Annotated in this window: 95 protein-coding genes, 11 tRNA genes, 1 other RNA gene and 1 pseudogene (1 of these 108 only partly in view); 78 read left to right on the top strand and 30 right to left on the bottom strand. The window is 66.2% G+C overall.

Translation table 11 applies throughout. The features are described from left to right. Window positions 1-818 precede the first annotated feature (818 nt). From EO174_RS19330 to EO174_RS19320, 3 genes are all read right to left on the bottom strand, one after another. Complete coding sequence (locus tag EO174_RS19330; protein WP_241240049.1) at window positions 819-2,117, bottom strand: MFS transporter; 1,299 nt, start codon at window positions 2,115-2,117, stop codon at window positions 819-821. A 311-nt stretch (window positions 2,118-2,428) separates the two neighbouring features. Then, window positions 2,429-4,468, bottom strand: a complete 2,040-nt coding sequence (locus EO174_RS19325) for an NADPH-dependent 2,4-dienoyl-CoA reductase (RefSeq protein WP_126946769.1) — start codon at window positions 4,466-4,468, stop codon at window positions 2,429-2,431. 542 nt (window positions 4,469-5,010) lie between these two features. Next, a complete protein-coding gene (locus tag EO174_RS19320; protein WP_126946766.1) occupies window positions 5,011-6,033 on the bottom strand; it encodes a zinc-binding alcohol dehydrogenase family protein in 1,023 nt (340 codons plus the stop codon). Between the two features lie 416 nt (window positions 6,034-6,449). Here EO174_RS19320 and EO174_RS19310 point away from each other — a divergent pair, with 416 nt between their 5' ends. The 3 genes from EO174_RS19310 (at window position 6,450) to EO174_RS19300 (ending at window position 9,123) form a co-directional block, all read left to right on the top strand. Next, window positions 6,450-7,547, top strand: coding sequence for an OmpA family protein (locus EO174_RS19310; protein ID WP_104532906.1), 1,098 nt, complete (start codon window positions 6,450-6,452; stop codon window positions 7,545-7,547). A gap of 189 nt (window positions 7,548-7,736) precedes the next feature. Then, window positions 7,737-8,252, top strand: a complete 516-nt coding sequence (locus tag EO174_RS19305) for a hypothetical protein (protein ID WP_024938551.1) — start codon at window positions 7,737-7,739, stop codon at window positions 8,250-8,252. A 19-nt stretch (window positions 8,253-8,271) separates the two neighbouring features. Continuing rightward, on the top strand, window positions 8,272-9,123 hold the full coding sequence (locus EO174_RS19300; protein WP_126946763.1) for a pseudouridine synthase: 852 nt from the start codon (window positions 8,272-8,274) through the stop codon (window positions 9,121-9,123). Here EO174_RS19300 and EO174_RS19295 read toward each other — a convergent pair. Both EO174_RS19295 and kbl read right to left on the bottom strand, forming a co-directional pair. Then, the gene (locus EO174_RS19295) at window positions 9,077-9,466 is read right to left on the bottom strand and encodes an HNH endonuclease (protein ID WP_126946760.1); all 390 of its coding nucleotides are present in this window, start codon (window positions 9,464-9,466) and stop codon (window positions 9,077-9,079) included. The two genes, EO174_RS19300 and EO174_RS19295, sit on opposite strands and share 47 nt — an antisense overlap. Next, window positions 9,466-10,674, bottom strand: coding sequence for a glycine C-acetyltransferase (gene kbl / locus EO174_RS19290; protein ID WP_104649505.1), 1,209 nt, complete (start codon window positions 10,672-10,674; stop codon window positions 9,466-9,468). Before kbl ends, EO174_RS19295 begins: the two co-directional genes overlap by 1 nt. 89 nt (window positions 10,675-10,763) lie before the next feature. Here kbl and EO174_RS19285 point away from each other — a divergent pair, with 89 nt between their 5' ends. The 5 genes from EO174_RS19285 (at window position 10,764) to EO174_RS19265 (ending at window position 15,729) form a co-directional block, all read left to right on the top strand. After that, complete coding sequence (locus tag EO174_RS19285; RefSeq protein ID WP_104649506.1) at window positions 10,764-11,864, top strand: sulfate ABC transporter substrate-binding protein; 1,101 nt, start codon at window positions 10,764-10,766, stop codon at window positions 11,862-11,864. Between the two features lie 3 nt (window positions 11,865-11,867). Continuing rightward, window positions 11,868-12,728 carry a sulfate ABC transporter permease subunit CysT gene (cysT, locus tag EO174_RS19280; RefSeq protein WP_119129705.1) on the top strand — a complete coding sequence of 287 codons (861 nt, stop codon included), beginning with the start codon at window positions 11,868-11,870 and terminating at the stop codon, window positions 12,726-12,728. Then, complete coding sequence (gene cysW, locus EO174_RS19275) at window positions 12,725-13,678, top strand: sulfate ABC transporter permease subunit CysW (RefSeq protein ID WP_104649508.1); 954 nt, start codon at window positions 12,725-12,727, stop codon at window positions 13,676-13,678. The genes cysT and cysW overlap by 4 nt, the downstream gene beginning before the upstream one ends. 7 nt (window positions 13,679-13,685) lie before the next feature. Beyond that, window positions 13,686-14,717, top strand: coding sequence for a sulfate/molybdate ABC transporter ATP-binding protein (locus tag EO174_RS19270; RefSeq protein ID WP_126946757.1), 1,032 nt, complete (start codon window positions 13,686-13,688; stop codon window positions 14,715-14,717). A 295-nt stretch (window positions 14,718-15,012) separates the two neighbouring features. Then, complete coding sequence (locus tag EO174_RS19265; RefSeq protein WP_104582474.1) at window positions 15,013-15,729, top strand: TorF family putative porin; 717 nt, start codon at window positions 15,013-15,015, stop codon at window positions 15,727-15,729. Between the two features lie 817 nt (window positions 15,730-16,546). On the opposite strand, the gene tdh is transcribed toward EO174_RS19265, so the two are convergent. Beyond that, window positions 16,547-17,581: an L-threonine 3-dehydrogenase gene (gene tdh / locus EO174_RS19255; protein WP_180496889.1), complete on the bottom strand. Its 1,035-nt coding sequence runs from the start codon at window positions 17,579-17,581 to the stop codon at window positions 16,547-16,549. Window positions 17,582-18,254: 673 nt separating this feature from the next. After that, window positions 18,255-20,588, bottom strand: coding sequence for a TonB-dependent receptor (locus EO174_RS19250; RefSeq protein ID WP_126946754.1), 2,334 nt, complete (start codon window positions 20,586-20,588; stop codon window positions 18,255-18,257). A 193-nt stretch (window positions 20,589-20,781) separates the two neighbouring features. On the opposite strand from EO174_RS19250, the gene EO174_RS19245 reads away from it, so the two are divergent. The 11 genes and pseudogenes from EO174_RS19245 (at window position 20,782) to EO174_RS19200 (ending at window position 32,756) form a co-directional block, all read left to right on the top strand. Continuing rightward, window positions 20,782-22,863, top strand: a complete 2,082-nt coding sequence (locus tag EO174_RS19245; protein ID WP_126946751.1) for a phospholipase C, phosphocholine-specific — start codon at window positions 20,782-20,784, stop codon at window positions 22,861-22,863. 14 nt (window positions 22,864-22,877) lie between these two features. Next, a pseudogene (locus EO174_RS23430) lies at window positions 22,878-23,066 on the top strand (S46 family peptidase); the annotation flags it as partial. 92 nt (window positions 23,067-23,158) lie between these two features. Then, window positions 23,159-23,803, top strand: a complete 645-nt coding sequence (locus EO174_RS23000; protein ID WP_164740270.1) for a histidine phosphatase family protein — start codon at window positions 23,159-23,161, stop codon at window positions 23,801-23,803. Window positions 23,804-23,925: 122 nt separating this feature from the next. After that, complete coding sequence (locus EO174_RS19235) at window positions 23,926-24,402, top strand: hypothetical protein (RefSeq protein WP_343132550.1); 477 nt, start codon at window positions 23,926-23,928, stop codon at window positions 24,400-24,402. Window positions 24,403-24,536: 134 nt separating this feature from the next. Continuing rightward, complete coding sequence (gene folC / locus EO174_RS19230) at window positions 24,537-25,829, top strand: bifunctional tetrahydrofolate synthase/dihydrofolate synthase (protein ID WP_126946745.1); 1,293 nt, start codon at window positions 24,537-24,539, stop codon at window positions 25,827-25,829. 59 nt (window positions 25,830-25,888) lie between these two features. Then, window positions 25,889-26,956 (top strand): SPOR domain-containing protein, encoded by a 1,068-nt coding sequence (locus EO174_RS19225; RefSeq protein ID WP_126946741.1) that lies wholly within the window; start codon window positions 25,889-25,891, stop codon window positions 26,954-26,956. Window positions 26,957-27,177: 221 nt separating this feature from the next. After that, a complete protein-coding gene (locus tag EO174_RS19220) occupies window positions 27,178-27,924 on the top strand; it encodes a CvpA family protein (RefSeq protein ID WP_126946738.1) in 747 nt (248 codons plus the stop codon). A 30-nt stretch (window positions 27,925-27,954) separates the two neighbouring features. Then, a complete protein-coding gene (purF, locus tag EO174_RS19215) occupies window positions 27,955-29,421 on the top strand; it encodes an amidophosphoribosyltransferase (RefSeq protein WP_104582292.1) in 1,467 nt (488 codons plus the stop codon). Window positions 29,422-29,689: 268 nt separating this feature from the next. Then, window positions 29,690-30,502, top strand: a complete 813-nt coding sequence (locus EO174_RS19210; protein ID WP_206515092.1) for a ferritin-like domain-containing protein — start codon at window positions 29,690-29,692, stop codon at window positions 30,500-30,502. A 448-nt stretch (window positions 30,503-30,950) separates the two neighbouring features. Beyond that, a complete protein-coding gene (locus tag EO174_RS19205) occupies window positions 30,951-32,204 on the top strand; it encodes a zinc-dependent metalloprotease (RefSeq protein WP_126946732.1) in 1,254 nt (417 codons plus the stop codon). Window positions 32,205-32,336: 132 nt separating this feature from the next. After that, complete coding sequence (locus tag EO174_RS19200) at window positions 32,337-32,756, top strand: hypothetical protein (protein WP_126946729.1); 420 nt, start codon at window positions 32,337-32,339, stop codon at window positions 32,754-32,756. 252 nt (window positions 32,757-33,008) lie between these two features. Here EO174_RS19200 and lpxH read toward each other — a convergent pair whose 3' ends face one another. The 8 genes from lpxH to EO174_RS19160 all read right to left on the bottom strand — a co-directional run bounded on the left by lpxH (window position 33,009) and on the right by EO174_RS19160 (window position 43,577). Then, window positions 33,009-33,752, bottom strand: a complete 744-nt coding sequence (lpxH, locus tag EO174_RS19195) for a UDP-2,3-diacylglucosamine diphosphatase (RefSeq protein WP_102583853.1) — start codon at window positions 33,750-33,752, stop codon at window positions 33,009-33,011. Between the two features lie 153 nt (window positions 33,753-33,905). Beyond that, window positions 33,906-34,448 (bottom strand): phosphatase PAP2 family protein, encoded by a 543-nt coding sequence (locus EO174_RS19190; RefSeq protein ID WP_104582296.1) that lies wholly within the window; start codon window positions 34,446-34,448, stop codon window positions 33,906-33,908. Next, window positions 34,429-35,565, bottom strand: coding sequence for a glycosyltransferase family 1 protein (locus EO174_RS19185; protein WP_126946726.1), 1,137 nt, complete (start codon window positions 35,563-35,565; stop codon window positions 34,429-34,431). Before EO174_RS19185 ends, EO174_RS19190 begins: the two co-directional genes overlap by 20 nt. Window positions 35,566-35,794: 229 nt before the next feature. After that, on the bottom strand, window positions 35,795-37,315 hold the full coding sequence (ppx, locus tag EO174_RS19180) for an exopolyphosphatase (RefSeq protein WP_026064255.1): 1,521 nt from the start codon (window positions 37,313-37,315) through the stop codon (window positions 35,795-35,797). 63 nt (window positions 37,316-37,378) lie between these two features. After that, window positions 37,379-39,481, bottom strand: coding sequence for a polyphosphate kinase 1 (gene ppk1 / locus EO174_RS19175; RefSeq protein ID WP_104582478.1), 2,103 nt, complete (start codon window positions 39,479-39,481; stop codon window positions 37,379-37,381). Between the two features lie 121 nt (window positions 39,482-39,602). After that, a complete protein-coding gene (gene phoR / locus EO174_RS19170; RefSeq protein WP_164740269.1) occupies window positions 39,603-40,931 on the bottom strand; it encodes a phosphate regulon sensor histidine kinase PhoR in 1,329 nt (442 codons plus the stop codon). A gap of 77 nt (window positions 40,932-41,008) precedes the next feature. Then, window positions 41,009-41,698 carry a phosphate regulon transcriptional regulator PhoB gene (phoB, locus tag EO174_RS19165; protein ID WP_104582300.1) on the bottom strand — a complete coding sequence of 230 codons (690 nt, stop codon included), beginning with the start codon at window positions 41,696-41,698 and terminating at the stop codon, window positions 41,009-41,011. A gap of 172 nt (window positions 41,699-41,870) precedes the next feature. Next, the gene (locus tag EO174_RS19160) at window positions 41,871-43,577 is read right to left on the bottom strand and encodes a M48 family metalloprotease (RefSeq protein WP_180496891.1); all 1,707 of its coding nucleotides are present in this window, start codon (window positions 43,575-43,577) and stop codon (window positions 41,871-41,873) included. Between the two features lie 88 nt (window positions 43,578-43,665). Here EO174_RS19160 and grxC point away from each other — a divergent pair, with 88 nt between their 5' ends. From grxC to EO174_RS19145, 3 genes are all read left to right on the top strand, one after another. Beyond that, the gene (gene grxC / locus EO174_RS19155) at window positions 43,666-43,974 is read left to right on the top strand and encodes a glutaredoxin 3 (protein WP_104582301.1); all 309 of its coding nucleotides are present in this window, start codon (window positions 43,666-43,668) and stop codon (window positions 43,972-43,974) included. Continuing rightward, a complete protein-coding gene (locus tag EO174_RS19150) occupies window positions 43,971-44,366 on the top strand; it encodes a carboxymuconolactone decarboxylase family protein (protein WP_126946723.1) in 396 nt (131 codons plus the stop codon). The genes grxC and EO174_RS19150 overlap by 4 nt, the downstream gene beginning before the upstream one ends. Before the next feature lie 370 nt (window positions 44,367-44,736). Next, complete coding sequence (locus tag EO174_RS19145; protein WP_104532882.1) at window positions 44,737-45,744, top strand: isocitrate dehydrogenase; 1,008 nt, start codon at window positions 44,737-44,739, stop codon at window positions 45,742-45,744. 143 nt (window positions 45,745-45,887) lie between these two features. Here EO174_RS19145 and EO174_RS19140 read toward each other — a convergent pair whose 3' ends face one another. Next, window positions 45,888-46,649, bottom strand: a complete 762-nt coding sequence (locus EO174_RS19140; protein ID WP_104582303.1) for a Bax inhibitor-1/YccA family protein — start codon at window positions 46,647-46,649, stop codon at window positions 45,888-45,890. A gap of 152 nt (window positions 46,650-46,801) precedes the next feature. Here EO174_RS19140 and EO174_RS19135 point away from each other — a divergent pair. The 5 genes from EO174_RS19135 (at window position 46,802) to EO174_RS19115 (ending at window position 47,929) form a co-directional block, all read left to right on the top strand. After that, window positions 46,802-46,878, top strand: a tRNA-Pro gene (locus EO174_RS19135). A 42-nt stretch (window positions 46,879-46,920) separates the two neighbouring features. Next, window positions 46,921-46,997, top strand: a tRNA-Arg gene (locus EO174_RS19130). Window positions 46,998-47,028: 31 nt separating this feature from the next. After that, window positions 47,029-47,105, top strand: a tRNA-His gene (locus tag EO174_RS19125). 82 nt (window positions 47,106-47,187) lie between these two features. Then, a tRNA-Lys gene (locus EO174_RS19120) sits at window positions 47,188-47,263 on the top strand. Between the two features lie 228 nt (window positions 47,264-47,491). Next, entirely contained in the window at window positions 47,492-47,929 is a 438-nt protein-coding gene (locus tag EO174_RS19115) for a hypothetical protein (RefSeq protein ID WP_126946720.1), read from the top strand. 101 nt (window positions 47,930-48,030) lie between these two features. Here EO174_RS19115 and EO174_RS19110 read toward each other — a convergent pair whose 3' ends face one another. Further along, window positions 48,031-49,326, bottom strand: coding sequence for a PAS domain-containing sensor histidine kinase (locus EO174_RS19110; RefSeq protein ID WP_119129715.1), 1,296 nt, complete (start codon window positions 49,324-49,326; stop codon window positions 48,031-48,033). Between the two features lie 267 nt (window positions 49,327-49,593). Between EO174_RS19110 and EO174_RS19105 the strand changes: the two genes are divergently transcribed. The 10 genes from EO174_RS19105 (at window position 49,594) to EO174_RS19060 (ending at window position 58,909) form a co-directional block, all read left to right on the top strand. After that, window positions 49,594-49,678, top strand: a tRNA-Leu gene (locus EO174_RS19105). Between the two features lie 200 nt (window positions 49,679-49,878). After that, window positions 49,879-51,171, top strand: coding sequence for a trigger factor (gene tig, locus EO174_RS19100; RefSeq protein ID WP_126946717.1), 1,293 nt, complete (start codon window positions 49,879-49,881; stop codon window positions 51,169-51,171). Between the two features lie 98 nt (window positions 51,172-51,269). Beyond that, the gene (clpP, locus tag EO174_RS19095) at window positions 51,270-51,896 is read left to right on the top strand and encodes an ATP-dependent Clp endopeptidase proteolytic subunit ClpP (RefSeq protein ID WP_002806026.1); all 627 of its coding nucleotides are present in this window, start codon (window positions 51,270-51,272) and stop codon (window positions 51,894-51,896) included. Window positions 51,897-52,021: 125 nt separating this feature from the next. Further along, entirely contained in the window at window positions 52,022-53,308 is a 1,287-nt protein-coding gene (gene clpX / locus EO174_RS19090) for an ATP-dependent Clp protease ATP-binding subunit ClpX (RefSeq protein WP_104582306.1), read from the top strand. A gap of 144 nt (window positions 53,309-53,452) precedes the next feature. Then, entirely contained in the window at window positions 53,453-55,924 is a 2,472-nt protein-coding gene (gene lon, locus EO174_RS19085) for an endopeptidase La (RefSeq protein WP_104582307.1), read from the top strand. Between the two features lie 214 nt (window positions 55,925-56,138). Next, the gene (locus EO174_RS19080) at window positions 56,139-56,411 is read left to right on the top strand and encodes an HU family DNA-binding protein (RefSeq protein ID WP_024938423.1); all 273 of its coding nucleotides are present in this window, start codon (window positions 56,139-56,141) and stop codon (window positions 56,409-56,411) included. Between the two features lie 11 nt (window positions 56,412-56,422). Continuing rightward, a tRNA-Val gene (locus EO174_RS19075) sits at window positions 56,423-56,497 on the top strand. A gap of 28 nt (window positions 56,498-56,525) precedes the next feature. Then, window positions 56,526-56,602: transfer RNA gene (locus EO174_RS19070), tRNA-Asp, on the top strand. 95 nt (window positions 56,603-56,697) lie between these two features. Continuing rightward, a tRNA-Asp gene (locus EO174_RS19065) sits at window positions 56,698-56,774 on the top strand. A 164-nt stretch (window positions 56,775-56,938) separates the two neighbouring features. Further along, complete coding sequence (locus EO174_RS19060) at window positions 56,939-58,909, top strand: peptidyl-prolyl cis-trans isomerase (protein WP_126946714.1); 1,971 nt, start codon at window positions 56,939-56,941, stop codon at window positions 58,907-58,909. 649 nt (window positions 58,910-59,558) lie between these two features. Here EO174_RS19060 and EO174_RS19055 read toward each other — a convergent pair. After that, window positions 59,559-60,743, bottom strand: a complete 1,185-nt coding sequence (locus tag EO174_RS19055) for a lytic transglycosylase domain-containing protein (protein ID WP_126946711.1) — start codon at window positions 60,741-60,743, stop codon at window positions 59,559-59,561. Next, complete coding sequence (gloB, locus tag EO174_RS19050; protein ID WP_126946708.1) at window positions 60,740-61,507, bottom strand: hydroxyacylglutathione hydrolase; 768 nt, start codon at window positions 61,505-61,507, stop codon at window positions 60,740-60,742. The genes EO174_RS19055 and gloB overlap by 4 nt, the downstream gene beginning before the upstream one ends. Before the next feature lie 12 nt (window positions 61,508-61,519). On the opposite strand from gloB, the gene EO174_RS19045 reads away from it, so the two are divergent. The 3 genes from EO174_RS19045 to dnaQ are packed head-to-tail and all read left to right on the top strand — an operon-like array spanning window position 61,520 to window position 63,407. Further along, window positions 61,520-62,176, top strand: a complete 657-nt coding sequence (locus EO174_RS19045; RefSeq protein ID WP_104582311.1) for a hypothetical protein — start codon at window positions 61,520-61,522, stop codon at window positions 62,174-62,176. A gap of 31 nt (window positions 62,177-62,207) precedes the next feature. Further along, window positions 62,208-62,660, top strand: coding sequence for a ribonuclease HI (rnhA, locus tag EO174_RS19040; protein WP_104560340.1), 453 nt, complete (start codon window positions 62,208-62,210; stop codon window positions 62,658-62,660). A 12-nt stretch (window positions 62,661-62,672) separates the two neighbouring features. Continuing rightward, window positions 62,673-63,407 (top strand): DNA polymerase III subunit epsilon, encoded by a 735-nt coding sequence (gene dnaQ, locus EO174_RS19035; protein ID WP_126946705.1) that lies wholly within the window; start codon window positions 62,673-62,675, stop codon window positions 63,405-63,407. A 595-nt stretch (window positions 63,408-64,002) separates the two neighbouring features. Here dnaQ and EO174_RS19025 read toward each other — a convergent pair. After that, window positions 64,003-64,707 (bottom strand): PP2C family serine/threonine-protein phosphatase, encoded by a 705-nt coding sequence (locus EO174_RS19025; RefSeq protein WP_104649527.1) that lies wholly within the window; start codon window positions 64,705-64,707, stop codon window positions 64,003-64,005. A 198-nt stretch (window positions 64,708-64,905) separates the two neighbouring features. Here EO174_RS19025 and EO174_RS19020 point away from each other — a divergent pair. Together EO174_RS19020 and EO174_RS19015 are read left to right on the top strand one after the other, a co-directional pair. Then, window positions 64,906-64,996 (top strand) — tRNA-Ser (locus EO174_RS19020). A gap of 98 nt (window positions 64,997-65,094) precedes the next feature. Further along, a complete protein-coding gene (locus EO174_RS19015; RefSeq protein WP_104582314.1) occupies window positions 65,095-65,499 on the top strand; it encodes a DUF6165 family protein in 405 nt (134 codons plus the stop codon). Between the two features lie 234 nt (window positions 65,500-65,733). Here EO174_RS19015 and EO174_RS19010 read toward each other — a convergent pair whose 3' ends face one another. Then, window positions 65,734-66,783: a glycosyltransferase family 9 protein gene (locus tag EO174_RS19010; protein ID WP_126946699.1), complete on the bottom strand. Its 1,050-nt coding sequence runs from the start codon at window positions 66,781-66,783 to the stop codon at window positions 65,734-65,736. A 20-nt stretch (window positions 66,784-66,803) separates the two neighbouring features. Between EO174_RS19010 and EO174_RS19005 the strand changes: the two genes are divergently transcribed. From EO174_RS19005 to EO174_RS18980, 6 genes are all read left to right on the top strand, one after another. Beyond that, complete coding sequence (locus tag EO174_RS19005) at window positions 66,804-67,553, top strand: 3-deoxy-D-manno-octulosonic acid kinase (RefSeq protein WP_104582316.1); 750 nt, start codon at window positions 66,804-66,806, stop codon at window positions 67,551-67,553. Beyond that, window positions 67,553-68,302 carry an MBL fold metallo-hydrolase gene (locus tag EO174_RS19000; protein WP_126946696.1) on the top strand — a complete coding sequence of 250 codons (750 nt, stop codon included), beginning with the start codon at window positions 67,553-67,555 and terminating at the stop codon, window positions 68,300-68,302. The genes EO174_RS19005 and EO174_RS19000 overlap by 1 nt, the downstream gene beginning before the upstream one ends. Beyond that, entirely contained in the window at window positions 68,302-69,333 is a 1,032-nt protein-coding gene (gene moaA / locus EO174_RS18995; RefSeq protein ID WP_115676283.1) for a GTP 3',8-cyclase MoaA, read from the top strand. The genes EO174_RS19000 and moaA overlap by 1 nt, the downstream gene beginning before the upstream one ends. Before the next feature lie 75 nt (window positions 69,334-69,408). After that, window positions 69,409-69,906, top strand: coding sequence for a cyclic pyranopterin monophosphate synthase MoaC (gene moaC / locus EO174_RS18990; protein ID WP_104649532.1), 498 nt, complete (start codon window positions 69,409-69,411; stop codon window positions 69,904-69,906). Next, window positions 69,903-70,148 (top strand): MoaD/ThiS family protein, encoded by a 246-nt coding sequence (locus EO174_RS18985; protein ID WP_104582320.1) that lies wholly within the window; start codon window positions 69,903-69,905, stop codon window positions 70,146-70,148. Before moaC ends, EO174_RS18985 begins: the two co-directional genes overlap by 4 nt. After that, window positions 70,145-70,594: a molybdenum cofactor biosynthesis protein MoaE gene (locus EO174_RS18980; protein WP_164740268.1), complete on the top strand. Its 450-nt coding sequence runs from the start codon at window positions 70,145-70,147 to the stop codon at window positions 70,592-70,594. Before EO174_RS18985 ends, EO174_RS18980 begins: the two co-directional genes overlap by 4 nt. A gap of 47 nt (window positions 70,595-70,641) precedes the next feature. On the opposite strand, the gene ffs is transcribed toward EO174_RS18980, so the two are convergent. Together ffs and EO174_RS18970 are read right to left on the bottom strand one after the other, a co-directional pair. After that, an RNA gene (gene ffs, locus EO174_RS18975) (signal recognition particle sRNA small type) lies at window positions 70,642-70,738 on the bottom strand. 68 nt (window positions 70,739-70,806) lie between these two features. Beyond that, window positions 70,807-70,899, bottom strand: a tRNA-Ser gene (locus EO174_RS18970). Window positions 70,900-71,134: 235 nt separating this feature from the next. On the opposite strand from EO174_RS18970, the gene dnaX reads away from it, so the two are divergent. The 4 genes from dnaX to EO174_RS18945 all read left to right on the top strand — a co-directional run bounded on the left by dnaX (window position 71,135) and on the right by EO174_RS18945 (window position 74,671). Beyond that, entirely contained in the window at window positions 71,135-73,192 is a 2,058-nt protein-coding gene (gene dnaX, locus EO174_RS18965) for a DNA polymerase III subunit gamma/tau (RefSeq protein ID WP_126946693.1), read from the top strand. Window positions 73,193-73,198: 6 nt separating this feature from the next. Further along, window positions 73,199-73,519, top strand: coding sequence for a YbaB/EbfC family nucleoid-associated protein (locus EO174_RS18960; RefSeq protein WP_005913896.1), 321 nt, complete (start codon window positions 73,199-73,201; stop codon window positions 73,517-73,519). A 104-nt stretch (window positions 73,520-73,623) separates the two neighbouring features. After that, window positions 73,624-74,217: a recombination mediator RecR gene (gene recR, locus EO174_RS18950; protein ID WP_047130396.1), complete on the top strand. Its 594-nt coding sequence runs from the start codon at window positions 73,624-73,626 to the stop codon at window positions 74,215-74,217. Between the two features lie 103 nt (window positions 74,218-74,320). Then, window positions 74,321-74,671: a histidine triad nucleotide-binding protein gene (locus tag EO174_RS18945; protein ID WP_115676286.1), complete on the top strand. Its 351-nt coding sequence runs from the start codon at window positions 74,321-74,323 to the stop codon at window positions 74,669-74,671. A 109-nt stretch (window positions 74,672-74,780) separates the two neighbouring features. On the opposite strand, the gene EO174_RS18940 is transcribed toward EO174_RS18945, so the two are convergent. The 4 genes from EO174_RS18940 to EO174_RS18925 are packed head-to-tail and all read right to left on the bottom strand — an operon-like array spanning window position 74,781 to window position 79,171. Next, entirely contained in the window at window positions 74,781-75,314 is a 534-nt protein-coding gene (locus EO174_RS18940; RefSeq protein WP_115676287.1) for a Slp family lipoprotein, read from the bottom strand. Further along, entirely contained in the window at window positions 75,311-77,263 is a 1,953-nt protein-coding gene (locus EO174_RS18935; RefSeq protein ID WP_115676288.1) for a DUF3488 and transglutaminase-like domain-containing protein, read from the bottom strand. The genes EO174_RS18940 and EO174_RS18935 overlap by 4 nt, the downstream gene beginning before the upstream one ends. Next, window positions 77,256-78,212 (bottom strand): DUF58 domain-containing protein, encoded by a 957-nt coding sequence (locus EO174_RS18930; RefSeq protein WP_115676289.1) that lies wholly within the window; start codon window positions 78,210-78,212, stop codon window positions 77,256-77,258. The genes EO174_RS18935 and EO174_RS18930 overlap by 8 nt, the downstream gene beginning before the upstream one ends. Before the next feature lie 5 nt (window positions 78,213-78,217). Further along, the gene (locus tag EO174_RS18925) at window positions 78,218-79,171 is read right to left on the bottom strand and encodes a MoxR family ATPase (protein ID WP_115047984.1); all 954 of its coding nucleotides are present in this window, start codon (window positions 79,169-79,171) and stop codon (window positions 78,218-78,220) included. 36 nt (window positions 79,172-79,207) lie between these two features. Between EO174_RS18925 and EO174_RS18920 the strand changes: the two genes are divergently transcribed. From EO174_RS18920 to EO174_RS18910, 3 genes are read left to right on the top strand one after another with little or no spacing between them, the layout of a single operon-like run. Beyond that, the gene (locus tag EO174_RS18920; protein WP_164740267.1) at window positions 79,208-81,049 is read left to right on the top strand and encodes a glycosyltransferase family 39 protein; all 1,842 of its coding nucleotides are present in this window, start codon (window positions 79,208-79,210) and stop codon (window positions 81,047-81,049) included. Between the two features lie 8 nt (window positions 81,050-81,057). Further along, window positions 81,058-82,053, top strand: a complete 996-nt coding sequence (locus EO174_RS18915) for a glycosyltransferase family 2 protein (RefSeq protein ID WP_164740266.1) — start codon at window positions 81,058-81,060, stop codon at window positions 82,051-82,053. Beyond that, complete coding sequence (locus EO174_RS18910; protein WP_126946035.1) at window positions 82,053-83,885, top strand: hypothetical protein; 1,833 nt, start codon at window positions 82,053-82,055, stop codon at window positions 83,883-83,885. The genes EO174_RS18915 and EO174_RS18910 overlap by 1 nt, the downstream gene beginning before the upstream one ends. A gap of 112 nt (window positions 83,886-83,997) precedes the next feature. On the opposite strand, the gene EO174_RS18905 is transcribed toward EO174_RS18910, so the two are convergent. Beyond that, a complete protein-coding gene (locus EO174_RS18905; protein ID WP_126946032.1) occupies window positions 83,998-84,573 on the bottom strand; it encodes a Maf family nucleotide pyrophosphatase in 576 nt (191 codons plus the stop codon). A 110-nt stretch (window positions 84,574-84,683) separates the two neighbouring features. Here EO174_RS18905 and EO174_RS18900 point away from each other — a divergent pair, with 110 nt between their 5' ends. From EO174_RS18900 to EO174_RS18835, 14 genes are all read left to right on the top strand, one after another. Continuing rightward, window positions 84,684-85,193, top strand: coding sequence for a YceD family protein (locus EO174_RS18900; RefSeq protein ID WP_047130404.1), 510 nt, complete (start codon window positions 84,684-84,686; stop codon window positions 85,191-85,193). A 97-nt stretch (window positions 85,194-85,290) separates the two neighbouring features. Then, window positions 85,291-85,485, top strand: coding sequence for a 50S ribosomal protein L32 (gene rpmF / locus EO174_RS18895; protein WP_003483870.1), 195 nt, complete (start codon window positions 85,291-85,293; stop codon window positions 85,483-85,485). 90 nt (window positions 85,486-85,575) lie between these two features. Beyond that, window positions 85,576-86,553 (top strand): beta-ketoacyl-ACP synthase III, encoded by a 978-nt coding sequence (locus tag EO174_RS18890; RefSeq protein WP_047130405.1) that lies wholly within the window; start codon window positions 85,576-85,578, stop codon window positions 86,551-86,553. A 60-nt stretch (window positions 86,554-86,613) separates the two neighbouring features. Continuing rightward, the gene (locus tag EO174_RS18885) at window positions 86,614-87,396 is read left to right on the top strand and encodes a serine/threonine protein phosphatase (protein WP_104582329.1); all 783 of its coding nucleotides are present in this window, start codon (window positions 86,614-86,616) and stop codon (window positions 87,394-87,396) included. A gap of 104 nt (window positions 87,397-87,500) precedes the next feature. Continuing rightward, window positions 87,501-88,445 (top strand): ACP S-malonyltransferase, encoded by a 945-nt coding sequence (gene fabD, locus EO174_RS18880; protein ID WP_047130407.1) that lies wholly within the window; start codon window positions 87,501-87,503, stop codon window positions 88,443-88,445. 82 nt (window positions 88,446-88,527) lie between these two features. After that, a complete protein-coding gene (gene fabG, locus EO174_RS18875; protein ID WP_115676291.1) occupies window positions 88,528-89,271 on the top strand; it encodes a 3-oxoacyl-ACP reductase FabG in 744 nt (247 codons plus the stop codon). A gap of 156 nt (window positions 89,272-89,427) precedes the next feature. Next, window positions 89,428-89,667: an acyl carrier protein gene (gene acpP / locus EO174_RS18870; RefSeq protein WP_002814322.1), complete on the top strand. Its 240-nt coding sequence runs from the start codon at window positions 89,428-89,430 to the stop codon at window positions 89,665-89,667. A 141-nt stretch (window positions 89,668-89,808) separates the two neighbouring features. Continuing rightward, the gene (gene fabF / locus EO174_RS18865) at window positions 89,809-91,044 is read left to right on the top strand and encodes a beta-ketoacyl-ACP synthase II (RefSeq protein WP_104582330.1); all 1,236 of its coding nucleotides are present in this window, start codon (window positions 89,809-89,811) and stop codon (window positions 91,042-91,044) included. Window positions 91,045-91,224: 180 nt separating this feature from the next. Further along, window positions 91,225-92,580 carry an aminodeoxychorismate synthase component I gene (locus EO174_RS18860; protein WP_115676292.1) on the top strand — a complete coding sequence of 452 codons (1,356 nt, stop codon included), beginning with the start codon at window positions 91,225-91,227 and terminating at the stop codon, window positions 92,578-92,580. Between the two features lie 60 nt (window positions 92,581-92,640). Continuing rightward, complete coding sequence (gene mltG / locus EO174_RS18855) at window positions 92,641-93,705, top strand: endolytic transglycosylase MltG (RefSeq protein WP_115676293.1); 1,065 nt, start codon at window positions 92,641-92,643, stop codon at window positions 93,703-93,705. Beyond that, entirely contained in the window at window positions 93,702-94,661 is a 960-nt protein-coding gene (locus EO174_RS18850) for a DNA polymerase III subunit delta' (protein WP_119129162.1), read from the top strand. Before mltG ends, EO174_RS18850 begins: the two co-directional genes overlap by 4 nt. Beyond that, window positions 94,658-95,011, top strand: a complete 354-nt coding sequence (locus tag EO174_RS18845) for a PilZ domain-containing protein (RefSeq protein WP_026064467.1) — start codon at window positions 94,658-94,660, stop codon at window positions 95,009-95,011. Before EO174_RS18850 ends, EO174_RS18845 begins: the two co-directional genes overlap by 4 nt. A 228-nt stretch (window positions 95,012-95,239) precedes the next feature. Continuing rightward, a tRNA-Val gene (locus tag EO174_RS18840) sits at window positions 95,240-95,314 on the top strand. Window positions 95,315-95,621: 307 nt separating this feature from the next. Continuing rightward, window positions 95,622-95,948: a hypothetical protein gene (locus EO174_RS18835; RefSeq protein WP_119129163.1), complete on the top strand. Its 327-nt coding sequence runs from the start codon at window positions 95,622-95,624 to the stop codon at window positions 95,946-95,948. A 187-nt stretch (window positions 95,949-96,135) separates the two neighbouring features. Here the strand turns inward: EO174_RS18835 and prpR are convergent, their stop codons facing one another. Further along, a complete protein-coding gene (gene prpR, locus EO174_RS18830; protein WP_126946686.1) occupies window positions 96,136-97,743 on the bottom strand; it encodes a propionate catabolism operon regulatory protein PrpR in 1,608 nt (535 codons plus the stop codon). 146 nt (window positions 97,744-97,889) lie between these two features. On the opposite strand from prpR, the gene prpB reads away from it, so the two are divergent. Both prpB and prpC read left to right on the top strand, forming a co-directional pair. Beyond that, window positions 97,890-98,786, top strand: coding sequence for a methylisocitrate lyase (gene prpB, locus EO174_RS18825; RefSeq protein ID WP_115676297.1), 897 nt, complete (start codon window positions 97,890-97,892; stop codon window positions 98,784-98,786). A gap of 75 nt (window positions 98,787-98,861) precedes the next feature. Next, complete coding sequence (gene prpC, locus EO174_RS18820) at window positions 98,862-100,016, top strand: 2-methylcitrate synthase (protein ID WP_126946683.1); 1,155 nt, start codon at window positions 98,862-98,864, stop codon at window positions 100,014-100,016. Between the two features lie 23 nt (window positions 100,017-100,039). On the opposite strand, the gene EO174_RS18815 is transcribed toward prpC, so the two are convergent. Beyond that, window positions 100,040-100,222 carry a hypothetical protein gene (locus tag EO174_RS18815; RefSeq protein ID WP_126946680.1) on the bottom strand — a complete coding sequence of 61 codons (183 nt, stop codon included), beginning with the start codon at window positions 100,220-100,222 and terminating at the stop codon, window positions 100,040-100,042. Window positions 100,223-100,257: 35 nt separating this feature from the next. Between EO174_RS18815 and acnD the strand changes: the two genes are divergently transcribed. From acnD to EO174_RS18775, 7 genes are all read left to right on the top strand, one after another. Continuing rightward, window positions 100,258-102,852, top strand: a complete 2,595-nt coding sequence (gene acnD / locus EO174_RS18810; RefSeq protein ID WP_126946677.1) for a Fe/S-dependent 2-methylisocitrate dehydratase AcnD — start codon at window positions 100,258-100,260, stop codon at window positions 102,850-102,852. 9 nt (window positions 102,853-102,861) lie between these two features. Then, the gene (locus tag EO174_RS18805; RefSeq protein ID WP_115676300.1) at window positions 102,862-103,419 is read left to right on the top strand and encodes a 2'-5' RNA ligase family protein; all 558 of its coding nucleotides are present in this window, start codon (window positions 102,862-102,864) and stop codon (window positions 103,417-103,419) included. Between the two features lie 113 nt (window positions 103,420-103,532). Continuing rightward, entirely contained in the window at window positions 103,533-104,732 is a 1,200-nt protein-coding gene (gene prpF / locus EO174_RS18800) for a 2-methylaconitate cis-trans isomerase PrpF (protein WP_126946674.1), read from the top strand. A gap of 188 nt (window positions 104,733-104,920) precedes the next feature. Beyond that, window positions 104,921-107,137, top strand: a complete 2,217-nt coding sequence (locus EO174_RS18795; protein ID WP_104582343.1) for a TonB-dependent receptor — start codon at window positions 104,921-104,923, stop codon at window positions 107,135-107,137. Between the two features lie 106 nt (window positions 107,138-107,243). After that, window positions 107,244-108,215 (top strand): nucleoside hydrolase, encoded by a 972-nt coding sequence (locus tag EO174_RS18790; protein ID WP_126946939.1) that lies wholly within the window; start codon window positions 107,244-107,246, stop codon window positions 108,213-108,215. Between the two features lie 678 nt (window positions 108,216-108,893). Further along, the gene (locus tag EO174_RS18780) at window positions 108,894-113,795 is read left to right on the top strand and encodes an alpha-2-macroglobulin (RefSeq protein ID WP_206515091.1); all 4,902 of its coding nucleotides are present in this window, start codon (window positions 108,894-108,896) and stop codon (window positions 113,793-113,795) included. Between the two features lie 343 nt (window positions 113,796-114,138). After that, window positions 114,139-115,343: the 5' end (the start) of a TonB-dependent receptor gene (locus EO174_RS18775; protein WP_126946670.1), read on the top strand. It continues 1,921 nt past the right edge of the window; 1,205 of the gene's 3,126 nt are visible here — the first part of the coding sequence; the start codon lies at window positions 114,139-114,141; its stop codon lies off the right edge, out of view.

Genomic DNA, 115,343 nt, shown 5'->3' with positions numbered 1-115,343 from the left:
CTTGGCTCGAGCACGACAGCGCGCTGCATCCGTCGTGTGCGTCGCATTGTGGTGGCGACAGCGGATGTGGCAATCAACATCGGCGCAATGCGCATGCGGTGTTGCGGGTCTGCGTGTTGTTTGCGAGACGCAACGCCTCATGCGCAGGCTACGCATGCAGTGCCATCGGCATGGTGCGCTACACATCCTCGTCACTGATGCATGTGCTTGTACGCCGGCGTCTTGCCGCAGCAGCAGTGGGACATCCACATGCGAACGCAGGGTGCAGGAAAGAACTGTCAGTGCGGATGCCGTGCTGCCAGGATCATGCATCGTGCGCTTGCGCATGCAGCGTACAACCCTGTGTTGCAGTCGCTAGAGCCAGAGAAGGCGGTAGCGTGTTCGATGCGAATTGATAGGGGTGGGTATCCGCGACGCGTCATGACAGCTATTGCTGTCGCATCGCATCCCCAGGTCGCTCGCCACGCCTGCACCTGCATCACGCAAGGATGCGCCGTAGTGGCAGCACTCAGATATGCCGCCGAAATTGCCAGACCCCGTCGCACGATTTCTTGACGGTGGCAGCGGCGCATCGTCGTTGATGACATTGCGACTGCATCGTGCGCTTGCTGCCGCCTTGCGTACGCGCACTGTTTATTTCAAGAAGAATTAGGCGCGTTGAACCACGCGCATCAAGTTCGACTGGAAAAAAAAAAGAACCTGCAGAACCTACAGAACCTGCAAGCGTGCAGACGTGCATGGCGATCGCCGAAGCACGTGATTGCGGTCGGCACAGCACCTTGCGCGTACGCGTTACGTCGTTGTGGGCTGATGAGATTTCAGATCTGACTTGTTGGCAGCACCGTTGCAACAGGTCTGCGTTTTTCAGACATCGCCAACGCGCTGCCGATCCAGGCGATCAGCATGCATGACAGGCCGCAGAGTATCGGCCCCAGGGCCATCGCCCACACCAGCTGCGCAGCGTGCCCATGCGGATAGCCGGAGACGTTCAGCAGCAGTCCGATCACGCCACTGCCGGCCGCCAGTGCGAGTTGGGATGTCGCAGTGAGTGCGGCACAGGCGCGGGCCTGCCGTGCGGGGCCATGGCGCGAGGCGAGTTCTGCGTGGCGCGCCCAGACCCATTGCCCGGCGCTTCCCGCCGCCACACCCATGCCGAAGGCCAGGCCGGCATCCAGCACACAGTGTCGAGCCATGGCGATGGCAAAGATCAATCCCAGCCCGGACAGTGCAAGTCCACTCAGGCCCAATCGACGCAGCGCCACGGTCGGCCAACGCGCTGCCAAGGGCTGTACGCAGACGCTGCCCAACGCGTACGCAATCAACACCGCGCTGCCCCATCCGGCCGAGCCGATGCGCGATTGCGCCAGATACGGCGCCAATTTGGTGAACGTCGGCAACGCCAACGCCAGTGCTGCGATGACCGCCACGGGCAGCAGCTGATTGCGCTGCCACTCCGACGTGGCTGGCGGTAACGGAGCGGCGGCAACTGCGTGCGAGTAAGGCTGCAGCGTGTTGCGTAACCACCATGCCGACAGCAGTGCGATGCTGCTGACCAGCGCGACGACCATCAACGCTGTCGATGCGCCGGCATATGCCCCAGCCTTCAGCACCAGGCCGATCGCTGCGCTGACCGATAGCGCGGCCAGCCCGCTGCCGATCAGGCGCAGCGCACTGACGCCGGGCGCACCGCGCCAGGGCCAGTGGCCCAACCCCAACAAGGTGTTCTGTGCCACGTCGCCGATCGCATAGGCCGCGCGGAAGGGCAGGCTGAGCAGCAACACGCTGATCAGCCTGGCACCGGCAGGAAGCGCTGGCGTCACGAACACCAGTGCCAGGGCGAGGGCTGCCAACGCAATGCCACGCCATTGCGAACGTCCGGCCCAGGCCAGGCTGGCGCCGGCACTCCAGCGTCGCGCGGCGACCATGCCCATCACTGCACTGATCACCAATCCACCGGCGACCGACGCGCCAGCCGCCACCGCGCTCAATCCAACGTATTCGGTCAACGCAAAAATCAGCAGCAACTCGCCGGTGTACCACAGCAGGCTTTTGCCGAAATGCGCTGCAACATAGGCCCGCAATGCTGCCGGCGGCAGCATGTGGGGCGGTGCAGTCAGGGTGGAGCGCATCGCCGGTTTATAGCCGAGCTGCACGACAGGAAAAAGAATCTACCGGTGCCGCGCCAATCGGTGGCGCCTGTACCGTCTGGCGCGATCGCCAACGGCGCCGGAGCCCACACCGATCCGGCGCATCCGACCTCGCTAGAGAACCCTGCGGCGGCATCTGACGCACAGACCGGTCATCGCCCTGCCGCTGCCACCCGCAGCGGTGACGGTGCGCCCACCCGGCGCTCACCCGCGCTCGTACACGTGTTCGAGCGGCGCCGTGAACAGGCCGCCTTGGCTTTCAGCGCGCTGCCAAGCGCGCGTTACAAGGTCGCCGCCAAGCGGCAGGCCTGATTGATCGCACGCTTGGCATCCAGTTCGGCGGCAACATCCGCGCCGCCGATCAGATGCGGTTGCCGGCCATCCGCCTGCAGCGCGGCAAGCAGGTCGCGGCGTGGTTCCTGCCCGGCGCAGACCACCACCGTGCCGACATCGAGCAGTTGCTCGTTACCTTCCACGCGGATCCGCAGGCCGGCGTCGTCCACACCCAGATACTCCACACCGCCGAGCATCTTGACGCCCTTGGCCTTGAGCGTGGCACGGTGGATCCAGCCGGTGGTCTTGCCCAGGCGCGCGCCGGGTTTGCCGGCGCTGCGCTGCAGCAGCCAGATCTGGCGGGCGGGGGGCTCGGGCTGCGGCCTGGCCAATGCGCCAGGGGTCTCGAAGCTGGGGTCCACGCCCCATTCGGCCATCCAGCGCGCCGGGTCCAGCGACGGCGATTGCCCCGTGTGCACGAGAAATTCGCCCACATCGAAGCCGATCCCGCCGGCCCCGATGATCGCGACTTTCTCGGCAGCCACATGACGGCCCAGCACCACGTCCAGATAGCTCACGACCATCGGGTGATCGGCGCCGGGGAAATCCACCTTGCGCGGCTCGATGCCGGTGGCCAGCACGATCTCGTCGAAGTCCTTCAGATCGGCCGCTTGCACGCGGGTATTCAGATGCAACTGCACCCCGGTTGCGTCGATGCGGTGACCGAAGTAACGCAGCGTCTCGGTGAATTCTTCCTTGCCCGGGATGCGCCTGGCGACGTTGAATTGCCCACCGATTGCATCGCCTGCATCGAACAGGGTGACGCGGTGGCCGCGCTCGGCCGCCACCGTGGCGCAGGCCAGACCGGCCGGGCCGGCACCGACCACCGCAATGCGCTTGGGGTCAGGGGTCGGTGCGTAGATCAGTTCGGTTTCGTGCGCTGCGCGTGGGTTGACCAGGCAACTCGCCAGCTTGTTGTCGAACACATGATCCAGGCAGGCCTGATTGCAGGCGATGCAGGTATTGATGGCCTGCGACTGGCCGGCGCGGGCCTTGTTGGCCCACTGCGGATCGGCCAGCAGCGGGCGTGCCAGCGACACCATGTCGGCCGCGCCGTCGGCGAGGATGCGTTCGGCCACCTCCGGCATGTTGATGCGGTTGGTCGCCACCACCGGGATGTGCAAGTGCGGCCTGAGCTTGGCGGTCACACCGGCGAACGCCGCACGCGGGACCGACGTGGCAATGGTCGGAATGCGTGCCTCATGCCAGCCGATACCGGAATTGATGATGGTCGCGCCCGCCGCTTCGATCGCCTGCGCCTGGGTCAGGATGTCCTGCCACTGGTTGCCACCGTCCACCAGGTCCACCAGCGACAGCCGGTAGATGATGATGAAGTCCGGTCCGCAGGCCTCGCGGATGCGTTGCACGATCTCCACCGCAAAGCGCATGCGTTTCACCGCATCGCCACCCCAGGCATCGCTGCGCTGGTTGGTGCGCGCGGCGGTGAATTCGTTGATCAGGTAGCCTTCCGATCCCATCACCTCCACGCCGTCGTAGCCGGCGTCGCGCGCCAGCCGCGCCGCACGCGCGTAGGCTGCGATCTGCCGATCCACCGCACGTGCCGAGAGCGCGCGTGGAGTGAACGGGTTGATCGGCGCCTTGAGCCGGGACGGGGCCACCGACAGCGGGTGATAGGCGTAGCGCCCGGCATGCAGCAGCTGCAGGCAGATCTTGGCGTCGTGCGCATGCACCGCCTGGGTGACCTGACGATGCGGGCGCACCTCCCACGGCCACGACAGCTTGCCGCCGAACGGCTTGAGCCAGCCCACCACATTGGGCGAAAACCCGCCGGTGACGATCAAGCCGACACCGCCGGCAGCACGCTCGGCGAAATACGCGGCCAATTTGGGGAAATCGCGCGCACGGTCTTCCAGGCCGGTGTGCATCGAGCCCATCAGGACGCGGTTGCGCAGTTGCGTGAAGCCCAGGTCGAGCGGTGTGAACAGGTGCGGATAGGGCGAGACGGACGGGCCGGTGGCGGGCGACATGGTGTGGATACGCTAGCGTACGGAGTGCGCACGATGCCGGCAAACGGGCGTGGCGGCAAGTCCCAACGCGCACAGCGGGTGCAGTTGGCCGCCTGGGGCAGGGGCAGGACAGGGCGGGCGGCGTCCGCAGCAGGCCGCGTACCCATTGGCAGCACGGCACGTCCCTGGTGCGATCCCGCTTGCTGGATGAGACCGTCTGGGAGACCTGGCGGTCGATCCGGCTTGCCGGCTTCCCGATCAACGGCCCCTGATCGCAGCCGCATCCGACGCGCCACGTGGGTCGCCGTGGCCGCAATGGCGACTCTCTATAGAACAAGGCCGATCCATCTGCGCGTTGCTGCGGAACAGATTGCCTTGCGCGCACTGCGACTCACATAGCTGCGATTGCGCAGATGCCACAGCTGCAACGCTGCCTGCGATCCGGATGCCGGTCCCGCATTGCTGCTGATTCACCTGCGCGCGCCGTGGCCCTGCCGCCTTCTAATGTGCAAGCCAACCGGCCCGCGCACCACGCAACAGCCGAACTCAAGCGCGCAGGCCGATCACCAACCCGCCAGCACCAGCTTGCCGATCGTGCTGCCGCTTTCCAGGCGCCGATGCGCCTCGCGCAAGTGCTGCGCATTGATCGGCGACAGCGTTTCGGTGTGGGTGGTACGCAACTCGCCCGCATCGATCAGGCTGGCGGCGCGGTTGAGGATGCGGTGTTGCTCGACCATGTCCTCGGTTGCGTAGCGGGCGCGGGTGAACATCAGTTCCCAGTGGATGCCGATGCACTTGGCCTTGTAGGGATCGCCGATCGACAGCGGGCCGCGCGGCTCCACGATCAGGCCCACATGCCCCTGCGGCGCCAGGATCTCGCCCAGCTGCTGCCAGTAGCGATCGGTGTCGGCCAGGTTGAGGGCGGCGTCCACGCTCTGCATTCCCAGCGCCTGCAACTGCGGTAGCAGCGGCTGGTGATGGTCGATCACATGCTGGGCGCCCATCTGCCGGACCCATTCGATGGTCTCCGGTCGCGAGGCCGTGGCGATCACGCTGAAGCCGGCATGCCGCGCCAGCTGGATCGCGATCGAGCCCACGCCGCCCGCGCCACCGATGATCAGCAGGTGCTTGCCGCGATTGCGGGCGCCGTCGAAAGAGAACGGCATGCGCTGGAACAGCAGCTCCCATGCGGTCAAGGTGGTCAGCGGCAGGGCCGCGGCCTGGGCGAAGCTGAGCGAGGTGGGCTTGCAGCCGGCGATGCGCGCATCGACCAGCTGATATTGCGCATTGCTGCCCGGTCGCCCGATGTCGCCCGCGTAATACACCTCGTCGCCGACTGCGAACGCGGTGACATCGGGGCCCACCGCTTCGACGACGCCGGCCGCGTCGTAGCCCAGGATCTTCGGCGCATCCAGTGTCTGCGGCTTGGGCGCGCGCACCTTGGTGTCGACCGGATTGACCGAGACCGCCTCGACACGCACCAATAAGTCATACCCCGACGGCGCTGCCGGGGCTGGAAGTTCCATGTCAAGCAATGCCGCAGGATCGTCGATCGGCAGGTGACGGGTGATGACGACAGCTTTCATCGGGTCGCTCCAGGTGGGGAGTTCAGGGTGCGTTGTGTCGCCGTCGCGCCGCAACCACCGACCCCACAATTCAGCTCGGACAGGGCCTGGCGTTCACCAATGTGGTTGACGCATCAGTGCGCAGCGGGCCGGAAGGCTGGATCCGCCAGCGTATTCAACTGGCTTAATTGGGCTGCGGTTCATGCAGCCGGGATGTGCAAACTGCATGCGCGGTCCTTCCCTTCATGAAACTGTATACGTAGTATTGAAAGGGATCGCCGGCCCTGGTGATTGCTTTCACATGTTATATGACCGTTAACGCGATCTTCACTGAAGCCGGCTTAATCTGCGCCCCGATGGCTCTGGATGTGACGAGCATCTTTACCAAGAACAACGCCTCTATCGGTTTTATCTCCCAAAGAAGGAGCTGTATACACATGAACAAGAAAATTCTCACTGCCGCGTTGCTCGGCGGTCTGGCGGTTGCCCAGGCTGCTTCCGCGCAGGAGTTCGATGACCGTTGGTACCTGACCGGTAGCGCTGGCTTCAACTTCCAGGACAGCGATCGTCTGACCAATGACGCCCCGTTCGTCACCCTGGGTCTGGGCAAGTTCGTTAGCCCGAACTGGTCGATCGACGGCGAGCTGAACTATCAGAACCCGAACTTCGATGCCAACCAGGACCAGAACTGGAGCCAGTACGGCATCTCGTTCGACCTGCGTCGCCACTTCATCCAGGAAGGCCGCGGCTGGAACCCCTACCTGCTGTTCGGTCTGGGCTACCAGCGTTCGGAAGAAGAGTTCGACGCCACCCCGAACCCGGTTTCGCCGGGCCAGCAGAAGGACGGCAACTTTGCCGCCAAGGCTGGTGTCGGTCTGCAGACCACCTTCGACAAGCGCGTCGCCGTGCGTGCCGAGTTGGCCTACCGCGCTGACTTCAACGACCAGAGCGTTGCTGCTCCGCAGGAAGACTGGTTCGGCGACGTGCTGGCTTCGGTCGGCGTCGTGATCCCGCTGGGACCGGCTCCGTCGACCGCTCCGCCGCCGGCTCCGGCTCCGGTTGCTCCGAGCTGCGCAGACCTGGATGACGACGGTGACGGCGTCAACAACTGCGACGACAAGTGCCCGGCTTCGCAGCCTGGCCAGACCATCGGTCCGGACGGTTGCCCGGTGCCTGTGTCGATCGACCTGAAGGGCGTGAACTTCGACTTCAACAAGTCGACCCTGCGTCCGGACGCCGTCTCGATCCTGAGCGAAGCGACCGAGATCCTGAAGCGTTACCCCGACCTGAAGGTCGAGGTTGCTGGTCACACCGACTCGAAGGGTACCGACGCGTACAACCAGAAGCTGTCCGAGCGTCGTGCGACCACTGTGTACGACTACCTGACCAAGAACGGCGTCGATGCGTCGCGTCTGGTTGGTCCGATCGGCTACGGCGAGAGCCGTCCGATTGCTCCGAACGCCAACCCGGATGGTTCCGACAATCCGGAAGGCCGTGCGAAGAACCGTCGTACCGAGCTGAACGTCCAGAACTAATTGGACCGCTAGCTGTTGCATACAAAACCCGGCCTTGCGCCGGGTTTTGTCTTTGTGGGAACCGGAAATCTGTACCCGGACAGTGCAAATCCTGTCTGCGTTGCCATCCAGGCACGCTTCTGGTTGAAACAGCGTTCATCGCTGCCTACACTCGCCGCGTCAACACCACACTCATACTGGAAGAACCCGATGCTGCGTACCGCTACGGCTGGATTGCTCTGTCTCGCCCTGATTCCCGCCGCCTACGCCGCTCCGAACTGTGCCGGCAGCACGGTGTCCCAGCCGCTGCCGTTGCCCGCCACCGTCATTGCGCCGGCGGCCGCCGAGTTCTACACCCGTAGCGTGCAGCTGGGCATGCCCACTGGCGTGCTGGCACAGCCGTACACCACCGAGCAGTCGGTGGACCGCGTGTTGCTGCGTCTGCGCGTGGAAGGCTGCCAGGACCTGGCCAAGGTCATTCCGCCCGGCGGCACCGTCAATCCGAACGATCCGGCCGCCTACAAGGCCACCACCGCATTCGACAACACGCCGTGGCGCTTTGACATGAGCCAGAACGGCAAGCGCATGACCGCCGAAGAATTCGACGCCTGGATGAAGGCGCGCGGCGTGCGCGTGGTCAAGGCGCGTCCGGTGGCTGCGCCGGCGCCGGCTGCTGCGGCAACCGCAACGCCCGCGGCCGACGCCAAGTCGGTCGAAAACAAGTAAGCAGCGCGGTCGGGACGGCATGACCCGGCGGCCTGCGCCGGCGACGTCCCGGCAGCGCACGCGTGGGCCGGCGGGCGCGTCGCGCGCCTCCGGCATGACCACGGCGACCAGCGCGCCACGCCACGGGCTGGCGCGCGTGCTGTCCAAACTGGGCGTGTGTTCGCGTACCGAAGCGGCGCGCTGGATCGCTGCAGGGCGGGTCAGCGTGGCGGCACGCGTGGTGCACGATCCCGAATATCCGGTCCGTGCCGACCAGCAGTCCAGCATCCGCATCGACGGACACCCGTTGGCCGGGCCGGCGCGGTGCTACCTGATGCTCAACAAGCCGCGCGGCGTGGTCACCACTGTGCGCGACGAGCAGGGCAGGGACACGGTGTATCGCTGCTTCGATGGCGCCGGTTTGCCATGGATCGCCCCGGTCGGGCGATTGGACAAGGCCAGCGAAGGCCTGCTGCTCTTCAGCAACGACCCGCAATGGGCAGCGGCCGTGACCGACCCGGCAACCGGGCCGGACAAGACCTATCACGTGCAGATCGATTGCCGCCCGAGCGCTACGCAACTGGCGCAGCTGCAGGCCGGCGTGGTCGATCCCGACCCGGACGGCGAGGGCGTGCTGCTGCGCGCCAGGCGGGTCGGCGTGCTGCGCGAAGGCGAGCGCAATGCGTGGCTGGAGATCGTGTTGGACGAAGGCCGCAATCGGCAGATACGCCGCTTGCTGGCGGCGGTGGAGATCGGCGTGCTGCGGTTGGTGCGGGTGGCAATCGGCTCGCTGGCGATGGGCGAGTTGGGCAAGGGGGCGTGGCGGATGCTCAGTCCGGAGGAAGTCAGCGCGCTGACGGCGGCTCCCGCCAACGCACCAGGCGCGCGCTGAGCAAGGCGCTGACCACCTCCACGGGGCGGGCGTCGCCGGCACCGTTGGCATCGTGGCGACGGCCCTTGGCATGGTTGCAGCTGGCACAGGCCAGGGCGAGATTACGCGCTGCATTGGCATCGTCGCCGACCAGCGCGCATAGCGCTGCCGCCGCGCGACGGCCAAACCAGGCCTGCGGTACCACGTGTTCCAGCGTGGTGTGCCCGAGCGGTTCGCCATCGGCGCGCAGCTGCAGGCGCCGACGGCAATGCAGGCAACGGGTTTCCCAGTTGCCGTCCAGCAGGTGCGCCTGGGTATCGGTCTGCGCCGCCAGCAGCAGCCGTTGGCGCAGTACCGTGCGCATCAGTCCTTGATGACGTCGAGTTCGCGGCCGATCTTGATGAACGCGTCGATCGCCTGATCCAGCTGCGCGCGGGTGTGCGCGGCGCTGATCTGGGTGCGGATGCGCGCCTGCCCCTTGGGCACCACCGGGAAGAAGAAGCCGATTGCGTAGATGCCTTCTTCCAGCAGGCGCTCGGCGAACTTCTGCGCCAGCGGTGCGTCGTAGAGCATCACCGGGCTGATCGGATGCACGCCGGGCTTGAGGTCGAAGCCGGCGGCGGTCATGCGCTCCCGGAAATAGCGGGTGTTGTCGACCAGTTGCGTGCGCAGCTCGCCGGCGGCTTCCAGCATCTCGAAGGCCTTGATGCCGGCGGCCACCACATGCGGCGGCAGCGAGTTGGAGAACAGATACGGGCGCGAGCGCTGGCGCAGCAGTTCGATGACTTCGCGCCTGGCGGTGGTGAAGCCGCCCAACGCACCGCCCATCGCCTTGCCCAGCGTGCCGGTGATGATGTCGATCCGGTCCAGCACGCCCTTGACCTCGGCCGAGCCGCGGCCGGTGGCGCCAAGAAAGCCGGTGGCATGGCATTCGTCGATATGCACCAGCGCGTTGTACTTGCGGGCGAGGGCGGTGATCTCGTCGAGCGGGGCGATGAAGCCGTCCATCGAGAACACGCCGTCGCTGGTGATCAGCTTGGTCTTGCAGCCAGCCGCATCGGCGGCCTGCAGCTGCGCTTCCAGATCGGCCATGTCGCAATTGGCGTAGCGGAAGCGCTTGGCCTTGCACAGGCGCACGCCGTCGATGATGGAAGCGTGGTTGAGCGCATCGGAGATGATCGCGTCCGCTTCGCCGAGCAGCGGTTCGAACAGGCCACCGTTGGCATCGAAACAGGCCGCGTAGAGGATGGTGTCCTCGGTACCGAAGAAGTCGGCGATGGTGCGCTCGAGCTGCTTGTGCAGATCCTGGGTGCCGCAGATGAAGCGCACCGAGGCCATGCCGAAACCGTGCGTGTCCAGCGCGTCCTTGGCGGCCTGGATGATGTCCGGGTGGTCGGCCAGACCCAGATAGTTGTTGGCGCAGAAGTTGAGTACGCTGCGGCCATCGGCCAGGGTGATCCGGGCCGACTGCGGGCCGGTGATGATGCGCTCGGACTTGAACAAGCCCTGGGCCTGGATGGTGTCCAGTTCGGCGGCGTAATGGGCGGTCAGCGCGGCGGGAGCGTGGGTCATGGCGATCGCAGTGGCAAGAGACGCATGATTTTAACGATCACGGTGGCATACCACTACGTCATGCAAAATCGGCATAAGGCGCGGCTTTGATGTCATTTCACCGCCTGCGTGCCGCTGCGCAGCATGGCATGCTTGCTGTTCAGCTGCGCCCCAACGGTTTGGAGATTGCTGTGACCCACCCCCGCTTCCGTCTTGTATCGACCGTGTTGTGCAGCCTGCTGGTCCTGGCCGGCCAGGCGGGCGCGCGCGACATCGGCTTGCTCAATGTCAGTTACGACCCCACCCGCGAGTTCTACCGCGACTACAACAGCGCCTTTGCCGCGCAGTGGAAGCAGCAGCATCCGCAGGACACCGTCACGGTGGAGACCTCGCACGGCGGCTCCGGTAAACAGGCGCGCGCGGTGATCGATGGCATCGAAGCCGACGTGGTGACGCTGGCACTGGCTTACGACGTCGATGCGATCGCCGAAAAGGCCAAGCTGATCGACAGCGACTGGGAAAAGCGCCTGCCCGACAACAGCGCGCCGTACACCTCGACGATCGTATTCCTGGTGCGCAAGGGCAACCCGAAGAACATCCACGATTGGCCGGACCTGCTGCGCTCGGGCGTGGCGGTGGTGACGCCCAACCCCAAGACCTCCGGCGGCGCGCGCTGGAACTACCTGGCTGCCTGGGCCTACGCCGACCACATCTTCAAGGGCGACCGCGAGCGCATCATGCGCTACATGCAAGCGTTGTTCCGCAACGTCCCGGTGCTCGATACCGGCGCGCGCGGCGCCACCACCACGTTCGTGCAGCGTGGCATCGGCGATGTGCTGCTGGCCTGGGAAAACGAGGCGCTGCTGGCGCGCGAGGAGCTGGGCAAGGACAAGTTCGAGATCGTGGTGCCGAAGCTGTCGATCCTGGCCGAGCCGTCGGTGGCGCTGGTCGACAAGAACGTCGACAAGCACGGCACCCGCGATGTGGCCGAGGCGTATCTGCGCTACCTGTATGCGCCGGAAGGGCAGAAGCTGGCGGCCAAGCATTTCTATCGTCCACGCCACCCGGAATTTGCCGACCCTGCCGATCTGGCACGGTTCCCGGACATCAAGCTGGTGACCATCCAGGACGCGTTCGGGTCGTGGGACAAGGCGCAGCAGGAACACTTCGCCGACGGTGGCGTGTTCGACCAGATCCAGGCAAAAAAGTAGGCGATGCAGATGTCGGTTGCACCCCACCCAGCGCCGGCACCGCGCCGACGCGTCATGCCCGGGCTGGGCTTGAGTCTTGGAATCACGCTGACCTGGCTGGGACTGATCGTGCTGATCCCGCTGCTGGGCATCTTCATCAAGACCAGCGGATTGGGCTGGGACGGCCTGTGGCGGGTGTGGAGCGAGCCGCGCGTGCTGTCGGCGTTGCGGGTGAGCTTCGGCACCGCGTTTGCGGCCGGCGCCTTCAATGCGGTGATGGGCACCTGGGTGGCCTGGGTGTTCGTGCGCTACAACTTTCCGGGCAAGCGCCTGTTCGATGCGGTGATCGACCTGCCGTTCGCGTTGCCGACCGCGGTGGCCGGCATCGCGCTGACCGCCTTGTACGGCGGCAACGGCTGGGTCGGGCGATGGCTGGAAGCGGTCGGCATCAAGGTGGCCTACACCCAGCTGGGCATCGTGCTGGCGCTGGTGTTCGTGGGGTTGCCGTTCGTGGTGCGGGTGGTGCAGCCGGTGCTGGCCGAGAGCGAGCGCGAACTCGAAGCGGCCGCCGCCACGTTGGGCGCATCGCGCTGGCAGACCGTGTGGCGGGTGGTGCTGCCGGGGCTCTGGCCGGCGGTCCTGACCGGGTTCGCGCTGGCATTCGCGCGCGGCGTGGGTGAGTACGGTTCGGTGATCTTCATCGCCGGCAACCTGCCCAATTCCACCGAGATCGCGCCGTTGCTGATCACCATCCGGCTGGAGGAATTCGACTACGCCGGCGCCACCGCCATTGCCGCGGCGATGCTGCTGCTGTCGTTCGTGATCCTGCTGGTGGTCAATACGCTGCAGGCACGCCTGCTGCGCTATCAACGGAGGACTGCATGAACGATGCTGTCTCGCCGCTGCCCGCCATGGTGCAGACCCGCCAGATGACCGAACAGGCGCGCCGGATCACCGACTCGGCCACCAACGAGCCGCGTTGGGTGCAGTGGCTGATGATTGTGGGTGCGCTACTGTTCCTGCTGGCGTTTCTGCTGCTGCCGCTGGTGCTGGTGTTCGCCGAGGCGCTGCGCGGCGGCTGGGAGACCTTCCTGCGTGCGATCGTCGACCCGGATGCGCTGTCGGCGATCAAGCTCACCCTGATCGTCACTGCCATCGTGCTGCCGCTAAACCTGGTGTTCGGCGTGGCGGCAGCGTGGGCTGTCAGCAAGCACCAGTTCCCCGGCAAGCGCTTGCTGATCAGCCTGATCGACCTGCCGTTCTCGGTATCGCCGGTGGTGGCCGGCCTGATCTTCGTGCTGATCTTCGGCCGCAGCGGCTGGGCATGGCCGTTGATCGACGAAGGCTGGCGGCTGCAGCTGCCGTTTTTTGGCGAGCTGCTGGTCCAGTTGCCGCGCATCGTGTTTGCGCTGCCCGGCATCGTGCTGGCGACGACGTTCGTCACTTTCCCGTTCATCGCGCGCGAGCTGATGCCGCTGATGGAGCAGCAGGGCAGCGATGAGGAGCTGGCCGCACTGAGCCTGGGCGCGAATGGTTGGCAGATGTTCTGGCGGGTGACCCTGCCCAACATCCGCTGGGGCCTGATGTATGGCGTGTTGCTGTGCGCGGCGCGCGCGATGGGCGAGTTCGGTGCGGTGTCGGTGGTGTCCGGGCATATCCGCGGGCGCACCAACACGCTGCCCCTGCACGTGGAAATCCTCTACAACGAATACGCCTACAGCGCCGCGTTTGCGTGTGCCTCGTTGCTGGCATTGACTGCGCTGCTGACGCTGGCGCTGAAGACGTACCTGGAATGGCGGCACGGCGATTCGCTCGCCGCCAACCACCGACATTGAGGTGAACATGGGCATCCGCATCCACCGCCTGCGCAAGCAGTTCGACACGTTCACCGCGCTGGACGACATCACCCTGGACGTGCGTCAGGGCGAGTTGCTGGCCTTGCTGGGGCCGTCCGGTTCGGGCAAGACCACCTTGCTGCGGATCATGGCCGGGCTGGAGCATGCCGATGGCGGCCAGGTGCTGTTCGGCGACGAAGACGCCACCCGCATGAGCGTGCAGTCGCGCCGGGTCGGTTTCGTGTTCCAGCACTACGCGCTGTTCAAGCACATGGATGTGTTCGAGAACATCGCCTTCGGCCTGCGGGTGCGGCGCGGCGCCGAGCGCTGGGCAGAAGCACGCATCCGCGCACGCGTGGAAGAGCTGTTGGCGCTGGTGCAGTTGCAGGGCCTGGAGCGACGCTATCCCACCCAGCTGTCCGGCGGCCAGCGGCAGCGCGTGGCGCTGGCGCGTGCACTGGCGATCGAGCCGCGCGTGTTGCTGCTGGACGAGCCCTTCGGTGCGCTGGATGCGCAGGTGCGCCGCGATCTGCGCCGCTGGCTGCGCGAGCTGCACGAGCGCACCGGCCTGACCACGGTGTTCGTCACCCACGACCAGGAAGAAGCGCTGGAGCTGGCCGACCGGGTGGCGATCCTCAATCGTGGCCGTATCGAGCAGCTCGACACGCCGGCGATGATCTACGACAAGCCAGCCTCGCCGTTCGTGTACTCGTTCGTGGGCGCGGTGAACCGCATTCCGGGTGTGCTGGCGCAAGGCCAGATCCAGGTCGCCGGGCACGTACTGCCGGCAGCCAATGCCGCGTTGGCGGCCGGCCCGGTAGAGGTCTACGTGCGGCCGGAAGATCTGGTGCCGGACGATGCCGGCTGGCCGGCCACGGTGGCCTGGTCGCAGCGCAGCGGGGCGCGTCTGCGGCTGCGCGCAACGCTGGAGCCGGCAGGCAACGAGGTGGAAGTGGAGCTGCCGGCATCGGCGGGCAGCTTCCAGCCTGGGCAGCAGCTGCGGCTGGCAGCGCGGCATTACGGTGTGTTTCCGGTCTGATTTGGGCCGGGATTCGGGATTTCGGGATTGGGAATTGGGAATTGGGAATTGGGAATTGGGAATTCGCAAAAGCGAAGCGAATCCCTGCTAATCCCCAATCTCCACTCCCGGCCCATCAAGATTCCGCGCGGGCGGTCGATGAGACAGAACCCTGACCGGCGTCATCTGCTCTCAAGCTTGTGCGCCAGGTCAAGCGAGCGCGACTTGTCTGTTGCGCTGCAATGACGGTTGGACTAATAAGGCATGGCAGTCCCGCCTCGCGCAATCCGACCGCCCATCGCTCCAGGAGATGTCCATGAAGCCGTCCTCGCTCGCGTATTGTCTGTCGTTGCTGCTGCTTGGTGTCGCGCCGTTGGCCCAGGCCCAGGATGAGGAGGCGCCCGCCTCGCCGTTCACCGGTACCTTCGCGGTGACCAGCGACTACCTGTTCCGCGGTATTTCGCAGACCAATGAGGAGCCCGCCTTCCAGGCCGGACTCACCTACAAGACGCCGTTCGGCCTGTACATCGGCACCTGGACCTCCAACGTTGACTACGGTGCCGGCGACCCGGATTGGGAAGTGGATGGTTTTGTCGGCTACAACACCGACCTGGGCACAAACTTCAATTTCGATGTGATGGTCAATCGCTACCAGTATCTGGGAGCGGGCGCGTCCAATTACGCCGAGCTGATCACCAAGACCACGTTCCTGAAGACCTATAGCCTCACCGTTGCCTATACCAACGATCTCTATGGCACCAAGACCGATGGCTACTACTACGCGCTGGATGCCAACTGGTCGCTGCCACACGACTTCACCTTCGGCGCGCATGCGGGGCACAGCGTCTATACCTCCTCGCTGAGCCAGGTGGACCACGACTACAACGACTTTGGCGTGAATGTCGGCAAGGTGTTCGGTCCGCTTGGCTTGAGTGTGGGCTATTACGACACCAGCGAAGCGGCGGAATTCGGCTTCGGGCGGCAGAATTCGCAGAACCATCTGGTGGCGACTGCGACAGTCACCTGGCCGTGAGGGCAATCGCCTGAACGGCGGTTTTGACGATCTGGCTATGTGGTGATGAGGCGGGAAGAGTCGATGCTCGGACTCCTAGGTGCCCTGAAGTTGAAAGACCCCAAGACTCAAATTGCGTTTGTCTTGTCTTTAAGTGATTGCAACGTAGTGATTGCAACGTGCGGATGGATCACTTGCAGATGCAGAGCCGCTGATCTGCTGCCTGGCTGCAGGGCCCTTGCCCGCCGACCATCGCAGGACACGCCGCAAGTACGTCCTGGTAGGCTCTTACGCGGCATCCATGCCGCGTAAGGTCCCGCGACGGTCGGCGGGCAAGGGCCAGTCGAGATGGTCGGTCTTTTGCAGCAGTCGCCCATGCGATAGCTCAAGCGTAGAGCGGCTGATCTGCTACCTGGCTGCAGGGCCCTTGCCCGCCCACCGACGCGGGACACGCCGCAAGTACGTCCTGGTAGGACCTTACGCGGCATCCATGCCGCGTAAGGTCCCGCGACGGTGAGCGGGCAAGGACCAGTCGAGATGGTCGGTGCGTGGTTGCAAGCAGACCATGGCGTGCATCGTCCGGATCACCTTGCGTCCGACAATTTTCCCGTCGCGCGCTGAGCAACGGGCGGACTGCCAACAAGCAATCTATGGAACTCTGGGCGTCTCAGCGCCTAGCAATAAGCGTGTTTTTTTACCTGACCACCGACTAACTTATTGGTGCAGTGAGGCCGCCGCGCCCTCGACCCACTAAGCGTTGCTTGCGTTGCCTGCGCTCTGAAAACGGACATGCAAAAGGCGCCTCGCGGCGCCTTTTGCGTTGAAACGTATTGGCCGGTCAGTTCCAGCTCAACACGACCTTGCCGGCCTTGCCTTCTTCCATCAGGTCGAAGCCCTTCTGGAAGTCGTCGATCGGCAACTGATGGGTCAGCACCTTGTGCAGCGGGAAGCCCGACAGCACCAGTTGCGTCATCTTGTACCAGGTCTCGTACATCTTGCGGCCGTAGATGCCCTGCACGGTGAGACCCTTGAAGATGATCTTGTCCCAGTCGCAACCGGCGCCGCGCGGCATGATGCCGAGCATGGCGATCTTGCCGCCGTGGTACATGCAGTCGAGCATGTCGTTGAAGGCGCGCGGGTTGCCGCTCATTTCCAGGCCCACGTCGAAGCCTTCCATGTGCAGGTCGGCCATGACGTCCTTGAGCGAGGTCTTGGACACGTTGACCACGCGCGTGGCGCCCATGTCGGCGGCCAGCTTGAGGCGGAAGTCGTTGACGTCGGTGACCACCACATTGCGCGCACCGATGTGCTTGCAGATGCCGGCGGCGATGATGCCGATCGGACCGGCGCCGGTGATCAGCACGTCCTCGCCGATGACATCGAACTCCAGCGCGCAGTGCGCGGCGTTGCCGTAAGGGTCGAAGAACGCGGCCAGCTCGGAGGGAATCTGGTCGGGGATGGGCCACAGGTTGCTGGCCGGCATCACCATGTACTCGGCGAAGGCACCGTTGACGTTGACGCCGATGCCGACCGTGTTGGGGCACAGGTGCGGGCGGCCGCCGCGGCAGTTGCGGCAATGTCCGCAGACGATGTGGCCTTCGGCCGACACGCGCTGGCCGACCTGGTAGCCGGTTACCGCCGAACCGAGCTCGGCCACGCGGCCGACGAACTCATGGCCGATGGTCAGGCCGGGGGTGATGGTGCGCTGGCTCCACTCGTCCCACAGGTAGATATGCAGGTCGGTGCCGCAGATCGCGGTCTTTTCCAGCTTGATCAGCACCTCGTTGGGGCCAGGGCTGGGAACGGCGACCTGTTCCAGCCAGATGCCCTTGTTTGCTTCGCGCTTGACCAGCGCCTTCATCGTCTGCGCCATCTGGCGGGACCTGCTGAGTGAAAGTAAGGCGGCGATTATATGCGGCGCGCGGTGAGTGCATGTGGCGGTGCAACAGCAATGGTCCCCGTGCGATCGGGGGCAGCGGTGGCGCTGGGTTGGTTGGTTGGCGGCATGTGTTTGTTGCGGGGCGGTTGCCCCCATCCGCCCTTCGGGCACCTTCCCCCGCAAGCGGGGGAAGGGCGGGGAAGTCGAGAAACAGGGAACGCAACAAACAGGGAATTCGAGAAGCGGGGAATTCGAGAAGCAGGGAGGCAACAAGTAAGGGATTCGAGGCGAGGGAAGCCAGCAAGCACGTAAGTCAACAAGCAGGCAAGTTGCAGTGCAGGAAGGGCCACCGCAGCGGGCCGATGCGATCGACGCCTTGCGTGAATGCGTCGGTGTCCATGCAGGGAGGGCAGACACGCAGGGAAGGCAGAAAGGAAAAGCGGGGAAGACAGAAGAGAATTAGGAAAAACAAGGAAAAGCTGGGGAGACAACAAGCAGATGAGGCCGAGATACGGAGCGGCCGAGCAGGCGTGAACGCGTGAAGCCCTGGAAAAGTAACTTGCCGACCTGCTCGAGGTATCGGGGACTGTCGGCATGCCTTCTCCCGCATGCGGGAGAAGGTGGCGCATAGCGCCGGATGAGGGCGCCTTAGGTGGTGCAAAGCTGCTTAGAACTTCACATCCAGGCTCATGAAGTACTGGCGCGGCGCGCCGACCACCATGGTCTGGTTGTAGCCCTGCGGATCGGAGGCTACGTAGCCGTTGGTGCCCGTGCTGGCGAAATAGCGCTTGTCGGTGAGGTTGGTGATGTTGAGCGCCAACGCCACATCGGCCACCCCGCCCACGCGACCGAAGTCGTAACGCGCGCCCGCATTGAACAGCCAGTACGAGGGCACCTGCGAATCGTTGAGGAAGGTGATGTAGCGCTTGTCGACATACTTGCCGTCCAGATCCAGGCGCAGGTTGCCGAGTTGGTAGCTGGCGCTGGAGGAGAACATCAACGCGGGGATGCCGACCACGTCCTTGCCGGAGGTGGCGACCACGCCGTTGTTGAGGTAATCGTCCTGGTAGCGCGAGCGATTCCACGACAGCGAATTCAACCAGCTCAGGCCTTCCATCGGACGCCACATCAAGGCCAGATCCGCACCTGCGCTATGCACGGCACCCACATTGCTCAGGATCGCCGCGCAGGTCTGCACCGCGCTACACGGCGAGGTGGTCAACAAGCGGTTGGAGAACTTGGTGAAGTAGGCATCGGCCGACAGTTGGAACTGCGCATCCTGCACGCGGTAACCCACCTGCACGGTCTGCGATTCTTCCGGCTCCAGCGTGGAGCGGCTGCGGTCGAACGCCGCCTGCGAGGTGCCGAACGGGGTGAAGCCGAATGCGGCGATGTTCTTGCTGTAGGAGGCGTAGATGTCCTGGCGTTCGTCCAGCTTGTAGTTGATGCCAACCTGCGGCAGGAAGTTGTCCTCGGCGCGGATGCGGCCCTGTGCCAGCGCGGTGGTCGGCACCAGGGACTGCGCACGCGTGGTGGTGCTGAGCGCCTTTGCACCGTAGTTGATGGTCAGGCGGTCGTCGAGCAGGCGCACGCTGTCCTGCAGGTACAGCATGCGGGTCTGGGTGGTGTAGCGCTGCAGGAAGTCGCGGCGGAACGGCGTCTGCACTTCGTACACGTTGTACAGCGAGGTATAGCCCTCGTTGCCGAGCGCGAAGTAGTTGCGCTGCTGCGTGGTACGTGCGTTTTCTGCCCACAGGCCCACTTCCAGATCGTGGTTGCCCCACGACCATTTCAATGCGCTGGTGCCGCCGTAACGATCCAGGCCGTAGTCGGTGGTGCGCATCGACAGCGGAACCTGCGCAGACGTCGGCACATAGGGCGTCACCCACTGACCTTCACCACGGTTGGCATGGTAGTAGCCGGTGGCATCCAGCGTGGCGCCGCCGAACACGAACGTGCCCGACAAACCGGCCAGGTTGTCGCGGCGCAGACCGCCGCCGGCGTAGTAGCTGGCGTCGAGCCAGCTGTAATCGTCGGGCAGCCCGGCCAGTGATTGCGGATAGCCGTTGGCCACGCCGCTGGTGGCGCCGGTGGTTTGATACGCACGTGCCATCTGCACCGCGGTGGCCCAATCCGGCTGCAGATAGTCGTGGTCCCAGCCCAGCGCGCGCTGGCTGGTCAACGACAGGTCCATGTAGTCGTATTCCTTGCGCCGCGAGGTATCCACGAACAGGCTCAGACGGTTGCCATCGCCCCACTGGTAGACGGTCTTGAGGTTGGCCTGCTCGGATTGCTGGTCGCCGAAGCCTTTCCACTTGTCGGTGCTGGCATTGGCGTAGGACAGATACGCCGACAGGCCATTGCGGTCGCCGGTGTCGCCACGCACGAAGGTGCGCCGCGTGGCATCGCTGCCGACCGTCTGCACCAGGCGCAGGCCGGGCGTGGTCTGCGGATCGGCCGAGTAGAACTGCATGGTGCCGCCGAGGTTGGTGTTGGACGCAGTCCCGAGCGCACCGGCGCCTTGCGCGATCTCCACCGAGCCGAGGTTCTCCGAAATGATGGCGCGGGTGATGTGCAGCCCGTTGGTGACGCCGTAGCTCATGTTGCCGAGCGGAATGCCATCGAGCGTGTAGCCCAGCCGGCTCTGGTCGAAGCCATGCAGGGTGACCTGCGTGGACCACTCGTAGGTGCCGAACGGATCGGCCGACTGGAACTGCACGCCCGGCAATTTTTCCACCGCCTTGAAGGCGCTGCTGCCCGGTGTCAGCTGCTCGATGTCCTGCCGGCTGATGCGCTGGACCTGGCGGGTGCTGCCTTGCGACACCACATTGATTGCGTCCAGCTGGGTGGCATTGGCGGCGGCATCGGCCACGGTGGCCGGGGCATCGGCTACCGGCGCCTCTGCAACGGCAACCGGTGTGGCCGCAGATGCGATGACCGGAAGCAGCGCGGCCAGGGCAAGCGCCAGCGGAGTGACATGAAAGCGACGAGCGGAAGTCATGGGGGAATCCTGTTCAAGCACGGCTGAGGGCGACGCACGGTGCAAGACCGGCGTTTCGCGACGCAGGGTGTCAACGACGTATGAAACATTGATGACGGTGGCTGTCGCAAAACTGTCGTGCTTGACCGCTATACGTGTCCTACCCGGCCGCAGTGCGCGGCATGTACACGTATTTCTCGCAGGTCCCGTAGCCATGACGTCTTCCCCCTCGCGCCGCGATTTCCTCAAGCGCGTCGCCGCGCTGACCGCCGCCGGCGCCTTGCCGTCCTCGATCGGCCGCGCACTCGCGCTGCCGGCCAACTCGCGCACCGGCACGCTGCGCGACATCGAACACGTGGTGATCCTGATGCAGGAAAACCGCTCCTTCGATCATTACTTCGGCGCGCTGCGCGGCGTGCGCGGCTTCGGCGATCCGCGCCCGTTGCAGCTGCGCGATGGTCACCCGGTATGGAGCCAGCCGGCTGCCGATGGACGCCGCCTGTTGCCGTTCGCCTTCGATTCGCAAAACACGTCCGCGCCGTTGATCAAGAGCCTGGATCACTCCTGGAAAGCCGGCCACGGGCAGGACCCGGCGCGCTGGGCCGAGTACGACGCCTGGGTGCCGTACAAGGGCGAATTGACGATGGGGTATTTCCAGCGTCACGACATCCCGTACTACCACGCACTGGCCGATGCCTTCACCATCTGCGACGGGTATTTCTGTTCGTTGCACGGGCCGACCAATCCCAATCGCATGTATCTGTTCACCGGCACCAGCGGCACCAGCGTGGGCAATCTCGGCGCGCAGGTGGTGACCAACGCCGACGACGGCAACTGGACCGCCGACATGGCACGCGACAAGCCCGGGTATGCGGCGATGGACTGGACCACCTACGCGCAGCGCCTGCAGGCCGCAGGCGTGGATTGGCGCGTGTACCAGGAGTACGACAACTTCGGCTGCAACTCGCTGGCGTATTTTTCGCACTATCGTGATCTGCACCCCGACGACGAACGCTATCGGCGTGCGCGTGCCTGCGTGCCCGGTTCCACCGCCGACAACGCCGCCACCACGCAGGCCGAGCATCTCATCGCCGCGATCGCCGCCGACGTGCAGGCCGACCGCTTGCCGCAGGTGTCCTGGATCGTGCCGCCCACCGCGTACTGCGAACATCCGGAAGCGCCGCCGGCCTATGGCGAGTCGCTGGTGGCGCGACTGATCGATGCGCTCACCGCCAACCCACAGGTGTGGGCCAAGACCGCGTTGATCATCAACTACGACGAGAACGACGGCTTCTTCGATCACGTGCCCGCAGCGTTGCCGGCACTGGATGCGCGCATGGGGCGCAGCAATGTCGACACGCGCGGGGAGGTCTACGCGGGCGTGCCAATGGGCTTGGGCATCCGCGTGCCGATGCTGGTGATCTCGCCCTGGACGCGCGGCGGCTGGGTCAATTCGCAGGTGTTCGATCACACCTCGGTACTGCGGTTGCTGGAACGCCGCTTCGGCGTGGCCGAACCCAACATCAGCCCGTGGCGCCGGGCGGTCAGTGGCGATCTGACCAGCGTGTTCGATTTCCGCAAGCCGGACGATTCGGCAGTGAGTGCTCTGCCGTCGGTCGATGACTACCGCGCGCGCACCGCCGCGGTGCGCAACAAGCCGCTACCGGTGCCGCCGACCAGGGCCAGCATGCCGCGCCAGGAGCCGGGACAACGTCCGGCGCGCGCGTTGCCGTATGCCTTGCAGGTGCATGCGCGCGAGCGGGGCGACGGCGGCGTGCAGCTGCAGTTCGTCAACAGCGGCGCTGCGGCGGCCGCGTTCAATGTCTACACCAACGCTGCGAGTGGCGGCCCTTGGTACTACACCGTGTTGCCTGGCACCCGCGTCGACGATGTGCCGGTCGATGCTGCGCACAACGGTGCCTATGTGCTGAGCGTGCATGGACCCAATGGCTTCCTGCGCGAATTCGCCGGCGACCTCGCTGCGGCCGGGACGCAATCGGCAGCGCCTTGGTTGGAGGCGCGGCAGGACGGCGAGGTGCTGGTGCTGGACATCGGCAATGCCGGGCAGCAACCGTGCACGCTGCAACTGCGCGCGCTGGACTATGCAGACCCGACCGCGCGCTCGCTGCACCTGGCTGCAGGTCAGCGCCAGACCGTGCGTCTGGCGCTTGCTGCCAGTGATCACTGGTACGACGTGGTGCTGGAACAACCGGGCGCGGCATTCCGCCGCCGCCTGGCCGGGCATCTGGAAACCGGCAGGCCCAGCCGCAGCGATCCGGCATTCGGGCGCGCCTGAGCCGGCGCCGGGACGCGCCGGTGATGGACGCGCAGGGCAGGCGGGTCGGCCTGGCCTCGACGGCAACCGGGAGTCGGTGAGCCGCAACGGGATCTTCGATCCGGCGCTGACCCGCAAGATCGCCGTGGATAGCCGGTATTTGCGTTGGGTCATGCCGGAGTCGCCCCGCATCGCAGCTGTTGCAGCAACTCGGCCTGCGCTGACACGGGCGGCCGGCACCGCAGCGGGAGGGGTTATCATGCGCTCCCGTTTCGCTGCGGCGAGCCGGCCCCTTCCCCCAAGGAATCTCTCGCGCATGCGCATCCTGCTTGCCCGTCACGGCGAGACGCCGTGGAACGCCGAAGGCCGCTACCAGGGCCAGATCGATATCCCGCTGTCGCCGGTCGGCGAAGGCCAGGCCGCCGCGCTCGGCGCGCGTCTGCAGTCGTTGGAGATCACCCGCGCGGTGGCCTCGCCGCTGTCACGCGCGCAGGCCACCGCCAGGCTGGCGCTGGGCAGCGCGCGCGAAGACCTGCTGCAGACCGATGCAGACCTGCAGGAAATCGCCCACGGCGAATGGGAGGGCCTGCTGGCCAGCGAGATCCACGACAAGGATCCGGCACGTCTGCGCGCCTGGCGCGACGAGCCCGACACCGTGCTGATGCCCGGCGGCGAATCCCTGCGTCAGGTGCTGGACCGCAGCTGGCGTGGCCTGGCGCGCGCGGCCGATGGCCTGGGCGCGGCCGACACCTTGCTGGTGGTCGCGCACGATGCGGTCAACCGCGTGATCCTGTGCAAGATCCTGGGCCTGCCGCTGTCCAGGCTATGGACCTTCCGCCAGGCGCCGACCACGCTCAACCTGCTCGAAGGCGAGGACGTGGATCACCTGGAAGTGGTGCGGCTCAACGACTGCGCGCACCACACGCCGTTCTTTGGCGAAGCCAAGCATCGGGCGCTGTAAGGCAACGCCCGGCAAGGATGCAGGATCGCGCTGTGGTGCGTCATCGCCGGACCGTCGCCAATTGGCCCAAGGTGCTTCGGTGCGCTGTCTTGGGCAGTGTGTGCGGCCTGTTGGCGCTAGGGGTGTTTTCCGATTTCATTCCCGCACCGTTTCTTTCGGGTCGAAACTGGGTAGCGCCGATGGTGCTGCTGGGAGGCGCATTGACGGTGCTGATCTTTGCGCCGGCCTATCGCATCGGCGGATGGAAGGCGGTCTTCGGTACGCGGCCGCTGAACACGGTTCTGGCGATCTGCCTGGCGCCGCCGCTGTTGGGATTTCTGTGCTGGCTCGTACTGGCTCTAGGGGCGCCGTGGGTGTACACGCGTATGGCCGGTGTCGATTTCAAGGAAACGCATGTGATGCAGGTCGAGTACTTTCAAAGCGGGCGTTCGTGCAAATACAGATTGCGTGGTGGACCACTGAAAAATCGGTTTCCTGGCCAACTGTGCATCACCGAGGCGCTCTATCGTCGGCATCTCGATCAGCAGGTGACCGTGGTGTTGACCGGCCAGCGCTCGCTGTTGGGAATGCGGGTTGCAGCGATCGAAGACGCCCGGTGATCGGGACGTCCGACACAGACAACTGGAGTCGGCAACGACAGGCGCATGCGCCTGGGCAAGATGGCGTCGTTTGTCCGACTACGTGAGGGTCTGAAAATTCGCGATAATGCGGTTCTTCCTGCGCAGTCCTCGCCGTGAACGCAACCGACTCCCTCTCCGACTGGCTCGTCTATATCGAGCAGCAGCATCCAAGCACCATTGCCATGGGCCTGGAGCGCGTGCGCGAGGTGGCGGCACGTCTGCAGCTTGCCGCGCCTGCCAGGCACGTCATCGTGGTCGGTGGCACCAATGGCAAGGGGTCCACCGTGGCCTTCATCGAGGCGATCGGGCGCGCCGCCGGCTGGAAGGTGGGCAGCTACACCTCGCCGCATCTGCTGCGCTACAACGAGCGTGTGCGCATCGATGGCGTCGATGCGAGCGATGCCGCGCTGGTCGAGGCATTTGCGGCGGTCGAGGCAGTGCGCGGCGACACCACGCTGACCTATTTCGAATACGGCACGCTGGCGGCGCTGTGGCTGCTGCAGCGCTCCGCGCTGGACCTGGCGGTGCTGGAAATCGGACTGGGCGGGCGCCTGGATGCAGTCAATATCGTCGATTCGGACGTGGCGGTGATCACCACCGTGGATATCGACCATACCGATTGGCTGGGCGAAGACCGCGAAGCGATCGGCGCCGAGAAGGCCGGCATCATCCGCGCCTGGAAGCCGGTGGTGCTGGGCGAAATCGACCCGCCATCGAGCGTATTGCGGCGTGCCTACCAGCTGGGCGCCAACGCCATCCGCGCCGGCAGCGATTATTTCTTCGAGCCGATCGAGGCGCAGCATCCGGAAGCGCCGCAGTGGCGCTGGCGTGATGTCGCGGTGATGCTGGAACTACCGATGCCCGCCCTGCACGCGCCGGTGCAGCTGGCCAATGCGGCCGCGGCAATTGCCGCGCTGCAGGCCTTGCCGGAAGCGCTGCCCGATGCCGCGTGGGCGCAGGGAATTTCCAGCGCGCGGGTGGTCGGGCGATTGCAGCGCTGTGACGTCGATGGCGTGCAGGTGCTGCTGGACGTCGGCCACAACCCGCAGGCCGCGCGCGCGCTGGCCGATGCACTGGGCGCGCAGGCGCACACGGGCAGCACGCATGCCATCTACGCCGCACTGGCGGACAAGGACGTGCTAGGCGTGGTGGAGGCGGTGGCCACGCAGGTCGACCACTGGACCCTGGCCGGGCTGGACGGCGCGCGTGGGCAGTCGGCGCAGGCCTTGCAGGCCCGTCTGCAGGGCAGTGCGGCAGCGCAGGCGGTATGTCACGGCGATGTGGCGGGCGCATTGGGCGCAGTGCTGGCGCAGGCCGCCCCCGGTGATCGGGTGCTGGTGTTCGGCTCGTTTCATACCGTTGCCGACGCGCTAAACGCACTTCGTTCAGTCCACCCGGGGCGGTAGCCCGGCTGCGGCCTTATAATCGCCGCGGCACCCCGCCACGCCGCCTTTCGTCTCTCTACGTGGATACTGCTCTGAAACAGCGACTGATTGGCGCCATCGTCCTGGTGGCGCTCGCCGTGATCTTCCTGCCGATGCTGGTCAAGGGCCCTGCGCCGTCGAGCGGCGTGGCCGACGTGCCGCTGGAGGCACCTGCCGCACCGGCCAATGGCGAGTTCGAGACCCGCGAATTGCCGCTGGTCACCCCGGGCGATGCGCCGGCCGGTGGCGCGCTGGGCATGCGCGGTGCCGCCACGGCGCCGGCCGCGGTGCAGGACAACCCCGATGCAGCCGATCTGGCCAACCCGGCCAGCACGCCATCGGCACCCGAGGTGGCGGCCGGCAACTACGCGGTCAACTTCGGTGCCTACGCCACCAGCGCCGATGCCGACGCGGTACTGGCGCGGCTCAAGCAGGCGCAGCTGCCCGGCTTCAGCGAAAAGACCCAGATCAACGGCCGCCCGGCCTGGCGCGTGCGCGTGGGGCCGTATGTCGATCAGGCCCAGGCCGAAGCGGCGCGCCTGCAGGCGGTGAAGGTGCGCAGCGATGTCAACGCCCAGGTGGTGACGCTGGATGCCAACGCCGGCGCGCCGGCGCCGGCAGCCAGCACGCCGGCGCCCGCGACGGCCGCCAAGCCGACCAGCAGCGTGGCCGCCGCCGGCACGACCGCCCCGACCAAGACCGAAAGCCTGCCGCCGGAGCCGGCCAAGCCGGTGGCCACCGCGCCCAAGCCGGCCGAAGCGCCCAAGCCCGCCCCGGCCAAGCCGGAGGTGGCGAAAACGGAGCCGGCCAAGCCCGAGCCGGCCAAGCCGGTCGTCGCGGCGCCCGCCGCGCCGGCAGCGCCTGCAGCCAGCTCGGTCGGCTTTGCGGTGCAGCTGGGCGCCTTCGGGCGCGCCGAAGACGCCGACGCCTTGCGCGACCGCGTGCGCGCCGCCGGCTTCAGCGCCTTCGTCGAACAGGTGCGCACCGACAAGGGCGCGCTCAACCGCGTGCGCGTCGGCCCGGTCGCCAATCGCGGCGATGCCGAACAGCTGCGCGCGCAGGTGGCGGCCAAGGTCGGCATTTCCGGCATGGTGCGTCCGCATCCGTAAGCCACTGCGCCGCCGTCGGGCGGGCGCGGTCAGTGCCGAGGATCGGCAGTCGGGTGGTTCGCTGCGTGGTGCGGCTCGCCCGCAGCACGCCGGGTCACCGTTTCGCGTGGTATCGCCGGCGGCGAGCGGATTCCTGATCGCCTCACACCCATGGAGGGGAGCGCAATGAACACCGAGCCAGGTTGGACCAGCGGCGTGCGCGCCGCGCGGAGAAGTGGGCAATGATCGACATGGTGCTGGGCGTCATCATCCTGGTGTCGGCCCTGTTGGGCCTGCTGCGCGGGTTTGTCGCCATCGTGGTCGGCACGCTGTCGTGGTTGCTGGCCGGCTGGGCGACGTTCCAGTTCGGCGGCCCAGCCGCGCGCTGGATCGCCGATGGCAAGCATCCGTCGGCCACCGAGTCGTTCGGCGGCTACGCGATGGTGTTCGTCGGCGTGCTGATCACCGTGGCGGTGATCGGCATGGTGATCCGCGCCGGCGTGGATGCGGTGCGCCTGGGCGGGATGGACCGCATGCTCGGCTTCGGCCTGGGCCTGGTGCGCGGCGGCTTTCTGGCCAGCGTGCTGGTGCTGCTGATGAGCTTCACGCCGCTGCCGCGCGAGCCGGCCTGGCGCCAGTCGATGCTGATGCCGATGCTGTCGCCGGGCGCGAGCTGGATGCGGGCGCAACTGCCGGCCTGGCGGATGCCGTCGATGGACATGCCATCGATGGAACTCGGCAACCTGTCAACGGAGTTGGGGAAGTTGCCCTCGGCAGGCGATAATGCGGACCTGGGCAAGGCGCTGTCCGGGTCCGGTCTGAGCGACACCATCACGCGTGCGCTTGGACAACCCGGCAAAGCTGCCAGCGACGGACGCAATCCGGCGCAGGCGATGCCGGCCAATATCGATCCGGCGCAGGTTCGCGGCGGAGAAAGCGACCCGGCTCGGGTCGAGCCCCAAGGCCAGGCACGGCCCCCTTCACAGTAACGGCGCAAGCCGTAGCGGAGAACGCGCACCATGTGTGGCATCGTCGGTATTGTCGGCAACCAGAACGTCGCCGGGCAGCTGTATGACGGCCTGACCGTCCTGCAGCATCGTGGGCAGGACGCCGCAGGCATCGCCACCGCAGACGGCACGCGCCTGCGCGTGCAAAAGGCCAACGGGCTGGTGCGCGATGTCTTCGACGAGAAGAAGATGGCGGTGCTGGAAGGCCGTGTCGGCATCGCGCATTGCCGCTATCCGACCGCAGGCTCGGAAGGCATGGACGAGGCGCAGCCGTTCTACGTCAACTCGCCCTACGGCATCGCGCTGGCGCACAACGGCAACCTGATCAACACCGAGGCCTTGCGCCAGCAGGTGTTCGAGGCCGACCGCCGCAACATCAACACCGATTCGGACAGCGAAGTGCTGCTGAACGTGTTCGCCTACGAGCTGGATGCGCAGCGCATGCTCACCCCCGAGGCGGCGATCCGCGCAGTGGCCGGCGTGCACCGCCGCTGCAAGGGCGGCTATGCGGTGGTCAGCGTGGTGCTGGGCCTGGGACTGGTGGCCTTCCGCGACCCGCACGGCATCCGTCCGCTGGTGCTGGGCAAGCGCGAGCACGCCGAAGGCACCGAATACATCGTCTCCTCCGAATCGGCTGCCCTGGACATCCTCGGCTACCAGCGCGTGCGCGACCTGCGCCCCGGCGAGGCGATGGTGATCACCGCGCGCGGCGAGCTGTTTTCGGAAGTCTGCGCCGCGCCGACCGTCAACGCGCCGTGCATCTTCGAGTATGTGTACTTCGCGCGCCCGGATTCGATGATCGACAACATCTCGGTGCACAAGGCGCGCATGCGCATGGGCCTGAAGCTGGGCGAGAAGATCCTGCGCCTGCGCCCGGATCACGATATCGACACCATCATTCCGATCCCGGACACCTCGCGCGATGTGGCGCTGGAGATGTCCAACGTGCTTGGGGTGAAGTACCGCGAGGGCTTCGTCAAGAATCGCTACGTGGGCCGGACCTTCATCATGCCGGGGCAGGGCGAGCGGCAGAAATCGGTGCGTCGCAAGCTCAATCCGATCCACCTGGAATTCCGCAACCGCGTGGTGCTGCTGGTCGACGATTCGATCGTGCGCGGCACCACCAGCCGGCAGATCGTGCAGATGGCGCGCGACGCCGGTGCACGCAAGGTGTATCTGGCCTCGGCCGCGCCGCCGGTGCGTTACCCCAATATCTACGGCATCGACATGCCGGCGGCCGAAGAACTGATCGCGCATGGCCGCAGCGAGCTGGAAATCCAGGAATTCCTCGGCTGCGACTGGCTGATCTACCAGGATCTGGAAGACCTGGAAGTGGCGGTGCGCGAAGGCAACCCGGACATCCAGCAGTTCGATTCCTCGTGCTTCAACGGCGAATACATCACCGGCATCGAGCCGGGCTATTTCGAACGCATCCAGCAGCTGCGCTCGGACGATGCCAAGAAGCGTCGCCGCGCATAACGGTCTGCGCTAGCGCTGCAGGCCGGCGCTCCCCAGGCATGGCATGGCGTCCCTGTGCCACGCGGACCGGCTGCGTGGTGATCGCGTCAGCTGGCTGCAGTCGGGCGCGACATGGCGTGCGCTGCGGTGGTTCGGCAGTGTCGCCGGCCGCTGTGGATGTGCGCAGACCGAACATGCGATGGCGGCGTCGGGATGGCGATCGCCGCTGCAGCGTGAAGCGCCAACTGCCGGTGTTGTCGGCCCTGCGGTTTATCGCAAAGACGGAGTGATGGACACGATGGATCTTCTGCAAGCCGCACATGCCTGCCTGCAGGCGGCCGATCCGCTGGAGAAGGTCGCATTGACGCAGCAGTATGCGGCCGCGTTCCGCGCCGGCACCTTGCCGCTGCCATCGCCGCAGGCGGCGCCACCGCAGCCGATCCGCATGCCGGGCCGGCCTGCCAGGCCGGTGCTGGTGCATCCGCGGCAGGTGCCGCGGCGTGGGTTGGGCAGCCTGGAAGGGCGCGCCGCCTTTATCCACGCCATCGCGCATATCGAGCTCAACGCCATCGATCTGGCCTGGGATGCGGTGTATCGCTTCCGTGGGCTGCCGGAGGCGTTCTATGCCGACTGGGTTGGCGTGGCCGATGACGAATCGCGCCACTTCATGCTGCTGCGCGCGCGGTTGCACGCACATGACCACGACTACGGCGACTTCGCCGCGCACAACGGCCTGTGGGAAATGTGCGAGAAAACCGCGCACGACGGCCTGGCGCGCATGGCGCTGGTGCCGCGCGTGCTGGAAGCGCGCGGGCTGGATGTGACGCCGGCGATGATCGTCAAACTGCGTTCGCTCGGCGATACCGCCACTGCCGAGGTGCTGGACACCATCCTGCGCGAGGAAGTGGCGCACGTGGCGGCCGGCTCGCGCTGGTACCGCTGGTATTGCGCGCAGGCCGGCATCGAGCCGCGCGCGCGCTTCAAGGCGCTGCTGCACCAGTACGCCGGCGGTTACCTGCACGGGCCGTTCAATCTGCAGGCGCGGCTGCTTGCCGGCTTCGACGAGGACGAACTGGCCGATCTGGTGGAGCAGGCCGGCTGAGCAGCCGGTGGTGGGAGGCGTGGGCCGTAGTTGCACGCTCGCTCGAGCACCGTAGGCGGGCAGATCGAATCGGCCCGTACCGATGCCGCGCTGCCTGAAACGCCCGCCGTGTCGTGCATGCAGCACCGGGCGCACTGCGTGCGGAGCGAGCGCAACGTGCCGCATCGATGCGTACCGCCACCGGTCGCCCCGACAGTCACGCGAACTCGATGTCGCCGGACACCGCAGACGACGTGCGTCGCAACGCGCCTTCGACTGCCGGACTGTGCGCTGGGTCCTTCCATGCAGCCGCCGGAATCGCATCCATTCAACGGTAGACATCACAAAAACGTAATTTTCTTTTGTAACAACTTGCAATCCGGACGGCACGGCGCGCCTTAATGGCGTCCCGGGGGCAGGGGCCCGGTGTTTCACATCCGTTACTTCCATGTCTAAGGAGAGAGAGACGATGAAGTCGAAGTCGATGTGCACCACGGTGGGCCTGATCGCCATGTGCCTGGCCGGTTCGGCCGCCGCTGCCGGCAAGCCGCTGTATCAATCGGGCCCGGCGTTGAGCCGCAGCGCGGCCGCCACCGCCACTGCCGAACCCTCGTTGCAGCGCCTGCTCAGCGCACCGTCCACGGCCAACGCGCAGGTGGTCCAGCTCGACGCCGGTGCGGTCACCGCCTCGGAAAAGCTGCTGGAGTTGCAGTTGGACGGCCAGACCATCACCGCCACCCAGGCCAAGGTCGATGCCCTGGAAGGCGGCGATAGCGTGTGGTACGGCAACCTCGGCCAGCGCGCCGGGACCCGCGCACGCACGCTGTCGGGGGTGGATCCGCTGAACTCGGCCATCCTGGTGCGCAGCGGCGATACCGTCACCGGCACCATCCGCTACGCCGGCAAGCTGTATCGGCTGCGCCCGCTCGCCGATGGCCGCCACGTCCTGGTGCAGGTGGAGGAAAGCCGCTTGCCGCAGGAGCACCCGGCCGAATACAGCCTGTTGCCGAAGATCGACATGCCCAGCGACGGGCGCGTCACCGCGGCCGCCGCATCATCGGGCAGCCCGGCGACCATCCGCGTGCTGGTGGTGGCGACCAATCAGGCGGTGACCGCCTACGGCGGCAACATGCAGTCGCTGGTGCAACTGGCAGTGGCCGAGGCCAACCAGGGCTACATCAACAGCAATGTCGGCATCACCCTGCAACTGGCGCGCTACGAGACCACCAGCTACAGCGAAACCGGCAATTTCACCACCGACCTGCAGCGCTTCCGCGTGACCAACGATGGTTACATGGACAGCATCCACACCAGCCGCAACACCTACACCGCCGATGTGGGCGTGATCGTGTTGAACAACAGCAGCTACTGCGGCCTGGCATCGGGGATCGGCTCTACCGCCGCGACCGCGTTCGCCTCGGTGTACTGGGATTGCGCCACCGGCTATTACAGCTTCGCGCATGAAATCGGCCATCTGCAGAGCGCCCGTCATGACGCCACCAACGACCCGAGCACCTCGCCGTACGCCTACGGGCACGGTTATCGCTACGGCAACAGCTGGCGCACCATCATGGCCTACGACTGCAGCAGCGGCTGCCCGCGCCTGAACTACTGGTCCAACCCCAACATCAGCTACAACGGCGTGCCGATGGGCAATGCCAGCACCGCCGACAATCAGCGCGTGCTGGTCAATACCAAGGCCACCATCGCCGGCTTCCGCTGAGGACCACGCGTCTACCGCTGTCGGCCCGGCACCGCAGGTGCCGGGCCTTTGCCGCTACACGCAGGCGCAGTGATCGCGCAGACTAGAGGCACTGCCGGTTGTCGCCGGCGTGTCCTGCGGAGCGGAGCACCCATGTCCAAGTCCCTGCGTTACGCGGCGCTGTGCCTGGCCGCGCTGGCAGTTGCCGGCTGCAAACAGCAACCTGCCGACCCAGCCCCTGCGCCACCCACACCGGCCGTGTCCGCGCCGGCCGCGCCGACCGGCAACGATGCCCGCGCCCGTGCGCTGCATGTGCTGGAGACCCGGCTGCAGGCTGACCATTTCTATCCGGACAACTGCATCAGCATCGTCGAGGAAGACGACGCTGAGTCCGTAGCGGATGCGTTCGACTTCGCAGTGCGCGAGCGGCATGGCAACGAGTGCCCCGGCGACCCGCAGACCAACCCGGTGCGCGATCGTTTCCGCGTGCAGGCCGATGGCACGGTGCTCTGGTACGACGTGGTCAACGCCGACTTTGTCGACTACGCCGAGCATGCGCGCAGCATGCAGTGATGCCTTGGGATGCTGCATGGACTGTGCGGCTGCGTAACAGCAGCTGGCGCGATCGGGCTTACCGGCAGCGCGTCCAGCTGCGGTTCCTGCGCGGCTAGCAGCACGTCGAGCGTGCGCAGGCCTGATGTCGAAACCACAGCGCGCACCTGCAGACGGAGCGGCCGATGCCAATCGCGGTATCTCGCTTGCACCGTGCTTCCGGGAGAGCGGCCTGCGCCCGCTGTGGCTGCTCGCTAGCTGCGGTCAGCTACGTCAAAGTGTCAGCTGCTCCAGTGAAACGCCGTCGGCATCCACATGTAGCACCGAGCCTTGTTCGTACCAGTCGCCCAGCACGATGCGGGTGCAGGTCTGGCCGCCGGCCTGCAGGGTATGGATCGCAGGGCGATGGGTATGGCCATGGATCAGACGGTCCAGGCCATACCGCACGAAGGTGGTTTCCACCTCGGCCGGGGTGACATCGGTGACGGTCTCGAAGCGCGACTGGTCGCCTTGCTTGAGTTCTGCATGACGTGCCTGGCTGGCAGCGCGTGCCTGCTGCGCGAAGGCGACCCGCGCGGCCAGCGGCTGCGCCAGGAACTGCGCCTGGAAGACCGGATCGCGCGTCTGTGCACGGAACGCCTGGTAGGCGGTGTCGTCGGTACACAGCAGGTCGCCATGCATCAGCAGGGTCGGGTGTCCGTACAAGTCGACCACCGTGGGATCGGGCAGGATGCGGAAGCCGGCGCGTTGCGCGTATGCCTCGCCCACCAGGAAGTCGCGATTGCCCGGCATGAAGAACACCGGCACGCCGCTATCGGCCACCGCATGCAGCGCCACGGCCACCGCATCGGCAGCGGTCGATGGCGTGTCATCGCCGATCCAGGCTTCGAACAGATCGCCGAGGATGTAGAGCGCGTCGCTGCCGGGCACCTGCGTGCGCAGGAAGTCCAGAAACAGCTCGGTGATCGCCGGCCGGGCCGGATCCAGGTGCAGGTCGGAAATGAACAGGGTCGTCATTGCGCCATTGTACGGCGGCAGCGCGGGACGGGAATCGGGAATCGGGAATTGCTGGAGCGTTGCATCGCGGCGCGAGCGCCGGGTGAACGGCCGGCTGGGCGACGAGCGGCATCGGCTTGGTCAGGCAAGCACGGCGATGGCAGATCTCACGCTTTAGCCGAGCAGCGCCGGCACTCCCCACAGCGACAGACTGGCCAGCACCACGCCGATCGCCGTGGCAGCCAGCACATCGCTGGGATAGTGCAGGCCCAGCACCACGCGCGACAGCGCCACGCCGGCCGAAAACGGCACCAGCACCGGTGCCAGCCACGGGTAGTAGGCCACTGCCACGATGCTGAAGGACACCGCGTGCAAGGTGTGGCCGGACGGAAAGCTGAACTCGTCCAGCGGTGCCACCCAGGCGCGGATGCGCACGTCGGCCGCATACGGGCGCGGCCGCCGCGTCCAGCGCTTGAGCGACTTGTACAAGCTCAGCGCGAGCACGCCGGTAGCTGCCATGTGCGCAGAGGCACGGACGCCGTCCATGCCGTCGGCCAGCACCAGCAAGCCCATCAGGCTGTACCAGAACACGCCATCGCCGAGCCGGCTGATGGTGGCGAATGCACGCCGCACCGGGTGGCGCCGGCACCAGTGATTGGCGCGCCGGCACCAGCGCGCTTCGTGACCGCGCAGGAGCTCAAGCCGCGTTGCCGACATAACGCCCCCGTGTCGCGGTGATGCCCATCAGCAAGGCCTCGAAGTCGGACACCACCGTGTCCGGATGCAGTTTCTTCATCGCCTGTGCGGCCGCAGCCCCCAGGCGCCGGCGCAGCGCATCGTCCTCGGTGAGTGCGACGGCGGCCTGGATGAACGCCTCGTCGTTCTCCACAGCCGCACCGCTGTGGCCGTTGCGCAGATACTCGCGCGCGGCGCCGTAGTCGAAGGCGATCGTGGCCACACCGCTGGCCATTGCCTCCAGGGTCACGTTGCCGAAGGTCTCGCTGCGGCTGGGGAACAGGAACAGATCGCCGCTGGCGAAGTGGCGTGCCAACGCCGCGCCGCGCTGGACGCCGCAGAAGAGGAAGTCCGGATTTTCATGCGCGATCTTTTCGCGTGCCGGGCCATCGCCGACCCAGACGAAGCGCGCCTTCGGCCGGATCTGCTGCAACTTGCGGAAGGCGCGGATCGCCAACGGCAGATTCTTTTCGTTGGCGATGCGTCCGACGTAGATCGCCGCGAAGCCTTCGCCTTCGATGCCCCATTCGGCACGCAGGGCCGGATCGCGTCGGGCCGGATCGAACTGCTGGCTGTCCACCGCGCGCGCCAGCAGCTGCACCCGCTCGAAGCCGCCGTCGCGCAGGAACTGCTGCAGCTCGCGCGTGGGCACCAGCGTGGCCTCGGCCTGATTATGGAAGCGGCGCATCCAGCGCAGCGCGGTGCCCTGCAGCCAGGCGGCACCGTAGTCGGGCAGGTACTCGTCGAACCGCGTATGGAAGCCGGTGGCGACCGGGATGCCCAGTCGGCGTGCCGCACGCATCGCCGACCAGCCCAAGGGGCCTTCCGTGGCCACATAGACCGCATCCGGTTGCGTGATCTGCCAATGACGCACGAGGCGTTGTGTTGCCGGTAGCCCGAATTTCAGTCCCGGATAGCGCGGCAGCGATGCACCGCGCACCAGCAGGGCCGTGGCCGCATCCGTATCGCCGCTCTGCCGTGGACGCACCACGTCCACCTGGTGTCCGCGTGCGCGCAGGCCGTTCTCCAGCCCGTGCACGGTCAGCGCAACACCGTTGACTTCGGGGGGATAGGTTTCGGTAACGATCGCGTAGCGCATGCCCGTTCTCCGGTTTTCGCTAGCTTCCGGGAGGGCGATGGCATGGATGTTGCGCCCACAAGTCGCGGCGGTGACAGTGGAGCCGGGAATGGGGAATGGGGAATGGGGAATCGCAAAGGCAGCGTGCTGCACGCGTTTAGCGCAATCGCCACCAGTCAGAACTTCTCAGAGCTCCGTGGTCGACTATTCCCAAATCCCCATTCCCGATTCCCGCCTGAGGCCGCAGGCCTCAGGTCACAAACGGTTTGAACGCGATCCCCAGCCCGGCCATGCTTTCGACTTCGCCGATCAGGTCGGCGCGCAGCAGCGGGCGCGAGTCGATCCAGCTTTGCGACAGGATCAATGACAGGCGGGTGTCATCGGCGGTGAGTTCCAGGGTCGGAATCGGGTCGGATTCGTGCGCGCGATGCAGCAGCACCGCCAGCCGCAGCAGTGCGGCCTTGCGTCGGGTTGGCAGCAGCAACCGATCCGGCAGCGCATCGAACGCGGTCTTGGGCACATTGCGCCGATGCGTGCGCACCAGCGATGCCAGTACCTGCTGCTCCTGCCGCGAGAAACCGGCGATATCCGAGTGCTCCAGGATGTAGCTGCCGTGCACGTGATACTGGCTGTGCGCGATGATCAGCCCCAGCTCGTGCAGGCGGGCGGCGCGGCGCAACACCTGCGCGTCGTCGCCATCCAGCTGCCAGGATTCGCAGACCTGGTCGAACAGGCGGCAGGCCGTGGCCTCCACGCGCTGCGCCTGCACTTCGTCGATGCCGTAACGCTGCACCAGCGAGGCCACCGAGCTGTCGCGCGGGTCGTTCTCGCCGCCGCGGCCGAGCATGTCGTAGAGGATGCCTTCGCGCATCGCCGCCTTGCTGACCATCAGCTTCTCCAGCCCCAGGGCCTGGAACGCCGCTTCCAGCACCAGAATGCCGCCGGCGATGATCGGCCGGCGTTCGGCAGCCAGGCCGGGCAACTGGATGTCCTCGATGCGCTTGGCCTTGAGCAGTTCGTCGCGCAGCGCCGGCAGCGCCTCGGCAGTGATCGCGCCCTTGGTGAGCTTCATCGCCGCACAGATCTCGCCGATGGCCTTGTGCGTGCCCGACGAGCCGATCGCCTCGTGCCAGCCCAGCGCCTTGTACTGATTGGCGAACTGCTGGAACTCGGCGCCGATCTCGGTCAGCGCATCCTTCCATTTCTTCTTCGACAGCTTGCCGCCGGGAAAGAAGCGCCGCGTGCTGGCGATGCAGCCAGCCTGCAGGGACTCGCGTTCCAGGGTCTGGAACCCGCGGCCGATGATGAACTCGGTCGAGCCGCCGCCGATATCGATCACCAGCCGGCGTTGATCGGGCTTGGGCGGTTGCGCATGCGCAACGCCGAGATAGATCAGGCGCGCTTCCTCGCGTCCGCTGACCACTTCGATCGCATGCCCGAGCGCGGTTTCGGCCGGCATCAGAAACGCCTGCGGCGAGCGCAGCTGGCGCACCGTGTTGGTGGCCAGCGCGCGCACGCGCAACGATGGCACTTCGCGGATGCGCTGGCCGAAACGCGCCAGACATTCGAGCGCGCGCTGGCGCGCTTCGTTGGAGATGCCACCTTTGCCATCCAGGCCGTCGGCCATGCGCACGGTTTCGCGCAGGCGATCGACCACACGCAGCTGACCCATCAGGTAGCGCGCAATGACCATGTGGAAGCTGTTGGACCCTAAGTCGATGGCGGCAAGGAAATCGCCATCGCGCAGGGGTGGGATCGTGGGGGAGGGCATTGGCATGGGCGCATGGTAGCCGATGGGCCGTTGGCCCCGTGAGGGGCCGCGCCCGCGCCGCTTTCAGATCCGCTCGAGCAAGGTCATCTGCGCCGAATGTGCCGGCTCGCCAGGGCCGGGGACGCGCTTGTGATAGACGCCTTCGGCATCCAGTTCCCAGGCATTGACGTTGTCGTCCAGGTAGTTCTGCAGCACTTCGCGGTAGACGCGCTTGGCCAGATCCGGATCCAGGATCGGGAAGCAGGTCTCCACGCGGCGCAGCAGGTTGCGTTCCAGCCAGTCGGCGCTGGCGCAGTACAGCTCTGCCGCGCCATCGTTGCCGAACCAGTACACGCGGCTATGTTCCAGGAAGCGCCCCACGATCGAACGCACGCGGATATTGTCGGAGACGCCGGGTACGCCCGGGCGCAGCGTGCACGCGCCGCGCACGATCAGGTCGATCTGCACACCGGCCTGCGAGGCGGTATACAGCGCGCGCACCACCTGCGGCTCGTTGAGGGCATTCATCTTGGCGATGATGCGGCCCGGGCGGCCGTTGCGGGCCAGCCGCGTTTCGCGCTCGATCCGCTTCAACACGCCGGCATGCAGGGTAAAGGGCGACTGCAGCAATTGCTCCAGTTTCATGCGCGGCGCGAGCCCGGACAATTGCTGGAACAGCATGTGCACATCGTTGCCGATTTCCACATCCGCCGTGATCAGGCTGATGTCGGTGTACAGGCGCGCGGTGCCGCTGTGGTAGTTGCCGGTGCCCAGGTGCACATAGCGTTTGAGCTTGCGTCCCTCGCGGCGCACGATCAGCAGCATCTTGGCGTGGGTCTTGAAGCCGACCACGCCGTACACCACCTGCACGCCGGCTTCCTGCAGCTTGTCGGCCAGGCCCAGGTTGGCCTCTTCGTCGAAGCGCGCGCGCAGCTCCACCACCACGGTGACGTCCTTGCCGTTGCGCGCGGCCAGGATCAGCGCATCGACGATCAACGAGTCCTTGCCGGTGCGGTACAGCGTCTGCTTGATCGCCAGCACGTTCGGGTCGACCGCGGCCTGACGGATCACGTCCAGTACCGCGGTAAACGCATCGAAGGGGTGGTGCAACAACACATCGCCCTTGCTGACGATCTGGAAGATGCCGTCGGTATCACGCAAGGTGCGCGGATTGAACAGCGGATATTTCAGTTCGGGGCGCTGCACCAGGTCGTAGACCTGGATGACGCGGCTCAGATTGACCGGCCCGACAATGCGATACACCGCGTTTTCGTTCAGGCCGAAGTTCTGCAGCAAGGTGCGCATGATCGGCGCCGGGCAGTCGTGCGCGATCTCCAGGCGCACCGCCGGGCGATAGCCGCGCGTGACCAGTTCGTCGCGCAAGGCCAACGCCAGGTTCTCGACTTCTTCCTCGTCCACCACCAGTTCGGAGTTGCGGGTGACGCGGAACTGATACGAGCCCTTGACCTGCATGCCCGGGAACAGCTCGTCGACGAACTCGGACAGCACCGAGGACAGGAACACGAAGCTCTGCGCGCCCTCCGGCGACAGGCTCGCCGGCAGCTGGATGATGCGCGGTAACGACCGCGGCGCACGCACGATGGCCAGATGACCGGCGCGCCCGAATGCGTCCTGGCCCTCCAGCACCACCACGATGTTCAAGGTCTTGTTGAGGATCTTGGGAAACGGATGCGCCGGGTCCAGACCCAGCGGCGACAGCACCGGCATGATCTCGTTGCGGAAATAGGCCCGTAGCCAGCGTTTCTGACGCGAATTCCAGGTCGAGCGCCCAAGTACCGCCACGCCGGCCGTCTCCATCGCCGGGCGCAGCACCTCGTTCCACACGTGGTACTGCTGCTCGACCAATTTGGCCGCGCGGTCGTGCACCGCGTTGAGGATGGCCGTCGGGCTTAACCCGTCCGGTGCCGGCGGCAGGCCGAATTCCTGCGCATGCCGCACGGTGGCCGCGCGGATTTCGAAGAACTCATCCAGATTGGTGCAGGAAATGCACAGGAAGCGCAGCCGTTCCAGCAACGGCACCTGGTCGTCCATCGCCTGTGCCAGCACCCGGAAGTTGAAGTCCAGCTGCGACAGTTCCCGGTTGATGTACAGCGACGGATCGCGCAGCGGATCGGTGGCGACGTCTTCGGAAGGGGTGATGTCGTGCAAGTGTTTGGCGTGGCCCATGGAATCGGTCATCAAGACGGAGATGGTGTGCGGCGTGACAGCGCGCCGGTCGCAGCGCAGGCAATGCAGCGCGTCCGGCGCGCGGGCATCGCACCGCGTTGCGGCGCGCACCCCCTACATATCACGCCGAACGTGACAGTGGCAGGGACTGATCGCGCTGTACGACGCGCGCAGCGACAAAATGACATGAGAATTCGCTGCCGCGTCCGACTTCGCTTTCGATTTCCAGGCGCGCCTGGTGCAGTCCCAGGATGTGCTTGACGATCGACAGCCCCAGCCCGGTGCCGCCGCTCTCGCGCGAGCGGCTGCTGGACACGCGATAGAAGCGCTCGGTGATGCGTGGCAGGTGCGAGGCGGGAATGCCGTAGCCGGTGTCGCGTACCGCCAGGGCTGCGCCATCGCCCTCGCGCACGAAGCGGATCGTCACCGTGCCACCGCCGGGCGTGTAGCGCACCGCATTGGTGACCAGGTTGGAGAAGGCGCTATGCAGTTCCTTGTTGGAGCCGAGCAGGTCCACGCCGGCCTCGTCCAGCACGTTTACCGTGTGGCGACCCTGGCTGTGCGCTTCGGCCTCGCGACGCAGGGTCGACAGCATCGGCGCCATCGCCACGTGCTCCTCGCCGAGTTCTTCCTGCGATTCCAGCCGCGACAGCGTCAGCAGGTCCTCGACCAGCTGCGCCATGCGCTGCGACTGCTTGCGCATCTCGGCCAGCATCGGGCCGGCATCGGGAAAGTCTTCCGGGTCGAGCATGTCCAGGTAGCCATGCACCACCGTCAATGGCGTACGCAGTTCGTGCGAGACGTTGGCCACGAAGTCGCGGCGCACCTGCTCCAGCCGCAGCAGCTTGCTGACATCGCGCGCCACCAGCAGCCAGTAATCGTCGGAGTAGGGAATCAGGCGCAGGTTCAGGCGCAGGTCCGGATCCACCGGCGAGGCGGCGTCGAGCATGGGTTCGGCGTTGCGGCCGGCCGCCAGCCAGTGCGCCAGCGGCAACGGCTGCAGCCGCTCCACCACCGACACGCCCATGTCGCCCGGATGATGCAGGCCGAGCAGCCCGCCCGCGGCCCGGTTGAACCACTGCACGCGCTGGCTGTTGCGATCCACCACCACCACCGCATCCGGCAGCGCCTGTGCGGCGGCGCGATAAGTTCGCAGCATTTCGATCAGGCGACGCTTGCGCCCGCGCATCTCGGCCTGGCTGCGATACAGCAGGCGGTCCAGTTCGTTCCAGGCCCCGATCCCGGCGGCGGGTTCGGCGCGCTGCCGGGCGGTCAGGCGACGCAGCACCTGGCGCAGCCGCCAGTAATGCCAGGCCAGCACGCCCAGGGCGGTCAGCGTCAGCGCCATCCACACATGCTCGATCAGCACGCCGACCAGCACGGCAGCGCCCAGCAACAGCGCGAGGGTGCCGAGCGTCTTGAGCCAGGCGGAACGGATATGTCGAGGCATGGAAGGCGTTACCACCGGGCGTCAGATGGGCGTGCGAGCCGGCCGGCCTGCGTGGCCGGCCGGCTGTGCGGCAACCACTAGGTTGCCGAAGAGAAACGGTAGCCCGAGCCACGCACGGTCTGCACCATGTTTTCCAGGCCGAACGGTTCCAGCGTCTTGCGCAGGCGGCGGATATGCACGTCGATGGTGCGCTCTTCCACGTACACGCTGCCGCCCCAGACATGGTCCAGCAGCTGGGTGCGCGTGTACACGCGCTCGGGATGTGTCATGAAAAAGTGCAGCAGGCGGTATTCGGTCGGGCCGATCGGCACCGGCGCGTCGCCGGCAAACACCCGGTGCGCGGCGCCGTCGATGCGCAGGCGGCCCACCGACACGCTGCCGTCTTCGTCGTCCTCGCGGGTGCGCCGCATCACCGCACGGATGCGCGCCAGCAACTCGCGCGCCGAGAACGGCTTGACCACGTAATCGTCGACCCCGGCTTCCAGGCCACCGACGCGGTCGTTCTCTTCGCCGCGCGCGGTCAGCATGATGATCGGAATCTCGCGGGTCAGCTGTTCCTTGCGCCAGCGCCGCGCCAGATCCAGCCCGCTGGTGCCCGGCAGCATCCAGTCCAGCAGGATCAGGTCCGGCACACGGTCGGCAATGGCGGTCTGCGCCTCGCGGGCATCGCCGGCATGGATGGGTTCGAACTCGCCTTTGCGCAGCGCGAACGCCACCATGTCGCGAATCGCGGGTTCGTCATCGACGATCAGAATGCGTTTTTGCACGCGGGGCTTACCGTCTGGCTTTGGTGATCGCCAGTAGACTACGGTTTTGTGACTCTAATGTGACATGCGCGGTGACCAGGCCCTCGGCGACAGCGGCTTGCACCGGGGGCCGGCGCAGTGCGGGACGTCTAGGCACACGCCGGGATGACCGTTGCGCCAACCGTCACAAGCGCTAGCGGGTCGACAGATCCGGGTCGCGAATCCCTTGCCGGCGCAGTTCCAGCACGCTCGGGGTGATCGCCGCGATGCGCGCATCCACCCGAGCCCGTGTCACATAGTCGAGATCTTTCTTCTTCAGCGCTTCCAGCTGGATCAGCGCCTGTTCCGGGCGTCCGTTCAGATACGCAGATTCGGCATAGGCCTCGCTGGCGCGCAGATGGTCGCCGGACAGCTCGCAGGCGCGTGCGTAGGTCTGTTGCAATAAGGCATCCTCGCTACTGCGATGCAGCAGCGGTTCCAGCACCTGACGCGCGCGCTGGCCGGACTCCTTGCTGGCCTGCTCGTTGAGCGCGCCGGCGTAGGTCAGCGCCACCGCGCGGTTGTTCGGCAGTTGCTTGAGCAGCGCGTCGAAGCGGGCATTGGCCACCTCGCGCTGGCCCACCCGCGCCTGCGCCTCGCTCAGGCCCAGCGTCAGCCATAAATTATCCGGGTGCGCCTCCAGCAGGCTGGTCAGTTCGGCCACCGGTTCGCTCGGCCGGCCGCCGCTATTGCGCAGGCGCGCCAGCGCCAGGCCGTAGCGCTGGGCATCGGTCAGGCCATGCTTGTTGCTGCGACGCAGGGTCTCGTATTCGCGGATGGCCGCATCCGGCGTGGTCGCACTGAGTACGCGCAGGCGCTCCTTGGCCCAGTCGAAGTTCTGCTGGTCGTCGCCGCGGCTCAGTGCATCCACCGGCAGCCGCAGCGCATAGGGAAGGATCGCGTTGCCGTTGCGGCTCAGCGGCTCGGACAGCGACGGGTCGGCCGGGTCCACCCGTTCCTGGCGCGTTCCGCCCGGTACCGAGGTGGTCAGCACCACGGTGTTCTTCTTCATCTGTTCGGCGCGCGCCTTGGCCTCGCTGATGCGCGTGACCGTGACCGGGTGGGTCTGCAGGAAGTCGGGCGCGCTGTAGCCGCCCTCGTTGGCGCGCATTGCCACCGACATGCGTTCGAAGAAGCCGGCCATTGCATCCACGTCGTAGCCGCTGCGCACCAGCGTGCGGATACCCAGCCGGTCGGCCTCCGATTCGTTGGAGCGGGTGTAGTCGATCTGGCGTTGCTGCATCAGCCCCATCGCGCTGGTGATGCCGGCCATGGTGGCATCGCCCTTGGAATTGCCGCCGGCCTGCTGCGCGGCGACCACCGCTGCCAGCATGCCCAGCAGGATCGGGATCTGGTCGCGCTGGGCCCGCTCCACCCCACGCAGCACGTGCTGCTGGGTGACGTGGGCGATTTCGTGCGACAGCACCGCGGCCACTTCGTCCTCGCGCTCGGCGGTCAACACCAGCCCCGCATTGACCGCGATATAGCCGCCCAGCGTGGCGAAGGCGTTGATCTGGCGGTCGCGCAGCATGAAGAACGTAAACGGCTGCTGCGGCTGGTCGCTGTTGGCGCCAAGCCGGGTCCCCATGGTCTGCAGCCAGTCGGTGATCAGCGGGTCGTCCAGCACGTAGTCGTAGTTGCGCAACTCGGCCAGCATCATCTTGCCGTACTCGGCCTGGCGCGCCGGGGTCAGCAGCTCGCCGGCGGACGAGCCGATGTCGGGCAGGCGGTTTTCCTGCGCGGGTGCCACGCCCATGGCAACGGCCAGCGTGAGGGCAGTGGCGAGCGGTAGCAGGCGCAAGTGGAACTCCCAGGTAATGCGCGGAGCATGCGGGCAGCACGGCGCGATGGCGTGAATCATCGGTTAATCCACAGTGTTGCGGTGACGACATGGAAATTCCAGTCGCCCGGTACCATTGTCAGACCTCAGACCAACCGCGGAGTTTCCCGTGAGCCAAGACCCCAATGTGCAGGATGCGGCCGCCGGCCCGCAGATCACCCTGTATTCCTCTGCGATCTGCCCGTACTGCGTGGCGGCCAAGAACTTCCTCAAGAGCAAGGGCCGGACCTGGACCGAGGTGCGCATCGACCTGGACCCGGCCGAGCGCAACAAGATGGTCGCGCTGGCCAAGCGCACCAGCGTGCCGCAGATCTTCGTCGGCGACGTCCATGTGGGCGGCTACGACGACATGATGGCCATGCACCGGGCCGGCAAGCTCGAACCGTTGCTGGCCGGCACTGCAGGCGGCCAGGCATGAGTGAGCATGACGGCGGCAGCGACGACCGTCTGCGCGAGTTCACCGCATTTCGCCAGCGCATGAACCAGCGCATCCTGGCCGAGCCCAACCAGGTGGTGCGCCGGTTCTTTGCGCTGGACACCCAGACTTACCAGGCCGGCGCGCTGGACGTGAAGACCAAGGAGCTGCTCGGTCTGGTCGCCTCGATGGTGCTGCGCTGCGACGACTGCATCAGCTACCACGTCGCCCAGTGCAAGGAAGCCGGCGTGACCCGCGAAGAGTTCTTCGAGACCTTCTCGGTCGGCCTGGTGGTTGGCGGCTCCATCGTCATCCCGCATCTGCGTCGCGCGGTGGATTTCCTCGACCAGCTCGAGGGCGGCGCCCAGGCACCGGCGCAGCACGCGCACGATTGATGTGTCGAGCGGGAGTCGGGAGTGGTGATTCGGGATTCGTAAAAGCGGGCGCGCGCGTGCTGCCCTAGTCGGCGGCACAGACTTTGTGCGCTCTGGTTGTCCGGTGCCGGCCGTAGGCTAGGGCGGTGCGTCCAGAGCGCCTCCACACGCTGGACCCTGGTGCGCCTGGAGGCTGCGGGCGCGCACTGCGGTTGTCTGATGCCACTGACTGCACCGGGTTTCCGCAGCAGTCATCCGGGCCGCTCTTAGACCAAGGTCGGTTTGGGCGCCTTCACCGGCATCGGGCATAATTGCCTGTGAAACCTCCTTGCGCCGCTCTGCCGGGTATTGCGGCTGGCGCTCCCCCCTTCAAGTTCGGAAACCCAACGTTATGACGCAGACAATCACGGTCATCCGCGGCGACGGTATTGGCCCGGAGATCATGGATGCCACGCTGTTCGTGCTCGACGCGCTGCAGGCTGGCCTGACCTACGAGTACGCCGACGCTGGCCTGGTCGCGCTGGAAAAGCACGGCGATCTGCTGCCCGAGTCCACCCTGGCCTCGATCACCAAGAACAAGGTGGCCCTGAAGAGCCCGCTGACCACGCCGGTCGGCGAGGGCTTCAGCTCGATCAACGTGGCCATGCGTCGCAAGTTCGACCTGTATGCCAACGTGCGTCCGGCCAAGTCGTTCCCCAACACCAAGTCGCGTTTCGCCGATGGCGTGGACCTGATCACGGTGCGCGAGAACACCGAGGGTGCCTACCTGAGCGAGGGCCAGACCGTATCCGAGGATGGCGAGACCGCGTTCTCCGGCGCCCGCGTCACCCGCAAGGGCTCAGAGCGCATCGTGCGCTACGCCTTCGACCTGGCGCGCGCCACCGGTCGCAAGAAGGTCACCGCGGTGCACAAGGCCAACATCATCAAGTCGACCTCGGGCCTGTTCCTGAAGGTGGCACGCGACGTGGCCGCGCAGTACCCGGAAATCGAGTTCCAGGAAATGATCGTCGACAACACCTGCATGCAGCTGGTGATGCGTCCGGAACAGTTCGACATCATCGTGACCACCAACCTGTTCGGCGACATCATCTCCGACCTGTGTGCCGGCCTGGTCGGCGGCCTGGGCCTGGCCCCGGGCGCCAACATCGGTGTGGACGCGGCGATCTTCGAGGCCGTGCACGGCTCGGCGCCGGACATCGCAGGGCAGGGCAAGGCCAACCCGTGCGCACTGCTGCTGGGTGCCGCGCAGATGCTGGACCACATCGGTCAGCCGCAGAACGCCGAGCGCCTGCGCGAAGCGATCGTGGCCACCCTGGAAGCCAAGGATGCGCTGACCCCCGACCTGGGCGGCACCGGCAACACCATGGGCTTCGCCAAGGCCATCGCCAGCCGCCTCTGAGCGCGCCGGTAGGTCGCACAAGAGAAAGGGCGCCGACGGCGCCCTTTCTTTTTGCTGGAAGCGGGTTGCTTGAAGCCAGTGTCACGCCATCAGGCGAAGGGGTCGCTGTTGCGATTCCCCACTTCCGATTCCCGATTTTCCACTCAGTTACGCGACTGCAGCTTCGACAGCAAGCGCAGGAACTCGATGTACAGCCACACCAGCGTGACCATCAGGCCGAACGCGCCGTACCACTCCATGTGCTTGGGCGCGCCGTGTTCGACGCCGCTTTCGATGAAGTCGAAGTCCAGCACCAGGTTCAGCGCGGCCACCACGACCACGAACAGGCTGAAGCCGATCCCGATCAGGCCAGAGTCGTGGATGAAGGGAATGCGCACGCCGAAAAAGCCCAGCACGATGGTCGCCAGATACACCAGCGCAATGCCGCCGGTAGCCGCCACCACGCCCAGCTTGAAGTTCTCGGTGGCCTTGATCATGCCGCTGCGGTAGGCGAACAGCAGCGCGAACATGGTGCCGAAGGTCAGCAACACCGCCTGGAACACGATGCCGTTGAAACGCGCCTCGTACACCGCCGAGATCGAACCCAGGAAGAAGCCTTCCACCAGCGCATACAGCGGCGCGGTGACCGGGGCCCAGGTCGGCTTGAAGCTGGTCGCCAGTGCGAATACCAGTCCGCCGATCGCGCCGGCGATCATGTACAGGCGTGCTGCCGGTAGCGGCATGCCATCGGCGCCGATCGATTGCGACCAGGCGAAGGCGGCAGTGAGTACCGCCATCAGCAATAGCAGGCCGGTCTTGTTGACGGTACCGTTGAGGGTCATCGCCTGACCGTCGCGCGTGACCACCGCGCCGGAGCCCAGGTCGAGGAAGGTGGATTCCCGAAGGGCGGGATTGCCGCTACGCATGCGTATTCTCCATGAATGTAGGTGCCTGCCGACTTGGCGAGCAATGGGTGTGAGGATACCGGATCGTCCAATTTACACAGAGTGATTGACAGCAAGGCCAATCATTCCCAAAATAGCCGACCTTTCCAGCCTTCGGGATTGAAAGGTCCCGCCGGGGTATAGCGCAGTCTGGTAGCGCGCCTGCTTTGGGAGCAGGATGTCGGGGGTTCGAATCCCTCTACCCCGACCATTCCGAGCTCTTGACGGCGTGGGAATGCGAAGTTCGGTCCGGGCGCCCGTAGCTCAACCGGATAGAGCACCGGCCTTCTAAGCCGGCGGTTACAGGTTCGAGTCCTGTCGGGCGCGCCATCGGCGGTGCGGTAGGAAGTAGGTTTCAGTGGTGGCTGTAGCTCAGCTGGTTAGAGTACTGGATTGTGATTCCAGATGTCGGGGGTTCGAGTCCCCTCAGCCACCCCACTGATTGCAGGAAAGTTGGACCCGATGCGTCGCGGGTGTTGCAACGAGGCAAAAACGCGCATACAATGTGCGACCAGTTTCAGGGCCGTTAGCTCAGTTGGTAGAGCAGTTGACTCTTAATCAATAGGTCCAAGGTTCGAATCCTTGACGGCCCACCAAACAAAAGCACTTAGGCAGCAGCCTAGGTGCTTTTCTTTTTGTGCTGCGGAAAGCGATGGTGCAGGGATTGGCTGCAGCGTCGTCGTCGTCTCGGTCGGTGGCCGCGCAACCACAGTGACCCTACCGACTCGGTGCGATGGATTGCCTGCGTCAGGTGCGCAATCGCCATCGACGGCCGTCCCCGCCCGGATGAACGCACGCGAATGAGGACTGATGTGTCTGGAGTAATGCGGCATTCCATCCTGGGCCAGATCGGCGTCTTCGCGATCGTCGGTCCCCCGCTGGGTGGGCTGCTGGGCCTGGTGCGGTGGAGCCGGCTCGATCTGCAGACCGTGTTGACGATCGTCGCCTGGTCGTATGCGCTGGTGCTGCCGGTGATTGCCTGTGCTGCCGCGGGATGGCTATGCGCGCGCACATGCGCCTGGCGGTACCGCGGGCGCCGGCCCAACCCCTTGGTCCACATCGGCATCGGTGCCTCGAGCGGTCTGCTCTCGGCCGGGGTGATGGTGCTGCTGCTGGCGATCATCGGCGGCTGGTCGTGGCTGTCCGATCGCGCGGTGATGCTGACGCTGCTGCAGTGTGGGCTGGCGGCAGGCAGTGCCTGCGCCGCGATCGTCTGGCTGATGTGGTCGCGCCTGACAGTGTCTCCCCGGGCCGGGGGATAGGCCGCCAGCGCTCCCCAGGATGCGCAGGAAGACGTTCCCTGTTGCGTCGGACGGCGCTGCAATGCGCAAGGCAGCTGCAGACAACGGCAGTCGTGGTCGCCTTACGGCAATGCAGCGGGCGCGGGCGGCTGGCTTTGCTGCATGCGCGGAAATGCCAGCGTAAAACACGCGCCCTGGCCGGGCGCCGAGGTCACTTCGACAAAGCCGCCCGCCTGGCAGACCGCGCTGTACACCTGCGCCAGCCCCAGGCCCGCGCCTTTGTCGGCATCCTTGGTGGTGAAATACGCTTCGAACAGATGCGCCTGCACGTGTGCATCCATGCCATGCCCGTTGTCGGCCACGGCAATGGTGACGTAGTGCCCGGCCGGCCTGGCCAGGTTGGCCTGTTCCTCGGCGACCACGGTGTCGCCGGTCTCCACGCGGATGACGTCGCCCCGTCGGCAGGCATCGCGGGAGTTGATCACCAGGTTCAAGATGGCGCGTTCCACCGTGTGGCGATCGACCATGGCGCAGCATCCGCCTTCGGCGGTGCGCAGCTGCAGTTGCAGGTCTGCGCCGATCACCTGTTCGAGCAGGGGGCCGAGCTGTTCGGTCAGGGCGGCCAGATCCACCGATTCCGGGCTATACGGATACTGCCGGGAAAAGCCGACCAGACGCTGGGCCATGACCGAGCCATGTTGAAGCGCCGCATCGGCCACGCCCAACAGCTTGGCGTCGTGCGCGTCGATCCTGGCGCGCCGTACCACCAGGTCGATGGCCGAGGTGGCCGCCTGCAGGACGTTGTTCAAATCGTGCACGACGCCGGCCAGCAGCTGTCCCACCGCTTCGCCTTTTTGCGCCTGCTCGGAAATCTTTTCGGCAGCGCCTTGCGCGGCGCGCGCGATGTCCAGATCGCCTTCGATGCGCTCTTGCAGGTCGCGCAGGCTGTGCAGCTCGGTCGACAGCGAATGTTCGCGCGCGCGTGCCAGCCGCAGCGCGCCGTTGGAGAACGCGCGCTCTGCCGCCAGGGTCGAATCCAGCGTGCGGAAGGCGATCTCCAGCGCTCGGCGGTCGGAGATGTTCTTGCTCACGGCCAGGATCGCTTCGACCTTGCCAAGCGCATCGAACAGCGGGCTGGTGACGACCTGCCAGATCTGGCGCACGCCGGCGAAGTTCACGCTGGCAGCTTCGAATTCCTGGATCGAACCGGCGCGGGAGCCGGCGATCGCCGCGTCCACCAGCTCGGCCGCTTCCGGTGGCCACAGCTCGCGCCATGGCCGCGCGATCAGCTGATCCTGGTGGCTGGCACCCAATTCGGTCAGGCCATTGACGTTGATCGCGGTAATCCGCCCGTCGAGGTCGATCTCCTTAATGCAATCGCGGGACAGCGCCACGATTTGCCGATACCGATCTCTCATCGCGATGACTGCCTCTCAGGTGTTAACGGAATTTTAGCTAATCTCAGCTTTACCCAACGCTAGCGGAGCAAACCAGGGGCGCGCGCAGGTGATGCCTCGCATAATGAATGCGTTTACCGTCGGCGCGCCGGGTGGGGCATCGGCAGGGGTCAGTTTGCCCGCACCGGCAGGCGGCATCCATTCGCGGCCAGTGGGCGGCATCATTACGCCCGCGATGCTTTTTCTTTGCCGGCATCCCTGCAACAATGGCTGGGCAACTGCAGCATCGCGAAAGTGGCGGAATTGGTAGACGCACCAGATTTAGGTTCTGACGCCGCAAGGCGTGGGGGTTCGAGTCCCCCCTTTCGCACCATGCAGTGCGGCCGTGTGTCGTCCGGCCGCTTTCAGCCATAGGCCTGGCGCCTCTGCCTTGCGCGCTGCGGTGACGCGTATTCCGCTGGCAGCGGCCGCCATTATCGGCGAAACTACAAGGCTCGGCGGCTTTCTCGCCATCCGTCAACCCGCATCTTCCATCTCGTGCCGACGCTTGTGCAGTCGGTGGCAGGAGTCAACATGCAAGCATCGATCGAATCCACCGGCAATCTGGAACGCCGCCTGACCTTCACCCTGCCGCAGGAGCGCCTGGAGACGCACGTCGGTGGCCGCCTGCGCGAACTCGCGCGCACCACGCGCATCAAGGGTTTCCGCCCGGGCAAGGTGCCCACCAAGGTCATCGAGCAGCGCTTCGGTCAGCAGGTGCGTGCCGAGGCGATGGAAGGCCTGCTGCGTGAGACCTTCGACTCGGCAGTCCGCGAGCATTCGCTGCGCCTGGCCGGCAATCCGCGCATCGATCAGGGCGAGAGCGATTTCGACTTCGTCGCCACCTTCGAAGTGGTGCCGGATTTCGGTGATATCGACGTGGCCAAGCTGTCGGTGGTGCGTCATACCGCCGAGGTGACCGATGCCGACATCGACCAGATGATCGAGAACCTGCGCCTGCAGCGCCGCACCTGGAGCCCGGTCGAGCGTGGCGCGCAGGTCGGTGATCTGGTGGCGCTGGAGACCTGGTCGCAGGCCGGCGACGAGCGTCTGCCCGCCGAAGGCGTGGAGACCGGCAGCAGCGTGCTGGGCTCGGGCGTGATGTTCGACCAGATCGAAAAGGGCCTGGAAGGTCTGGCCAAGGGCGAAGACAAGACCCTGACCATCGACTTCCCGGCCGAGTGGCGCGTGCCCCAGCTGGCCGGCAAGACCGTGCAGGTGCACGTCAAGGCGGTCGAGGTCTCCGAGCCGGTGCTGCCGGTGGTGGACAAGGAGTTCATCAAGAGCTTCGGCGTGAAGAGTGGCGATGCCGAGCAGTTCCGCGCCGACATCCGCACCAACCTGGAGCGCGAGCTCAAGGGCGCGCTGATGAACCGCCTGCGTCGCGAAGTGGGCGAGCAGCTGATCGCCGCCTATGCGCACGTGGAAATGCCGCCGCGTCTGGTCGAGAACGAAGCCCGTTCGATGCTGGCACAGCAGGTCGAGCAGGTCCGCCGCAGCGGCCGCGACCCGGGCGAGATCCCCGCCGATGCCCATCAGGGGTTCATGGATGCGGCGGCCAAGCGCGTGCTGGTCGGTCTGCTGGTGGGCGAGGTGGCCCGTCGCAACGAGCTGCGCCTGGAATCCAAGCGCGTCAGCGAAACGCTGCGTCTGATCGCCTCGACCTACGAAGAGCCGGAACAGGTCATTGAGATGTACCGCAACGACCCCCAACTGATGAGTGGACTGCAGAGCCGTGTCATGGAAGAGCAGGTGATCGACTGGATCGCCGAGCGCGCCCAGCACACCGAGCAGTCGCTGTCGTTCCAGGACGCCATTCGGGTCTAAGGTAAGCGACCGCGTGACACCAACCCGCATCCCGATGGCTGGGATGCGGATGTCAAACCCGGGCATCGGCGCACGCCGCTGCCACTACAGGAAGACTGATGAGCATTGTGACCAAAGCCCTGAACCTGGTGCCGATGGTGGTCGAACAGACCAGCCGCGGCGAGCGTGCGTATGACATCTACTCGCGTCTGCTGAAGGAGCGTCTGATCTTCCTGGTCGGTCCGATCGACGACCACATGGCCAACGTGATCGTGGCCCAGTTGCTGTTCCTGGAAGCCGACAACCCGGAAAAGGACATCAGCATCTACATCAACTCGCCAGGCGGCGTGGTCACTGCCGGCATGGCGATCTACGACACCATGCAATACATCAAGCCGGACGTGAGCACCATCTGCGTCGGCCAGGCCGCCTCGATGGGCGCGCTGCTGCTGGCATCGGGTGCGGCCGGCAAGCGCTATGCGCTGCCGAATTCGCGCGTGATGATCCACCAGCCGCTGGGTGGCTTCCAGGGCCAGGCCACCGATATCGACATCCACGCGCGCGAGATCCTGACCTTGCGTTCGCGCCTGAACGAGATCCTGGCCAAGCACACCGGCCAGTCCCTGGAGACCATTGCGCGCGACACCGAGCGCGACAACTTCAAGAGTGCGGTCGATGCGCAGGCCTATGGCCTGGTCGACCAGGTGCTGGAACGCCGTCCGGAAGAGTCGATCCAGCCGTCTTGATCGCCAGATTGCTGAAATTGCAGGAAAAACCGGCAGGGTCGGGCTGGGCGGATGTCCTCCCGACCCTGTGCTATTCTCGAAATCGAACCCCCGTGCATCGGGTGGGGTAACTGGGTAACAGAAGCATGAGCGAAGACCGCCAAGGTCGTTCCGGCGACAGCAACAAGATTCTCTACTGCTCGTTCTGCGGTAAGAGTCAGCATGAAGTCCGCAAGCTGATTGCCGGTCCCAGCGTATTCATCTGCGATGAGTGCGTGGAGCTGTGCAACGACATCATCCGCGAGGAACTCGAAGAGAAGGCGCAGTCGGCACGTTCCAGCCTGCCCAAGCCGCGCGAGATCCTCGAGGTGCTGGATCAATACGTGATCGGGCAGTTGCGCGCCAAGCGCACGCTCGCCGTGGCGGTTTACAACCACTACAAGCGTATCGAGAGCCGCAGCCGCAACGATGACGTCGAGCTGGCGAAATCCAACATCCTGCTGGTCGGCCCGACCGGTTCGGGCAAGACGCTGCTGGCCGAAACGCTGGCGCGGCTGCTCAATGTGCCGTTCACGATCGCCGATGCCACCACGCTGACCGAAGCCGGCTATGTCGGCGAGGACGTGGAAAACATCATCCAGAAGCTGCTGCAGAAGTGCGATTACGATGTCGAAAAGGCCCAGCAGGGCATTGTCTACATCGACGAAATCGACAAGATCTCGCGCAAGAGCGAAAACCCGTCGATCACCCGCGACGTGTCCGGCGAAGGCGTGCAGCAGGCGCTGTTGAAGCTGATCGAAGGCACGGTGGCCTCGGTACCGCCGCAGGGCGGCCGCAAGCATCCGCAGCAAGAATTCCTGCAGGTCGACACCAAGAACATCCTGTTCATCTGCGGCGGTGCATTCGCCGGACTGGACAAGGTGATTCAGCAGCGCTCCAACGATGCCGGCGGCATTGGCTTCGGTGCCAAGGTCAAGAGCAGCGAGCGCAAGCAGGAAGTCGGCAAGATCCTGGCCGAGGTAGAGCCGGAAGATCTGATCAAGTTCGGCCTGATTCCCGAGTTCGTCGGTCGCCTGCCGGTGGTCGCCACGCTCGAGGAACTGGACGAGCCGGCGCTGATCAAGATCCTGACCGAGCCGAAGAACGCCATCACCAAGCAGTTCAAGAAGTTGTTCGACATGGAAGGCGTGGAACTAGAGTTCCGCCCGGACGCCCTGTCTGCGATCGCCAAGAAGGCGCTCAAGCGCAAGACCGGCGCGCGTGGTCTGCGCACCATCGTCGAATCGGTGCTGCTGGACACGATGTACGAGCTTCCCTCGCAGGAAAATGTCAGCAAGGTGGTGGTGGACGAGTCGGTGATCGAGCACAAATCCGAGCCGTACCTGATCTACCAGGCGCAGCCGGCTCCGGCCAAGGCAGCGTCCGGCGATTGAGTCCCTGAGGCCGCTTCGCCGGGCCCTGGCCTCGCTCGCGGATAAAGGGTTTCCGAACGCTACTTGCAACACCTCGCCGATGGCCCCATAACGGGGCCATCGGCTTTTTTTACGCCCAAAACCCCCATTCCTGCGGAGCGCCCCATGGCCCAGTCCCAATCAGAAGTTCTCGATCTGCCGGTGTTGCCGCTACGCGACGTGGTGGTCTTTCCGCACATGGTGATTCCGCTGTTCGTCGGCCGTGACAAGTCGATGCGCGCGCTGGAAAAAGCCATGGAAGCGGACAAGCGCATCCTGCTGGTCGCGCAGAAGTCGGCCGAAACCGACGACCCGGCCGCCAGCGACCTGTATACCGTCGGCACGCTCGCGCAGGTGCTGCAGCTGCTCAAGCTGCCCGACGGCACCATCAAGGTGCTGGTCGAAGGCCTGTCGCGGGTCACTGTCGACAAGGTCGTCGAGCTGGATGGTGCGCTGCAGGGTCAGGGCATCGAAATCGAAGCCAGCGACGCGCGTGAGCCGCGCGAAGTGGAGGCCATTGCGCGTTCGCTGATGTCGCTGTTCGAGCAGTACGTCAAGACCAATCGCAAGCTGCCGCCGGAGTTGCTGCAGACCCTGGCCGGTATCGACGAGCCGGGCCGTCTGGCCGACACCATCGCCGCGCACATCGGCGTGCGCCTGGCCGACAAGCAGCGCCTGCTGGAAATCACCGAGATCGGCGAGCGGCTGGAGTTGCTGGTCGGGCTGGTGGACGGCGAAATCGACGTGCAGCAGCTGGAAAAGCGCATCCGCGGCCGCGTCAAGTCGCAGATGGAAAAGAGCCAGCGCGAGTACTACCTCAACGAGCAGATGAAGGCGATCCAGAAGGAGCTGGGCGATCTGGACGATGCGCCGGGCGAGCTGGAAGAACTGGCGCGCAAGATCGCCGAGGCGGGCATGCCCAAGCCGGTCGAGACCAAGGCCAAGGCCGAGCTCAACAAGCTCAAGCAGATGTCGCCGATGTCCGCCGAAGCGGCCGTGGTGCGCAACTATCTGGACTGGCTGCTGGGTGTGCCGTGGAAGAAGCGCACCAAGGTCCGCAAGGACCTGAAGGTCGCCGAGGACACGCTGGATGCCGACCACTATGGCCTGGACAAGGTCAAGGAGCGCATCCTCGAGTACCTGGCGGTGCAGTCGCGCGTGAAGCAGATGAAGGGGCCGATCCTGTGCCTGGTCGGGCCGCCGGGCGTGGGCAAGACCTCGCTGGGCCAGTCGATCGCCAAGGCGACCAACCGCAAGTTCGTGCGCATGAGCCTGGGCGGTATCCGCGACGAGGCCGAGATCCGTGGCCATCGCCGGACCTACGTCGGTTCGATGCCCGGCCGCCTGGTGCAGAACCTCAACAAGGTCGGCAGCAAGAACCCGCTGTTCCTGCTCGACGAGATCGACAAGATGTCGATGGATTTCCGTGGCGATCCGTCCTCGGCGCTGCTGGAGGTGCTCGATCCGGAACAGAACAACTCCTTCAACGACCACTACCTGGAAGTGGACCTGGACCTGTCGGAGGTGATGTTCGTCGCCACCTCCAACTCGCTCAATATTCCGGGGCCGTTGCTGGACCGCATGGAAGTCATCCGCATCCCCGGTTACACCGAGGATGAGAAGCTCAACATCGCCATGCGCTACCTGGTGCCCAAGCAGATCAAGGCCAACGGCCTGAAGCCGGAAGAGATCGAGATCGGCAGCGACGCGATCCAGGACATTGTGCGTTACTACACGCGCGAATCCGGTGTGCGTAACCTCGAGCGCGAAGTGGCCAAGATCTGCCGCAAGGTGGTCAAGGAAATTGCCCTTGCCGGTCCGCAGCTCGTTGCCAAGAAGGTGCCTGCCAAGAAGGGCACGCCCAAGGCGCTGGTCACGGTCAATGCGAAGAACCTCGACAAGTACCTGGGTGTGCGTCGCTTCGATTTCGGCCGTGCCGAAGAGGAAAACGAAATCGGCCTGGTGACCGGCCTGGCCTGGACCGAGGTCGGCGGTGAACTGCTGCAGGTCGAGTCCACGCTGGTGCCGGGCAAGGGCAACCTGATCCTGACCGGTCAGCTTGGCAACGTCATGAAGGAATCGGCATCGGCTGCGCTGTCGGTGGTGCGTTCGCGCGCCGAGCGCCTGGGCATCGATGTGGATTTCCTGCAGAAGCAGGACGTGCACGTGCACGTGCCCGATGGCGCGACACCGAAGGACGGCCCGAGCGCCGGTATCGCGATGGTGACCTCGCTGGTGTCGGTGTTGACCAAGGTGCCCATCCGCGCCGATGTGGCAATGACCGGCGAGATCACCTTGCGCGGTCGCGTGTCGGCCATCGGTGGCTTGAAGGAAAAGTTGCTGGCCGCGTTGCGCGGCGGCATCCGCACCGTGCTGATCCCCGACGAGAACCGCAAGGATCTTGCCGACATCCCGGCCAACGTCACGCGTGACCTGGAGATCGTGCCGGTCAAGTGGATCGACGAAGTGCTGGACCTTGCATTGGAGCGTCCGTTGGCACCGAAGAAGGCGAGCAAGGAAAAGGTCCGCAAGACCGCCTCGCGGGTTGCGGTTCGCGGCAAGTCACGCACTACTCCGGGTGCCCGCGTCAAGCACTAAAACCGCTTGTCTAAACCCAGGCGAAACAAGCCAAAACCCGCGTCGTTATTGGGTTTTGGCTTGCGTGCGGTTGGGGGCGCTGGTATAAATGCACGACTCGTGGGCGCGGCAAATTGTGATGCGTCACGCGATACCACTTGTGTCGGGTTCTTCGCTAACGGCAAGAGCGCCGATTGTCGATTCCGCGGCATCTGCCGCAAAGGGAGTTTCAAGAATGAATAAAACCGAATTGATCGATGGCGTTGCCGCTGCCGCTGACATCTCCAAGGCTGAGGCCGGCCGTGCTGTTGACGCGGTTGTGAGCGAAATCACCAAGGCGCTGAAGAAGGGCGATGCCGTCACCCTCGTTGGCTTTGGCACCTTCCAGGTCCGCGCGCGCGCTGAGCGTACCGGCCGCAATCCGAAGACCGGCGACAGCATCAAGATCGCTGCTTCGAAGAATCCTGCGTTCAAGGCTGGCAAAGCCCTGAAGGATGCAGTAAACTAATCGACTCGCTAGGGTGCTTAGCTCAGCGGTAGAGCGTCTCCCTTACACGGAGAGGGTCGGGGGTTCGAAACCCTCAGCACCCACCATTAAGCACCAGGCAACTGTTTCAAGCGCGGAGCGGTAGTTCAGCTGGTTAGAATGCTGGCCTGTCACGCCGGAGGTCGCGGGTTCGAGTCCCGTCCGCTCCGCCAGTTACACCGAAGCCCCTGAGCGATTGGGGGCTTCGTCTTCTTCACCGCATTCGCAATGCGGTTGCGGTGAAGAAGCAGAAGTCCAAGTTTAAAGCGGAGCGGTAGTTCAGCTGGTTAGAATGCTGGCCTGTCACGCCGGAGGTCGCGGGTTCGAGTCCCGTCCGCTCCGCCAGTTATACAAGGCCCCCGGCGTCATGCCGGGGGCTTTTTTTTGCGGCCATGGCGGTCATTACGCATCGAAAGCCAGGCCGAACCCGGTGCAGTGCGGGATTGGGCTGGGTGCCCGGCGTCAGGCGCGTTACACTGCGCGGCTCGCCCACAGGCCGTGATTTGCCAATGCTGCAGAAACTTCGCGACAAGACGTCAGGCTGGATCGCTACCGCCATCCTGGGGTTGCTGATGATTCCGTTCCTGTTCGTCATCGACAACAGCTACCTCGGCGGCATTGGCGCCAATAACGTGGCCAAGGTACAGGCACCACCGACATGGTGGAAATCGGCACCGTCCTGGTGGCCGGTGTCGCTGCTGTGGCAGCACCATGAAATCAGTACGCAGGATTTCCGCGCACGCTTCGAGCAGGCGCGCATGCAGGAGCGGCAGCGCCAGGGCGAGAAATTCGATCCGCGCACGTTCGAATCCCGCGAGAACAAGTTGCAGGTGCTCGACCAGCTGGTCGACGAGCAAGTCGTGCGTCTGGGTGCAGAAGATGCCGGCATCGTGATCGGCGATGCGACGGTACGCGATTACATCGCCGGCATTCAGGCGTTCCAGGTCGATGGCAAGTTCAGCCCCGACCAGTACCGCGCGGCCCTTGCGCAAGGCACGCCGCCGCGCACGCCGGCGCAGTTCGACGCACTGGTGCGCGACAGCTTGCAGCAGTCGGTGATTCCGCAGGCGATTGCCGAGTCGGGCTTTGCGACCAAGGCCGAGTTCGAGCGCCTGCTCAAGCTCATGGGCGAAACGCGTGACGTGCAACTGGCGATGCTGCCGCCGCCGGCCGCCGATACCGCCCCGGTCAGCGATGCGCAGATCAAGCAGTGGTACGACGGGCATACCCAGGATTTCCGTCAGCCGGAGACGGTGACGATCGAGTATGTGGAGCTCGATGCCGCCAAGTTGCCGCCGGCAACCGCCGCTGACGAGGCGACGCTGCGCAAGCGCTACGATGAAGAGAAGGCACGCTTTGTGGAGCCGGATCAGCGTCTGGCATCGCACATCCTGATCAGCGCCGGCAGCGATCCCGCCGCGCAGAAGGCCGCTGAGGAAAAGGCGGCCAAGTTGGCCGCACAAGCCAAGCAGCCGGGTGCCGATTTCGCCGCGTTGGCCAAGGCCAACTCGCAGGACCCCGGTTCCAAGGGTGCCGGTGGCGACCTGGGATGGGTCGAGAAGGGCACGATGGTCAAGCCGTTCGAAGATGCCTTGTTCGCGATGAAGGCTGGCGAGGTGGTCGGCCCGATCAAGAGCGAGTTCGGCTACCACGTGATCCAGTTGCGCGAGGTCAAGGGCGGCCAGGGCAAGTCGTTCGAGCAGGTGCGCGACCAGCTCGCCGCCGAGCAGCTCAAGGCCGATGCCGACAAGGCGTTTGCGGATGTGAGCGGCAAGCTGGTGGATCAGGTCTACAAGAATCCCACCGCGCTGGAGCCTGCAGCCAAGCAGGTCGGTCTGCCGGTGCAGACGCTGGGGCCGTTCTCGCGCGCCGATGCCAGCGGAATCGCGGCCAACCCGGCGGTGCTGCGCGCGGCATTTTCCGAGACACTGGTACAGGACGGCACGGTGAGTGATCCGATCACCATCGCGCCGAACCACAGCGTGGTGTTGCGCGTGACCAACCACACCGCCGAGGCGGCCTTGCCGCTGGACAAGGTGCGCGACAAGGTGATCGCGGCGGTCCATGCGGACCGCACCGAAAAGGCGGCCGCGGCGGCTGCCGATGCCTTGCTGGCACGGGTGCAGAAAGGCGAGACCCTGCAGGCGCTGGCCGCGAGCGAAAAGTTGCAGGTGCAGCCGATCCCGGGCTTGCCGCGCACCGCGCCGATTCCGACGCCGGCGGCAAACCGCGCAATCTTCAGCGCGCCGCGTCCGAGCGAAGGCAAGCCGTCGGTGGGCAAGGTGGAACTGGATGGCGGGCGCTTTGCGGTCTTCGTCATCAGCAAGGCGACTCCGGGCGATCTGAAGCAGATGCCGGCCGAGCAGCAGACCATGCTGCGCGAGCAGCTGAGCCAGATCGACGGCAACAACGCGGCGCAGGCCTACGTCAAGGAAATGCGCAAGCGCTACAAGATCCAGATCGAAGAGGCGCAGCTGTAACAGCTGCTCTTGGACTGGAGGAGAAAGAGCCCGGGTGACCGGGCTTTTTCTTTGGCCGATGCCGCGGGCCGCCGCCCGCTTTCCCTGCGGGGTGCTGCGTCATCCGGCTGCCGGCGTGACTGCGAGGCCGTGGTCGCATGGAGCCGGGCGGCGGGCGCATGGCGGCAACCGAGCTCAGGTGCTGCGCAGCGTTACCGGTTGGCTGCATGTCTGCCGGACGTGCGCGCTGGCCAGGTCGGGACTGCGGGTGGCAGCCGCGACGACGTGCGTGATTCAGTGTGCTGATCTGCCAGACCAGGAAGTGCCGGGGGTCGGTTTGCGCAGTTGGCGCCGTGGCGGAAGACTACCTGCGTGGGGTTGGTAACTGGCACTGCAGACGCGCAATCAACGGCTATCTGGGCTTGCAGCGATGACGGAGCAGTCGGGAGCATGCCGGCTCTCGATCCCGTCCGGGTTTTCTATTCCGCTAGGCTTCGCTGCAGCCACGCAAGCGACGGGCAAATGTCAGAGGCTCGGTTCGCATCCGACCTCCGTCTGCGCAGCGCGGCATGCGTCTTCCGCGTGCGCAATGTCGAATGCAGCGGCGTCGCTGGAGGAGTAGCCGTCAGCGGCGCGGGAGGTCAGCGGCGCGGGAGGCAGGCCGCGCGCGTCAGCGTGCGTCGTCGAACGACAACACCATGCCGGGCTTCAGCACGGCGCGCTTGTCCAGGCCATTGCTGGTGAGCAGGGTGGTGACGGTGACGCCGTAGCGACGCGCGATGGCCCAGGCGGATTCGCCATTGCGCACCGTATGCGTGGTGCGCGCTTGCGGCCTGGATGCCTTCGTCGCTGCGGTGGCAACGACCGTGGGAGCGTCAGCGCTGTGGTCGGCAAGGCTGTCCGTTTCGGCGGATGCGACCACAGTACCTGTCGCGCCCGGCTGTGCGGGTGCGATCGGGGCGAGCACGTGCACGCCGCGCGGTGCGGCGCGCGCGCTGGCCAGCGCCGGATTCAGGCGGGCCAGCAGTTGCGGCTCGATGGCACGTTGTCCCGCAAAGGCGTTGAGGCTGGTGCCGGCCGGCAACGCGTGTTCGGTGAGTACCGGCACCGGACGGTCGAGCGAGCTCAGCAGATTGCCTTGCTGCTGTGCATGGTCGAGCACACAGGCGAGTGCGTGCAGCTTTTCCACATATTCATAGGTGACCTTGGACATGCCGGGCAACTCGGACGGGCGGGCATTCTGCGCGTTCATGCCGGCACTGCGCATGGCCTGCAGCACGCGATACTCGCCGGCGTTGTAGGCCATCAGGGCCAGGCGCCAATCGCCACCGAACATGCCATACAGCGTCTTGAGATAGCGCACCGCCGCCGTGGTGGAGTCCACTGCCGAGAGGCGACCGTCGTACTGCGCGCCGACCGGGACATGATGGTTGCGGGCAGTGGTGGCGATGAACTGCCAGAGGCCGGCCGGGCCGCTGCCGTTGCGCGCTCCCGGGCGATAACCGCTTTCGACGAACGGAATCAGCGCAAATTCGGTCGGCATGTCCGCTTCGCGCAGTTCATCGACCACGTAGCCGAACAGCGGCAACACATCCTGCGCATCGTCGGCCAGACGGGCCGGCGCACGCGAGAAGTGTTGTTCCCAGCGCGTATCGCTATGCGCGCTGTCGCAGCCAGGGTCGGCGCGGCCGTCCAGAAACGAGGAAAAGATCTCCCGGCCATTGCGCACCTCGGGTGCGACGGTCTGGGTGATCGAGCTCTGTGCGGGGGTGAGGCGGCTTGCGTCGTTGGACGATGCGGCTGCAGGTGCTATGACCGCCGATGCGGCCAGCACTGCCAGAAGCAGGCGCCTCATGCGCGAAATTCGTCTTTCCAGCGCCGAAGTTCGGCGAAAACGTCAATTTCAGAGGAAAGTGCTCCGGCTGCACGCGATGCTACTGCGGCACGGATTTCAGGACTGCTGGTGCGTAGGAAAGGATTGGTGGCCAGTTCACTCTTGAGCGAAATCGGCAGGGTAGGACGGGCTGCTTGACGCATGGCCTGGGCTTCCTGTTGACGGCGCTGCAAGGCAGCGTTGGTGGGATCGACGTGCAGCGCAAAGGTCGCGTTGGCCAACGTGTATTCGTGGCCGCAACACACAAGCGTTTCGCCGGGCAGGGAGGCCAGGCGCTGTAACGCGTCGAACATCTGAGGAGCGGTACCTTCGAACATCCGCCCACAGCCTAGGCTGAACAGGGTATCACCGCTGAACAGATGGCGGTCGGTGACGAAGGCGATGTGGCTGCGGGTATGGCCCGGCACGTCCAGCACATCGAAATGGGTGCCAAGCAGGCTCAAGCGCTCGCCCTGGCCCACGCGGCGGGCCTCTGCGGGGATGCGTTCGTCAGCCGGGCCGTACAGTGCAAGGTCCGGCCAACGCTGCTGCAGCGCTGCCACGCCGCCGATGTGGTCGGCATGGTGGTGGGTCAACAGGACTGCGCTGGGACGGAAGCCGTCGCGCTCTGCGGCGGCGAACACCGGCTCGGCCTGGCCGGGATCGACGATGACCGCGCGGCCATCGGTGGCGACCAGCGCCCAGATGTAGTTGTCGTCGAATGCGGGCAGGGCGGTCAGTCGCATAGAATTGGGACCATGCCTGTCACGCCATTCTCCCGTCAAGCTGGCGTCTCATCCTGGTTTGAAACAGGTGCAGGGCGCAGCCTGCTCCAGCTGGAGCGCCGATTGGCGCTTGCAGCGCTGCAGACGCGCCCGTCGCAGCCCTGGCTGTGGCTGACGCCGACCACCGAGTTGCCGCCGCGCGAGGTCCTGCAGGGACGCGGGCTGCGGCTGTCTCGCAGCGCTGGCCGCTTTGTCGGCGACGCATGTTGCGCCATGCCGTTTCCGTTGCCGACCGAAAGCCTGCAGGCCATCGTGGTGCAGCATGCGGTGGTGGGCGGCGCGGCGGACTTCCTGGCCGAATGCGAGCGGTTGCTGATGCCGGGCGGGCGGCTATGGCTGTTCGCGCTCAATCCGCTGAGCCCGTACCGCTTTCGCTGGGCACGGCGTGGTCCGGTGGCGTTGCGGCCGGATCGCTGGCGGTTGCTGGCGCAGCGTGCGGGCTTGCAATGCGTGCAGACCGAGCGCTATCTGGGACCGATCTGGCGCACCGGGCGTGGCGCGGCCGACATCGATGGCGCACCCTGGCGCGCGGTGTATCTACTCGAAGTGGAAAAGCGCGCCGCAGCGTCGATCGGGCCGACCCCGATCGCGATGCCCTCGCGCTGGCCGCAGCCCGTGGCCACGATCTGACTACCGACCACTTTCCAAACACCAGAACCTGATGAAATCCATTGAAGTGCATACCGACGGCTCCTGCCTCGGCAATCCCGGGCCGGGCGGTTGGGCGGCCTTGTTGCGTTACAACGGCCGCGAGAAGGAACTGTCCGGCGGCGAAGCCACCTCCACCAACAACCGCATGGAATTGATGGCGGCGATCATGGCGCTGGAAACGCTCACCGAGCCGTGCCAGATCGTGCTGCATACCGACTCGCAGTACGTACGCCAGGGCATTACCGAGTGGATGTCCGGCTGGGTGCGCCGCGGCTGGAAGACGGCCGGCGGCGACCCGGTCAAGAACCGTGAACTGTGGGAGCGGCTGCATGCGGCCACGCAACGTCACCGCATCGATTGGCGCTGGGTGAAAGGCCACAATGGCGACCCGGACAACGAGCGCGTCGACGTGCTCGCCCGCAATCAGGCCATCGCCCAGCGCGGTGGCAGCGCAACCGCGTAAGCAAGAGGATTCATGCGTCAGATCATTCTCGATACCGAAACCACCGGCCTGGAATGGCGCAAGGGCAACCGCGTCGTCGAAATCGGTGCGGTGGAGCTGCTGGAGCGGCGCCCGAGCGGCAACAACTTCCATCGCTACCTGAAGCCCGATTGCGATTTCGAACCCGGTGCGCAGGAAGTGACCGGGTTGACCCTGGAGTTCCTGGCCGACAAGCCGCTGTTTGCCGATGTGGTCGAGGAGTTCCTGGCCTACATCGACGGCGCTGAGCTGATCATCCACAACGCCGCGTTCGATCTGGGATTTCTGGACAACGAGCTGTCGCTGCTGGGCGACAACTACGGCCGTATCGTCGATCGCACCACCGTGGTGGATACCCTGATGATGGCGCGCGAGCGCTATCCGGGGCAGCGCAATTCGCTGGATGCCTTGTGCAAGCGCCTGGGCGTGGACAACTCGCATCGCCAGTTGCATGGCGCCTTGCTCGATGCGCAGATCCTGGCCGATGTGTATATCGCGCTGACCTCGGGTCAGGAAGAAATCGGCTTTGCCAGCGCCGATACCGGCCAGCGCAGCGAGCATGGCGAGGGCATGATCACCTTCGATCCGGCGCTGCTGTTGCCGCGCGCACGGGTGGTGGTAACCGCGTCGGAGTCGCAGGCGCACGAGGCGCGCCTGGCGCACCTGCGCAAGAAGGCCGGGCGCGCGTTGTGGGATGCGCCGGTCGAAGAGGTGGCCGCTGCCGGGTAGTGCGGCTTTCGGCAACTGGTGTCCAGCTGTCGCGCGGCGGGCGATGTGGTGGGAGTGCAGTGCGCAGTTGGTGCCCGGCGAGGCCGCGAAGTACGCGCCCGGAATGGTTACCGCGCGGGTTCGATGCCCGTGCCTGGCTCTGCCAACGAAGCTGATGTCTCTCTGGTCTAGTGCGGAGCGGGATGATGTTGCTCTTCGCTGCAGGCCGGTGATCTGCGGCCTGGCTGCAGGGCCCTTGCCCGCCCACCATCGCACGCCGTGAATCCATCCATGGAGGCTCTTACGCGGCATCCATGCCGCGTAAGGTCCCGCGACGGTGGGCGGGCAAGGACCTGTCGAGATGGTCGGTGTGCAGGGTATTCGACCAGGCAGCCCACTCATGCTCTGGTGCAGTGCTCTCGGCGGTTCCGGGACCCTTGGCGGCATGAATGCCGCCAGGGAGTTTTTAGGATTAGATCCACGGCGTGGCCCGCAGGCGGTGAGGACGTCGCGCCCTCGACCGACCAGGCGTTTGTTTGCCTCCAACCAAAATGCGGCCAACAACACCCTTGCGCTCACCGCCAGCCGGGTGCTCGCTACGCTTCGTTGGCCGCGTTTAGTAGCTGCGCACCAATATCGCGGTGATGTTGTCCGAGCCGCCGCCATCGAGCGCGGCGGCGACCAGGCACTCGACACACTCCTGGGCGCTGCAATCGGCCTGCGACAGGGTTGTGGCGATCGCGGCGTCGTCCACTTCTTCGGTGAGGCCGTCGCTGCACAGCAGCAGCTGCATGCCGGATTTGAGTTCGCCCTGCATGGTGGCGACATTGAGGTGGACCGGATCGGTGACGCCCAGGGCCTGGGTCACCACGTTGCGATGCGGATGCGCGCGCGCCTGCTCGCTGGTCAGGGTGCCCTGGGCGATGAGTTCCTGCACATAGCTATGGTCCTGGCTCAGTTGCGCCAGCCGCCCGTCGCGCCACAGGTACGCACGGCTGTCGCCGACCCAGGCCACTTCGAAGCGCTGGCCGAGTACGCGCGCAGCGACGACCGTGGTGCCCATCGGCAAGGTGTCGTTGCAGCGGCGCGAGGTCTTGATGATCTCTTCGTCGGCGATGCGTACCGCCTGCGCCAGCGGGGTGCCGGCGCGCACCTCGCGCACGATGGTTTCGCGCGCCAGCGCGCTGGCCACTTCGCCGCAGGCGTGCCCGCCCATGCCGTCGGCCACCAGCCACAGCCCCAATTCGCTGTCGCCGTAGTACGTGTCCTCATTTAGGTCACGGCGCAGGCCGACATGGGTAAGGTGTCCGAATTCGAGCATGGGGGCGGGTCGCCAAAGAGAGGAGGTGCGTGACCATCATCGCGGGGCGGCCGGCCAGCAGCAACACGCCGATCGCCGATGCCGCAGGGCGGGTTCACGCCCGGAGCCGCGATCGTGCCGGCGATGCCGGCCCGGGCCGCTTGTGGCCGGGCGCCCGTGCCCGTATGATGCACGGCCCCGGGACACTGGGGACCATCTGGAGAGGTGGCAGAGCGGTTGAATGTACCTGACTCGAAATCAGGCAGGCGTTTATAGCGCCTCGGGGGTTCGAATCCCCCCCTCTCCGCCAGATTCGCATCAGCCCCCGCAAGGGGGCTTTTGTTTATGTGTCGCCGCCGCGCGCTGCTGCGCTGGCTACAATCGCCCGATATCCGTTGGAGGCCTGTCATGTCCGAGATCCTGGTACCCGTGTCCTTTGGCGAGCTGCTCGACAAGATCGCGATCCTGCAGATCAAGTCCGAGCGCATGCGCGACCCCGCCAAGCTGGCCAATGTGCGCAGCGAGCTGTCCGCGCTGGAGACCAGCTGGATGGCGCATCCGGCCGCCGGCCACGACATCGTGCGTCTGCGCGCCGCGCTCAAGGCCGTCAACGAGCGGCTATGGGTGATCGAGGACGACATCCGGCTCAAGGAGCAGGCGCAGAGCTTCGACGACGGCTTCGTGCAGCTGGCGCGCAGCGTCTACATCGAAAACGACGAGCGCGCGCGCATCAAGAAAGAGATCAACCTGGCGCTGGGTTCGTCGTACGTGGAAGAGAAGTCGTACCAGGACTATCGCGCCACCGGTGCCTGATGGCCGCTGATCGCGGGCCTGCGTGACCGGAGGCGTGACGGCGGCCGGTCCGTGAGCCGCGCACCCTGGCGTGCCGCCAGGGTGTACGTCATCGGGTACCGCAATGATTGGTTGCCGCGCGTGCCGGGTCGGGGTTTCGCCGTTGTTCCCGGCTGTTCTGCGCAAACGGGGCCGCGGCGCGGACCGTCCGACAGCGATTGACTCCCCGTCCCGGCGACGATCCGCCGCCGGTCTTCAGCGCGGATGATCACCACGATAACGCTCGAATGCGGCGATCGCATCGTCCACGGTGATCAGTGCCATCACCTCGTCGAATTCGATCTTAGTGCCCCATTTCAGCTGGTCGGCCGGCTTGCCCAGGTACTTGCGGGCGGCCGCGTCGTACCGGTCCACGCAATAGCGCACGTCCGAATACGGGCCGCTGCGCAGTGGATTGCTGGCCGCATGCAGGCCCAGCACCTTGGTGCCCATCGCGTTTGCGATGTGCATCGGCCCGGAATCGGGGGTGACTACCAGATCGGCGCGGGCGAGCAGGGCGGGGAGTTGCTTGAGCGTGTCCTTGCCGACCAGGTCCAGCACCGGCGCGCGTGTGGCCGCGACGATGGCATCGGCGGTGCTGCGTTCCAGCTCACTGCGGCCACCGCACAGCACGACCCGCCAGCCCTGGGCTGCTGCATGGTCGGCCAGCGCGGCATGGCGGTCGGGATACCAGTTGCGGCGTGCGTGGCTGGAGCACGGCGAAATCATCAGTACCGGGCGGCCGTCGTCGTCCCATTGTGCGCGTGCCCAGTGATGGGCCTCGTCGGGAACCGGCAGATCCCAGCGCACCTGGCGCTGGGTCAGGCCGAGCGGCTGGGCGAAGCTGCCGATGGCGTCAAGCACGTGGATGCCGGGGCGGTCGGCGATGCGTTCGTTGACGAACAGGCCGTGCAGGTCCTTGGAACGGCTGCGGTCATAGCCGATCCGCCGCCGCGCCGGCACGAAGGCCGACAGCACATTGGCGCGCAAGGCCACCTGCATCTGCAGCAGCGCATCGAAGCGGCCCAATGGCGCCAGCGACTGGCGTAGCGCGCGCATGCCGGCCACGCCGGTGCGCTTGTCGTAGGCGTGGAACTGCACGCCGGGCAGGCCGTCGAGCAATTTCAACCCGGCCTTGTCGATGATCCAATGCAGCTGGCTTGCCGGAAATCCCGCCTGCAAGGTGCGCACCAGCGGCACCACATGGGTGACGTCACCCAGGGCGGACAGGCGCAGCAGGCATAACGAAGCGGGCGTAGAAGCCATGGTGTTGTTAGACTCGATGGATGGTTGCTTTCGACGCCACTGAAGCGCTGACGCCGTACCGCGAAGGCCGCGGCTACGGCGCCATTCTGTTCGACCGCGAACGGCTGCGGCAAGCCGATGCCGGGCTGTTTTCGCCGCAACGCTGGGGTGACAGGGCACGGCCGGTCGACGAAGGCGGGCGGGGTGGGGCCTGGTTCGTGGATGCGCCGTTCGGTCGTAGCGTGTTGCGGCAGTACCTGCGCGGCGGCATGGCCGCGCGCGTGAGTCGCGATCACTATCTGTGGAAGGGAGCGGGACGCACGCGCAGCTTTGCCGAGTTCCGGCTGATGCGCGAACTGGTCCAGCGCAAGTTGCCGGTGCCGCGTCCGTTGGCGGCCTGCTACCTGCGCGAAGGGCTGAGCTATCGCGCTGCCTTGTTGATGGAACGCCTGGAGAACGTGCGTTCGCTTGCCGATCACGCGCAGGTGGCCGGGCGCGGTGCGCCGTGGGAAGAGACCGGGCGGCTGATTGCGCGCTTTCATCGCGCCGGCCTGGATCATGCCGACCTCAACGCGCACAACATCCTGTTCGATGCCGGCGGGCATGGCTGGCTGATCGATTTCGACCGTGGTGTGTTGCGGATTCCGGCCACGCGCTGGCGCGAACGCAATCTCAAGCGCCTGCACCGCTCGCTGCTGAAGTTGCGCGGCAGCCGCAGCCGCGAAGAGGTGGACAAGGATTACGAGCGCCTGCATCGCGCTTACGAACTGGCCTGGGGCCGGGGCTACTGATGAACTGGGCGTTGCGTGTGCAGGGGGTCGGCAATGCGTCGGCGGTCGCGCTTGGTTCGCCGATGGCCACCATCGAGCGCGCCGGCGCGCCGTGGCTGACCATCGACTGCGGCAGCGAAGGGCTCACCGCTTATCAGGCCCATTACGGTCAGCTGCCGCAGGCGGTGTTCATCACCCACGTGCATCTGGACCACGTGGGCGGGCTGGAACGGCTGTTCGTGGACAGCTATTTCTCCGAACGCCGCGGGCGCACACGCCTGTACGTGCCGGCGCCGGTGGTGCCGTTGCTGCAGCGGCGGATCGCCGACTACCCGAACGTGCTGGCCGAGGGCGGTGCGAACTTCTGGGACGCGTTCCAGCTGGTACCGGTCGGCGAGGCGTTCTGGCACGACGGGGTGCGGCTGGAAGTGTTCCCGGCGCGCCACCATTGGCCGGAGACCGCCTACGGGCTGCGGCTGAAAGGGGCCCTGGTCTGGAGTGGCGATACCCGGCCGATCCCGGAGATCCTGGCCCGCTACGCCGATGACAGCGAGCTCATCGCGCATGACTGCGGCGTTCACGGCAACCCGTCGCATACTGGGGTGGACGATTTGGAGCGGGAATACCCGCAGGACCTGTTGAGCCGCATGCTGCTGTACCACTACGCCAGCGACGCCGACGGCGACGTGCTACGCGCACGCGGCCATCGCGTGGCCGTGCCCGGCCAACATCTGCCGCTGGCGGAGCCGACTGCCGCCATGGTGCCCTGATGGCGGCCTTGCTGTTGCCGAACCTGACTGCCGCGCCGATGCAGGACCGCTACGGCAGGCCACTGCGCGATCTGCGCCTGTCGGTCATCGAGGCGTGCAACTTCCGTTGCGGCTACTGCATGCCGGCCGACCGCGTGCCCGACGATTACGGCTTCGATGCGCAGCAGCGCCTGAGTTTTGACCAGCTGGAAACGCTGGTGCGTGCCTTCGTCGCGGTCGGGGTCACCAAGGTGCGCCTGACCGGCGGCGAGCCGCTGTTGCGTCGCGATCTGCCCAGCCTGATTGCGCGCCTGACCACCATCGAGGGCATCGAGGATCTGGCGCTCACCACCAATGGCACCTTGCTCGCGCGGCAGGCGGTGGCGCTGCGCCAGGCCGGGTTGCGCCGCATCACCGTGAGCATGGACGCCCTGGAGCCGGAGCTGTTCAGGCGCATGAGTGGCAACCGCGGCGAGATTGCGCAGGTGCTGGCCGGCATCGCCGCCGCCGAGCAGGCCGGCTTTCAGCGCCTGAAGATCAACTGCGTGGTGCAGCGCGGCGTCAACGAAGATCAGGTGCTGCCCCTGGTGGAGCACTTCCGTGGCAGCGGCCACGTGCTGCGCTTCATCGAGTTCATGGATGTGGGCAGCTGCAATGGCTGGACGGCCGATGCGGTGGTGACCTCTGCGCAACTGCACGCGCGTATCCACGCGCGTTGGCCGCTGGTGCCGCTGGATGCCAATTACACCGGCGAAGTGGCGCAGCGGCATGCATTTGCCGATGGCGCGGGCGAGGTGGGTTTTGTCAGTTCGGTCAGCGTGCCGTTCTGCGGCGATTGCCAGCGTGCACGCGTGTCGGCCGACGGGCAGTTGTATACCTGCCTGTTCGCCAGCCAGGGACATGACCTCAAGCCGGCCTTGGCCGAGGGCGAGCATGGACTGTCCGAGCATCTGCGCGCGCGCTGGAGCGTGCGTGGCGATCGCTACAGCGAAGTGCGTGCATCGACGCCACGGCGCGGCAAGCCGGTCGAAATGTTTTTGATCGGCGGGTAGGGAATGCGGTTCCATCGAGGCGCCGCGTTCACCGAGAATGCCGCATCCTGAGCGCCTGTCATCGTGTCGTTTCCCATGCCCGCAAACTCCCGTTCCGCACGCCTGACCCACCTGGACGCTTCCGGACTGCCCACGATGGTGGATGTCTCGGACAAGGCGGTCACCGCGCGCAGCGCCACCGCCCAGAGCCGGGTGCGTTTTCCGGCCGCTGTCGCCGCGCAGCTGCGCGCCAATGGCTTGCGCAGCGCCAAGGGCGGCATCGTGGAAACGGCGGTGATCGCCGGCACCATGGCGGTCAAGCGCACCCACGAGTTGATTCCGTTCTGCCATCCATTGCCGATCGATGCGTGCCGCTTCGAGATCGACTGGGCGGGCGAGCAGGTGCTGGACATCCATTGCACGGTGCGTTGCGTGCATCGCACCGGCGTGGAAATGGAAGCGCTCACCGGTGCCAGCGTGGCGGCCTTGACGGTCTATGACATGTGCAAGGCGTTGTCGCACAGCATGAGCATCGGCCCGACCAAGTTGGTGTCCAAGCGCGGCGGCAAGCGCGATATCGGAGCAAGACAATGAGCGCCACGGTGACGGTGCTGTATTTCGCCAGCCTGCGTGAGGCGGCGGGCATTGCCAGCGAGCAGGTGCAATCAGCGGCGCAGGACCTGCGCGCGCTGTATGCCGAACTCGAGACGCGTCACGGCCTGCGCTGGACGCCGGCGCAGCTGCGCGTGGCGGTGGATGGCGCATTCGCGCGCTGGGAGGATGGCGTGCGCGATGGCAGTGAAATCGTGTTTATTCCGCCAGTGTCGGGAGGTTGAGCATGAGCCAGCAGACAACCGCCCTCTTCGCGCTGTCCGATGTGCCATTGCCGGTCGACAGCTTGCGCGCCGCGCTGGAGCACCCGCACGCCGGCGCGTTTGCCAGTTTCGAAGGCTGGGTACGCAATCACAATGAAGGCCGCAGCGTGGCCGGGTTGCGCTACGAAGCCTATGCCGCACTTGCCCAGGCCGAAGGCCAGCGCGTGCTCGACGAGGCGATGCACCGGTTTGCCATCGTCAACGCCTACTGCGTGCACCGCGTGGGCGAGCTGCGCATCGGTGACATGGCGGTGTGGGTCGGGGTCAGCGCGGCGCATCGCGGCGCCGCATTCGATGCCTGCCGCTTCATCATCGACGAGGTCAAGGCGCGCGTGCCGATCTGGAAGCACGAGCATTATCTTGAAGGCGACGCGGGCTGGCTGCATCCGGAATCGCAGGCGCAGTAGACGCTCGCAACTCAAGCGCTGCGGGGACCCAGGGAGTTAGGGTGGTGTCCCCGCCGGTTGACCTCGGCGCCCGCATCAATCGATACCGTTGCTGCCTTCCGGCCCTGGCGGGATTTTCGATCTAGCGTCGCGAGGGACCGACGGGGCCACCATAAGACGTGGGCCACTGGCGCGGCCCTGGATCATGCAACCGCGTTGCAGGATCATGAAACTGGCGGAGAGAGGGGGATTCGAACCCCCGAAGCGCGGTTTAGACGCTTACACACTTTCCAGGCGTGCTCCTTCAACCACTCGGACACCTCTCCGTACCTGCCATGCGACTGGGTCGTCGGCAGGAGCGGGATTCTAGCCGCCGCGGGCGCCATTAACAAGGTAAGTGATCCGCCGGGTCGGCACGACGCTGCCAGCGCGGCTGTCTGGCCGGTCACCGACCCTGCTGCGGCGGTCCGCCGGTCCGGGAGGCGGCGGGCACGACGGCCGCTGAACGACCCACTTGACGCGCCGTGGCACAATATCGGTTCAGAGGAAGCTGGTTGCCCGATGTCTTATCTCGTTCTCGCCCGCAAGTGGCGCCCGAAGCGTTTTGCCGAACTCGTAGGCCAGGAACACGTGGTCCGCGCGCTCAGTAACGCGCTCGACAGTGGGCGGGTGCATCACGCGTTCTTGTTCACCGGCACCCGCGGCGTGGGCAAGACCACGATTGCGCGCATTTTCGCCAAATCGTTGAACTGCGAGACCGGCACCAGTGCCGATCCGTGCGGCCAGTGCCCGGCCTGCCTGGATATCGACGCCGGCCGCTATATCGACCTGCTGGAAATCGACGCCGCGTCCAACACCGGCGTGGACGATGTGCGCGAGGTGATCGAGAACGCGCAGTACATGCCCTCGCGCGGCAAGTTCAAGGTCTATCTGATCGACGAAGTGCACATGCTCTCCAAGGCGGCGTTCAATGCGCTGCTGAAGACGCTGGAAGAGCCGCCGGAGCACGTGAAGTTCCTGCTGGCCACCACCGATCCGCAGAAGCTGCCGGTGACCGTGCTGTCGCGCTGCCTGCAGTTCAACCTCAAGCGGCTGGACGAGGACCAGATCCAGGGCCAGATGACGCGGATCCTGGCCGCCGAGCAGATCGAGTCGGATCCGTCGGCGATCATGCAGCTGTCCAAGGCCGCCGACGGCTCGCTGCGCGATGGCCTGTCGCTGCTCGACCAGGCCATCGCCTATGCCGGCGGCGCACTGCGCGAGGAGGTGGTGCGCACCATGCTCGGCACGGTCGATCGCACCCAGGTCGGGGCGATGCTGCAGTCGCTGGCCGATGGCGATGGCGCGCGCCTGATGCAGGTGGTTGCGGCGCTGGCCGAGTTCTCGCCCGACTGGAGCGGCGTGCTGGAGGCGTTGGCCGAGGCCTTGCACCGCATCCAGGTGCAACAGTTGGTGCCGTCGGTGGCCTTTGTCGGCGATGGCATCGACCCGACCGCCTATGCCGCGCAGCTGCGTCCGGAAGTGGTGCAGCTGTGGTACCAGATGGCGCTCAACGGCCGCCGCGATCTGTATCTGGCGCCGAGTCCGCGCGCCGGGTTCGAGATGGCGGTGCTGCGCATGCTGGCCTTCCGTCCCGCTTCCGCGGTGCCGGCTGGCGGCGCTGACGACGGGCGCGGTACGAATGCCGGTGGCGGTGTACGTCCGGTGCCGGCTGGTGGGCAGGTTGCCGCAACGCAGGCCCCATCTGCGGCGGTTGCGTCCGCTGCGGTGACCAGGCAGGTCGAGCCGGGTGACGTCACTCCCGCCCCCGTCGCGGCAGAAGCGGTTCGCCCGGCAACGCCATCGCCCGCAGCCGCCGTGGTTGCTGCAGCGCCTGCACCGGTTGTCGTGCTTCCTGCACCGGCGGCGTCTTCGGATGCATCTGCGTCAGCGGCCTCGGCGCGCAGCGACGACACGCCGCCTTGGGCGATGGACGATGCGCCGGTGCGCGCCAACGCTGCCCCCGTCCCCGCAGCGCCGCGTGCGCCCGCGCCGGAAGCGGCAATGGCGCCACCCGTGCCAGCCGATACGGCATTGCCCGCTGCGGTCGCGCCCGACGCTGCCGTGGCAGTTCCTGCCGCCGCCGTGGCTCCTGCATCTGCAGCGCCGGTGCTGCAGATGCCACCGGCAGCTGCGCCCTCCGTGCCGGCGCCGGCAACCGAGCCGTCGGTCCTGCTCGACGACGGCCGCATCGCCGACGCCGAGCAGTGGCTGGAGCTGGTTACCCGCAGTGGCCTGAACGGTCCCTCGCGACAGCTCGCTGCCAATGCCGCCTTCCTCGGCCATCGCGACGGCGTACTGCGTCTGGCGCTGGCGCCGGGCTTCGAATACCTCAATTCCGAGCGTTCCATCGCCAACCTTGCGCAGGCACTCGCGCCCGAGTTGGGAAACACGCCGCGCATCGTCATCGAAACCGGCAACGCCGATGTCGAGACCCTGCACGAGCGGGCCAATCGCCAGAAAGGCGAGCGCCAGAGCGCGGCCGAAACAGCATTCATGAACGACCCGAATGTGCAGCAGCTGATCCAGCAGCAAGGCGCGCGGGTCGTCCCCGATTCCATCCGCCCTTACGACGAGTAACGACACATGCGTGGGAACATTGCCCAATTGATGCAGCAGGCGCAGAAGATGCAGGAAAACCTGCAGCGCGCCCAGGAAGAACTGGCCAAGCTGGAAGTCACCGGCACCGCCGGCGGCGGCATGGTCAGCGTGACCCTGACCGGCGCCAAGGAGTGCCGCAAGGTCCGCATCGACCCGAGCATCCTCTCCGACCAGGAAATGGCCGAGGACCTGATCGCCGCCGCCTTCAACGACGCCTCCAACAAGATCGATGCCGAGTCCAAGGACCGCATGGGCTCGGCCACCGCCGGCATGCAGCTGCCGCCGGGCATGAAGTTGCCGTTCTGAGAGGCGCGGAATCGGGAGTGGGGAATCGGGAATCGTAAGAGCGAGATTGTCTTTGGCTTTTGCGATTCCCCAATCCCGATTCCCGATTCCCGATTCCCAATCCAATGTCCTCTCTTCTCGAACAACTGATCGAGGCCTTCCGGGTGTTGCCGGGTGTGGGCCAGAAATCGGCGCAGCGCATGGCCTACCACGTGCTCGAACGCGAGCGCGAGGGTGGGCGTCGGCTGGCTGCCGCGTTGGCCAATGCGGTGGAGAAGGTCGGCCATTGTGTGCAATGCCGCGACTTCACCGAGTCGGAGATCTGCGCGATCTGTGCCAGCAGCAGTCGCGACCGGCAGCAGCTGTGCGTGGTGGAATCGCCGGCCGATCGCCTGGCGATCGAACACGCCACCGGCTACCGCGGGCTGTACTTCATCCTGCAGGGCCGGCTGTCGCCGCTGGATGGCATCGGCCCGCGCGAGCTGGGGCTGGACCGGCTCGGCGAGCGTCTGGCCGCCGGTGAAGTCACCGAAATGATCATCGCCACCAATGCCACCGTGGAAGGCGAGGCGACCGCGCATTACCTGGCGCAGCTGGCCCGCCAGCATGCGGTGCGTCCAAGTCGTCTCGCGCAGGGCATGCCGCTGGGGGGCGAGCTGGAATACGTGGATCGCGGCACCTTGTCGCATGCCTTTGGCACCCGCAGTGAGGTGCTTTGAGCGCCGGGAATCGGGAGTGGGGAATCGGGAATTGGAAAAGCGAAAACAGTAGCGCACGCGGTAAGCTCTTGCGATTCCCCATTCCCCATTCCCCATTCCCACCATGTCCGACACCATCTTCGGCAAGATCATTCGTCGCGAAATCCCGGCCAGCATCGTCTATGAAGACGAGGATGTGCTGGGCTTTCAGGACATCGCACCGCAGGCGCCGGTGCATGTGCTGTTCATTCCCAAACAGTACGCCATTCCCACGCTGGACGATGTGCCGCCCGAGCAGGCGGTGCTGGTGGGCAAGCTCGCACTTGCCGCAGCGTCATATGCCCGCGCGCAGGGACTGGCGCAGGACGGCTATCGCATCGTGATGAACTGTCGCGAGCATGCCGGCCAGACCGTGTTCCATATCCACCTGCATCTGCTGGCCGGCGCGCCGCTGGGACGTTTCGGCACGCCCTGACCTCTTTGCGCGAGCGAGCGCATGGGCCTGTTCGAGCAGCCGAGACGCACACGCAAAAACGCCGCTCCCTGGGAGCGGCGTTTTTGCGTGTCACTGACTCAGCAGCCGGTTACCACCAGCCGCGGCCCCAGCCCCAGCCACCGCCCCAGCGCGGACCCCACGGGTCGCCCCACGGGCCGTACGGGTAGGCCGGCACCACGTCCACTTCGCGCACGACCGGCCACAGATAGACCACGTCGGCATTGACCTTGGGCAGCTTGTAGTCGTACTCGCCGATCTTGGTGGTTTCATACCCTTCGATCTTGCCGATGAAGGTCACTTCGCGGCCCGGCTCGAACACGGCCGGATCGTAGAAGCCCGCGCGGCACGCCAGGAAGCGACCATCGCTGGCGTCCACCGCATTGCGGTCCGGGCGGCCGCTGGCATTGAGCGGGCGCGAGATCAGCTCGAAGCAGGTCTGGCCCTGGCCGGGTTTGGTCTGGATGATCTTGCCGCCCCAGCGCACCGACGTGCCGACCTGGGCGCTGGCGGTGGAATCGCTCGGACTGACCGTAGGGAACTGCCCCTGCAGCGGCTTGGGCGCGGTGGCACAGGCGGCGAGCCCGAGCACGGCGACAATGGGAAGGAGAAAGCGGGTACTCATGAGGAAGCTCCGGTTCGCGGGCGATGCTGCTGCAGATCTTTGAGGAGTGAGGCGCTGTCCGAATCAGCGCCAGCGTAGCGCGCGGCAGCGAAACGTTGGCTGAGCGCCAACAATGCCGGATTCGGGTGTGAACGAGCGACACGCTGCGCCCAGGCGATGGCCGGTTCGTGCGGTTCGCGGGCCAGGCCGAGCTTGCCGTAGCGGCGGCCCAGGCGATGCCAGGCGCGCAGTAGCGGGTCGCGCTCACGCTCGCCGCGCGCCAGCAGCCAGCCCATCCATGCAAGTGCGCTGACCGCGAAGATGCCGAAGATGGCGGCCAGTTGCGAGGTGTCCAGGCGATCGATGCCGAACGGCTGCAACAGCCGTTGCTGGCGGTCCGCATCGAAGGACAGCACCAGGTCGTTCCAGCCCCGGCGCAGCAGGTCGCTGACCTGACCGAGGCTGGCCCACATGCCGAGCTGGGCGAAATTGTTGCCCGCCCCGACCTGCACGCGGTCTTCCAGCGTGTCGTAAATGCGTTCCGGTGCCACTGCTGCGGTGGGGTCCACCCGCACCCAGCCGCGCCCGGCCAGCCAGACCTCGGTCCAGGCATGCGCATCCATGCGCCGCACCACCCAGTAATTGCCAAAGCCGTTGTAGGTGCCGCCGGCGTAGCCGGTGACCACGCGCGCCGGAATGCCGGCCGCGCGCATCAGCACCACGAACGAAGAACTGAAGTGCTCGCAGAAACCGGCTTTCTGCTGGAACAGGAATTCATCCACGCTGTTGCGGCCGAGCAGCGGCGTGTCCAGGGTGTAGGCAAACTCGCGGGTGATCCACTGCAGCGCCCGCTGCACCACGGCATCGTCGTTGCCGCCGGCCTCGCTGCGCCATTGCCGTGCCAGCGTGAGCGTGCGTGGATTGAAACCCGGCGGCAGCGCGAGGGCGCGCTTGCGCAGCGGGTCGGGCAGGTCGGTGTCGAAGCGGGCCGGTGGTGCCGACTGCAGCTCCCAACGGGTCAACGCACTCAAGGGCCGCCGTGCGAACAGTTCGTAGTCGGGCGACAGATCGGCATTGGCCACCGCCTGCGTGGGCAGGTCCAGCGATACCAGTTGGCGACGATCGGTGGGCTCGTAGTCCAGGCGATAGCGATAAGTCTGCGGCCCGGCAGTGACCGATGCCGGTTGGCTGCGGCCGGTCCAGCGCGCGCGCTGCCAGGTGCGCCCGTCGAAGTCCCACATCACCGGCCCGCGCCAGTAGCGTTGTTGCGGCGGTGGCGCCGTGCCGGTGAACTGCACGCGCAGCGCCGGGCTGTCGTCGGCCATCAGGTCGATCCATTCGCCCGGCGACATGTCGTCCGACAGGCCAGGCCGCGACAGCGCGCGCTCGGGCACGCCCCACAGCGGGGAACTCAGGCGCGGCAGCAGCCAGAACGTGGCCAGGGCCAACGGCACGCCGATGGCGACCAGCTTGCCGATGCTGCGCAATTGCATCCGAAGCGCAGGCGTGCCGGTGCGGTGCTCCTCGTCGGCCAGCCGCTGCATGCTCAGCAGTGCGCTCACCACCGCCAGCAGTGCCAAGCCCATCGTCGCCGGCCCCTGGTCGAGCAGAAACGCCGCGAACGGGGCGAACAACGCAAAGCCGAGCAGGCTGCGCGCATCGCGCAGGGTGCGCAGCTCGGAGGCCTTGATCGCCAGCATCGACGCCAGTACTGCGCAACCGGTGTCGCGGCCGAAGCGCATGCCGATCTGCCAGTACACCGCGCCCAGCATCGCCACCACCAGCAACACCCGCACCGGTGCCATCAGGGTGGCGCGCCAGCTCAGCACGCCGACCAGCACGGCGGCCACGGCAATGGTGCCGGCGAGCAGGCCAGGCAGCTGCAGCAGCAACGGCGCCAGTGCCAGCCAGCTGGTGACCAGCACCCAGCCGCGGCTGGCCTGGGTGATCGGGACGGATGGCTCAGTCATGGGGAAGCAGGGCCAGGGCGCGCAGACACAGGTGATGGTGGGAGCTGCCTTGTGCGGGCCCCAGCGGCGGCTGGCCCGGCAGCAGCAGGCGGTAGCGCCGCCCGTCGCGTTCGGCCAGGTTGACCCAGCGGGCAAGCCGCGCGATGCGGCGCTCGTACGGCAGCGCGTTGAGCGTGCGCCAGTCCAGCGTGACTTCGATGCCCAGGGGTTGCTCGTACTCGCGCACCAGCAGGCTGTCGCGGCGCGCCGAGTGCTTCCAGGAAATCGTGCGTGGCGCATCGCCGGCGCGATACGGGCGCAGCTGGTGCAATTCCTCGCCTTGCGGGTGCAGGCGGGTCTGGTTGGGCGAACCGGCGCCCTCGGGCAATGCCGGCCCCTGTTCTTCGGGCTTGGGATAGGCCAGCAGCGGCGTTTCCGGCCACACCCACGACCAGGCGCGCACCAGCCCCAGTGGCTGGGTGCTGGACAGGCGGATGCGTTCGATGTCCTGCCAGCCGCGTCGTTCGGTGGGCACCAGCAGGTCGACCTCGGCCATGTCGTGCGCGAGCAACGCACAGAAGCCGCTGCTGTCCCGATGATCCAGGCGCAGCCCACGCCGTGCGCGGGTGTCGCGACGTGCCAGCGACACCCGCATGCGCAACGGCTCGCCGGCGACCACCGGTTCGGCCGAGACCGCCTCGATGCGCAGCGCCGACAGCTGCAGGTGCGCCATGATGCTGCTGGCAATCCCGGCGGTGGCCAGCAACAGCGCCAGCAGCAGGGCCGGGTTGTTGTTGTAGTTCAATGCGCCCAGCAGCATCGCCAGCAGCAAGGCGGTGACGAACAGCCCGAAGCGCGTCGGCAGCACGTAGATGCGCCGCCGGTCCAGCACGATCGGCAAGGCCTCCGCGCCCCGCGGGCGCGCCAGCAGGCTGAGCCGGCGGCCGATGCCGCGCACGTGCGCACGCACCGGGATCAGTCCACCGGCACGCTGTGCAGCAGCGCCTTGGCCAGCGCTGGCCCGGACGAGGATTCGGCCTCCGGCACCAGCCGGTGCCCGGCCACGGCCACGAACAGCGCCTGCACGTCTTCCGGCAGCACGTGCTCACGCCCGAGCAGCAGCGCATAGGCCTTGGCCGCACGCAGCAGCGCGATGCCGGCACGCGGCGACAGCCCCACGCGCACCCCGGCGTGCTGGCGGCTGCGCAGCAGCAAGGCCTGCACATAGCCGATCAGCGCATCGCTGGTATGGATCTGGCCCACCACCGTGCGCAGCGCCACCACGTCGGTGTCGCTGAGTTGCGGCGCCGCCTGGGCGATCAATTCGCGCCGGTCCACGCCCGACAGCAGCGCGCGCTCGGCATCGGCGCTGGGGTAGCCCAGGCTGAGCCGCAGCAGGAAGCGATCCAGTTGCGAATCCGGCAGCGGGAAGGTGCCGGACAGATCGACCGGGTTCTGCGTGGCGATCACGAAGAACGGCTCCGGCAACGCATGGGTGACGCCATCGAGCGTGACCTGCTGTTCGGCCATGGCCTCCAGCAGCGAGCTTTGCGTGCGTGGCGGGGCGCGATTGATTTCATCGGCCAGCAGCACGTTGGTGAACACCGGGCCCGGATGGAACTGGAACTGGCGTGAGGCGGCGTCGTAGACCGACACGCCCAGCACGTCTGCCGGCAGCAGGTCGGAGGTGAACTGCACGCGCTGGAAGCCCAGCCCCAGGCTGGAGGCCATCGCGTGGGCGAGGGTGGTCTTGCCCAGGCCGGGCAGATCCTCAATCAGCAGATGGCCGCCGGACAGCAGCGCCACGAACGCCAGACGCACTTCCTGCGCCTTGCCCAACAGCAGCGAATTGACCTGGTCTTGTGCGCGCCGCAGCGATTGGCGCAGCGCATCGGTTAGCATTTCCGTGGAACGCAGCGGTATCGACATCACAATTCCGTAGGTGGAAGAAGAGTGCATAGGGCAATGCAGGGGGACCAACGCGCACATCGCACCTTCGTGATCCTGTGGACACTGGCGACGGCCGTCAAGCTGTTGATTGCCGCGCGGCTGCCGCTGTTCGTCGACGAGGCGTTCTACTGGCAGGAAGGCCAGCATCTGGCCGCCGCGTATTCGGATCTGCCGGGCATGACGGCCTGGCTGGCGCGGCTGGGCGTGGAACTGGGCGGGCATCACCTGCTGGCCCTGCGCCTGCCGTTTCTGGCCATTTCCGCGCTGATTCCCTGGTTGATCGCGCATATCGCCACGCGCTGGTTCGGCTCCACGCTGGGCTGGCAGGCCGGCAGCCTGACCTTGCTGATGCCGCTGTCGGCCACGCTGGGCATCCTGGCGGTGCCGGATGTGCCGATGGCGCTGGCGGCGGTGCTGTGCATGGATGCCGGCGCGCGGCTGCTGCGCGAGGTCGATGCCACCAGTGCGCTCGAGCTCGCCATCGGCCTGGTGATCGGCGCGCTCAGTCACTACCGTTTTGCCGGCGTGATCGGTGTGGGCTGCATCGCGCTGCTGTGCATCCCGCAGGGGCGCGCGGTCATGCGCGACCCGCGCATCTGGATGGCGCTGACGGTGGGCGCGGTGAGCTGGCTGCCGCTGCTGTTCTGGAATACCGAGCACGACGAGGCCGGGCTGCGCTTCCAGCTGGTCGACCGGCATCCGTGGCGTTTCCAGGTCACCGGGCTGTGGTTCTTGCTGATACAGGCGGTGCTGGTGACACCGCCGCTGGCCTGGGCGATGCTCAAGGTCGGTCTGGCCGGCACGCGCGCCGGTGGCGGTTCGCGGGCGCAATGGCGCTATTTCGGCCTGCTGGGCGGGATTTCGACGGTGGCGATCTTCGTGCTCGGTTTCTTCAGCGATGCCGAGCGGATCAGTTTCCACTGGCCGCTGCCGGGCTACCTGGCCTTGCTGGTTGCGGTGCCGGTGATCCTGATGCGTTGGCCGCATACGCTGCGTCGCGCAGCCTGGGTGATCGCGCTGCTCGGCACCCTGGGGGCGTATGGCTACTACCTGGCGGTGTCGGTGCCGTCGCTTCGCGCGCATGCGGCCGGCGAAAAATACTATCCGCGCAACTTCGCCGGGTGGCAGGACCTGGCGCGCGCGGTCAAGACCCGGCTGGCGCAGATGCCGCCGGGTACGCGCGTGCTGGCGGAAAATTTCAAGGTCGGTGCCGAGCTGGGCTTCCAGTTGCACGATGCCAATGTCGAGGTGCTGCGTGCAGAGTTGAACGACAAGCACGGGCGCAGCGCGCAGTTGTTGCAATGGGGGCTGCTCAGCGACGGCACGCGCAACGGGCCGCGGCTGCTGGTGCTCTCGCCCAGCGATCAGCGTTATCGCGACCTGCTGAAGCGCTATCACGCCATCTGCGAGATGGTCGGGCCGCTGCCGCCGCCCACCGTGGTGTCCACCGATCACGGCTACCAGCGCTTCCTGCTGTTCGCGCTGCCGGCGCAGCGCCAGCCCGGGCCGTGCATCGCCCCGGCGATGGCCTGGATCGATACGCCGCTGCCGGACGTGCAGGTGTCCGGGCAGGTGCAGGTGCGTGGCTGGGCGTTCAAGGATGGCGTCGGCCTGTCGAATGTGGAGCTGCTGCTGGACGGGCGTCCGGTCGCGCAGGCCGAGTACGGCACGCTGCTGGATGTGCGCCCGTACTGGAAGATCTCCACCGACCCGCAGCATCCCAATGTCGGTTTCAGCGCCACCTTCGACACGCATGCGCTGCCGCCGGGCACGCATTGGCTGGGACTGCGCCTGCACGGCCACGACGGCAGCGTCGAGGACTGGTGGGAACAGCCCATTACCATTTCCACACCTTAGATCACGCAATGACCGATGCCATGACTGTTGTCCCTCCCGTGCCTGTGCCCGGGATCCGAATCGCCGTGCTGGTGCCCTGCCATAACGAGGCGGCCACGGTCGCCTCGGTGGTCGGCGCGTTTGCGACTGCCTTGCCGGGCGCGGCGATCCATGTGCTGGACAACAATTCCAGCGATGCCACCGCGACGGTCGCGGCGGCGGCGGGCGCGCAGGTCAATCGCGTGGCATTGCAGGGCAAGGGCAATGTGGTGCGGCGTGGCTTCGCCGATGTGGAGGCCGACATCTACGTGCTGGTCGATGGTGATGCGACGTACGATGCGGCTGCCGCACCGGTGCTGGTGCGCAAGCTGATCGACGAGCGCCTGGACATGGTGGTCGGGGCGCGGCGCGATCAGCAGCAGGCCGCGTATCGGCCCGGTCATCGTACCGGCAACGTGTTGCTGACGCGTTGCGCGGGGCTGCTGTTCGGTCGCAGCTTCGACGACATGCTGTCCGGCTATCGCGTGTTCTCCCGGCGCTACGTCAAATCCTTCGCTGCGCATGCGCACGGATTCGAAACCGAAACCGAACTGGCCGTGCACGCATTGCAGCTGCGCATGCCGGTGGCCGAGGTCGAAACCGCCTACGGCGTGCGCCCGGAAGGCTCGCAAAGCAAGTTGAACACCTGGCGCGACGGCTGGCGCATCCTCACCACCATCGCCAAGCTGTTCAAGGCCGAGCGGCCGTTGTTGTTCTTCTCCATCGGCTTTGTGCTTAGCGCCACGTTGTCGATCGTGCTGGCGATTCCGTTGTTCGAGACTTATTTCCAGACCGGACTGGTGCCGCGGTTCCCCACGGCGATCCTGTGCGTGGCGCTGATGCTGCTGGGTTTCCTGCTGCTGGCGTGCGGGCTGATCCTGGACACGGTCACGCGCGGACGCGTCGAGGCCAAGCATCTGGCGTATCTGGCCGAGCCGGGCGTCGCCACTCTCGTGGCGCCGCGTGCGCCTGTAGCTGCCCGCTGATGGCAGCCATCGCGACATCGACACCGGTGGGCCGGCGACAGCGGCTGTTGGGTTGGGCCGATCGCCAGTTCGGCTTTCATTCGCCACGCCAGATCGCCGCAGCGGTGACGGCGGTCGTGCTGCTGGGTGCGCTGCTCTCGCTTGGGCTGGGCCAGGACGCCAACTGGGACCTGCGCAACTACCACCTCTATATTGGCGATGCCTGGGCACATGATCGGCTGGGCGTGGATCTGGCGTCGGCGCAGATGCAGAGTTACTTCAGCCCATTGCTCGATGCCCTGCATGCCTGGCTGATGCTGCAGCTTCCCGGGCCGGTGGTCGGGCTGCTGCTGGGCGGCTTGCATGCGCTGGTGTTCGTTCCGGTGGCGGCAGTGGCATGGCGCGTACTGGCCGGGCAAGCGCGGCGCGCGCAGTGGGCGCCGCTGCTAGCAGTGGCCGGCATGTGCAGCGCGGTGTTTCTGTCCGAACTTGGCGGCACCATGGGCGATACCGCCAGTGCGATCCCTGTGCTGGCAGCGTTGGCGCTGGTGTTGTCAGCGCAAGCGCGTGCGCGGCACGGTGCGCACGCTGTGCATCGATGGGCCATCGCTGGCGCACTGATGGGTCTGGCCGTCTCGCTCAAGCTCACCAATGCGCTCTACGCGTTGGCGTTGGTGCCGGCGGTCCTTTGCGATGGCGGGCGGATGCGCTCGCGCGTGCTGGGCCTCGGCGTGCTGGCCGGCGTTGCGGTGCTGGTGTTGGTGCTGATAGCCGGGCCCTGGTATTGGCAGGTCTGGCAACACCTTGGCAATCCGCTGTTTCCGCAGTTCAACGGAGTCTTCAAATCGCCGCTGGCGCAGCCGGTGTCGATCGCCGATGTGCGGTGGTTGCCGCGCAATCTCGGCGAGCAGCTGATCTGGCCGCTGCTGTTTACCTTCAAGCCGCAACGGATCGGCGATCTTGGTCTGGTGCAAGCCGGTTGGGCGGTGCTGTATGCGGTGACGCTGGTCGCTGCAGGACGCGGGGTGCTGCGCCGGCCCGTACGGCAGGTTGAGCTGGATCGCTCGGCCATGGTCCTGCTGATGTTCTTCAGCGTTGCTTACGCGCTGTGGCAGGCCATTTTCAGCATTCATCGCTATCTGGTGGTGCTGGAGCTGCTTGCGCCCTTGGTGCTCTGGATCGTGTGTCGGCACGCATTCGCCATACGCGCCGATCGCAAGGCGGCCTGGTTGATCGGGCTATGTGCCCTGGTCGCGGTGGTCGGGTGGAAAGATTGGGGGCATGAAGCCTGGGCCCGCGACAGCTTCCAGGTGCAGCAACCGGCGATGGGCGAACCTGCCGCCTCCACGGTGTTGCTGGTCGGCGACGAGCCGCAATCCTGGCGGGTGCCGCTGCTTCCGCGGCAGGCGCGGTATATCGGTGTGGCGACGAATATCGCCGAGACCGACCAGTACCGGCAGCGCGTGCGCACGCTGATTGCCGAGCGGCCGCAGCTATACGCCATGTTGGGCGCGGCGCGCGACAAGCAGCAACTGCGGGTCGACCGGATGAATCGCTGGGCGCAGCAGCTGGGGTGGAGCGTGCAACCGCAATGCACGCACCTGCGCTGGTTGATCGCGCGCGGCCTGCGCGCCGAGCTGGATGCATCTCAGCCGGGCCACTGCGTACTCACCATTGCCAAGGGCAGGGCGGCGGACATCGCCGCTGCAGACCGTGCCGTGCGCGAGGCCGCGCAGCAGCGCCTGGCCGCGTACGGGCTGACGCTGGACCCTGCGCGCTGCCGCACGCTGTCCTCGCATGTGGGGCAGGCCGACTATCCGTATCAGTTCTGCCCGCTGGCTCGGCCCGATTAAGGCCGTGTGCGGCCGAATCCGCCTGCATGGATGCCGGGACTGGGGACTCGGAATTTTTGCTGATGCCCGATCTTTCCGTGTGCGGCCTCCACGCTCGGCCGCAATGCAACTCCTACGGAATCTCGAACCCCGCCTGCCTTAGCAGCCGCGCCAGCGCGATCAGCGGCAGGCCGACCAAGGCGGTGGGGTCCTGCGAGCGAATGGCGTCGAACAGGCTGATGCCGAAGCCCTCGCACTTGAAGCTGCCGGCGCAATCCAGTGCGGGCTCGGCGGCCAGGTAGCGATCGATTTCGGCGCGCGTCAGCGGGCGCAGCTGCACCTCGGTCAGGTCCAGCGCGTGCGTGGTGCGGCCAGGGCCGACCAGGCTCACTGCCGTATGGAAGCGCACCACGTGGCCGGACATCGCCGTCAGCTGCGCATGGGCCCGCTCCAGCGTGCCCGGTTTGCCCAGGGCCTGGCCGTCCAGATCGGCGACCTGGTCCGAACCGATCACCCAGGCGTCGGGCGCCTGCGCGGCCACCGCCGCCGCCTTTTCCGCGGCCAGCCGGCTGGCCAGCACGTCCGGGGCCTCCCCGGGGTGCGCCTGCTCGTCGACCTCCGGCCGGGCGGTGGTGAAGTCCAGGCGCAGCCGGCCAAGCAGCTCGCGCCGATAGACCGAGGTGGAGGCAAGAATCAGGCGTGGCATCATGGGGCGCTGCGTCGGACGGGTAAGGGAGTCTGCCAGCCTTGGCGCCGCGCCAGGTGCGTGAATAGGGGCATTTGACAGGGCGTCGGCGGATCTTTAACATTCTGCGGCTTATGTCCGCGAACGTACCCGAAATGCTGGATGCTTGGCGGATGGTCGCAGCGCGCAGGCGCTTCGATGGCCGCATCCCGCTCTCTGCGATGACCCGCCTGCAAGGCAGCCTGGTCGATACCGAGGGCGAGTGTGTCTACTCGCTCCAGTTCGATCAGGACAGCCTGTTGAAGGTCGCCTACGTCGAGCTCAGTGTCGATGTCGAGCTTCCGCTGGCCTGCCAGCGCAGCCTGCAGCGTTTCCTGTATCCGGTGCAAATCAGGCAGCGTCTTGGTTTGATCCGTGACGAAGCCGACGAAGCGGCGTTGCCGGCCGAGTACGAAGCCTTGCTGGTGCCGGAAGATGGCATGCTGCGGGCCGCAGACCTGGTCGAGGACGAGCTGGTCCTGTCGATCCCGGTGGTGCCGATGGCGCCGGGCAGCGAGGCCGTCGAGGCCGAGTGGGTTCCGACCCAGGAAGAGCAAGACAAGGCCAGTCCGTTCGCGGCGCTGGCAGCGTTCAAAAAACAGTAACCGCCGCTGTGAAGGGCGGAAAGACAGGTCGGCGCGGGCGTGAAGCGTCCAGTTCGACTCGACAGACAAGTTATCGAACTTAAGTTGGAGCAATCCCATGGCTGTGCAGAAATCCCGAGTTACCCCGTCGCGTCGTGGCCAGCGTCGTTCGCACGATGCCCTGACCGCCAAGCAGCTGTCGACCGATCCGACCAGCGGCGAGATCCATCTGCGCCACCACATCACCGCTGACGGTTACTACCGCGGCAAGAAGGTGATTGCGACCAAGTCGTCGGCCGTCCAAGAAGATTGATTCGTGGCACCCGGTGCGTTCGACGCGGCCGGGTGACCCTCGCTTCTTCCGGAGCCGCCGACCACCGCGGCTCTTGCAACAGGGAACAGTATGAGCAAGCGGATCTATTCCAGAATCGCGGGCACGGGTAGCTATTTGCCCGAAAAGGTGTTGACCAACGACGACATGTCCAAGATCGTCGACACCAGCGATGAATGGATCTTCTCGCGCACTGGTATCCGTGAGCGTCACATCGTCGCCGACGACCAGACCACCAGCGACCTGGCGTATTTCGCCTCGCTGAAGGCGATGGAAGCGGCCGGCGTGACCGCCGACGAGATCGACTTGATCGTTGTCGGCACCACCACCCCAGACCTGATTTTCCCGTCCACTGCCTGCCTGCTGCAGGCGCGGCTGGGCAATGTCGGCTGCGGTGCCTTCGACGTCAACGCGGCGTGCTCGGGCTTTGTCTATGCGCTCAGCGTGGCCGACAAGTTCGTGCGCAGTGGCGATGCCAAGACCGTGCTGGTGGTGGGCGCAGAAACCCTGACCCGCATCGTCGACTGGACCGATCGCACCACCTGCGTGCTGTTCGGCGACGGCGCTGGCGCGGTCGTGCTCAAGGCCGACGAAGAAACCGGCATCCTCAGCACCCATCTGCATGCCGACGGCAGCAAGAAGGAACTGCTGTGGGATCCGGTTGGCGTATCGGTGGGCTTCGGCGAGGGCAAGAACGGCGGCGGCGCGTTGCTGATGAAGGGCAACGACGTGTTCAAGTACGCAGTCAAGGCCCTGGATTCGGTGGTCGACGAAGCCCTGGCCGCCAATGGCTACGACAAGCACGACCTGGACTGGCTGATCCCGCATCAGGCCAACCTGCGCATCATCGAGGCCACCGCCAAGCGGCTGGATCTGCCGATGGAGCAGGTGGTCGTCACCGTGGACCGCCACGGCAATACCTCCTCGGCCTCGGTGCCGCTGGCGCTGGACGAAGCGGTGCGCTCCGGCCGCGTGCAGCGTGGTCAATTGCTGCTGCTGGAAGCATTTGGTGGCGGATTTACCTGGGGCTCGGCGCTGCTGCGCTACTGAGTCCGGCAGGCAGCGCCGCGTCCGCCGGCGCTGCCTGACAGCATCAGGGACGGGCCCGTCATGGCAGAACCCATCGTCATCGCCGGACAGCGCGTCTGGCTGAAGCAGTACCGCCGCCACAGCCGCGCGGTCTCGCTTGGAGCACTCAACTTCGTTGCCCGCCGCTGGGGCCTGGATGCCTTGCGTCCACCGCCGCACCGTGGCGGCGCTGCTGCGCGCGATCTGGAGGCACGCCGGCTCGGCGAGCTGCAGGCGCAAGCGGTCAATGTGCCGCGCGTGGTCGGTTGCGGACAGGCGGCCCTGGTGCTCAGCGACAACGGGCGTTCCTTTGCCAGCTGCCTGCGCGAGGCCGATGCGCCCGAGCGCGACCGGCTGATTGCGCTGGCGGTGGCGGCCATTGCCGATGCCCATCGCGATGGCGCCTATTTCGGCCAACCGCTTCCGCGCAACATGACCTTCGACGGGCAGGCGGTCGGCTTCATCGATTTCGAGGAAGACCCGCTGGAAGTGATGGACCTGGCGCAGGCCCAGGCGCGCGACTGGCTGGTGTTCGGCTACGGGGTGGCCAAGTACTACCGTGGCCGCCGCGCGGTGCTGCAGCGGTTGATGACGTGCGCCTTCGATGCGGCCGGCCCGGCGGTGACGGCGCATGCGCATGTGGTGACCGGGCGATTGCAGCGGTTTGCGCAGCTCACCGGCCGCCTGGGCCGCTCTGCCGGAGCGCTGGCGCGTGCCATCCTCGCCATCCACGCGGCAACCTCGCTCGGCGTCTTGCTGGTGCTGGTGATGTGCGTGGACTGGCTGGCCGATGGCGACATGGATCTGCTCAACGCCTTGCTGTAGGCGTGTCGGCGGCCCCGCTGGCGGGGGCTTGCATACGCGGCAGTACAGACGCCGGGACGATTTCGCACGTATCATCCCGGCTCGATTTTTGTAGGCAGCAACGCGTGACCGAATCCACTCTCGCCTTCGTGTTTCCCGGCCAGGGCTCGCAGTCCTTAGGGATGCTGGCCGAACTGTCCGAACTGCACCCGCAGATCCGCGAAACATTTGCCGAAGCCTCCGATGGCGCCGGCGTCGACCTGTGGGCCCTGTCCCAGGGCGGCCCGGAAGAGATGCTCAACCGCACCGAATACACCCAACCGGCCCTGCTGGCTGCGGGTGTGGCGGTCTGGCGGCTGTGGAATGCGCAGCGCGGGCAGCGCCCGGCGGTCCTGGCCGGGCACAGCCTGGGCGAATACACCGCGCTGGTCGCTGCCGGCGCCCTGTCGCTGCACGACGGCGCGCACCTGGTCCGGCTGCGCGGCCAGTTCATGCAGGCCGCCGCGCCGGCCGGTGTCGGCGCAATGGCGGCGGTACTGGGCGCCGAGGATGCGCTGGTGCAGGAGGTCTGTGCCGAGGCGGCAGGCAGCCAGGTGGTGGTGCCGGCCAATTTCAACTCGCCCGGTCAGATCGTGATCGGCGGCGATGCGGCGGCGGTGGATCGCGCGCTGGCCTTGCTAGCCGAGCGTGGCGTGCGCAAGGCTGTCAAGCTGGCGGTGAGCGTGCCCTCGCACACCCCGTTGATGCGCGATGCCGCCAACCAGCTCGCCGAAGCGATGGCCGGCCTGAGCTGGCACGCCCCGCAGATTCCGGTGGTGCAGAACGTCGATGCACGCGTGCATACCGGCAGCGAGGCGATTCGCCAGGCGCTGGCCGAGCAGTTGTACCTGCCCGTGCAATGGACCGGCTGCGTGCAGGCATTGGCCGCCCAGGGCATCACCCGGATCGCCGAATGCGGCCCCGGCAAGGTGCTGAGCGGGCTGATCAAGCGTATCGACAAGCGCCTGGACGCCCGTCCGCTGGCCACGCCGGCCGATTACGCCGGCGCGCTCGAGGCGTGGACCCACTGATTCGACGCACCTGCCGGTCCTGCCGGCAGCCCTCACCGCTCGCGGCTGCGGTCGCGCGCTTCCCACTCGAGGAACAGCATTCATGAGCAAGCCTCTGCAGGGCGAGATCGCCCTCGTTACCGGTGCCAGTCGCGGGATCGGCGCGGCCATCGCCGCGACGCTGGCCGCCCAGGGCGCCACCGTGATCGGCACCGCGACCTCGGCCTCCGGCGCTGCGGCGATCGGCGAGCGCCTGGCTGCCGAAGGCGGCCACGGCCGTGAGCTCGATGTCACCGACGCTGCGGCGGTCGATGGCCTGATCGATGCGATCGGCAAGGAGTTCGGCGCGATCTCGATCCTGGTCAACAACGCCGGCATCACCCGCGACAACCTGCTGATGCGGATGAAGGACGACGACTGGCAGGCGATCATCGACACCAATCTGACCAGCGTGTTCCGCACCTCCAAGGCGGTGATGCGCGGCATGATGAAGGCGCGCAAGGGCCGTATCGTCAACATCGCCTCGGTGGTGGGCGTGACCGGCAATCCCGGCCAGACCAACTACGCCGCGGCCAAGGCCGGCATCATTGCGTTTTCCAAGTCGCTGGCCAAGGAGATCGGCTCGCGCGGGGTCACCGTGAATGTGGTGGCGCCCGGCTTCATCGATACCGACATGACCAAGGCGCTGCCGGACGAGGCCAAGGCTGCCTTGCTGCAGCAGATCGCGCTGGGCCACCTGGGCCAGCCGGACGACATCGCCAACGCGGTGGCGTTCCTGGCCGGCCCGAGTGCCAGCTACATCACCGGTGAGACCCTGCACGTCAACGGCGGCATGTACATGCCGTGAGCGTGCGGCGCCGGGAGGCGCTAAGTGGCTGATTGGCGGGGACTTGTGATGCAATGCAAGGCTCGGTCGCTTCCACTACACTATCCAACGCGGCCATCGCAGCGGCGATGGCGTTTTTTTCGTACCACCACTACTCCATCTGGAGCGATATCCCCAATGAGCACCATCGAAGAACGCGTCAAGAAAATCGTCGTCGAACAACTCGGCGTCAAGGAAGAGGAAGTCACCACCAGCGCATCGTTCGTCGATGACCTGGGTGCCGACTCGCTGGACACCGTCGAGCTGGTGATGGCGCTGGAAGAAGAGTTCGAGTGCGAGATCCCGGACGAAGAGGCTGAGAAGATCACCTCGGTCCAGCAGGCGATCGACTACGTCAAGGCTCACGTCAAGAGCTGATGCGTTGTTCCTGACTGCGGCGGCGTGCGTCAAGCCGTTGCTGCGTCAGACATTCCATGGGGCCGCTGATGCGGCCCTGTGTTTTTCAAGCGTCATCCGCAAACCGCAAGCACCGTCCGTTCCGTGGTGAGGAGATCTGCAATGAGTCGTCGTGTTGTCGTTACCGGCATGGGCATGGTGTCGCCGCTGGGCAATGATCTGGCCACCAGCTGGGATGGAATCATCCACGGGCGCTCAGGCATCGGCCCGATCACGCAGATCGATGCCTCGCAGTTCACCACCAAGATTGCCGGCGAGATCAAGAATTTCGATCCCACGCTGTTCGTGTCCGCCAAGGACGTCAAGAAGATGGATTCGTTCATCCATTACGGCGTCGGCGCCTCGTTCATGGCGCTGGACGATTCCGGCCTGGAAATCGACGAAAGCAATGCCGAACGCGTTGGCGCCATTCTCGGCTCCGGCATCGGCGGGCTGCTCGGTATCGAAGAGCAGACCATCAAATTCCACGAGGGCGGCGCGCGCAAGATTTCGCCGTTCTATGTGCCCAGCACCATCATCAACATGCTGCCGGGCCAGGTGAGCCTGATCAAGGGCCTGAAAGGCCCGACCTTCTCGGCGGTGTCGGCCTGTGCCACCTCCAACCATTCGATCGGCACCGCGATGCGCATGATCCAGCACGGCGACGCCGACGTGATGCTGGCCGGTGGCGCCGAGCGCGGCTCCTCGCCGAGTTCGGTGGGCGGCTTTTGCGCAATGAAGGCGATGTCCACCCGCAACGACGATCCGACCGGCGCTTCGCGTCCGTGGGACAAGCAGCGCGACGGCTTCGTGCTGGGCGACGGTGCCGGCGTGCTGGTGCTGGAAGAGTACGAACACGCCAAGGCGCGTGGCGCGCGCATCTATGCAGAACTGGTCGGCTTCGGCGCCAGCTCCGATGCCTTCCACATGACGGCGCCCAGCGAAGACGGCGAGGGCGCGGCGCGCAGCATGGCCGCGGCGATGCGCGATGCCAAGCTCAATCCCGAGCAGATCGGCTACCTCAATGCGCACGGCACCTCCACGCCGTTGGGCGATCTGGCCGAAACCCTGGCGATGAAGCGCGCGCTAGGCGACCACGCCTACAAGACCATGGTCAGCTCGACCAAGTCGATGACCGGCCATCTGCTCGGCGCGGCTGGCGGCGTGGAAGCGATCTTCTCGGTGATGGCGCTGCACACCGGCATCATTCCGCCGACCATCAACCTGGAAGAGCCCAGCGAAGGCTGCGACCTGGATTACGTGCCGAACGTGGCGCGCGAAGTGCAGGTGGACGCGGTGATGTCCAACGGCTTCGGCTTCGGCGGCACCAACGGCACGCTGGTGTTCAAGCGCATCTGAGATCACTGTGCGTGTGTACCGCGAGCGATGTCTCGCGGTACACGACGCATGGGATTCCGTCCACCACACCCGGACAGTGGCGCTGCCGAACCTCGCTGCGCGACCTGATCCCTCTCATCATGCGTGCCCTGCCTCCATCGCAGGGTGGCGCGTCTTAGCACCCCACGCCACACCAGGCCGATGACGCTCACCAGACCCCTGCACGCGGACATCGACCTGCTGGCGCTGCATCGGCTGGCGCCGCAGCGCTATCCGGCACTGCTCGAATCCACTGCTTCCGGCACCGCCCACGGCCGCTGGGATGTGTTGTTGCTGGCAGACGGCGCAAGCCTGCGGCTGGATGCCGACGGGCGCACGCGCGACGGCGATGGACGGGTGCTGGACGGCGGCTTTCTGCAGGCACTGGATGCGGCCTGGCAGGCCGAGCGCCTGCCGCACGCTGCGACCGGCCCGTGGCCGTTTCGCGGTGGCTGGGCGGTATTGCTGGATTACGAGCTGGCCGCGCAGGTCGAACCGATTCTGCAGCTACCCACGCGCAGCGATGGCTTGCCGAGCGCGCTGGCGCTGCGCGCACCGGCCGCGGTGCTGCGCGATCGGGTGCAGGGCCACTGCATCGCGCTGGCCGAGCCGGGCCGCGCAGATCTGCTGACCCGCATCGTCGATGACATCGCCGCCTGCGCCGCGCTGCCGCCGTTGCCAGCGTGGGCCGGGCCGGCGGCTGTCGAAGAAGATGCGCCGGAGCGCTTTACCGCTGCCGTGGAGCGTGTGCTCGATTACCTGCGCGCCGGCGACGTGTTCCAGGCCAATATCTCGCGCGCCTGGCATGCGGCGTTCGCCGCTGCGGTCGATCCGGCGGCGTTGCATGCGCGCCTGCGCGCGGCCAATCCCGCCCCGTTTGCCGGCCTGTTCGTCGCGGCAGGCCGCGCGGTGGTGAGTTCCTCGCCGGAGCGGCTGGTGTCGGTGCAGGGCGATGTGGTGCAGACGCGCCCGATCGCCGGTACCCGCGCGCGCTTTGCCGGCGACGACGATGCCGCGCGCATCCGCGAGCTGGTCGGCCATCCGAAGGAGCGCGCCGAGCACGTCATGCTGATCGACCTGGAACGCAACGACCTGGGGCGCATCTGCGCACCGGGCACGGTGGAGGTGGACGAGCTGATGGGCGTGGAAAGCTACGCGCATGTGCACCATATCGTCAGCAACGTGCGTGGCCGTCTGCGCCCCGACGTCACCCCGGGCGAGGTGGTTGCTGCGGTATTTCCGGGCGGCACCATCACCGGTTGCCCGAAGGTGCGCTGCATGCAGATCATCGCCGAGCTCGAAGGCACCGCGCGTGGCGCCTATACCGGCGCATTCGGCTGGCTCAATCGCGACGGCGACATGGATCTGAACATCCTGATCCGCACCGCCGAGGTGGCCGGGGACCAGGTGCATTTCCGCACCGGCGCCGGGATCGTGGTGGATTCGGACCCGCAGCGCGAACTGGATGAAACCCGCGCCAAGGCGCGCGGCGTGCTGCGCGCCTTCGACCAGGCATGAGCGCTTCAACGGGACATCACCGGCGCGCGGTATCCTGCGCGGCGCTGGGGCAATGACGAGGTGCGTGTGGCGGTGACTGGCAAACGTGGATGTCTGGCCGTGCTGGGCACGGCGCTGTTGCTTGCAGCGCTGCTGGCGATTGCGGCCGTGGTGGCGTGGCGGCATTACCTGCACTTTGCCCAGACGCCGGTGAGCGCGAGTGCGCCCAGCGTGGTGATCGCGCCTGGCGATTCACTCAAGGCCACGCTGCGCAAGTTGCGCGCCGCCGGCGTGGCACAGGGCACCGATCTGGAATGGCAGCTGCTCGCGCGCCAGGTCGATGCGGCCGGCAAGCTCAAGGTGGGCGAATACGCGCTGGCCCCGGCGCTGTCGCCGCGCGAGCTGCTCGAACGCATGCGCCAGGGCCGGGTGATCCAGTACCGCTTCACGATCGTGGAAGGCTGGAACTTCCGCCAGCTGCGCGCCGCGATCGCCACCGCCACGCCGCTGCGGCAATCCATCGCTGCGCTGGACGATGCGGCAGTGATGGCGCGGCTGGGTTTTGCCAGCCAGCACCCGGAAGGGCGCTTTCTGCCGGAAACCTATCTCTACCAGCGCGGCGACAGCGATCTGGACGTGCTCAAGCGCGCTCACCTCGCCATGGACAAAGCGCTGGCGCAGGCCTGGGCGCAGCGCGCTGCCGATCTGCCGCTCAGCTCGCCGGAGCAGGCGTTGATCCTGGCCTCCATCATCGAAAAGGAAACCGCGCTGGGTTCGGAGCGTCCGCTGATTGCCGGCGTGTTCCTGCGCCGCCTGCAGCTGGGCATGAAGCTGCAGACCGACCCCACCGTGATCTACGGCATCGGCAGCAGCTACGACGGCAATATCCGCCGCCGCGACCTGACCACCGATACGCCGTACAACACCTACACCCGCGCCGGCCTGACCCCGACCCCGATCGCCATGCCCGGCCGCGAGGCCTTGCTGGCGGCAGTGCGTCCGGCACCGGGGAATGCCTTGTACTTCGTGGCGGTCGGCGATGGCACCGGCGCGCACGTGTTCTCGGCCACCCTGGCCGAACACAATGCGGCGGTGGCGCGTTACCTGCAGCGTCGCCGCCTGCCGCAACCGGAGCCCACGCCATGACCACTGCGTTCTCACCCTGGCAGCAGCGCGCCTACGACCAGACGCTGGCGGCGCTGGACGCCGGCCGGCTCGGCCACGGCTTGCTGATCTGCGGGCCGGATGGCCTGGGCAAGCGTGCGGTGGCCCTGGCGTTGGCCGAGCACGTGCTGGCCAGCGCGCCGGACCCGGCGCTGGCGCAGCGCAGCCGGCAGCTGATCGCCGCCGGAACCCACCCGGATCTGCAGCTGATCTCGTTCATTCCCAACCGCACCGGCGACAAGCTGCGCACCGAGATCGTGATCGAGCAGGTGCGCGAGATTTCGCAAAAGCTCTCGTTGACCCCGCAGTACGGCATCGCCCAGATCGTGATCGTCGACCCGGCCGATGCGATCAATCGCGCTGCCTGTAACGCGCTGCTCAAGACGCTGGAAGAACCCTCGCCGGGGCGCTACCTGTGGCTGATCAGCGCGCAGCCGGCACGCTTGCCGGCGACCATCCGCAGCCGCTGCCAGCGCCTGGAATTCAAGCTGCCGCCCGCGCACGAGGCGCTGGCCTGGCTGCTGTCGCAGGGCGTCGACGAGCGGGCTGCGCAGGAAGCGCTGGATGCCGCGCGCGGTCATCCGGGGCTTGCGGCGCAGTGGCTGCGCGAGGATGGCCTGGCGGTGCGGCGCGCGGTGGCGCAGGACCTGGAACAGATCGCCGCCGGGCGCGCCGGCGCAGTGGAGGTTGCGCAGCGCTGGACCAACGACGGCCAGGCCGACCAACGGCTGCGCCACGCGGCGGACCTTGCGCTGGCCCAGGCATCGGCCGGCTTGACCGATCCATCGCGGTTGCACAAGCTGGCGACCTGGTTCGACGCCGCCAATCGCACCCGCGACCTGCTGCGCACCACCGTCCGCGCCGATCTGGCGGTGACGGAATTGTTGCTGGCCTGGCGCGAGGGAGAGCGTCCGGCACGTTCTAGGGGAACTCGATGAGTGCAATGAATGCACGCCAGGGCATTTTGTCGCTGGCGTTGAAGGACAAGCCGGCGCTCTACAGCGCCTACATGCCGTTCGTGAAGGGCGGCGGCATCTTCGTGCCCACGCCCAAGCGCTACATGCTCGGCGACGAGGTCTTCCTGCTGCTGACGCTGCCGGACTCCAGCGAACGCCTGCCGGTCGCCGGCAAGGTCATCTGGACCACCCCGGCCGGTGCGCAAGGCAACCGCGCCGCCGGCATCGGCGTGCAGTTCCCGGACGGCCAGGAAGGCGAGAGCGTGCGCAACAAGATCGAGACGCTGCTGGCGGGATTGACGACCTCCGACAAGCCGACGCACACGATGTGATGCGGGGCGCCGCGGCCGCGCGCGTGATCGCCGTTGTCTGGCGCGGGGCATCGACGGGCGTATCGGGCATCTGAACGGCGCCGAATCGATTGCCACAGCGTCGCTCCAGGGAGTCATGGCGCCACGCCCAGCCACCGGAACGGGGCGTTTTCGAGCGCATTGCCGCCGCCGCCGATGAACCTGTTGACGATCGCCGCAGCTGCCCTATAATGTGCGGCTCGCGTCACCGGGCGGTTAGCTCAGCGGTAGAGCATTGCCTTCACACGGCAAGGGTCACAAGTTCGAACCTTGTACCGCCCACCATCGAAATCCAGCAGCAGCAAGGGTTTCAACGCGAGAAGAAGAGCCGGCCATGTGCCGGCTTTTTTGTTGTCCTGAAGGCGCTCCTGCAACCGCCTTGGGCGTCTGGCTCGGTTGAAGTGATGTGGACCAGCCGATGCCGTCAAAACGCAGGTGTCGCCGCTATCCGCGCGAGTGGGATGCAGAGCCCGTTGATCCCAACGACTTGTTCAAGTCGCTGATAGGCCTGTTCATCCGGTTGTGCCTGCTTGTTGCAGGCGCAGGAACGAATCGCCATCCTGCAGTCCCCCGCGTTGAAGAAGGAGTGGCGATGAAGGCGCTGCTTGGAAGTGCTCTGGTTGCGATGGCGTTGCTGGCCGGCTGTGCACGCGATGTGGGCGAGCAGTACGTGGGCAGGTGGGTCAACACGACGTCGGAGAAGAACGTGCTCAGCATCGAGCACAACGGCGAGAGCTTCATCATTCGCGATACCACGCCGGAGCGGCTCGGCGGCGGCGTCAGGACGAAGAATCATCCGGCGATCTTGAACAAGGGCGTGCTGCAGGTGTCCGGCGCCGATGGCACCGTCAACTATGCGATCGACCAGGCGACCGGGCACCTGAGTACGGGCGATACCGAGTACATGCGGGTCAAGTGATCGCTGCGCACTCGTTCAATGGGGGGTGCTGGGTAGCGGCACTGCGTGTGATCACATCACCAATGGGGCAGCACCCCTGGCGTGTGGAACGCGGCGCATGACCTGTTGCCGCGAGCGCGCGGCTGGCGTTGTGAAGATTTCGCGAAACAGGTCCGCGCATGCGGCCCGGCCAGGCGAAGCCTGTATCTCAATCCCGCGATGCCGCTGCGTGTGCCTGCATCCAGCGCCACAACGTCGTGCGCGAGACGCCCAGTGCCTGTGCGGCGAGGGCGCGATTGCCGTTTGCGCGATCGAGCGCTGCGCGAACTACCGCTGTGGTGAGTTGCAGGCGCGAGCTCGCAAGATCGGTGTGCCCGGGTGCTGCTGCGCCATCGCCATCGCCAATGCGCATCTCGAACAGCTCAGGTGCCCAGCGTTCCAGTTGATCCAGGTCAAGGCTGTGGCGCGGTTGTGCCTTCCAATGAATGCACAGGCGCTCGACCAGATTGCGTAATTCGCGCACGTTGCCCGGCCATACGTGCTGTTGCAGCCGCTGCAGTGCTGTCGATGACAGCGGGGAAGGCATGCCGCCGAGGTGCTGGAAGTAATGCGCCAGCAACAAGGCGATCTCGTCGGGGCGGTTGCGCAGCGGCGGCAGGGCGATGCGTAGCGCTGCCAGGCGATAGAAGAGGTCGCGGCGGAAGCGTCCTTGCTCGACCAGTGCCTGCAGCGGCTGCAGGCTGGCGGCGACCACGCGCACGTCCACGGCGACCGGCAGGGTGGCGCCAACCCGCAGCACTTCGCGCTCTTCCAGCACGCGTAGCAGGCGTGTCTGCAGCGGCATCGGCAGTTCGCCGATTTCGTCGAGAAACAGCGTGCCGTCCTGCGCGGCTTCGATCAGGCCGACATGGCCGCCGCGGCGTGCGCCGGTAAAGGCGCCGTCGCTGTAGCCGAACAATTCCGCCTCCAGCAACGACTCGCTGATGGCGCCGCAGTTGATGGCGACGAAGCGGCCACGCCGGCGGCTGCCGGCATGCAACTGGCGTGCGACCAGTTCCTTGCCGGTGCCGGTCTCGCCGCTGATCAGCACGGTGCCCGGATGCGGGGCGTACAGCTGCACCAGCTCGCGCACCTGGGTGATTGCAGCATCGTCGCCCAGCAATGCGTCGGTGCGCTGCACCCGTCGGGTGCCGGTGCGGCTGGCGGAGTGATCGTTGCCGGGTGCGCTTCCCAGCGCGATGGCGTGCTCGAGTGCCAGGCGGACCGAATCTGCCGAATACAGCAGTACCCCGGGCAAGCCGGCCTGCTCGGCGAAATCGATCGCCATGCCGGTGCCGACGATGACCTGGATGCCGCTGGCACGCAGGTCGGCGATGCAGTCGCGCGCGTCCTCGGCGGTGACGAAGCGACGGTGTTCGATGTCCAGGTCGAAGCTGTCCTGAAACGCGCGGAACGAGGGCACGTCGGTGGCATGGGTGACCACGCCGATGCGCGGTGCGATGCGGCGTGCGCGCGCCAGCGCTTCCATCAGATCGAATCCGGTGGCCTGGATCGGCGCCAGTGGCAGTGCGAGCCGGCTGCGCAGATAGGCGGCATTGGAGCCGCCGGCGACCAGCACGTCGCAGCGCTCGCGGCGCAGGCGCTGGCCGATGACATCCACGGCCTCGGCAAAGCCGAGGTTGACCTGCTCGATGCGCGCGCGCTGGTCGAACTCGGGGATGACGTCGGCCAGCAGGCCGGTCAGGCGAGAGACGCTGACGGTCCAGATGACGGGGCCAGAGGTCTCCGTCGGCTCGATAAATCGGGGGCTGCGCATCGGTGGCGTCGCGTTGCAGGGATGTTGCATCGTGCTTGGCGCGTTGCAGTATTGCAACATTCGGCGCTGACTGGTCCAGTCGAATCAATGGCTTGGCGTTGGCATGCCATTTGCGCTCTATCCCGCATCCCACCCCAGGAACCACCATGACGTCCTCGCCCACTGCTTCCGCCGGCTCGCGCTTCCGCGCCGCGCTGGCCGCCGAATCGCCGCTGCAAGTGATCGGCGCGATCAATGCCAACCACGCGCTGCTGGCGCAGCGCGCCGGCTATCAGGCCATCTACCTGTCTGGCGGTGGCGTGGCGGCCGGTTCGCTGGGGTTGCCGGACCTGGGCATCAATACGCTGGAAGACGTGCTGATCGACGTGCGCCGCATCACCGATGTCTGCGCGCTGCCGCTGCTCGTGGACGTGGATACCGGCTTCGGGCCGAGCGCGTTCAATATCGAGCGCACCATCAAGTCGCTGATCAAGGCCGGCGCGGCCGGCTGCCATATCGAAGACCAGGTCGGTGCCAAGCGCTGCGGGCATCGGCCGGGCAAGGAGATCGTCAGCCAGGCCGAGATGGTCGACCGGGTCAAGGCGGCGGCCGATGCCAAGACCGATGCGGCGTTCTTCTTGATCGCACGCACCGATGCGATCCAGATGGAGGGCGTGGATGCGGCGATCGAGCGTGCGATCGCCTGCGTGGAGGCCGGTGCCGACGGCATCTTTGCCGAGGCCGCGTACGACCTGGAGACGTACACGCGGTTTGTCGATGCGGTGCGCGTGCCGGTGCTGGCCAACATCACTGAATTCGGCAAGACGCCGCTGTTCACACGCGACCAGCTCGCGCAGGCCGGCGTGGCGATCCAGCTGTTTCCGCTGTCGGCGTTCCGTGCGGCCAACAAGGCGGCCGAAGCGGTCTACACCGCCATCCGGCGCGATGGGCACCAGCAGGCCGTGCTGGACACCATGCAGACGCGCGAAGAGCTGTACGAGCGCATCGGCTACCACGACTACGAGCAGCGCCTGGACGGCTTGTTTGCACGCAAAGGCGCATGATCGCGCCTTGCTGCGTGCAGGTTCGGCCATTTCATCCGTGACACCGCAACACGACACCGTTTGGGAGCGCATCGCATGAACGACACCGTCAATCCCGGCTTCAAGCCGAAGAAATCCGTCGCCTTGTCCGGCACCGCTGCGGGCAACACCGCGCTGTGCACGGTGGGGCGCAGCGGCAACGACCTGCATTACCGCGGCTACGACATCCTGGACCTGGCCACCACCAGCGAGTTCGAGGAAATCGCCTATCTGCTGGTGCATGGCAAGTTGCCCAATAGTGGCGAACTGCGCGGTTACAAGGCCAAGTTGCGTTCGCTGCGCGGCGTGCCGGCGGCAGTGAAGACGGCGCTGGAACAGCTGCCGCCGTCGTCGCATCCGATGGATGTGATGCGCACCGGCGTGTCGGTGCTGGGCTGCCTGCAGCCGGAAAAGGACGACCACAATCATCCTGGCGCACGCGATATCGCCGACAAGCTGATGGCCTCGCTGGGGTCGATGCTGCTGTACTGGTATCACTACAGCCACAACGGCAAGCGCATCGAGGTGGAAACCGACGACGACTCGATCGGCGGGCACTTCCTGCACCTGTTGCACGGGTTTGCGCCGAAGGACGCGTGGGTGCGTGCGATGCACACCAGCCTGATCCTGTACGCCGAGCACGAGTTCAACGCGTCGACGTTTGCGAGCCGCGTCATTGCCGGCACCGGCAGCGACATGTACAGCGCCATCGCCGGTGGCATCGGCGCACTGCGCGGGCCCAAGCATGGCGGCGCCAACGAAGTGGCCTTCGAGGTGCAAAAGCGCTACGACACGCCGGACGAGGCCGAGGCCGACATCAAGGCGCGTGTGGAGCGCAAGGAAGTGGTGATCGGCTTCGGGCATCCGGTCTATACCGTGTCCGACCCGCGCAACAAGGTGATCAAGGAGGTGGCGCGCGAGCTTTCCGAGGCACAGGGAAGCCGCAAGATGTACGACATCGCCGAGCGCCTGGAGAGCGTGATGTGGGACATCAAGAAGATGTTCCCGAACCTGGACTGGTTCAGTGCGGTCAGCTACCACATGATGGGCGTGCCGACGGCGATGTTTACGCCGCTGTTCGTGCTGGCGCGTACGGCTGGCTGGAGCGCGCACGTCATCGAGCAACGCATGGACGGCAAGATCATTCGGCCTTCTGCGAATTACACGGGGCCAGAGGATCAGGTGTTCGTGCCGCTGGATGAGCGCTCCTGAAAGCTGCTGCCTGCGAGCGGCCCTCATCCGCCCTTCGGGCACCTTCTCCCGCGTTGCGGGAGAAGGGAGAGTGGCGAGCAGCAGGTGGTGACTAGCAGCACGAGCGCCTGTAACAACAGCCACAGCAACAGCCACAGCCACAGCCACAGCCACAGCCACAGCAACAGCCACAGCCACAGCAACAGCACCAGCACCAGCACCAGCACCAGCAGACCCCGCCCGCTTTGTGATATCGCCAGCCATGAACAGCCAGTACCGCAAGCCCTTGCCGGGCACCTCGTTGGACTATTTCGATGCACGCGCCGCCGTGGATGCGCTGCAACCCGGCGCCTACGCAACGTTGCCGTATACCGCGCGCGTGCATGCCGAAAACCTGGTGCGGCGTGCGCAGCCACAGATGCTGGAGGCCTACCTGCGCCAGTTGATCGAGCGCAGGCGCGACCTGGATTTTCCCTGGTTTCCGGCGCGTGTGGTCTGTCATGACATCCTGGGGCAGACCGCGCTGGTCGACCTGGCCGGACTGCGCGATGCAATCGCCGAGCAGGGGGGCGATCCGGCGCAGGTCAACCCGGTGGTGCCGGTGCAATTGATCGTCGATCACTCGCTGGCAGTGGAATACGCCGGCTTCGACAAACAGGCCTTCGCCAAGAACCGCAGCGTGGAAGATCGCCGCAACACCGACCGCTTCCACTTCATCGAGTGGACCAAGCGCGCGTTCGAGAACATGGAGGTGATTCCGCCGGGCAACGGCATCATGCATCAGATCAATCTGGAGAAGATGTCGCCAGTGATCTACACGCTCGACGGCGTGGCGTTTCCCGATACCTGCGTGGGTACCGACAGCCACACCCCGCATGTGGATGCGCTGGGTGTGATCGCCGTGGGTGTGGGTGGGCTGGAAGCGGAGAACGTGATGCTGGGCCGTGCCTCGTGGATGCGCCTGCCCGACATCATCGGCGTGGAATTGCTGGGCCGGCCGGCGCCCGGCATCACCGCCACCGACATCGTGCTGGCCTTGACCGAATTCCTGCGCCAGCAACGCGTGGTCGGTGCCTATCTCGAGTTTTATGGAGCCGGCGCCAGCGCGCTGACCATCGGCGACCGCGCGACCATTTCCAATATGACGCCGGAGTTCGGTGCCACCGCGGCGATGTTCTATATCGACCAGCAGACGCTGGACTACCTGCGTCTGACCGGGCGCGAAGAGACGCAGATTGCGTTGGTGGACACCTACGCCCGCCAGACCGGCCTGTGGGCGGATGACCTGGTCACCGCGCACTACGAGCGCGTGCTGCAGTTCGACCTGTCGAGCGTGGTGCGCAACATGGCCGGGCCGTCCAATCCGCACAAGCGCGTGGCCACCAGCGCGCTGGCCGAGCGCGGCATTGCCGGTGTCTGGGACGATGTGCCGGGGCAGATGCCCGATGGCGCGGTGATCATCGCCGCGATCACCTCGTGCACCAATACCTCCAACCCGCGCAATGTCATTGCCGCCGGCTTGCTGGCGCGCAACGCGAACGCGCGTGGACTGACCCGCAAGCCGTGGGTCAAGAGTTCGCTGGCGCCGGGCTCCAAGGCGGTGCAGTTGTATCTGGAAGAGGCCGACCTGTTGGGCGAGCTGGAACAACTGGGCTTCGGCATCGTGGCGTTCGCCTGCACCACCTGCAACGGCATGAGTGGCGCACTGGATCCGGCGATCCAGCAGGAGATCATCGACCGCGATCTGTACGCGACAGCGGTGTTGTCGGGCAACCGCAATTTCGACGGGCGCATCCATCCCTACGCCAAGCAGGCGTTCCTGGCATCGCCACCGTTGGTGATCGCCTATGCCATCGCCGGGACGGTGCGCTTCGATATCGAAAAGGATGTGCTGGGCATCGACGCCGATGGCGTTGCGGTGACGCTCAAGGATCTGTGGCCAAGCGATGCGGAGATCGACGCGGTGGTGGCGCGCAGCGTCAAGCCGGAACACTTCCGCAGCGTCTATGACCCGATGTTCAAGCGCAGCGTGGGGCAGGGCAGCAGCGTCAGCCCGTTGTACGACTGGCGGCCGACCAGCACCTACATCCGTCGCCCGCCGTATTGGGAAGGCGCGCTCGCCGGTGCACGCAGTTTGCGCGGACTGCGCCCGCTGGCGGTGCTGGGCGACAACATCACCACCGATCATCTGTCGCCGTCGAACGCGATTCTGGCCGGCAGCGCGGCCGGCGAATACCTGGCGCAGATGGGCGTGCCGGAGGAAGACTTCAATTCCTACGCCACCCATCGCGGCGACCACCTCACCGCGCAGCGCGCCACCTTCGCCAACCCCAAACTGGTCAACGAAATGGCGGTGGTCGATGGGCAGGTCAAGGCAGGCTCGCTGGCGCGGCTGGAACCGGAAGGGCAGGTGCTGCGCATGTGGGAGGCGATCGAAACCTACATGACGCGCAAGCAGCCGCTGATCATCATTGCCGGTGCCGATTACGGCCAGGGCTCCTCGCGCGACTGGGCCGCCAAGGGCGTGCGTCTGGCCGGTGTGGAGGTGATCGTGGCCGAAGGCTTCGAGCGGATTCACCGCACTAACCTGATCGGCATGGGCGTGTTGCCGCTGGAGTTCAAGCCGGGCAGTGATCGCAAGACGCTGGGCATCGACGGCAGCGAAACCTTCGATGTGGTCGGCGAGCGCACGCCGGGTGCCACGCTGACGCTGTCGATCCATCGGCGTAATGGCGAGCAGTTGCAGGTGCCGGTGACCTGCCGGCTGGATACCGCCGAAGAAGTGTCGATCTACGAGGCGGGCGGCGTATTGCAACGGTTTGCGCAGGATTTTCTTGAGGCAAACAAGGCCGCATAGGGCAGCGTCATGGCCGAGTCTTCGCGATTGATCTTCATGCTCAAGCCGGCACCGCAGGTGCTTGCGGCCATGGTCGATGCCGTGGCTGCACACCGCCTCGATGCGATGCTTGGCGATGCCTATTTCGATCCTGGCAACTGGCATCAGTCAGTCTCGGATCGGTTTGAAGGATCTGCTGCGCGTGCGGCCATGCTGCGCGCGGGTGATCGCCTCGATGCCCAGGCAGTCACGTTTTGCTTGAATCGAATTACCAGTCGCGGAACAGACCCAGTGCATTGGGCATTTCGGGCAGAAGGCAATCCACCTGCGTTCATTGCGTTACAGGCTGCTATTGCAGCAGCGCTGCGTGCCGAAGGCTTTCGTGTTGCAAGCGGACATACGCCGCACGTCACGATTAGCTATGCGGCGCCAAGCAAGTTGAACCAGCCCATTGTGCCTATCACCTGGCATGCCACCGAGGTGTTGTTGGTCGAAGGCGGGGGGCGGCCGTATCACTATGCGCGCATCGCATGTTGGCAATTGCGACCCGATGGCCTCCTGACGGACCAGGCGCAATTGCCGTTCTGATCTGCGCAGGATTGTTTGCTTGAGATCTTCACGGTGACGCATCGCGATAGCGTATTGATGCGTCACGTAGACTTTTCCTCAATACATCCGCACGTCGTTTCCAAGGAACGCTCATGGCATTGGCTCCCCAACTCCGCATCCCGGCCACCTACATGCGTGGCGGCACCAGCAAGGGCGTGTTCTTTCGCTTGCAGGACCTGCCCGCTGCCGCCCAATTGCCGGGGCCTGCGCGCGATGCGTTGTTGCTGCGGGTGGTCGGCAGTCCCGACCCGTACGGCAAGCAGATCGACGGCATGGGTGGGGCGACCTCCAGCACCAGCAAGGGCGTGATCGTGTCGGCCAGCGCGCGCGCCGGGCACGATGTGGACTACCTGTTTGGGCAGGTGTCCATCGACAGCGCGTTCGTGGACTGGAGCGGCAACTGCGGCAACCTGTCGGCGGCGGTGGGGCCGTTTGCGATTGCCAATGGCCTGGTCGATGCCGCGCGGGTGCCGCGCGACGGTGTGGCGACGGTGTGGATCTGGCAGGCCAATATCGGCAAGACCATCGTGGCGCATGTACCGATGACCGATGGTCAGGTGCAGGAAACCGGCGACTTCGAACTGGATGGGGTGACCTTTCCGGCCGCTGAGGTGCAGCTGGAATTCCTCAACCCGGCCGACGCTGCCGAAGGCGAGGGCGGCGCGATGTTTCCCACCGGCAGGCTGATCGATCAGCTGGAGGTTCCCGGCCTGGGTACGATCGCCGCGACGCTGATCAATGCCGGCATTCCGACCATCTTCGTTAACGCGCGCGACCTGGGCTACACCGGCACCGAGCTGCAGGAGGCGATCAATGGCGACCCGCGTGCACTGACGATGTTCGAGACCTTGCGCGCGCACGGCGCGTTGCGGATGGGCTTGATTGCGAAGGTGGAAGAGGCAGCCACGCGGCAGCACACCCCGAAGGTGGCCTTTGTCGCGCCACCGGCTGATTACACCGCGTCCAGCGGCAAGCCGGTGCGCGCGGCCGAGATCGATCTGCTGGTGCGCGCGCTGTCGATGGGCAAGTTGCACCACGCCATGATGGGCACCGCGGCCGTCGCCATCGGGACAGCCGCGGCTGTGCCTGGCACGCTGGTCAATCTGGCCGCCGGCGGCGTGACGCGCACGGCGGTGCGCTTCGGGCATCCGTCCGGCACCCTGCGGGTCGGCGCCGAGGCGCAATCGATCGATGGCAAATGGCGGGTCACCAAGGCGCTGATGAGCCGCAGCGCGCGGGTGTTGATGGAAGGCTGGGTGCGGGTACCGGTCGACTCTGTTGGGGGCAGCTGATCGCCTATTGAGACCGGGCACGCCCCGGCGCACAAATTGCATGCGGGTGTTGCATTAATTCGAACACCTTTTCGAATTCGGAAAACTTTTTCGCACGCGCTCTGCCAAATTTGTGTAAATCGTGTTAATTCTGTTGCAACGCGGCATGCAGATCAGGCCGCTCCGCCAACCGAATTCGGAGTCTTCCCATGTCCGCCAGCCGGTCGCTCAAGATCAGCGCGCTCGCCGTTGCCGTCGCTTCCCTTCTTCCGCTTCATGCCGCCGCCCAGCAGGCGCCCAGCGACGACGGTGTCGTGCGCCTGGACGCGGTCAAGGTCACGGTCGAGCGCCGCTCGGAAGATTCCAAGGACGTCCCGGTCTCGGCATCGGTGCTGCGTCCGGAATTTCTGGATGCCATCTCCACCAGCGGCTCGGATATCCGCGTGCTCGCGGGCAAGGCGCCCAGCCTCAACATCGAATCGTCCAACGGCCGTGTGTTCCCGCGCGTGTACATCCGCGGCTACGGCAACACCGACTTCAACACCTACGCCTCGCAGCCGGTGTCGCTGATCTATGACGACGTGGTGCAGGAAAACGCGTTCCTGAAGGGCTTCCCGATCTTCGATCTGGAAGGCCTGGAAGTGCTGCGCGGCCCGCAGGGCACGCTGTTCGGCCGCAACACGCCGGCCGGCGTGGTCAAGTTCAACTCGGTCAAGCCGACCATTGGCGCCAATGACGGCTACGCCAGCCTGTCCTACGGCACCTACGGCACGATGACGCTGGAAAGCGGCCTGAGCATCGCCATGGGCGAGCATTGGGCGGCGCGTCTGTCCACGCTGGGCCAGCGTCGCGACGACTGGGTGGAAAACCGCGATGGCCGCGACCTGGAAGGCTATACCGATTCGGCCGTGCGCCTGCAGCTGCTGTACCAGGCCAGCGACGATTTCAGTGCCTTGTTCAACGCGCATGCGCGCCACCTGGACGGCACCGCGCGGCTGTTCCGCGCCAACGTCATCCAGCCCGGCACCAACCAGCTGGTGGACGGCTTCGACGAAGAGAAGTCCTTCATCGACGGCGCCAACAACCAGGAACTGCAGACCTATGGCGGCAGCGCCAACCTGACCTGGGACCTGGGCGACATCGCGCTGCACTCGATCACCGCCTACGAAGGCATCGGCAAGTACTACAGCCGCGGCGATATCGACGGCGGCTTCGGCGCGGTGTTCGCACCGCCGTCCGGCCCGGGCGTGATTCCGTTCCCGGTGGAAACCGCCGGCGGCATCAAGAGCCTGGACCAGTACAGCCAGGAACTGCGTGCCGAATCGCAATACGAAGGCCCGCTCAACTGGCAGGCCGGCCTGTACTACTTCCACGACGACGTGGAAGGCGAAAACTACACCTACAACACCTTCAGCGGCGGCGATCTGGCCAGCTACCAGCTGACCCGCCAGCGCAATACCTCGTGGGCGGCATTCGGCTCGTTGAACTACGCGGCCACCGATCGCCTGAACCTGCGCGCCGGCATCCGCTACACCTACGACAAGAAGACCTTCGACGTGCTGGCGCTGGACCGCGTCACGCTGGTCGAGCCGTCCAGCGGCGAGACCGACAACTCCAAGGTCACCGGCGATCTGGCGGCCACCTTCGCCATCAACGACGACGTCAACGTGTACGCCCGTGCGGCACGCGGCTTCCGCGGCGCCAGCTTCGGCGTGCCCTCGGGCACCGCGCCGCTGACCGTGGCCGAGCCGGAGACGGTGGATTCGTTCGAGATCGGCATCAAGTCGGATCTGTTCGACAACCGCGCGCGCCTGAGCTTCGACATCTACGATTTCCGCGTCAAGAACCAGCAGCTCACCGCGGTGGGCGGCGTCTCCAACGACGTGCGCCTGCTCAACGCCGACAAGACCAAGGCGCGCGGTGCCGAGTTCGACTTCGAAGCGCTGCTCACCCAGAACCTGCGCGTCACCGCCGGCGGTGCCTACAACTGGACCCGCATCGACGACCCGGCGCTGTCGGTGGGCGTGTGCCGCACCTGCACCGTGACCGACCCGCTCAACGCGGCCGGCAACGCCATCATCGACGGCAACGATCTGCCGCAGGCTGCCAAGTGGATGGCCAACGCCACCCTGCGTTACGGCATCCCGATGGGCAACGACGGCGAGCTGTTCTTCTACACCGACTGGTCCTACCGCAGCGAAGTGAACTTCTTCCTGTACGACTCCAAGGAGTTCACCGGCCAGCCGCTGGTCGAAGGCGGCGCCAAGATCGGCTACAACTGGGGTGCGGGCGCGTACGAGGTGTCGGTGTTCTGCCGCAACTGCACCAACCAGATCCGTGTGACCGGTGCGATCGACTTCAACAACCTCACCGGCTTCATCAACGACCCGCGCATCGTCGGCGCGCAGTTCCGCGCCAATTTCTGATCGGCGTGGTGGTGTAGCACGATTGAACCGCCGGCCAACACGCCGGCGGTTTTTTTATGGTCGCAGGAGCAGATACATGCAGCAGAGATGGCGAAACGCGTGGTGGATGCTGGGGCTGTGGTGCGCATCGGCAGTGGCATGGGGGCAGACGCCTGCCGTGACCGCAGCGCAGGCGCCGCCAACACCCACATCCACCGAGTTGCTGGTGGTCTCCACCGATATCGGCGACGACATCGACGATGCGTTTGCGCTGGGGTTGTTGCTGCGCAGCCCGCAGCTGCGGGTGCTGGGCATCGCATCGGCCTGGGGCGACACCGGCTTGCGCGCGCAGTTGCTGCAGCGCCTGTTGCAGCAGGCCGGGCGCAGCGAGATCCCGTTGGCGGTGGGTGCACGCACCACCAGCGCGATCCCCTTCAGCCAGGCGCGCTGGGCCGCAAGGGGACAGGCGCCAGGCAAGCTGCCGGATGCGGCGGCGATGATCCTGCAGCAGGCGCACCTGCATCCCGGCGAGGTGACCTTGCTGGTGTTGGGGCCGATGACCGACGCGGCACTGGCGCAGCAGCGCGACCCGGCCGGCTTTGCCAGGCTCAAGCGCATCGTGGCGATGGGCGGCTCGGTCCGCGTTGGCTATGGCAAATCGGCGTATCGGCCGGCCAGTGCGCCGGCGCCGGAGTACAACATCCTAGCCGATGTGCCGGCGGCGCAGCGGGTGTTCGCGGCCGGCGTGCCGATCGTGTTGCTGCCCCTGGACGCCACCCAGGTTCCGCTGGAAGAGCCCGAGCGCGTCGCGCTGTTTGCACACGGCGACGGGCTCACCGATGCGCTCACCCAGCTGTATTACCAGTGGCGCAACACCGACCAGCCCTGGGCCAGCGCCACGCCGACCTTGTTCGACGCGGTGCCGGTGGCCTGGCTGCTGCGCCCCGCACTGTGCCCGACCACGCCGTTGCACCTGGACGTCGATGCGCAGGGGTACACCCGCGAAGGCACAGGCACGCCGAACGTGCAGGCCTGCCTGCGCGCGGACAAGCCGGCGTTGATCGACCTGTACATGCGCACGGTGCTGCAGTTGCGCTAGGAGTGGCTTTCAAAATGTGGGGAGCGCCCGCTTGGTGGCGAGCGCAGTGGTTTTATTGGCCGCATTTTGGGATGCAGTCAAAAGCCTGGTTGGTCGTGCGCGCGGTGCCCTCACCGCTCGCGGGACACGCCGCAAGTACGTCCGTGTAGGCTCGGTGGCGGCATCCATGCCGCCACACGGTCCCGCAATCGGCGAGGACGCCGCACCAGAAAATGCGTCGGTTGCTTTGTTGAAAGCCTGCTTGCTGCTCTGCTTGTGATGGAACGTTTGTTGGACGCACCATCATCCGAACAATGCACGCCACGCCCTGTTTGCGCCCCTGCACACCGACCATCTCGACGGGTCCTTGCCCGCCCACCGTCGCGGGACCTTACGCGGCATGGATGCCGCGTAAGAGCCTACAGTGACGTACTTGCGGCGTGTCCCGCGATGGTGGGCGGGCAAGGACCCTGCAGCCAAGCGGCAACTCAGCGACCTGCCATGGACCGGCGTCAAACCACTGCGCTTACCGTCGGTCGGGCACGCAGGTGCCATCGCAGCGCTGGCCAGGTGGTGCATCATCGCCGCCCATCGGCAAGTCTCTACGTCGCCTCATGCCGCCATCGGTGACGTGAACGGCATCGCTATACTTACGTCCTCAGTCATGGGGTAGCGCGAATGGACAGCAGGGAATCAGGGATGAGGTGGTCGGGCACGCGGCGGATGTTGCTGTGGGTGGTATTGCTGTGCGTGGCGATCGGCGCGGTGGCGTGCAAGCGCAACGAAAGCGGCCAGTTGCCTGCCGCCAGCGGCGAGGCGATCAAGGCCGACAAGCAGGCGATCACCGGTTTTGCGCTGGCGCGCGCCTACCCCGACCAGACCAGCGACGGGCTGTCGCTGGCGCTGGAATTCTCGCGGCCGCTGGTCGGCACCCAGGACTTCGATGCGCTGGTGCGCTTCGAGGAAAAGGTCGGCACCGGCGACAGCAGTTGGACGCTGTCCGACGATGGCAAGACGTTGCGCTACCCGTACGTGGAAGCGGCCAAGGACTACACCGTGCTGGTCGACGCCAACCTGCTGGCGGCCGATGGCAGTCCCCTGGGCAAGCCGCTCAAGCAGAAGGTCTACACCGGCGCGCTCAAGCCGGTGGCCGGGTTCGCCTCGCAAGGCAGCGTGCTGCCGGCGCGCGAAAGCCGCGGCCTGCCGGTGGTGTCGGTCAACGTGCCGGAAGTGGACGTGGAGTTCCTGCGTGTGCGCGAGAAGTCACTGCCGACGTTCTTCCAGCAGTTCCAGCGCGGCGGCCGTCGCGGCAGCTGGGAGCTGGAGAGCGAATACAACGACAAACAACCGCTGTCCAGGCTGGCCGAGCCGGTGTACGTCAATCGTTTCATCCTGGGCGGCAAGCAGAACGAGCGCGTGCTGACCTACCTGCCCACGCAGGACATCAAGGAGCTGCAGGAGCCGGGCCTGTACTTTGCGGTGATGAAGCGCGCCGGCAGCTTCGAGAACGAACAGGAGACGGCGTTCTTCACCGTCAGCGACATCGGCCTGCATACGCGCGCCTACAAGGACAAGCTGTTCGTGCACACCGCCTCGTTGCAGAGCGGCGAGCCGATCAAGAACGTGGAAGTGCGCATCCTCGATGCCAAGGGCGAGCTGTTCCTCAAGGGCACCACCGACGGCAACGGCAATGCGCTGCTCAACTACACGCTCGACGCAGGCCACGTGCTGGTGGCGCGCAGCAAGACCGATATCTCGGTGCTGCCGTTCAACCAGCCGGCGCTGGACCTGAGCGAATTTGCGGTGGCCGGGCGCGAAAGCGCCTGGTTCGACGTGTTCGCCTGGGCCGGCCGCGACCTGTATCGCCCCGGCGAGACCATGCGCGTGTCGGCGATCCTGCGCGACAACGACGGCAAGCCCACCAAGCCGCAGCCGGTATTCCTGCGCCTCAAGCAGCCGGACGGCAAGACCTTCCGCGAGACCCGGCTGCAGCCGGGCGAGCAGGGCTATTTCGAGTTCACCCAGCAGATTCCGGCTGATGCACCGACCGGCCGCTGGCAGGTGGAATTCCGCACCGATCCGGCCAGTAAAGACGCCGTGCAGGGCATGAGCGTGCGCGTGGAAGAGTTCCTGCCCGAGCGCATGAAGCTGGATCTGGACAGCACACAAAAGACCCTGAGCGCCGGCCAGCCGTTCACGCTGCTCGCCAATGCCGCGTACTTGTATGGCGCGCCGGCCGATGGCAACCGCTTCACCGCCAAGCTTGCGGTCAGCGTCGAGCAGCATCCGCTCGCGTCCTTGCCGGGCTGGTTCTTCGGCGACCCCACGCTGGAGCTGCCGCGCGAAGCCAAGGACGTGATCGATACCACGTTCGGCAGCGACGGCGTGTTGCGCGAAGACATTGCGCTGCCGGCCGAAGCCAGGCCGGTCAGCACGATTGCCGCGGTGGTCTCGGGCAGCGTCTACGAGACCGGCGGGCGCACCGTCACCCGCACCGTCAAGCGCGTGCTGTGGCCGGCCAAGGCGCTGGTCGGCGTGCGCCCCTTGTTCGACGACAAGGACGGCACCGATGCCAATGGCACCGCACGCTTCGAACTCACCCGCGTGGACGCCGATGGCAAGCCGCAGCCGGCCAAGGGCCTGAAGGCCACGCTGGTGCGCGAGTTGCGCGACTACCACTGGAACTACACCGACGACCATTGGGATTACGACTTCACCCGTCGCTTCGAGAACAAGGACACGCGCACGCTCGACATCGCCGGCGGCAACGCCAAGCTCGAGTTTCCGGTGGAGTGGGGCGAGTACCGCCTGGACGTGTTCGACCCGGCCACCGGGCTGACCACGCGCTACCCGTTCCGTGCCGGCTGGAGCTGGAACGACGAAAACCGCGGCCTGGACGCGCGCCCGGACAAGGTCAAGCTGGCGCTGGACAAGACCGGCTACCGCGCCGGCGACACGCTCACCGTCACGCTGACCCCACCGCATGCCGGCAAGGGCGTGTTGCTGGTGGAAAGCGACAAGCTGCTGTACGTGCAGGACATCGACGTCAAACCGGGGAGCACGTTCGACATTCCGGTCACCGAGGCCTGGGAACGCCACGATGTGTACGTCACCGCGTTGGTGTTCCGCGGCGGCAGCGCGCCGAGCAAGATCACCCCGGCGCGCGCGGTGGGCGTGGCGTATGTGCCGATGGACCGCAAGGCGCGGCGTGTGGCGGTGGGCCTGGCGGCACCCAAGCAGATGCGCCCGGAGCAGGCCTTGCCGGTGACGGTGAGCGTGCCAGAGCTGGCCGGCAAGGCGGCGCACGTGACCATCTCGGCGGTGGACGTGGGCATCCTCAACATCACCCGTTTCCCGGTGCCCGATGCCAATGCGCAGTTCTTCGCGCAGCGACGCCTGGGTACCGATGCCTACGATATCTACGGGCGGGTGATCGAAAGCTTCGAAGGCGCCAGCGGCAAGCTCAAGTTCGGCGGCGACATGGCGCTGGAAGCCTTGCCGCAAGCCAAGCGCCCGACCGCGCGCGTGCAGACCGTGGACCTGTTTTCCGGCTCGGTGAAACTCGATGCCCGGGGCAATGCACGCGTGCAACTGCCGGTGCCGGATTTCAATGGCACCTTGCGGGTCTCGGCATTGGTGTATTCGGAGACGCGGTTCGGCAATCAGTCCATGGAAACCGTGGTGCGCGCGCCGATCCTGGCCGAGGCCAGCATGCCGCGCGTGATGGCGCCGGGTGACCGCAGCACGGTGACGCTGGACGTGCAGAACTTCACCGGCAAGCCGGGCGAGTTCAACGTGCGTGTGGACGGGATCGGCCCACTGGCCATTGCCGAGGCCGCGCGCAGCGTCAAGCTCGGTGCGGATGCCAAGCAGACGCTGAGCTTCCCGCTGAGCGCCACCGAAGGCTATAGCGTGGCCAAGGTGCGCGTGCGCGTGGACGGCAATGGCTTCAAGGCCGACCGCAGCTACGACCTGCCGGTGCGTGCCGGCTGGCCGCAGGTGTTGCGTGCGCAGACGCGCGTGCTCGATCCGCTGGCACCGATCAGCCTGGACAGCGGCTTTGCCGATGGCCTGATGGCCGGCTCGGTGACCGCGCGCATGGTGGTCAGCCCGCTGCCGCCGATTCCGTTCGCCAGCGCCCTGCAGGGTGCGTTGGACTACCCCTACGGCTGCGCCGAGCAGACCACCAGCAAGGGCTACGCCGCGCTGCTGCTCGACGATGCCACCGCCCGGGCGCTGGGCACCAAGGGGCTGGAGGCGGCCAAGCGCCGCGAGCGCATGGAAGGCGCGTTCGGTCGCCTGGCCTCGATGCAGATCGCCAGCGGGCATTTTTCGATGTGGGGCGACGACGGCTACGTCAATCCGGGCCTGACCCCGTACATCGCCGAGTTCCTGCTCGATGCCAAGGACGCCGGTTTTGCGGTGCCCGACAACGTGCTGCAGAAGGCGCTCAATCGGCTCAGCGAGGACCTGCTGTCCGGCGGCAACGAGTTCTACGGGCAGGATCGCCGCGATAGCCTGAAGTTCGCCAACCAGGCCTGGTCCGGCTACGTGCTGGCACGCGTCAACCGCGCCCCGTTAGGCACGCTGCGTGCGCTCTACGACAACCAGCGCGACAAGGCGCTGACCGGTCTGTCGCTGGTGCATCTGGGGGCGGCATTGTCGCTGCAGGGCGACACCAAGCGTGGGCAGGCGGCGATCAAGGCCGGTTTTGCCAAGGACAGCAGCGAGCGCCCGTCGTACTTCGCCGATTACGGCAGCGCGATCCGCGACGATGCCTTGATGATGGCGCTGCTGCACGAGCGTGGCCTTTCCAGGCCCGAGTACGACACCCGCGCTGTCGCGCTGGGCCGTGCGCTGGATGCACGTCGCGCCACCGGCTGGCTGTGGCTGAGCACGCAGGAGCAGGTGGCTCTGGCGCGCTTGGGCAAGGCCTTGATGGTCGGGCAGGGCAAGCAGGTCTCCGGCACCTTGAGCGTGGGCGGCGAAACGCAGCAGATCGCGCCGGCGCGCCTGTTCGGGCGCAGTTTCGACAGCGCCGCCTTGGCGCGCGGCGTGCAGTTCGCGCCGCAGGGCGAGGCCCCGATGTACGCCAGCCTGGAAGTGGCTGGCATCCCGCGCAGCGCGCCGGAGCCGGACGCGCGCACCCTCAGCGTGGAGCGCAGCTGGTACACCACCGATGGCAAACCGTGGACGCCGCGTGCATTGAAGGAAGGCGAAGCGTTGATCGTGCGTGTGGCCATCACCGCCAACAGCGACATGCCCGACGCACTGCTGACCGACCTGTTGCCGGCCGGGCTGGAGATCGAGAACTTCAATCTCGGCGATGCCAAACAGTGGGCCGACGTGGTGGTGGACGGCATCGGCATCAGCGAGCGTTCCAGCTCCGCCGACGTCAAGCACGAAGAGTTCCGCGACGACCGTTATGTGGCCGCGCTGGCGCTCTCCTCGGGCAGCAAGGCGCAGCTGTATTACCTGGTGCGCGCCGTCACGCCGGGTACCTACACGGTGCCGCCATCGTTGGTGGAAGACATGTACCGCCCCGAGCTGCGCGGCGTGGGGCGCAGCACGCCGGCGACGATGACGGTGGTGCAGCCGTAGGGTCGCGCCATCCCCTGGCGGGCCACTGAGACTCTCCCTTCTCCCCTCGGGAGAAGGTGCCCCGCAGGGGCGGAGGAGGGTACGTGCGAAGCCTCATGTCATTCACCGCCGGGTGGCTTCGCCCCGTACCCTCACCCCAACCCCTCTCCCGGAGGGGGAGGGGCTTTCCCGCGTCACTCAGAAGGTTTTCGCGAACTGCCAACTGCCTGCTTCGCATCCAGCGACATCGTTGCGCACTGTCTTTTCGATGCGATGCCAGCGACACGCAAGGGTCATTTTTGCTGGCTACGGTGGCGTGCTTTCTCATCGGCGCGGCGTCCTTGCTGCGCGATCCCGGGATTCCATGCAGCGCTCCGATTCGTACCGTTTGCCCCTGTCCGTTCTCGCCGTGACCATTGCGGCCTGTTCGCCTGCTTTGCAGGCCTACGCAAGCGAGCGTGCGGCGATGCCAGCCGACGCCTCAGCTGAAGCGTCTTCTACGGCGAGGGGCGCGACCGCGAGCCCATTAACGAGCGCAGCTACAGCGAATAATGACGAGGCAACCACGTCCGAAGCGACAGCTAACAATGACAAGGCTGCCACGCCCGATGCCGACGTTGCGGCTGCAAAGCAACGCTCTGCGTTGTCAGTAGAGGCATCTGCAGATTCCTCAGACGCTGCATCGATAGACCCTGCATCGGCGACATCGACAGTATCGCCAGTAGCGTCGCAAGGCGATGCAGCCGACCCCGACGCACCGGCCACCAGCAAAGCCGGTGTGCAGACGCTCGACGCCATGCAGGTCACTGGCGTGCGCCGTGCCAATGCCGCCGCGGTGGAAAGCAAGCGCGCGGCGACCAACATCACCGATGTGATCAGCGCCACCGATGTGCGCGCCTTGCCCGACAGCACCATCGTCGAAGCACTGCGCCGCGTGCCCGGCCTGTCGGTATTGCCGGCCACCGACAACGAGCATCCGCGCGACGAGGCTGCCACACCGGTGCTGCGCGGCCTGGGCCCGTCCTACAACAACGTCACCATCGACGGGCTGACCATCGCCTCGCCCGGCACGCCAAACGGCACGCTCGGCTCGATCACGCGCGGCGTGCGGCTGGATCTGCTGCCGGCATCGATGGTCAGCGAGTTGCAGGTGGTCAAGACCTTCACGCCCGACCTGGATCCCAATGCGACCGGCGGTGCGATCAACCTCAAGACACGCAGCGCATTCGAAAACGGCGGCAAACCGTTCTTCAGCGCCGAAGCCGCACTCGGCCACGCCAACGATGTCGGCAAGCCGCGTGATCAGGACGACCCCGGCTATCGTTTGAACGCCACCGGCAGCCGCACCTTCGGCAGCGAGCAGCAGTACGGTTTTACGCTGTCGGCCAACTACCAGACGCTGAGCAGCTACACCGAAACCCACATGACCACCGACACGGTGCATTACGGGTTCTACGACAACAACGGCGTGCTGCAGACCGGCGCCAATCTCGGCAATGGCTGGGCGGTGCCGCAGCAGGACAAGTACTGGTACGTGCAGAACCAGCGCGACCGTTACGGTGTCACCGG

The organism is Xanthomonas sp. BRIP62418 (assembly GCF_003993495.1).
Classification (GTDB): Bacteria; Pseudomonadota; Gammaproteobacteria; order Xanthomonadales; family Xanthomonadaceae; genus Xanthomonas; species Xanthomonas euroxanthea.
Note: the sequence above shows the minus strand (reverse complement) of the source record. Positions and strands in the feature narration are given on the sequence as shown.

Coding starts and splice junctions, on each gene's coding strand:
- EO174_RS18860 (WP_115676292.1), top strand. CDS start 91,225: ATGACGCTCACCAGACCCCTGCACGCGGACATCGACCTGCTGGCGCTG.
- gloB (WP_126946708.1), bottom strand. CDS start 61,507: ATGCGACTGACCGCCCTGCCCGCATTCGACGACAACTACATCTGGGCG.
- EO174_RS19080 (WP_024938423.1), top strand. CDS start 56,139: ATGAATAAAACCGAATTGATCGATGGCGTTGCCGCTGCCGCTGACATC.
- dnaQ (WP_126946705.1), top strand. CDS start 62,673: ATGCGTCAGATCATTCTCGATACCGAAACCACCGGCCTGGAATGGCGC.
- purF (WP_104582292.1), top strand. CDS start 27,955: ATGTGTGGCATCGTCGGTATTGTCGGCAACCAGAACGTCGCCGGGCAG.
- EO174_RS19200 (WP_126946729.1), top strand. CDS start 32,337: ATGTCCAAGTCCCTGCGTTACGCGGCGCTGTGCCTGGCCGCGCTGGCA.
- EO174_RS19000 (WP_126946696.1), top strand. CDS start 67,553: ATGAACTGGGCGTTGCGTGTGCAGGGGGTCGGCAATGCGTCGGCGGTC.
- EO174_RS19045 (WP_104582311.1), top strand. CDS start 61,520: ATGCCTGTCACGCCATTCTCCCGTCAAGCTGGCGTCTCATCCTGGTTT.
- rnhA (WP_104560340.1), top strand. CDS start 62,208: ATGAAATCCATTGAAGTGCATACCGACGGCTCCTGCCTCGGCAATCCC.
- EO174_RS19190 (WP_104582296.1), bottom strand. CDS start 34,448: ATGTCGGCAACGCGGCTTGAGCTCCTGCGCGGTCACGAAGCGCGCTGG.
- EO174_RS19110 (WP_119129715.1), bottom strand. CDS start 49,326: ATGAGAGATCGGTATCGGCAAATCGTGGCGCTGTCCCGCGATTGCATT.
- EO174_RS19010 (WP_126946699.1), bottom strand. CDS start 66,783: ATGGCTTCTACGCCCGCTTCGTTATGCCTGCTGCGCCTGTCCGCCCTG.
- EO174_RS19270 (WP_126946757.1), top strand. CDS start 13,686: ATGGGCATCCGCATCCACCGCCTGCGCAAGCAGTTCGACACGTTCACC.
- EO174_RS19145 (WP_104532882.1), top strand. CDS start 44,737: ATGACGCAGACAATCACGGTCATCCGCGGCGACGGTATTGGCCCGGAG.
- cysT (WP_119129705.1), top strand. CDS start 11,868: ATGCAGATGTCGGTTGCACCCCACCCAGCGCCGGCACCGCGCCGACGC.
- fabG (WP_115676291.1), top strand. CDS start 88,528: ATGAGCAAGCCTCTGCAGGGCGAGATCGCCCTCGTTACCGGTGCCAGT.
- EO174_RS18805 (WP_115676300.1), top strand. CDS start 102,862: ATGGCCGAGTCTTCGCGATTGATCTTCATGCTCAAGCCGGCACCGCAG.
- tig (WP_126946717.1), top strand. CDS start 49,879: ATGCAAGCATCGATCGAATCCACCGGCAATCTGGAACGCCGCCTGACC.
- EO174_RS18945 (WP_115676286.1), top strand. CDS start 74,321: ATGTCCGACACCATCTTCGGCAAGATCATTCGTCGCGAAATCCCGGCC.
- EO174_RS18795 (WP_104582343.1), top strand. CDS start 104,921: ATGTCCGCCAGCCGGTCGCTCAAGATCAGCGCGCTCGCCGTTGCCGTC.
- acnD (WP_126946677.1), top strand. CDS start 100,258: ATGAACAGCCAGTACCGCAAGCCCTTGCCGGGCACCTCGTTGGACTAT.
- clpP (WP_002806026.1), top strand. CDS start 51,270: ATGAGCATTGTGACCAAAGCCCTGAACCTGGTGCCGATGGTGGTCGAA.
- EO174_RS19305 (WP_024938551.1), top strand. CDS start 7,737: ATGCTGCGTACCGCTACGGCTGGATTGCTCTGTCTCGCCCTGATTCCC.
- EO174_RS19325 (WP_126946769.1), bottom strand. CDS start 4,468: ATGTCGCCCGCCACCGGCCCGTCCGTCTCGCCCTATCCGCACCTGTTC.
- EO174_RS18835 (WP_119129163.1), top strand. CDS start 95,622: ATGAAGGCGCTGCTTGGAAGTGCTCTGGTTGCGATGGCGTTGCTGGCC.
- EO174_RS18985 (WP_104582320.1), top strand. CDS start 69,903: ATGAGCGCCACGGTGACGGTGCTGTATTTCGCCAGCCTGCGTGAGGCG.
- lpxH (WP_102583853.1), bottom strand. CDS start 33,752: ATGACGACCCTGTTCATTTCCGACCTGCACCTGGATCCGGCCCGGCCG.
- EO174_RS19060 (WP_126946714.1), top strand. CDS start 56,939: ATGCTGCAGAAACTTCGCGACAAGACGTCAGGCTGGATCGCTACCGCC.
- EO174_RS19185 (WP_126946726.1), bottom strand. CDS start 35,565: ATGCGCTACGCGATCGTTACCGAAACCTATCCCCCCGAAGTCAACGGT.
- cysW (WP_104649508.1), top strand. CDS start 12,725: ATGAACGATGCTGTCTCGCCGCTGCCCGCCATGGTGCAGACCCGCCAG.
- EO174_RS19300 (WP_126946763.1), top strand. CDS start 8,272: ATGACCCGGCGGCCTGCGCCGGCGACGTCCCGGCAGCGCACGCGTGGG.
- EO174_RS19210 (WP_206515092.1), top strand. CDS start 29,690: ATGGACACGATGGATCTTCTGCAAGCCGCACATGCCTGCCTGCAGGCG.
- ppk1 (WP_104582478.1), bottom strand. CDS start 39,481: ATGGGCCACGCCAAACACTTGCACGACATCACCCCTTCCGAAGACGTC.
- phoR (WP_164740269.1), bottom strand. CDS start 40,931: ATGCCTCGACATATCCGTTCCGCCTGGCTCAAGACGCTCGGCACCCTC.
- EO174_RS18925 (WP_115047984.1), bottom strand. CDS start 79,171: ATGTCGATACCGCTGCGTTCCACGGAAATGCTAACCGATGCGCTGCGC.
- acpP (WP_002814322.1), top strand. CDS start 89,428: ATGAGCACCATCGAAGAACGCGTCAAGAAAATCGTCGTCGAACAACTC.
- lon (WP_104582307.1), top strand. CDS start 53,453: ATGGCCCAGTCCCAATCAGAAGTTCTCGATCTGCCGGTGTTGCCGCTA.
- EO174_RS19250 (WP_126946754.1), bottom strand. CDS start 20,588: ATGACTTCCGCTCGTCGCTTTCATGTCACTCCGCTGGCGCTTGCCCTG.
- EO174_RS18780 (WP_206515091.1), top strand. CDS start 108,894: ATGAGGTGGTCGGGCACGCGGCGGATGTTGCTGTGGGTGGTATTGCTG.
- prpB (WP_115676297.1), top strand. CDS start 97,890: ATGACGTCCTCGCCCACTGCTTCCGCCGGCTCGCGCTTCCGCGCCGCG.
- fabF (WP_104582330.1), top strand. CDS start 89,809: ATGAGTCGTCGTGTTGTCGTTACCGGCATGGGCATGGTGTCGCCGCTG.
- ppx (WP_026064255.1), bottom strand. CDS start 37,315: ATGCCCTCCCCCACGATCCCACCCCTGCGCGATGGCGATTTCCTTGCC.
- recR (WP_047130396.1), top strand. CDS start 73,624: ATGTCCTCTCTTCTCGAACAACTGATCGAGGCCTTCCGGGTGTTGCCG.
- EO174_RS18885 (WP_104582329.1), top strand. CDS start 86,614: ATGGCAGAACCCATCGTCATCGCCGGACAGCGCGTCTGGCTGAAGCAG.
- EO174_RS18790 (WP_126946939.1), top strand. CDS start 107,244: ATGCTGGGGCTGTGGTGCGCATCGGCAGTGGCATGGGGGCAGACGCCT.
- dnaX (WP_126946693.1), top strand. CDS start 71,135: ATGTCTTATCTCGTTCTCGCCCGCAAGTGGCGCCCGAAGCGTTTTGCC.
- EO174_RS19245 (WP_126946751.1), top strand. CDS start 20,782: ATGACGTCTTCCCCCTCGCGCCGCGATTTCCTCAAGCGCGTCGCCGCG.
- EO174_RS18960 (WP_005913896.1), top strand. CDS start 73,199: ATGCGTGGGAACATTGCCCAATTGATGCAGCAGGCGCAGAAGATGCAG.
- EO174_RS19265 (WP_104582474.1), top strand. CDS start 15,013: ATGAAGCCGTCCTCGCTCGCGTATTGTCTGTCGTTGCTGCTGCTTGGT.
- prpC (WP_126946683.1), top strand. CDS start 98,862: ATGAACGACACCGTCAATCCCGGCTTCAAGCCGAAGAAATCCGTCGCC.
- EO174_RS19150 (WP_126946723.1), top strand. CDS start 43,971: ATGAGTGAGCATGACGGCGGCAGCGACGACCGTCTGCGCGAGTTCACC.
- EO174_RS18850 (WP_119129162.1), top strand. CDS start 93,702: ATGACCACTGCGTTCTCACCCTGGCAGCAGCGCGCCTACGACCAGACG.
- EO174_RS19015 (WP_104582314.1), top strand. CDS start 65,095: ATGTCCGAGATCCTGGTACCCGTGTCCTTTGGCGAGCTGCTCGACAAG.
- EO174_RS19310 (WP_104532906.1), top strand. CDS start 6,450: ATGAACAAGAAAATTCTCACTGCCGCGTTGCTCGGCGGTCTGGCGGTT.
- EO174_RS19055 (WP_126946711.1), bottom strand. CDS start 60,743: ATGAGGCGCCTGCTTCTGGCAGTGCTGGCCGCATCGGCGGTCATAGCA.
- EO174_RS19140 (WP_104582303.1), bottom strand. CDS start 46,649: ATGCGTAGCGGCAATCCCGCCCTTCGGGAATCCACCTTCCTCGACCTG.
- EO174_RS18890 (WP_047130405.1), top strand. CDS start 85,576: ATGAGCAAGCGGATCTATTCCAGAATCGCGGGCACGGGTAGCTATTTG.
- moaA (WP_115676283.1), top strand. CDS start 68,302: ATGGCGGCCTTGCTGTTGCCGAACCTGACTGCCGCGCCGATGCAGGAC.
- EO174_RS18900 (WP_047130404.1), top strand. CDS start 84,684: ATGTCCGCGAACGTACCCGAAATGCTGGATGCTTGGCGGATGGTCGCA.
- rpmF (WP_003483870.1), top strand. CDS start 85,291: ATGGCTGTGCAGAAATCCCGAGTTACCCCGTCGCGTCGTGGCCAGCGT.
- tdh (WP_180496889.1), bottom strand. CDS start 17,581: ATGGCGCAGACGATGAAGGCGCTGGTCAAGCGCGAAGCAAACAAGGGC.
- EO174_RS19025 (WP_104649527.1), bottom strand. CDS start 64,707: ATGCTCGAATTCGGACACCTTACCCATGTCGGCCTGCGCCGTGACCTA.
- EO174_RS19160 (WP_180496891.1), bottom strand. CDS start 43,577: ATGATTCACGCCATCGCGCCGTGCTGCCCGCATGCTCCGCGCATTACC.
- EO174_RS23000 (WP_164740270.1), top strand. CDS start 23,159: ATGCGCATCCTGCTTGCCCGTCACGGCGAGACGCCGTGGAACGCCGAA.
- EO174_RS18935 (WP_115676288.1), bottom strand. CDS start 77,263: ATGACTGAGCCATCCGTCCCGATCACCCAGGCCAGCCGCGGCTGGGTG.
- EO174_RS19320 (WP_126946766.1), bottom strand. CDS start 6,033: ATGAAAGCTGTCGTCATCACCCGTCACCTGCCGATCGACGATCCTGCG.
- EO174_RS19115 (WP_126946720.1), top strand. CDS start 47,492: ATGCGGCATTCCATCCTGGGCCAGATCGGCGTCTTCGCGATCGTCGGT.
- EO174_RS18905 (WP_126946032.1), bottom strand. CDS start 84,573: ATGATGCCACGCCTGATTCTTGCCTCCACCTCGGTCTATCGGCGCGAG.
- EO174_RS18845 (WP_026064467.1), top strand. CDS start 94,658: ATGAGTGCAATGAATGCACGCCAGGGCATTTTGTCGCTGGCGTTGAAG.
- EO174_RS19205 (WP_126946732.1), top strand. CDS start 30,951: ATGAAGTCGAAGTCGATGTGCACCACGGTGGGCCTGATCGCCATGTGC.
- EO174_RS18920 (WP_164740267.1), top strand. CDS start 79,208: ATGCAGGGGGACCAACGCGCACATCGCACCTTCGTGATCCTGTGGACA.
- kbl (WP_104649505.1), bottom strand. CDS start 10,674: ATGACCCACGCTCCCGCCGCGCTGACCGCCCATTACGCCGCCGAACTG.
- moaC (WP_104649532.1), top strand. CDS start 69,409: ATGCCCGCAAACTCCCGTTCCGCACGCCTGACCCACCTGGACGCTTCC.
- EO174_RS19005 (WP_104582316.1), top strand. CDS start 66,804: ATGGTTGCTTTCGACGCCACTGAAGCGCTGACGCCGTACCGCGAAGGC.
- prpR (WP_126946686.1), bottom strand. CDS start 97,743: ATGCGCAGCCCCCGATTTATCGAGCCGACGGAGACCTCTGGCCCCGTC.
- clpX (WP_104582306.1), top strand. CDS start 52,022: ATGAGCGAAGACCGCCAAGGTCGTTCCGGCGACAGCAACAAGATTCTC.
- EO174_RS18915 (WP_164740266.1), top strand. CDS start 81,058: ATGACCGATGCCATGACTGTTGTCCCTCCCGTGCCTGTGCCCGGGATC.
- EO174_RS19285 (WP_104649506.1), top strand. CDS start 10,764: ATGTCATTTCACCGCCTGCGTGCCGCTGCGCAGCATGGCATGCTTGCT.
- EO174_RS18940 (WP_115676287.1), bottom strand. CDS start 75,314: ATGAGTACCCGCTTTCTCCTTCCCATTGTCGCCGTGCTCGGGCTCGCC.
- EO174_RS19295 (WP_126946760.1), bottom strand. CDS start 9,466: ATGCGCACGGTACTGCGCCAACGGCTGCTGCTGGCGGCGCAGACCGAT.
- EO174_RS18910 (WP_126946035.1), top strand. CDS start 82,053: ATGGCAGCCATCGCGACATCGACACCGGTGGGCCGGCGACAGCGGCTG.
- prpF (WP_126946674.1), top strand. CDS start 103,533: ATGGCATTGGCTCCCCAACTCCGCATCCCGGCCACCTACATGCGTGGC.
- EO174_RS19220 (WP_126946738.1), top strand. CDS start 27,178: ATGATCGACATGGTGCTGGGCGTCATCATCCTGGTGTCGGCCCTGTTG.